This window comes from Staphylococcus sp. AtDRG32 (assembly GCF_004365845.1).
Classification (GTDB): domain Bacteria; phylum Bacillota; class Bacilli; order Staphylococcales; family Staphylococcaceae; genus Staphylococcus; species Staphylococcus hominis.
Genome location: NZ_SODE01000001.1, coordinates 634388 through 749730, shown reverse-complemented (window position 1 = coordinate 749730; position 115343 = coordinate 634388). Strand labels below are relative to the sequence as shown.

General features: G+C 31.2%; 117 protein-coding genes, 1 pseudogene and 2 riboswitches (1 of these 120 cut by a window edge). Of the genes and pseudogenes, 79 read left to right on the top strand and 39 right to left on the bottom strand.

Going from position 1 to position 115343, the window contains the following annotated elements:
* Positions 1-139: 139 nt before the first annotated feature.
* The 5 genes from BDW25_RS03625 to tsaA form a co-directional block, all read right to left on the bottom strand.
* A complete protein-coding gene (locus tag BDW25_RS03625) occupies positions 140-424 on the bottom strand; it encodes a hypothetical protein (protein ID WP_002448116.1) in 285 nt (94 codons plus the stop codon).
* A gap of 76 nt (positions 425-500) precedes the next feature.
* A complete protein-coding gene (locus tag BDW25_RS03620; RefSeq protein WP_002448118.1) occupies positions 501-1247 on the bottom strand; it encodes a poly-gamma-glutamate hydrolase family protein in 747 nt (248 codons plus the stop codon).
* 73 nt (positions 1248-1320) lie between these two features.
* Complete coding sequence (gene lnsA, locus BDW25_RS03615) at positions 1321-1887, bottom strand: lipoprotein N-acylation protein LnsA (protein WP_369962964.1); 567 nt, start codon at positions 1885-1887, stop codon at positions 1321-1323.
* A 96-nt stretch (positions 1888-1983) separates the two neighbouring features.
* Entirely contained in the window at positions 1984-2172 is a 189-nt protein-coding gene (gene tsaT / locus BDW25_RS03610) for a type II toxin-antitoxin system toxin TsaT (RefSeq protein WP_002448257.1), read from the bottom strand.
* Positions 2173-2194: 22 nt separating this feature from the next.
* Positions 2195-2452 carry a type II toxin-antitoxin system antitoxin TsaA gene (gene tsaA / locus BDW25_RS11010; RefSeq protein WP_002455569.1) on the bottom strand — a complete coding sequence of 86 codons (258 nt, stop codon included), beginning with the start codon at positions 2450-2452 and terminating at the stop codon, positions 2195-2197.
* A 454-nt stretch (positions 2453-2906) separates the two neighbouring features.
* Here tsaA and BDW25_RS03600 point away from each other — a divergent pair, with 454 nt between their 5' ends.
* Positions 2907-3110 (top strand): sterile alpha motif-like domain-containing protein, encoded by a 204-nt coding sequence (locus BDW25_RS03600; protein WP_002448195.1) that lies wholly within the window; start codon positions 2907-2909, stop codon positions 3108-3110.
* Here BDW25_RS03600 and BDW25_RS03595 read toward each other — a convergent pair.
* On the bottom strand, positions 3102-3344 hold the full coding sequence (locus BDW25_RS03595) for a hypothetical protein (RefSeq protein WP_002448133.1): 243 nt from the start codon (positions 3342-3344) through the stop codon (positions 3102-3104). The genes BDW25_RS03600 and BDW25_RS03595 overlap by 9 nt on opposite strands.
* A gap of 194 nt (positions 3345-3538) precedes the next feature.
* On the opposite strand from BDW25_RS03595, the gene BDW25_RS03590 reads away from it, so the two are divergent.
* Positions 3539-4138, top strand: a complete 600-nt coding sequence (locus tag BDW25_RS03590; RefSeq protein WP_002448069.1) for a histidine phosphatase family protein — start codon at positions 3539-3541, stop codon at positions 4136-4138.
* 14 nt (positions 4139-4152) lie between these two features.
* Here BDW25_RS03590 and BDW25_RS03585 read toward each other — a convergent pair whose 3' ends face one another.
* Both BDW25_RS03585 and BDW25_RS03580 read right to left on the bottom strand, forming a co-directional pair.
* On the bottom strand, positions 4153-4644 hold the full coding sequence (locus BDW25_RS03585) for a GNAT family N-acetyltransferase (RefSeq protein ID WP_002448223.1): 492 nt from the start codon (positions 4642-4644) through the stop codon (positions 4153-4155).
* Positions 4645-5095: 451 nt separating this feature from the next.
* A complete protein-coding gene (locus tag BDW25_RS03580; RefSeq protein ID WP_002448074.1) occupies positions 5096-5518 on the bottom strand; it encodes an organic hydroperoxide resistance protein in 423 nt (140 codons plus the stop codon).
* Positions 5519-5679: 161 nt separating this feature from the next.
* Between BDW25_RS03580 and aroD the strand changes: the two genes are divergently transcribed.
* Positions 5680-6405 carry a type I 3-dehydroquinate dehydratase gene (aroD, locus tag BDW25_RS03575; protein ID WP_049418674.1) on the top strand — a complete coding sequence of 242 codons (726 nt, stop codon included), beginning with the start codon at positions 5680-5682 and terminating at the stop codon, positions 6403-6405.
* A 69-nt stretch (positions 6406-6474) separates the two neighbouring features.
* The gene (locus BDW25_RS03570) at positions 6475-7014 is read left to right on the top strand and encodes a nitroreductase family protein (RefSeq protein ID WP_002448165.1); all 540 of its coding nucleotides are present in this window, start codon (positions 6475-6477) and stop codon (positions 7012-7014) included.
* A gap of 37 nt (positions 7015-7051) precedes the next feature.
* Here the strand turns inward: BDW25_RS03570 and BDW25_RS03565 are convergent, their stop codons facing one another.
* Positions 7052-7375, bottom strand: a complete 324-nt coding sequence (locus BDW25_RS03565) for a thioredoxin family protein (protein ID WP_002448188.1) — start codon at positions 7373-7375, stop codon at positions 7052-7054.
* Positions 7376-7514: 139 nt separating this feature from the next.
* Between BDW25_RS03565 and BDW25_RS03560 the strand changes: the two genes are divergently transcribed.
* The 7 genes from BDW25_RS03560 (at position 7515) to BDW25_RS03530 (ending at position 11948) form a co-directional block, all read left to right on the top strand.
* Positions 7515-7868 carry an arsenate reductase family protein gene (locus BDW25_RS03560; RefSeq protein ID WP_002455565.1) on the top strand — a complete coding sequence of 118 codons (354 nt, stop codon included), beginning with the start codon at positions 7515-7517 and terminating at the stop codon, positions 7866-7868.
* Positions 7869-7960: 92 nt separating this feature from the next.
* Positions 7961-8341, top strand: coding sequence for a glycine cleavage system protein GcvH (gene gcvH / locus BDW25_RS03555; RefSeq protein ID WP_049418676.1), 381 nt, complete (start codon positions 7961-7963; stop codon positions 8339-8341).
* A 135-nt stretch (positions 8342-8476) separates the two neighbouring features.
* Positions 8477-8863 (top strand): toprim domain-containing protein, encoded by a 387-nt coding sequence (locus BDW25_RS03550; RefSeq protein WP_002448075.1) that lies wholly within the window; start codon positions 8477-8479, stop codon positions 8861-8863.
* Positions 8856-9155 carry a thioredoxin family protein gene (locus BDW25_RS03545; protein WP_002448091.1) on the top strand — a complete coding sequence of 100 codons (300 nt, stop codon included), beginning with the start codon at positions 8856-8858 and terminating at the stop codon, positions 9153-9155. The genes BDW25_RS03550 and BDW25_RS03545 overlap by 8 nt, the downstream gene beginning before the upstream one ends.
* A 54-nt stretch (positions 9156-9209) precedes the next feature.
* Positions 9210-9314: riboswitch (SAM riboswitch) on the top strand.
* 84 nt (positions 9315-9398) lie between these two features.
* Positions 9399-10424, top strand: coding sequence for a methionine ABC transporter ATP-binding protein (locus tag BDW25_RS03540; protein WP_049418678.1), 1026 nt, complete (start codon positions 9399-9401; stop codon positions 10422-10424).
* Entirely contained in the window at positions 10417-11112 is a 696-nt protein-coding gene (locus BDW25_RS03535) for a methionine ABC transporter permease (RefSeq protein WP_002448101.1), read from the top strand. The genes BDW25_RS03540 and BDW25_RS03535 overlap by 8 nt, the downstream gene beginning before the upstream one ends.
* A gap of 20 nt (positions 11113-11132) precedes the next feature.
* Complete coding sequence (locus tag BDW25_RS03530; protein ID WP_002448060.1) at positions 11133-11948, top strand: MetQ/NlpA family ABC transporter substrate-binding protein; 816 nt, start codon at positions 11133-11135, stop codon at positions 11946-11948.
* A gap of 89 nt (positions 11949-12037) precedes the next feature.
* Here the strand turns inward: BDW25_RS03530 and BDW25_RS10855 are convergent, their stop codons facing one another.
* Positions 12038-12202: a hypothetical protein gene (locus tag BDW25_RS10855; protein WP_002448129.1), complete on the bottom strand. Its 165-nt coding sequence runs from the start codon at positions 12200-12202 to the stop codon at positions 12038-12040.
* A 174-nt stretch (positions 12203-12376) separates the two neighbouring features.
* Between BDW25_RS10855 and BDW25_RS03525 the strand changes: the two genes are divergently transcribed.
* Positions 12377-12562 carry a CsbD family protein gene (locus BDW25_RS03525; RefSeq protein ID WP_002448111.1) on the top strand — a complete coding sequence of 62 codons (186 nt, stop codon included), beginning with the start codon at positions 12377-12379 and terminating at the stop codon, positions 12560-12562.
* A 63-nt stretch (positions 12563-12625) separates the two neighbouring features.
* Here BDW25_RS03525 and popT read toward each other — a convergent pair whose 3' ends face one another.
* A complete protein-coding gene (popT, locus tag BDW25_RS03520) occupies positions 12626-13483 on the bottom strand; it encodes a polyprenyl-phosphate transporter PopT (protein WP_002448183.1) in 858 nt (285 codons plus the stop codon).
* A gap of 322 nt (positions 13484-13805) precedes the next feature.
* On the opposite strand from popT, the gene sufC reads away from it, so the two are divergent.
* From sufC to BDW25_RS03470, 10 genes are all read left to right on the top strand, one after another.
* Positions 13806-14567, top strand: a complete 762-nt coding sequence (gene sufC, locus BDW25_RS03515) for a Fe-S cluster assembly ATPase SufC (RefSeq protein ID WP_002448050.1) — start codon at positions 13806-13808, stop codon at positions 14565-14567.
* A gap of 122 nt (positions 14568-14689) precedes the next feature.
* Positions 14690-15997 (top strand): Fe-S cluster assembly protein SufD, encoded by a 1308-nt coding sequence (gene sufD / locus BDW25_RS03510; protein ID WP_002448151.1) that lies wholly within the window; start codon positions 14690-14692, stop codon positions 15995-15997.
* A 30-nt stretch (positions 15998-16027) separates the two neighbouring features.
* Positions 16028-17278 (top strand): cysteine desulfurase, encoded by a 1251-nt coding sequence (locus tag BDW25_RS03505; RefSeq protein ID WP_172457916.1) that lies wholly within the window; start codon positions 16028-16030, stop codon positions 17276-17278.
* Positions 17268-17729 carry a Fe-S cluster assembly sulfur transfer protein SufU gene (gene sufU / locus BDW25_RS03500; RefSeq protein ID WP_002448166.1) on the top strand — a complete coding sequence of 154 codons (462 nt, stop codon included), beginning with the start codon at positions 17268-17270 and terminating at the stop codon, positions 17727-17729. Before BDW25_RS03505 ends, sufU begins: the two co-directional genes overlap by 11 nt.
* 161 nt (positions 17730-17890) lie before the next feature.
* On the top strand, positions 17891-19288 hold the full coding sequence (sufB, locus tag BDW25_RS03495; RefSeq protein ID WP_002448087.1) for a Fe-S cluster assembly protein SufB: 1398 nt from the start codon (positions 17891-17893) through the stop codon (positions 19286-19288).
* A gap of 566 nt (positions 19289-19854) precedes the next feature.
* A complete protein-coding gene (locus tag BDW25_RS03490) occupies positions 19855-20703 on the top strand; it encodes a DUF72 domain-containing protein (protein ID WP_002448225.1) in 849 nt (282 codons plus the stop codon).
* 13 nt (positions 20704-20716) lie between these two features.
* Positions 20717-21544 carry a sulfite exporter TauE/SafE family protein gene (locus BDW25_RS03485; RefSeq protein WP_049418681.1) on the top strand — a complete coding sequence of 276 codons (828 nt, stop codon included), beginning with the start codon at positions 20717-20719 and terminating at the stop codon, positions 21542-21544.
* 19 nt (positions 21545-21563) lie between these two features.
* Positions 21564-22895, top strand: a complete 1332-nt coding sequence (locus tag BDW25_RS03480; RefSeq protein ID WP_049418683.1) for a bifunctional metallophosphatase/5'-nucleotidase — start codon at positions 21564-21566, stop codon at positions 22893-22895.
* A gap of 111 nt (positions 22896-23006) precedes the next feature.
* Positions 23007-23927, top strand: coding sequence for a lipoyl synthase (gene lipA, locus BDW25_RS03475; protein ID WP_002448197.1), 921 nt, complete (start codon positions 23007-23009; stop codon positions 23925-23927).
* A gap of 203 nt (positions 23928-24130) precedes the next feature.
* Positions 24131-24517, top strand: a complete 387-nt coding sequence (locus BDW25_RS03470; RefSeq protein WP_002455560.1) for a YutD family protein — start codon at positions 24131-24133, stop codon at positions 24515-24517.
* Between the two features lie 53 nt (positions 24518-24570).
* On the opposite strand, the gene BDW25_RS03465 is transcribed toward BDW25_RS03470, so the two are convergent.
* Complete coding sequence (locus BDW25_RS03465; RefSeq protein WP_002448201.1) at positions 24571-24837, bottom strand: DUF3055 domain-containing protein; 267 nt, start codon at positions 24835-24837, stop codon at positions 24571-24573.
* Between the two features lie 102 nt (positions 24838-24939).
* Between BDW25_RS03465 and BDW25_RS03460 the strand changes: the two genes are divergently transcribed.
* The 7 genes from BDW25_RS03460 to dltD all read left to right on the top strand — a co-directional run bounded on the left by BDW25_RS03460 (position 24940) and on the right by dltD (position 30758).
* On the top strand, positions 24940-25374 hold the full coding sequence (locus BDW25_RS03460) for a DUF86 domain-containing protein (RefSeq protein ID WP_002448033.1): 435 nt from the start codon (positions 24940-24942) through the stop codon (positions 25372-25374).
* On the top strand, positions 25374-26162 hold the full coding sequence (locus BDW25_RS03455) for a TIGR01457 family HAD-type hydrolase (RefSeq protein ID WP_002448132.1): 789 nt from the start codon (positions 25374-25376) through the stop codon (positions 26160-26162). The genes BDW25_RS03460 and BDW25_RS03455 overlap by 1 nt, the downstream gene beginning before the upstream one ends.
* A gap of 336 nt (positions 26163-26498) precedes the next feature.
* On the top strand, positions 26499-26669 hold the full coding sequence (locus BDW25_RS03450; protein ID WP_227944882.1) for a teichoic acid D-Ala incorporation-associated protein DltX: 171 nt from the start codon (positions 26499-26501) through the stop codon (positions 26667-26669).
* Between the two features lie 14 nt (positions 26670-26683).
* Positions 26684-28138, top strand: a complete 1455-nt coding sequence (dltA, locus tag BDW25_RS03445) for a D-alanine--poly(phosphoribitol) ligase subunit DltA (protein ID WP_017175866.1) — start codon at positions 26684-26686, stop codon at positions 28136-28138.
* On the top strand, positions 28135-29349 hold the full coding sequence (dltB, locus tag BDW25_RS03440; RefSeq protein WP_049418690.1) for a D-alanyl-lipoteichoic acid biosynthesis protein DltB: 1215 nt from the start codon (positions 28135-28137) through the stop codon (positions 29347-29349). The genes dltA and dltB overlap by 4 nt, the downstream gene beginning before the upstream one ends.
* Positions 29350-29364: 15 nt before the next feature.
* Entirely contained in the window at positions 29365-29601 is a 237-nt protein-coding gene (gene dltC, locus BDW25_RS03435) for a D-alanine--poly(phosphoribitol) ligase subunit 2 (RefSeq protein ID WP_002448193.1), read from the top strand.
* Positions 29598-30758, top strand: coding sequence for a D-alanyl-lipoteichoic acid biosynthesis protein DltD (gene dltD / locus BDW25_RS03430; protein ID WP_049437471.1), 1161 nt, complete (start codon positions 29598-29600; stop codon positions 30756-30758). Before dltC ends, dltD begins: the two co-directional genes overlap by 4 nt.
* 64 nt (positions 30759-30822) lie before the next feature.
* On the opposite strand, the gene BDW25_RS03425 is transcribed toward dltD, so the two are convergent.
* Positions 30823-31065 carry a NifU family protein gene (locus BDW25_RS03425; RefSeq protein ID WP_002433501.1) on the bottom strand — a complete coding sequence of 81 codons (243 nt, stop codon included), beginning with the start codon at positions 31063-31065 and terminating at the stop codon, positions 30823-30825.
* 103 nt (positions 31066-31168) lie between these two features.
* Between BDW25_RS03425 and BDW25_RS03420 the strand changes: the two genes are divergently transcribed.
* Positions 31169-31492 carry a YuzD family protein gene (locus BDW25_RS03420; protein ID WP_002448149.1) on the top strand — a complete coding sequence of 108 codons (324 nt, stop codon included), beginning with the start codon at positions 31169-31171 and terminating at the stop codon, positions 31490-31492.
* A 91-nt stretch (positions 31493-31583) separates the two neighbouring features.
* Here the strand turns inward: BDW25_RS03420 and BDW25_RS03415 are convergent, their stop codons facing one another.
* Complete coding sequence (locus BDW25_RS03415; RefSeq protein WP_002448053.1) at positions 31584-32648, bottom strand: NAD(P)/FAD-dependent oxidoreductase; 1065 nt, start codon at positions 32646-32648, stop codon at positions 31584-31586.
* A gap of 313 nt (positions 32649-32961) precedes the next feature.
* Between BDW25_RS03415 and BDW25_RS03410 the strand changes: the two genes are divergently transcribed.
* The 6 genes from BDW25_RS03410 (at position 32962) to BDW25_RS03385 (ending at position 38610) form a co-directional block, all read left to right on the top strand.
* Positions 32962-33207, top strand: a complete 246-nt coding sequence (locus tag BDW25_RS03410) for a YuzB family protein (protein WP_002448156.1) — start codon at positions 32962-32964, stop codon at positions 33205-33207.
* Between the two features lie 12 nt (positions 33208-33219).
* Positions 33220-33579, top strand: coding sequence for a HesB/IscA family protein (locus BDW25_RS03405; RefSeq protein WP_049437469.1), 360 nt, complete (start codon positions 33220-33222; stop codon positions 33577-33579).
* Positions 33580-33906: 327 nt separating this feature from the next.
* Positions 33907-35115 (top strand): NAD(P)/FAD-dependent oxidoreductase, encoded by a 1209-nt coding sequence (locus BDW25_RS03400; protein ID WP_002455555.1) that lies wholly within the window; start codon positions 33907-33909, stop codon positions 35113-35115.
* A gap of 99 nt (positions 35116-35214) precedes the next feature.
* Positions 35215-36693 carry a M17 family metallopeptidase gene (locus BDW25_RS03395; RefSeq protein ID WP_002455554.1) on the top strand — a complete coding sequence of 493 codons (1479 nt, stop codon included), beginning with the start codon at positions 35215-35217 and terminating at the stop codon, positions 36691-36693.
* A gap of 204 nt (positions 36694-36897) precedes the next feature.
* Positions 36898-38217, top strand: a complete 1320-nt coding sequence (locus BDW25_RS03390) for a Na+/H+ antiporter family protein (RefSeq protein WP_002455553.1) — start codon at positions 36898-36900, stop codon at positions 38215-38217.
* Between the two features lie 18 nt (positions 38218-38235).
* Entirely contained in the window at positions 38236-38610 is a 375-nt protein-coding gene (locus tag BDW25_RS03385; protein ID WP_002455552.1) for a PaaI family thioesterase, read from the top strand.
* A 56-nt stretch (positions 38611-38666) separates the two neighbouring features.
* Here the strand turns inward: BDW25_RS03385 and BDW25_RS03380 are convergent, their stop codons facing one another.
* The 9 genes from BDW25_RS03380 to kapB all read right to left on the bottom strand — a co-directional run bounded on the left by BDW25_RS03380 (position 38667) and on the right by kapB (position 46209).
* Positions 38667-39827, bottom strand: coding sequence for an NAD(P)-binding domain-containing protein (locus BDW25_RS03380; RefSeq protein WP_133944833.1), 1161 nt, complete (start codon positions 39825-39827; stop codon positions 38667-38669).
* A 109-nt stretch (positions 39828-39936) separates the two neighbouring features.
* Complete coding sequence (locus BDW25_RS03375; protein WP_002448137.1) at positions 39937-40293, bottom strand: Na+/H+ antiporter subunit G1; 357 nt, start codon at positions 40291-40293, stop codon at positions 39937-39939.
* Entirely contained in the window at positions 40271-40561 is a 291-nt protein-coding gene (locus tag BDW25_RS03370; RefSeq protein ID WP_002448178.1) for a Na(+)/H(+) antiporter subunit F1, read from the bottom strand. Before BDW25_RS03370 ends, BDW25_RS03375 begins: the two co-directional genes overlap by 23 nt.
* Complete coding sequence (locus BDW25_RS03365) at positions 40561-41040, bottom strand: Na+/H+ antiporter subunit E (RefSeq protein WP_002448220.1); 480 nt, start codon at positions 41038-41040, stop codon at positions 40561-40563. The genes BDW25_RS03370 and BDW25_RS03365 overlap by 1 nt, the downstream gene beginning before the upstream one ends.
* The gene (locus BDW25_RS03360; protein WP_002455550.1) at positions 41040-42539 is read right to left on the bottom strand and encodes a Na+/H+ antiporter subunit D; all 1500 of its coding nucleotides are present in this window, start codon (positions 42537-42539) and stop codon (positions 41040-41042) included. The genes BDW25_RS03365 and BDW25_RS03360 overlap by 1 nt, the downstream gene beginning before the upstream one ends.
* Positions 42526-42873 carry a Na+/H+ antiporter Mnh1 subunit C gene (mnhC1, locus tag BDW25_RS03355; protein ID WP_002448250.1) on the bottom strand — a complete coding sequence of 116 codons (348 nt, stop codon included), beginning with the start codon at positions 42871-42873 and terminating at the stop codon, positions 42526-42528. The genes BDW25_RS03360 and mnhC1 overlap by 14 nt, the downstream gene beginning before the upstream one ends.
* Positions 42873-43301 (bottom strand): Na(+)/H(+) antiporter subunit B, encoded by a 429-nt coding sequence (locus BDW25_RS03350; protein ID WP_049437464.1) that lies wholly within the window; start codon positions 43299-43301, stop codon positions 42873-42875. Before BDW25_RS03350 ends, mnhC1 begins: the two co-directional genes overlap by 1 nt.
* A complete protein-coding gene (locus BDW25_RS03345; RefSeq protein ID WP_049437462.1) occupies positions 43294-45696 on the bottom strand; it encodes a Na+/H+ antiporter subunit A in 2403 nt (800 codons plus the stop codon). Before BDW25_RS03345 ends, BDW25_RS03350 begins: the two co-directional genes overlap by 8 nt.
* A gap of 132 nt (positions 45697-45828) precedes the next feature.
* Positions 45829-46209 carry a sporulation phosphorelay system protein KapB gene (gene kapB / locus BDW25_RS03340; RefSeq protein ID WP_049437460.1) on the bottom strand — a complete coding sequence of 127 codons (381 nt, stop codon included), beginning with the start codon at positions 46207-46209 and terminating at the stop codon, positions 45829-45831.
* Positions 46210-46277: 68 nt separating this feature from the next.
* Between kapB and BDW25_RS03335 the strand changes: the two genes are divergently transcribed.
* From BDW25_RS03335 to BDW25_RS03315, 5 genes are all read left to right on the top strand, one after another.
* Positions 46278-46880 carry a peptidylprolyl isomerase gene (locus tag BDW25_RS03335; RefSeq protein ID WP_002455546.1) on the top strand — a complete coding sequence of 201 codons (603 nt, stop codon included), beginning with the start codon at positions 46278-46280 and terminating at the stop codon, positions 46878-46880.
* A gap of 227 nt (positions 46881-47107) precedes the next feature.
* The gene (gene ygs / locus BDW25_RS03330; protein WP_002455545.1) at positions 47108-47491 is read left to right on the top strand and encodes a S1 domain-containing post-transcriptional regulator Ygs; all 384 of its coding nucleotides are present in this window, start codon (positions 47108-47110) and stop codon (positions 47489-47491) included.
* 174 nt (positions 47492-47665) lie between these two features.
* Complete coding sequence (locus tag BDW25_RS03325) at positions 47666-48793, top strand: NADH-dependent flavin oxidoreductase (RefSeq protein WP_002488325.1); 1128 nt, start codon at positions 47666-47668, stop codon at positions 48791-48793.
* A gap of 268 nt (positions 48794-49061) precedes the next feature.
* Positions 49062-50252, top strand: coding sequence for an ornithine--oxo-acid transaminase (locus tag BDW25_RS03320; RefSeq protein WP_002488339.1), 1191 nt, complete (start codon positions 49062-49064; stop codon positions 50250-50252).
* Between the two features lie 102 nt (positions 50253-50354).
* On the top strand, positions 50355-51599 hold the full coding sequence (locus tag BDW25_RS03315; RefSeq protein WP_002488318.1) for a Glu/Leu/Phe/Val family dehydrogenase: 1245 nt from the start codon (positions 50355-50357) through the stop codon (positions 51597-51599).
* 76 nt (positions 51600-51675) lie between these two features.
* Here the strand turns inward: BDW25_RS03315 and BDW25_RS03310 are convergent, their stop codons facing one another.
* The 3 genes from BDW25_RS03310 to BDW25_RS03300 all read right to left on the bottom strand — a co-directional run bounded on the left by BDW25_RS03310 (position 51676) and on the right by BDW25_RS03300 (position 55736).
* Positions 51676-52668 carry a glycerophosphodiester phosphodiesterase gene (locus BDW25_RS03310; RefSeq protein ID WP_454311685.1) on the bottom strand — a complete coding sequence of 331 codons (993 nt, stop codon included), beginning with the start codon at positions 52666-52668 and terminating at the stop codon, positions 51676-51678.
* A 493-nt stretch (positions 52669-53161) separates the two neighbouring features.
* A complete protein-coding gene (argH, locus tag BDW25_RS03305; RefSeq protein ID WP_064207494.1) occupies positions 53162-54541 on the bottom strand; it encodes an argininosuccinate lyase in 1380 nt (459 codons plus the stop codon).
* Positions 54534-55736, bottom strand: coding sequence for an argininosuccinate synthase (locus BDW25_RS03300; RefSeq protein WP_002455539.1), 1203 nt, complete (start codon positions 55734-55736; stop codon positions 54534-54536). The genes argH and BDW25_RS03300 overlap by 8 nt, the downstream gene beginning before the upstream one ends.
* A 327-nt stretch (positions 55737-56063) precedes the next feature.
* Between BDW25_RS03300 and BDW25_RS03295 the strand changes: the two genes are divergently transcribed.
* From BDW25_RS03295 to BDW25_RS03260, 8 genes are all read left to right on the top strand, one after another.
* On the top strand, positions 56064-57395 hold the full coding sequence (locus tag BDW25_RS03295; RefSeq protein WP_002448167.1) for a glucose-6-phosphate isomerase: 1332 nt from the start codon (positions 56064-56066) through the stop codon (positions 57393-57395).
* A 367-nt stretch (positions 57396-57762) separates the two neighbouring features.
* Complete coding sequence (locus BDW25_RS03290) at positions 57763-58338, top strand: TVP38/TMEM64 family protein (RefSeq protein WP_037555865.1); 576 nt, start codon at positions 57763-57765, stop codon at positions 58336-58338.
* A gap of 4 nt (positions 58339-58342) precedes the next feature.
* The gene (gene lepB / locus BDW25_RS03285) at positions 58343-58867 is read left to right on the top strand and encodes a signal peptidase I (RefSeq protein WP_103288103.1); all 525 of its coding nucleotides are present in this window, start codon (positions 58343-58345) and stop codon (positions 58865-58867) included.
* Between the two features lie 14 nt (positions 58868-58881).
* A complete protein-coding gene (lepB, locus tag BDW25_RS03280; protein ID WP_002448121.1) occupies positions 58882-59448 on the top strand; it encodes a signal peptidase I in 567 nt (188 codons plus the stop codon).
* 127 nt (positions 59449-59575) lie between these two features.
* On the top strand, positions 59576-63064 hold the full coding sequence (gene addB / locus BDW25_RS03275) for a helicase-exonuclease AddAB subunit AddB (RefSeq protein ID WP_049432164.1): 3489 nt from the start codon (positions 59576-59578) through the stop codon (positions 63062-63064).
* A complete protein-coding gene (gene addA, locus BDW25_RS03270) occupies positions 63057-66722 on the top strand; it encodes a helicase-exonuclease AddAB subunit AddA (RefSeq protein WP_133944830.1) in 3666 nt (1221 codons plus the stop codon). The genes addB and addA overlap by 8 nt, the downstream gene beginning before the upstream one ends.
* A gap of 126 nt (positions 66723-66848) precedes the next feature.
* Positions 66849-67754, top strand: coding sequence for a fumarylacetoacetate hydrolase family protein (locus BDW25_RS03265; RefSeq protein WP_002448089.1), 906 nt, complete (start codon positions 66849-66851; stop codon positions 67752-67754).
* A 126-nt stretch (positions 67755-67880) separates the two neighbouring features.
* Positions 67881-68282 (top strand): YisL family protein, encoded by a 402-nt coding sequence (locus BDW25_RS03260; protein ID WP_002448252.1) that lies wholly within the window; start codon positions 67881-67883, stop codon positions 68280-68282.
* Between the two features lie 40 nt (positions 68283-68322).
* Here the strand turns inward: BDW25_RS03260 and BDW25_RS03255 are convergent, their stop codons facing one another.
* Positions 68323-69645, bottom strand: coding sequence for a CoA-disulfide reductase (locus tag BDW25_RS03255; protein ID WP_002488331.1), 1323 nt, complete (start codon positions 69643-69645; stop codon positions 68323-68325).
* A gap of 82 nt (positions 69646-69727) precedes the next feature.
* Positions 69728-70549, bottom strand: a complete 822-nt coding sequence (locus BDW25_RS03250) for a Cof-type HAD-IIB family hydrolase (protein ID WP_002455535.1) — start codon at positions 70547-70549, stop codon at positions 69728-69730.
* A 119-nt stretch (positions 70550-70668) separates the two neighbouring features.
* On the opposite strand from BDW25_RS03250, the gene BDW25_RS03245 reads away from it, so the two are divergent.
* The 3 genes from BDW25_RS03245 to clpB all read left to right on the top strand — a co-directional run bounded on the left by BDW25_RS03245 (position 70669) and on the right by clpB (position 76184).
* Positions 70669-70977, top strand: coding sequence for a metal-sulfur cluster assembly factor (locus tag BDW25_RS03245; RefSeq protein WP_002448080.1), 309 nt, complete (start codon positions 70669-70671; stop codon positions 70975-70977).
* Positions 70978-71461: 484 nt separating this feature from the next.
* The gene (locus tag BDW25_RS03240) at positions 71462-73276 is read left to right on the top strand and encodes an acyltransferase family protein (RefSeq protein WP_133944828.1); all 1815 of its coding nucleotides are present in this window, start codon (positions 71462-71464) and stop codon (positions 73274-73276) included.
* 298 nt (positions 73277-73574) lie between these two features.
* The gene (gene clpB / locus BDW25_RS03235; RefSeq protein ID WP_133944826.1) at positions 73575-76184 is read left to right on the top strand and encodes an ATP-dependent chaperone ClpB; all 2610 of its coding nucleotides are present in this window, start codon (positions 73575-73577) and stop codon (positions 76182-76184) included.
* Positions 76185-76285: 101 nt separating this feature from the next.
* On the opposite strand, the gene BDW25_RS03230 is transcribed toward clpB, so the two are convergent.
* Positions 76286-76486, bottom strand: coding sequence for a DUF2929 family protein (locus tag BDW25_RS03230; protein WP_002448243.1), 201 nt, complete (start codon positions 76484-76486; stop codon positions 76286-76288).
* A gap of 224 nt (positions 76487-76710) precedes the next feature.
* On the opposite strand from BDW25_RS03230, the gene BDW25_RS03225 reads away from it, so the two are divergent.
* Both BDW25_RS03225 and fabF read left to right on the top strand, forming a co-directional pair.
* The gene (locus tag BDW25_RS03225) at positions 76711-77652 is read left to right on the top strand and encodes a beta-ketoacyl-ACP synthase III (RefSeq protein ID WP_002448181.1); all 942 of its coding nucleotides are present in this window, start codon (positions 76711-76713) and stop codon (positions 77650-77652) included.
* A 13-nt stretch (positions 77653-77665) separates the two neighbouring features.
* Complete coding sequence (gene fabF, locus BDW25_RS03220) at positions 77666-78910, top strand: beta-ketoacyl-ACP synthase II (RefSeq protein ID WP_002448070.1); 1245 nt, start codon at positions 77666-77668, stop codon at positions 78908-78910.
* A 53-nt stretch (positions 78911-78963) separates the two neighbouring features.
* Here the strand turns inward: fabF and BDW25_RS03215 are convergent, their stop codons facing one another.
* Positions 78964-79341: a DUF3899 domain-containing protein gene (locus BDW25_RS03215; protein WP_049418716.1), complete on the bottom strand. Its 378-nt coding sequence runs from the start codon at positions 79339-79341 to the stop codon at positions 78964-78966.
* Positions 79342-79572: 231 nt separating this feature from the next.
* Between BDW25_RS03215 and opp3b the strand changes: the two genes are divergently transcribed.
* From opp3b to BDW25_RS03190, 5 genes are read left to right on the top strand one after another with little or no spacing between them, the layout of a single operon-like run.
* Complete coding sequence (gene opp3b / locus BDW25_RS03210; protein ID WP_070508352.1) at positions 79573-80499, top strand: oligopeptide ABC transporter permease; 927 nt, start codon at positions 79573-79575, stop codon at positions 80497-80499.
* Positions 80499-81563, top strand: a complete 1065-nt coding sequence (gene opp3C, locus BDW25_RS03205; protein ID WP_002448155.1) for an oligopeptide ABC transporter permease — start codon at positions 80499-80501, stop codon at positions 81561-81563. Before opp3b ends, opp3C begins: the two co-directional genes overlap by 1 nt.
* Positions 81564-81580: 17 nt before the next feature.
* Positions 81581-82666, top strand: coding sequence for an ABC transporter ATP-binding protein (locus BDW25_RS03200; protein WP_107622520.1), 1086 nt, complete (start codon positions 81581-81583; stop codon positions 82664-82666).
* On the top strand, positions 82653-83603 hold the full coding sequence (locus tag BDW25_RS03195) for an ABC transporter ATP-binding protein (protein WP_133944824.1): 951 nt from the start codon (positions 82653-82655) through the stop codon (positions 83601-83603). Before BDW25_RS03200 ends, BDW25_RS03195 begins: the two co-directional genes overlap by 14 nt.
* 24 nt (positions 83604-83627) lie before the next feature.
* Positions 83628-85286, top strand: coding sequence for a peptide ABC transporter substrate-binding protein (locus tag BDW25_RS03190; RefSeq protein ID WP_133944822.1), 1659 nt, complete (start codon positions 83628-83630; stop codon positions 85284-85286).
* Between the two features lie 50 nt (positions 85287-85336).
* Here BDW25_RS03190 and trpS read toward each other — a convergent pair whose 3' ends face one another.
* A complete protein-coding gene (trpS, locus tag BDW25_RS03185) occupies positions 85337-86326 on the bottom strand; it encodes a tryptophan--tRNA ligase (protein WP_002488385.1) in 990 nt (329 codons plus the stop codon).
* 268 nt (positions 86327-86594) lie between these two features.
* Here trpS and spxA point away from each other — a divergent pair, with 268 nt between their 5' ends.
* The 4 genes from spxA (at position 86595) to pepF (ending at position 90852) form a co-directional block, all read left to right on the top strand.
* Entirely contained in the window at positions 86595-86990 is a 396-nt protein-coding gene (gene spxA / locus BDW25_RS03180; protein WP_002448146.1) for a transcriptional regulator SpxA, read from the top strand.
* Between the two features lie 198 nt (positions 86991-87188).
* The gene (gene mecA / locus BDW25_RS03175; RefSeq protein WP_133944820.1) at positions 87189-87908 is read left to right on the top strand and encodes an adaptor protein MecA; all 720 of its coding nucleotides are present in this window, start codon (positions 87189-87191) and stop codon (positions 87906-87908) included.
* 112 nt (positions 87909-88020) lie between these two features.
* The gene (locus BDW25_RS03170) at positions 88021-88998 is read left to right on the top strand and encodes a competence protein CoiA (RefSeq protein WP_133944817.1); all 978 of its coding nucleotides are present in this window, start codon (positions 88021-88023) and stop codon (positions 88996-88998) included.
* 45 nt (positions 88999-89043) lie between these two features.
* Positions 89044-90852: an oligoendopeptidase F gene (pepF, locus tag BDW25_RS03165; protein ID WP_133944815.1), complete on the top strand. Its 1809-nt coding sequence runs from the start codon at positions 89044-89046 to the stop codon at positions 90850-90852.
* Positions 90853-91119: 267 nt separating this feature from the next.
* Here the strand turns inward: pepF and yjbH are convergent, their stop codons facing one another.
* The 3 genes from yjbH to BDW25_RS03150 all read right to left on the bottom strand — a co-directional run bounded on the left by yjbH (position 91120) and on the right by BDW25_RS03150 (position 92975).
* Positions 91120-91917: a protease adaptor protein YjbH gene (yjbH, locus tag BDW25_RS03160; protein WP_002488369.1), complete on the bottom strand. Its 798-nt coding sequence runs from the start codon at positions 91915-91917 to the stop codon at positions 91120-91122.
* Between the two features lie 23 nt (positions 91918-91940).
* Positions 91941-92306, bottom strand: coding sequence for a truncated hemoglobin YjbI (locus BDW25_RS03155; protein ID WP_002488336.1), 366 nt, complete (start codon positions 92304-92306; stop codon positions 91941-91943).
* 93 nt (positions 92307-92399) lie between these two features.
* A complete protein-coding gene (locus BDW25_RS03150; RefSeq protein WP_002488319.1) occupies positions 92400-92975 on the bottom strand; it encodes a CYTH domain-containing protein in 576 nt (191 codons plus the stop codon).
* A 209-nt stretch (positions 92976-93184) separates the two neighbouring features.
* Here BDW25_RS03150 and BDW25_RS03145 point away from each other — a divergent pair, with 209 nt between their 5' ends.
* The 7 genes and pseudogenes from BDW25_RS03145 to fabI all read left to right on the top strand — a co-directional run bounded on the left by BDW25_RS03145 (position 93185) and on the right by fabI (position 100099).
* Positions 93185-93532, top strand: a complete 348-nt coding sequence (locus tag BDW25_RS03145; RefSeq protein ID WP_002448177.1) for a UPF0738 family protein — start codon at positions 93185-93187, stop codon at positions 93530-93532.
* Between the two features lie 16 nt (positions 93533-93548).
* Positions 93549-94178 (top strand): GTP diphosphokinase, encoded by a 630-nt coding sequence (gene yjbM / locus BDW25_RS03140; RefSeq protein WP_002448222.1) that lies wholly within the window; start codon positions 93549-93551, stop codon positions 94176-94178.
* Positions 94179-94192: 14 nt separating this feature from the next.
* The gene (locus tag BDW25_RS03135) at positions 94193-94999 is read left to right on the top strand and encodes an NAD kinase (protein WP_133944813.1); all 807 of its coding nucleotides are present in this window, start codon (positions 94193-94195) and stop codon (positions 94997-94999) included.
* Positions 94999-95865 (top strand): annotated as a pseudogene (locus BDW25_RS03130) (RluA family pseudouridine synthase). Before BDW25_RS03135 ends, BDW25_RS03130 begins: the two are co-directional and overlap by 1 nt.
* 18 nt (positions 95866-95883) lie before the next feature.
* A complete protein-coding gene (mgtE, locus tag BDW25_RS03125) occupies positions 95884-97269 on the top strand; it encodes a magnesium transporter (protein WP_133944811.1) in 1386 nt (461 codons plus the stop codon).
* 9 nt (positions 97270-97278) lie between these two features.
* A complete protein-coding gene (locus BDW25_RS03120) occupies positions 97279-99123 on the top strand; it encodes a monovalent cation:proton antiporter family protein (protein ID WP_064207290.1) in 1845 nt (614 codons plus the stop codon).
* A gap of 205 nt (positions 99124-99328) precedes the next feature.
* Complete coding sequence (gene fabI / locus BDW25_RS03115) at positions 99329-100099, top strand: enoyl-ACP reductase FabI (RefSeq protein ID WP_064207289.1); 771 nt, start codon at positions 99329-99331, stop codon at positions 100097-100099.
* Between the two features lie 345 nt (positions 100100-100444).
* Here the strand turns inward: fabI and cozEa are convergent, their stop codons facing one another.
* Positions 100445-101530, bottom strand: coding sequence for a lipoteichoic acid biosynthesis protein CozEa (gene cozEa, locus BDW25_RS03110; protein ID WP_133944809.1), 1086 nt, complete (start codon positions 101528-101530; stop codon positions 100445-100447).
* A 270-nt stretch (positions 101531-101800) separates the two neighbouring features.
* On the opposite strand from cozEa, the gene BDW25_RS03105 reads away from it, so the two are divergent.
* Both BDW25_RS03105 and BDW25_RS03100 read left to right on the top strand, forming a co-directional pair.
* The gene (locus tag BDW25_RS03105) at positions 101801-102556 is read left to right on the top strand and encodes an esterase family protein (RefSeq protein ID WP_133944807.1); all 756 of its coding nucleotides are present in this window, start codon (positions 101801-101803) and stop codon (positions 102554-102556) included.
* 106 nt (positions 102557-102662) lie between these two features.
* Positions 102663-103172, top strand: coding sequence for a 2'-5' RNA ligase family protein (locus BDW25_RS03100; protein WP_002448232.1), 510 nt, complete (start codon positions 102663-102665; stop codon positions 103170-103172).
* 48 nt (positions 103173-103220) lie between these two features.
* On the opposite strand, the gene ltaA is transcribed toward BDW25_RS03100, so the two are convergent.
* Both ltaA and BDW25_RS03090 read right to left on the bottom strand, forming a co-directional pair.
* On the bottom strand, positions 103221-104417 hold the full coding sequence (ltaA, locus tag BDW25_RS03095) for a lipoteichoic acid biosynthesis MFS flippase LtaA (protein WP_182476508.1): 1197 nt from the start codon (positions 104415-104417) through the stop codon (positions 103221-103223).
* Entirely contained in the window at positions 104392-105570 is a 1179-nt protein-coding gene (locus BDW25_RS03090) for a diglucosyl diacylglycerol synthase (RefSeq protein ID WP_002455524.1), read from the bottom strand. The genes ltaA and BDW25_RS03090 overlap by 26 nt, the downstream gene beginning before the upstream one ends.
* 380 nt (positions 105571-105950) lie before the next feature.
* On the opposite strand from BDW25_RS03090, the gene BDW25_RS03085 reads away from it, so the two are divergent.
* The 6 genes from BDW25_RS03085 to BDW25_RS03060 all read left to right on the top strand — a co-directional run bounded on the left by BDW25_RS03085 (position 105951) and on the right by BDW25_RS03060 (position 113803).
* Entirely contained in the window at positions 105951-107435 is a 1485-nt protein-coding gene (locus BDW25_RS03085) for a UDP-N-acetylmuramoyl-L-alanyl-D-glutamate--L-lysine ligase (RefSeq protein ID WP_002448144.1), read from the top strand.
* A complete protein-coding gene (locus BDW25_RS03080; RefSeq protein ID WP_133944805.1) occupies positions 107425-107682 on the top strand; it encodes a YueH family protein in 258 nt (85 codons plus the stop codon). Before BDW25_RS03085 ends, BDW25_RS03080 begins: the two co-directional genes overlap by 11 nt.
* Complete coding sequence (locus BDW25_RS03075; protein ID WP_087437211.1) at positions 107679-109241, top strand: peptide chain release factor 3; 1563 nt, start codon at positions 107679-107681, stop codon at positions 109239-109241. Before BDW25_RS03080 ends, BDW25_RS03075 begins: the two co-directional genes overlap by 4 nt.
* A 120-nt stretch (positions 109242-109361) precedes the next feature.
* A riboswitch (yybP-ykoY riboswitch) is annotated at positions 109362-109494 on the top strand.
* Positions 109495-109550: 56 nt separating this feature from the next.
* Positions 109551-110348, top strand: coding sequence for a TerC family protein (locus tag BDW25_RS03070; RefSeq protein WP_002455522.1), 798 nt, complete (start codon positions 109551-109553; stop codon positions 110346-110348).
* Between the two features lie 233 nt (positions 110349-110581).
* Complete coding sequence (locus BDW25_RS03065; RefSeq protein ID WP_133944803.1) at positions 110582-112426, top strand: S1C family serine protease; 1845 nt, start codon at positions 110582-110584, stop codon at positions 112424-112426.
* Positions 112427-112444: 18 nt separating this feature from the next.
* A complete protein-coding gene (locus BDW25_RS03060) occupies positions 112445-113803 on the top strand; it encodes a TrkH family potassium uptake protein (RefSeq protein ID WP_002448187.1) in 1359 nt (452 codons plus the stop codon).
* A gap of 163 nt (positions 113804-113966) precedes the next feature.
* On the opposite strand, the gene BDW25_RS03055 is transcribed toward BDW25_RS03060, so the two are convergent.
* Positions 113967-114569 (bottom strand): CPBP family glutamic-type intramembrane protease, encoded by a 603-nt coding sequence (locus tag BDW25_RS03055; RefSeq protein ID WP_133944801.1) that lies wholly within the window; start codon positions 114567-114569, stop codon positions 113967-113969.
* 15 nt (positions 114570-114584) lie between these two features.
* Positions 114585-114761 (bottom strand): YkvS family protein, encoded by a 177-nt coding sequence (locus BDW25_RS03050; protein WP_002448045.1) that lies wholly within the window; start codon positions 114759-114761, stop codon positions 114585-114587.
* A gap of 188 nt (positions 114762-114949) precedes the next feature.
* Here BDW25_RS03050 and lplA point away from each other — a divergent pair, with 188 nt between their 5' ends.
* Positions 114950-115343 carry the 5' end (the start) of a lipoate--protein ligase gene (gene lplA / locus BDW25_RS03045; protein ID WP_049437421.1) on the top strand. 596 nt of this gene lie beyond the right edge of the window, so 394 of the gene's 990 nt are visible here — the first part of the coding sequence; the start codon lies at positions 114950-114952; its stop codon lies beyond the right edge, outside the window.

The window sequence follows — 115343 nt, the reverse complement described above, 5'->3', positions numbered from 1 at the left end:
TAAAAATAAAAAGCCTGAAACATACTCAATACATATGTGCAGGCTTTAAAAGTTATATTCATAATTAAATAAATATATTTATTTAAGACTTTTAAGCAAATATTCTTGAATAGAAATAACTTGAAAAAATTAGATATTCTTAATTAAAGCTTTGTTCAATTTCAGTAAAAGCTTTATTTGTAACTTTAATATTATCAATTCTATCAGACATAATATTTCCATCTAGATAGCCATGATCAATAAGAACTTTGCAATTTTCTAAGAAATCACTATATTTTCTATCGCAAAAATAATCATCTTGAGCTGTAATACTATCTTTAAAATTATTTGCTTCTTCCTCTGTTTGTCCACTATTTGAACGTTCCATATATAGCTTATAAAATTTTGCTACTGTATATTTTTGTTCTTTAGTTAACTCGTCCATAGAAACGCCTCCTAAACTCATTACTTATATATACCCAAATTAATTTAATTAAAAAACTAAAAAAACGATATTACATTTATTGCGCTTTTTTAATACCTTGATCTACTGCTTCGGCAAATTTATAAAATGTTCTCGTATAATTTTTTGAATATCGTCTATTATTTTTATCCAATTTATTATGTTTAAAAAACAAAGCTCGCTGGCGGGTCGTCAATTCCAGTTGCACTCCTGTATCTTTTTTATCTCTATTAATAATATTATTATAGGAAAGGGCCTCAATTCCTTTAGGCGTTTTTTGTACTGTAAATCCATGATGAGTTAATGAATGACGTAATGTTTGAACTAATTTTTTATCTTTACCACCTACGTAAACAATGGGTTCATCGCCTGCATATCCGTGAATAGATATTGTTTTTGACGAATGGTTGAGCATATCTAATAATTGAGGTTCATCAAAAACAGTAGAAGTAATATGTAGTTGAGCATTATTATCTGAACGTAGACCTTCAAATGAATAAAAATTATATTGACCAATATTTGAAATACGACGAGCGAGTTCAGTGGTTCCAGGTTCAATACTTCCACCATGAATAGCTGTAATTAAGGTATCGCTGTGCTTACGGTGTTTTGTGATTATTTTCCAATCTTTATTTTTTGTTGTATGTTGTTTTAAATCATTAAAGTTAGCATAGTAATCTAAGGATTGATGTTGTTTTAACTCAAAATGTTTATAAAAGTAAAGAAAGAGAAGAATAAATAATATAATAATAAGAGTTAAAAACATATAATAAAAGAATCGATAATGTAATTTTTTGTTTTTCATAAAAATAAGTTGTTCCTTTATATATCATTTCTTAGTATAGAAAAGTATAGTGTAACGCCATATTCTTTAACTATTAGTATTTTTTTACTAGTTTAAGACGATAGTCATTATTAAAATTATCAACTAAAGCATATGGAGAGATAATTAGTAAACCATGATCATTTATCGTATCTTTACTTACACCATATTTGTATGCTTGATAGATAATTTTAGTACAATAAGTAAAGCGTTCACTTTTTAAATTAAGTGTAACTAAATAAGTTTTATCACTATTTTTATAATGAGCTTTTGCCCAATTAGCTGCTTTTTGACCTGCATTAGGATACTCACAACGATATATTTTAATCCAATCATTTTTTTTAACGCCAAATCGCTGTTTAAATGATTCGAAAGATTCAATAATAGGCTTATCGCCGGGTCCTTCAATTTGTAAAACTGTATCATGATCTAAAGCAATACTTGAATGTCCAAAGAAACCAAATAATACCGGACCTTTTGTAAGAATAATATCACCAGGTTGTAATTTGAAATCATTTCCTTTTTCTGAAGATGAAGAAGTGGAACTTATAGATGCATAAGTATGAGAAGAGAACGCGAAAAATAGTAATAAAATGAAAATCACAAATATAATACGTTTCAATTGAATAATCTTCAATTTATATCTCCTTAATCGTTTTATAGAGAAACATATAAAAAAGAACAAAATAAAATCGTATTTTGTTCTTTTAAACCCTATTTATAAAATACCAAATAATAGTATATATATCAGTAAAGCAAAACCAAAAATATAGAAGATGACTGTAAAGCCTAAATATGATTCTTTACGTTCTTCTTTTTTAGATTTTAGCAATAACCCTAATATAATTGAAGCAGCAACAACAAATATAATACCCAGCCAAAGTAAAATCGTTAAATGTGTACTCATTTGTAAACCTCCCACATTTTAATTAAAAAAAGTTATATATCAGTGGATATATATAATATAAAAAAATGATTAGATTAGTTAAAAAAATTATTTCGCTTATAAGGTTTTTATCCAAGATAGCGGCAATTAAACTGAATGAAATAGTGAGGCCACATATGATTAAACCAGGTATGAGCCAGAAATAATCATCTAACTTAGGAAAATAGGTGACAATAATGTTAAAACCTAGAAATAAAAGGGTAATCATAATATTAATCCAAAATAATTTATTAATATTCATAGGTAGTGTCACCTCTATAACAATGATGTCTTTTTTATCATCATATCACTTCTTTAAAAGAAAGGTAAAACTTTAATCCTTATTAAAAGAATGACTTCGTAAATTTACATAAAAAAACCGGCGATTAAACTAAAATGTACTCATCGGCAGTCATAAATATGTATGATTAACTAATAAACGTATCAATTAAAAGGGGAAATCAAAAAAGTAAATAAAAGAGTATAAAAATTCGAAAAATCGTCACATTTACAGAAAATTAATATTCGCATAGAATGTTTTTAGTGAATAATTAGAAATAAAGTGTTTTAATTATTTTAATAAAATCAATTAAAACATTACAACTCTTATAAAAAATATAACTTACTGATGTGATTATATATAAATAAACATCATTCATTTAGAAACAATAAGATGATAGGAGATACTGAAATGTTGTAATGTGAGGAGGAAAAAAATGACATTTTATGATTTTGTTATTGGATTTATTAATGATGATACACCACTAGGAAGTTTAGCAAACTACATTGTAAATGATCATAAATTTCCCAAAAACGAACGCAATAATAAAGAAATTAGAGCATATGTGATGTCAAATTACGTTGATCACCAACTAATTGAAAGCGCTAATCGAGCAATGAGTCTCTATAAATTAATTTGAATTAGGATAGTACCAATTTTGTTGCTTTAACGCATTCCATATATCTTTAGTTTTAAAGTTTAATTCATTATCTCTAATTGAAAAAGGTTCTATAATTTCTCTATCTAACCACGAATGAATAAGTTCACTAGGAACTCCATCAAGTAACATTTCTGATTTACTTATTACAAAACATTCCCAATCTAATGAGAGCTTATTAGGATTGACATAATTGTATTGATGATGATCATTCACAATGAACGCTCCTTTATTTGTAAAACTTATAATTCATTATACCCATCACAATGAGAACCAAACGTGTATTAATTAATTTTTTACCTTTATTTATTTTTAAGTATAAAAAAATTAAGATATACTATGTATGGATTATAAAGTGGTGTAAAAGAAAGTTGCCTATATTATTTAAAAAATATATTGAGGTGAATGTAATGAGTAAAATACTCTATTTAATGAGACATGGACAAACTATGTTTAATTTAAGAGGGAAAGTACAAGGTGCAAGTGATTCTCCACTTACTGAATTAGGAATATCTCAAGCGAAGCAAGCAGGTCATTACTTTAAACATAATCATATTACTTTTGACGAAGCATATTCATCTAGTTCGGAACGGGCATGTGATACGTTAGAAAATGTTTTACCTGAACAAGCATATCAACGTAATAAAGGATTAAAAGAATGGAGTTTTGGACTATTTGAAGGGGATAGTGTTCAATTATTGGATGCAGTTTGGGATAAACACGACATTTTTGGAACTAGACTACGCTCTTTCGGAGGAGAAACGAAACATGAAGTTGAACATCGTATCGTTACGACATTAAGTAATTTATTAGAGTCCTCTAATGGAAAAACATTCTTAGCGGTAAGCCATGGTACAGCCATTCAGGTTTTTTTAAGAAAATGGATAGGTGATGATATGGCAAATCAATATATCATTGGAAATTGTTGTATTTTAAAATTTATTTATACACATGGAAAGTTTGAATTTCTCGATATGGTGGATCCTACAATCGATGATGCCAATAAGTAAAATCATTATCCTGACTATTTAATATCATAGAGTAGCCAATGAACATCAAAATAAGTATCATCTACTTTAAATGAGTTTTTTTCAATCCCTAAAGTTTCAAAACCAAGTGCAGTGAAAAAAATCTTTGCACCAATATGATTTGAGGTAATACAAGTCATTAGTTTTTCAATATGACGAGACTTTGCATAATTAATCACTTCACAGATTAAATTTTGCAAAGTAATCTCGTCTTTTTTGTCTTTTAAAAAGAGATTTTCTAACATTGCTTTATGTTGTGTGCCCACTTGTTTGAGTTGTCGCAATGTAACACCAGCCACAAGTTTTTCATTTTTAAAATTGCCAAAAATATTACAATACTCTTCTTCTTTAGATAGAATGTGTTTTAAGTAATTTGGAGACACATGTTGAAAATAAAGTTTATCCCATGAATAAGTATGTGAATCATTTGATATTAAAGTAATATATTGATTTAAATCGTTGTTAGTAAGAATTCTAACTTCTGACATTATACTCACCTCAAATTATTATTAGCATTTAAAAATCTATTTATACAAATTAATTGAATTATAAAAATTTTATAAAGTTTAATTAATAACTATATCCATAGAATAGCCTATTTTTAAAAATTATACAAAAAGTGTGAGAATACATAGACGTTAGAATATTATCTATCATACATCGATATCTTCAAACTTAATTGTTAGATAGGAAATGAAATGGAGTGGAACGGAATTCAATTTGAATTTGTCGTTCAATTCTAGCAATACATCCCCAAGGACGTAAATGTTCTTATTGAAAGTCATTATGTTAACTTTCATACTACTATTGAAATAACTTGATATCAGCTCTTTTTAATTCAGTCTTTATCTATCAACACATAAAAAAATCCTGAGACATAATGAGGTGTCTCAGGGTTTTTTAAAATTATAAAATTTTGATTTTAAAGAGTAATGCTAATTAGTCAACAACTTGAACATTTAAATCTACATCGATGTTGCCACGAGTTGCTTTTGAATATGGACAGAATTCGTGAGCATCTTGTAGATATTTTTCAGCGTCTTCTTGAGATAATACATTTTTAACTTTTGCATCAATAGATACGCTTAATTTTGGACTTTCAGCATTTGGATCATCTTCTAAGCGTACAGTTAAAGTTACCTCAGGTTCTGCTCCGCGAACTTTGTTTTGTTTTAAAATAAGGTCATATGCACCATTGAAGCATGAAGCATAGCCAGCTGCGAATAATTGTTCAGGGTTAGTTGCGTTTCCATCTGCTTGTTGTGGTGGTAATACATCTACATTTATTGCATTATCGTCTGTGTGTACGTGTCCTTTACGTCCACCAACGTTTGTTGCTTTAGTTTCATATTGAACTGCCATTATTATTACCTCCTAAATTCGAATACAATTATTATATACCCAACTAAAAAGTTTTAAATCATGATCTGTAAAAATTAAAAAGAATTTTAAACATTGGCGAGTGTGACATAAATAGTTTAAAATAATATAAAATTGTAAATGGCAAGAAAAGAAGGGATTATATGGCAGAAGTAAAGGTAGCTGCAACCATAGCACCTCAAGATATAATAGATAATGAAACGTTAAATAGTATCAATGATAATCATGCATATATAGATATCATTGAGTTGCGTATAGATCAGTGGGAGAGTCATCATCACGAACTTTTAATGAAAAACCTTTCACTTCTAAATGAAATAAAGAATCATTTCAAAATATTGGTGACATATCGCACAATTTCTCAAGGTGGAAAAGGTCAGTTAACTAATAAAGAATATTTACAGTTAATTGAAACAATTTCCTCAATAGATGAATGTCAAATGATAGATATAGAATGGGAGTCAAATATTGAGGTTGAGACGCATAAGCGTATTATAGAAAATGCACATCGTCATCAGAAACAAATAATTGTGTCCTATCATAATTTTTTAGAAACGCCACCGTTAGAAGAATTAAAATTCACATATTATAAAATGCAAAAATTAAATCCTGAGTATGTAAAAATTGCAGTAATGCCTAAGGAAAAACAGGACGTAGCAATGCTATTAGAAGCAGTAGCTTATACATCTAAAGCGATTTCTCAACAAGTTATTGGAATATCTATGTCTCATTTAGGATTAGTGAGCCGAACTGCTCAAGGTGTTTTTGGGGGTACAGTGTCATATGGTTGCTTAGGTGAACCTCAAGCACCAGGGCAGATTCATGTTAAAGAACTAAAAAAACAATTATTATTTTACGAAAGCATGTAGTATACATTGAAATGTCATCGATATCCGCGTATAATTGATAATAGTTATCAATATAGAGGAGCGATAATTGTGGAATTACAAGAAGTAATTTCTTTAAGAAGAAGTATAAAGAAATTTAAACATGATATGGTGATTAATGATGAAGATGTATTTAAAGCCATAGAACAAGCTACTGACGCTCCTAATCATGGTATGAGAGAACCGTGGAGAGTTATTCATGTTTCTAAAGATAGATTAGGAGATATGAGTAGAGATATTACACGTTTTGCCTTTCCAAATAGTCCAGAAAAACAAGAAGATCATTATAACGCGGTGACAAATTTAGGAGGTATGTTAGTTTTAGTACTTAAAACTGACCCACGACAACGACAAAATCGCGAAAACTTTTTTGCGATGGGTGCATACACTCAGAATCTAATGTTATTACTTTATGAAAAAGGTATTGGTACATGTTGGAAAACGCCATTGTACATCTTTGAACCAAAAGTAAGAAAAGCGTTTGGTATTGCTAAAGATGAAGCTATTGCAGGTTTATTGTATCTTACTGATTTAGAAGAGGTACCACCTAAAGCAAAACGTAAAAATAAACATTTAATCTCAGAATACTAAAGAAACCACACTCAAAATAACGAGTGTGGTTCTTTAATTATTTATTAAATGTTTCTTTTAAGAATGATTCAACTTGTTCAGGTGATTTTGCATTAGCAGAATGCAAATGAGCTTGTTTTTGACCATTTTCAAATATAAGTAAACTTGGGATACCCATGACTTCATTGTCTGATGCTACATCTTCTAATTCATCACGATTTACAGAATACCATTTATAGTCGTTATACTTGTCAACGATTGGATCAATCCACATATCCATTGCTTTACAATCAGGACACCAACCAGCTTCAAATTTTACAATTACAGGTTGTTCACTTTGAATAACTGAATTAAATTCTTCAGTAGTAGTAATATTTTTCATACTTTACACTCCTTTTAGCTTGTTTTATATATTATAACTAATTACTAATATTTAGAAAAAAATAAAGCTTAAAAAGTAGAGCGTTTATTTAAATAATTTGATATATTTATAATAAGTTTAAATAGGAGGATAATACTGAATGATTAAATTTTATCAATATCCAAAATGCACAACTTGTAAAAAAGCTGCTCGATTTTTAGATGAGCATGGAGTGAGTTATGAGTCTATAGATATTGTGCAACACACACCTACAAAACAAGAATTCAAAGAGTTAGTAGTTAAATCAGAAGTGGAAATAAATAAATTCTTTAATACACATGGTGTGAAATATAGAGAACTTGGTTTGAAAGATAAATTAAAAGAATTATCTAATGATGAAAAATTAGAACTCTTAGCCTCAGATGGAATGTTGGTAAAACGTCCGCTAGCGGTTTCAGGTGAAAAAGTTACATTAGGTTTTAATGAAGAACAATATAAAGATGTATGGTTATAGAAAGTATAATCACAACTTTTAATATTAATAGTTGAATGAAAACTTACGGTATGGCATCATTAAATTGTAATTATTTTTAGGAGGGGATTTTCGTGGCAGTACCGAGCGAATTCAAATATTCTAAGGAACATGAATGGGTTAAAGTTGAAGGAAATACGGCAACAATTGGTATTACTGAATACGCGCAAGGCGAATTAGGAGACATCGTATTTGTCGAATTACCAGATGTCGATGAAGAAATTAATGAAGGGGATACATTTGGTAGTGTTGAATCAGTAAAGACAGTATCTGAATTGTATGCACCTGTCTCTGGTAAAATTGTTGAAACAAATGACGAATTAGAAGATAGTCCAGAATTTGTTAATGAATCACCTTATGAAAAAGCGTGGATGGTAAAAGTTGAATTAAATGATGAAAGTCAATTAGATGAATTGCTATCAGCTGAACAATATTCTGAAATGATTGGCGAATAATTTTAAAAAACTCCTTGATATTGAATCTAGGAGTTTTTTATATATTATATTAATTATCTGTAAATTGTGTTTATATTCATCAATAACGTGAAAAAGTAAATGATTGTTTAATATCGACTTAGAAGGTGGATGAACATGGCAATTTTAAATAAAGTTATCATTGTGGAAGGTAAATCTGATAAGAAGAAAGTGCAACAAGTCATAGCTGAACCTGTAAATATTATTTGTACACATGGTACAATGAGTATCGACAAACTAGACGATATGATAGAAACATTATATGGAAAACAGGTCTATATTCTTGCCGATTCAGATGATGAAGGCGAAAAAATTAGAAAATGGTTTAAACGTTATTTAAGTGAAAGTGAACATATCTATGTAGATAAAACATATTGTGAAGTCGCGCGTTGTCCTAAAAATTATCTTGCTCATGTATTGAGTAAATATGGATTTAACGTAAAAAAAGAGAAAAAACTTATACCTAATTTAAGTTCTGAAAGGTTAGTACTCGTGAATGAATAATTCTATTAAAATCGAAGACATCAAAGAACACTTTGATAAAGATAAACATTTAATATTTGGATATACTCCTATGTGTGGAACATGTAAGATTTCAGAGCGCATGCTAGATATTGCAAATGATATCGAACAATTACCACTTAAAAAAATTGATTTAAATTTCCATAAGTATTTTAGTGAAGAATATAAAATTATGTCTGTACCTGTACTGTTAATTATGGATAAGGATAAAGAGGTAGATAGAATCTATGCATTTCAATCCGTGCCATATTTGTTAGAAAAGTTAAAAAAATGATTGACGAATTATTAGTACAGTGATAGGATATAAATTAATTAAATAGTGCGAAAACTCTTATCGAGAGAGGTGGAGGGATGTGCCCTACGAAGCCCGGCAACCGTCTATAATGGAAATGGTGCCAATTCACATAAAGTTTAAGACTTTAGAAGATGAGAGAAAGATAATTTTAAATGCTTTCTCATCTCTCTAGGTGGGAAAGCATTTTTTAATTACATAAGGAATTTAAGGGAGGCATTTAACGTGATTGAGTTAAATCAAGTTGTTAAACGCTATCACACAAAGAACAAAGATGTACTAGCAGTAGATCACGTTGATTTGAATATAGAATCAGGCTCAATTTTTGGAGTGATTGGGTTCTCTGGTGCTGGTAAAAGTACGTTAATTCGAATGTTTAATAATCTAGAAGAGCCGACTTCAGGGGATATCGTTATAGATGGAGACAATATTAACAAACTTTCTAAATCAGATTTGAGAAAAAAACGACAAAAAGTAAGTATGATTTTCCAACATTTTAATTTATTATGGTCACGTACTGTCATTAGTAATATTATGTTCCCACTAGAAATAGCTGGAGTAGCTCGTACAGAAGCAAAAAAAAGAGCTTTAGAACTTGTAGAGTTGGTCGGTTTAAAAGGCCGTGAAAAAGCTTATCCTTCAGAATTATCGGGTGGTCAAAAACAAAGAGTTGGGATTGCTCGTGCATTAGCGAATGATCCGAATGTCTTATTATGTGACGAGGCTACAAGTGCGCTAGATCCACAAACAACGGATGAAATTTTAGATTTACTGTTAAAAATAAAAGAAGAAAGAAATCTAACGATTGTGATTATTACACATGAAATGCAAGTGATTAGACGCATATGTGATGCAGTTGCAGTGATGGAAAATGGACGTGTTATTGAGCAAGGTAATGTTGATGAAGTATTTGAAAATCCTCAACATGAGGTGACAAAACGATTCGTGAAAGACGATTTAGACGACGATTTTGAAGATTCAATTAAACATCTAGAACCATTGAACAAAGACGCTTATATTGTAAGGTTGAATTTCAACGGTAATAATACAACACAACCTGTTGTATCTGATATTACGCGAACGCAGAATATTGAATTAAATATTTTGGAAGCAAATATTAAAAATACACGTACAGGTTCAATTGGATTTTTAATTGTACACATTCCACATATTAGTGAAGATGGATTTAATACATTTGTAACTGAGTTACATAAACAACACGTAAATGTGGAGGTGATTAAACATGGATAAATCATATGGTGATATCTTCCATGAAATGATTACTATGCCTAACGTGCAATGGCCTGAAGTTTGGCAAGCAATATATGAAACACTTTATATGACTATAGTGTCAACCATTTTTGCTTTTATCTTTGGCTTAATCTTAGGTGTGCTGCTTTTCTTATCAGCTAAAAGTGACGCACCTGGAGCTAAAATTTTCTATACGGTAGTTTCATTTATAGTTAACTTGTTCCGTGCAATTCCATTTATTATTTTAATTTTGTTATTAATTCCGTTCACAAGTGTATTATTAGGTACAATTAGTGGACCGACGGGAGCACTTCCAGCATTAATCATTGGCGCTGCACCGTTCTACGCAAGATTAGTTGAAATCGCATTTAAAGAAATCGATAAAGGCGTTATTGAAGCAGCATGGTCTATGGGTGCGAATACTTGGACAGTCGTTCGAAAAGTATTGCTTCCAGAAGCAATGCCAGCACTTGTTTCAGGTATTACAGTAACTGCTATCGCTTTAGTTGGTTCAACTGCTATTGCAGGCGTTATTGGTGCAGGTGGTTTAGGTAACTTAGCTTACTTAACTGGTTTTACACGTAACCAAAACGACGTCATTCTAGTGTCAACCGTATTTATTTTAATTATTGTATTTATAATCCAATTCATCGGGGATTGGCTTACAAATAAAATTGATAAACGATAATAGAAAAGAGGACAGATTAAATGAAAAAACTTTTAAGTTTAGTATTAGTACTTACACTGACAGTTGTATTAGTTGCTTGTGGTAAAGGTGGAGACGAAAAAGATAAAAAAATCGTTGTAGGTGCCTCACCAGCACCACACGCTGAAATCTTAGAAAAAGCAAAACCACTTCTTGAGAAAAAGGGTTATGATTTAGAAATTAAAACAATCAATGATTACACTACACCTAATAAGTTGTTAGATAAAGGTGAACTTGATGCTAACTACTTCCAACACGTTCCTTATTTAAAAACTGAAAGTAAAGAAAAAGGATACAAAATTGAAGATGCAGGTAAAGTTCATTTAGAACCAATGGCTGTTTATTCTAAAAAATACAAAAGTTTAAAAGACCTTCCTAAAGGTGCGACAGTTTATGTTTCAAATAACCCAGCTGAACAAGGTCGTTTCTTAAAATTCTTCGTTGATGAAGGCTTAATTAAAATTAAAAAAGGCGTAAAAATTGAAGACGCTAAATTTGAAGATATTACTGAAAACAAAAAAGATATTAAATTCAATAACAAACAATCAGCTGAATATCTTCCGAAAATCTATCAAAATCAAGATGTAGATGCAGCTATTATTAATTCAAACTATGCTATTGATCAAGGCTTAAGTCCACAAAAAGATTCAATTGTAGTTGAAAAACCTAATAATAACCCTTATGCAAACCTAATTGCAGTTCGTAAAGATCATAAAGATGATGAAAAAATTAAAGCTTTAGTTGAAGTATTACAATCTAAAGACATTCGTGATTTCATCAATGAAAAATACAAAGGTGCAGTTGTACCTGCAAAATAATGAATAATATGCAGTAAAAAACGGTTCACAAAGAAATATGTGAACCGTTTTTTTATTTTATATCAATACATTTATTGCAGTCATTTATATTATAAACTTGAATCGTCTTGATATAGTATTCCAACGCCGATACCACCTTGACCCATCGCATATTCAAATTTAACAATTTCTATATATGGATGTTCTTCTAAGAATGCATTAACCTTTTTATTTAAACCTTTTTCTGTCATAGCAGTAAAATTAACAAATGTCATAGTTATCATCTCCAATTGGATAAGTAAATTGAACAATGTTATTATAACAATTATTTTAATTAGACAGAAAATATAAAAAACAACAGAATTTATGTTTATACAGGATATGTATTGGGTATATTAATATTACAAAAATCATTTAAGAATGAAATGTTCAACAAGGAGGAATTTAAAATGGCAGAAGATAAATTTGAACAAGCTAAAGGTAACATTAAAGAAACAGTTGGTAATGCAACTGATAATAAAGATTTAGAAAAAGAAGGTCAAGGCGACAAAGCTTCAGGTAAAGCTAAAGAAGTGGTTGATAACGTTAAAGATAAAGCAAATGATGTTATTGATAAATTAAAAGGCGATAAATAAGTCGTTTTAACTAGAAGAGAACGCATGTGTTAAACACATGCGTTTTTTGTTTATTTTAGAATATTATGTCTGAGTATCATTGTTAGACGTAATCAGTCCTAATGAATAACTTACTATATATCCTATTACTAAAGAAATAATCGAAACAATCCATTCTACTGGTGATTTAGGAATTCCTGGGAATACAGCATAAATTGAACCAATAACAAAACCAGTAATTAAGGCAAATGTTCCAATAAAGTGGTGGGTTAAAAAGTATTTTATAATACGGCTTGAAAATAGAAATCCACATAAAATACCTAAACCAACTACTATTAATATAGGCAGACCGGTAAAGTTAAATTTAGCTAAATTAGCAATAGCTAACATTATTGTTCCATATGCACCGAATACAAGTAGCATAAATGAGCCAGAGATACCTGGAAGTAGCATTGCACTAGAAGCACAAACACCTGCTATAAAATATTTAATAATAAGACTAAAAGATAATTGAAGTGTTAAACTTGATTGCTGTGTGCTAGGATTTAATAACGTTAATGTCACTATAACTATGATTCCTAAAATTAATAATCCATAGTGTTTAGTTGTAAATGTTTTTTTAAAATCTGAAGTTTTTAATAAGTAAGGGACAATGCCTATAATTAAACCAGTAAAAAAGAACATCGTTATTACGTGATGATGATCGAGTAGGTAATGAATTAAATTACTAAGTACACCAATCGCTAAAATCATTCCTATTAATATAGGAAGTAAAAATTTTAGACTTGGCCAAAATCGTTTAGAAAATAATCCACTAATGGATGAAATAAAACCATCATATATTCCTAAAAGTAAAGCAATGGTACCTCCACTAATTCCTGGAACTAAATCTGAAGTTCCCATCGCAAATCCTTTTAAAATATTTTTCCATTTGAATGTCATAAAGGTCTCCTTTCTTTATTAAGTTAATACGAATACTACCAAATTTTTAACTTACATTGAAATATTAAGTAGTCAATCATCGTTAATATATAGATGCCTATTGAGAACAGATACCTTTTGATTATCAGTCGCACTTGAAAATTGAAGTCATTTCGAAACAATTTTGACGAAAATATAATCTTTTTGTCATTTTAATAAGTTTATATTGGGGACTATTTACGTTATAATTAAGTGTATTAAAGTGTTAGAAGTCTTTTTGACTATAAATTAAAATTACTATAAACTAGTTAAGAAAACTTTATATTTTATGGAGGGAATATAAATGTCATCAACATTGGAAATTAAAGACTTACATGTGTCTATTGAAGATAAAGAAATTTTAAAAGGTGTTAATTTAACAATTAATACTGGTGAAGTTCACGCAATCATGGGACCTAATGGTACAGGTAAATCAACATTATCTTCTGCAATTATGGGTCACCCAAGTTATGAAGTCACTCAAGGTGAAGTATTACTTGATGGCGTAAATATTTTAGAATTAGAGGTTGACGAAAGAGCAAAAGCAGGTCTTTTCTTAGCAATGCAATATCCATCAGAAATTACTGGTGTAACAAATGCAGACTTTATGCGTTCAGCGATTAATGCAAAACGTGAAGAAGGTCAAGAAATTAACTTAATGCAATTTATTAAAAAATTAGATAAACAAATGGATTTCTTAGATATTGATAAAGATATGGCGCAACGTTATTTAAATGAAGGTTTCTCAGGTGGGGAGAAAAAACGTAATGAAATCTTACAATTAATGATGTTAGAACCTAAATTTGCGATTTTAGATGAAATTGACTCAGGTTTAGATATTGATGCATTAAAAGTCGTTTCTAAAGGAATCAATGAAATGCGTGGTGAAGATTTCGGTGCATTAATGATTACACACTATCAACGTTTATTAAACTATATTACTCCTGATAAAGTACATGTTATGTATGGCGGTAAAGTTGTAAAATCAGGCGGTCCAGAATTAGCTAAACGTCTTGAAGAAGAAGGTTATGAATGGGTTAAAGAAGAATTTGGTGCAACTGAATAGGTCATTAAATAATATAAAAACTATTCATAAAAAGAACTGATTGATTTTAAAATGTGGAAATAAACAGTTTATATATCAATTCAGTTACTAAAATTTTTCATCAAGTAGGAGGAAAAAGCATTATGACAACAGAAACTTTAAATATTTCTGAAGCACAACTTGTTGATTATTCTAAAGCACAAAATGAACCTTCTTGGATGACTGAACTACGTCAAAAAGCTTTGAAATTAACAGAAACTTTAGAAATGCCTAAACCAGATAAAACAAAACTAAGAAAATGGGATTTCGATGCATTTAAACAACATCATGTAGAAAGTAAATCATATAATGATGTATCAGAACTTCCTGAATCAGTTAAAAATATTATTGATATAGAAAATTCTAAAAATTTAATTATTCAACATAATAATGATTTAGCTTTCACACAAGTATCAGAACAAGCAAATCATAATAATGTTATTATTGAAGGTTTATCAAAAGCGCTACAAGATCATAGTGAATTAGTAGAAAAATATTTAATGAAAGATGCAGTTACAGTAGATGAACATCGATTAACTGCTTTGCATACAGCATTATTGAATGGTGGCGTATTTGTATATGTCCCTAAAAATGTAGTAGTTGAAGACCCTATTCAATATGTAGTATTACATGACAATGAGAATGCAAGTTTATTTAATCATGCCATTATTGTAACGGAAGAAAGTGCTGAAGTAACATATGTTGAGAATTACCTTTCAACTGCAAGTGGTGAAGGTAATCAAGTCAATATTATTTCTGAAGTGATTGCAGGAGCAAATTCAAACATTACTTATGGTTCAGTTGACTATCTAGATAAAGGATTTACAGGTCACATTATCCGTCGTGGTGTGACGGCAGCAGATGCATCAATTAATTGGGCTTTAGGTTTAATGAATGAGGGAAGCCAAATTATTGATAATACTACTAACTTAATTGGTGATCGTTCAACAAGTGAACTAAAATCAGTCATTGTTGGTACTGGTGATCAAAAAATTAACTTAACATCTAAAATCGTTCAATATGGTAAGGAAACAAATGGTTATATCTTAAAACATGGTGTAATGCGTGAAAATGCTTCATCTGTATTTAACGGTATTGGATATATTAAGCATGGCGGTACAAAATCTATCGCAAATCAAGAATCTCGTGTGTTAATGCTTTCAGAGCATGCTCGCGGAGATGCGAACCCTATTCTACTTATCGATGAAGATGATGTTGAAGCAGGTCATGCAGCTTCGGTTGGTCGTGTTGACCCAGAACAACTTTACTACTTAATGAGCCGTGGTATTTCTCAAAAAGAAGCAGAACGTCTTGTTATTCATGGTTTCTTAGATCCAGTTGTCCGTGAATTACCAATTGAAGATGTGAAACGTCAATTACGAGAAGTCATCGAACTTAAAGTAAATAAATAGGTCATTGAGATTTTCAATAAAAGAAAGGTCGTGAAGGTAGTGGCCGAAACTTCATTAAACATACAAGAAATTATTGAAGACTTTCCTATACTAAATCAAAAAGTTAATGGAAAACGATTAGCTTATCTTGATTCAACAGCAACAAGTCAAACACCAGTGCAAGTATTAAATGTATTAGATGATTATTATAAACGTTACAATTCTAATGTGCATCGTGGTGTGCATACTCTAGGTTCTTTAGCAACAGATGGATATGAAAGTGCTCGTGAGACAGTACGACGTTTCATTAATGCTAAATATTTTGAAGAAATTATTTTTACTAGAGGTACGACTGCTTCAATTAATATTGTTGCACATAGTTATGGAGACGCTAATATTAACGAAGGCGACGAAATCGTTGTGACAGAGATGGAACATCATGCTAATATTGTGCCTTGGCAACAGCTAGCTAAACGAAAAAAAGCTACTTTAAAATTTATTCCTATGACTGATGATGGTGAACTAAGAATCGAAGATGTCAAATCGACAATTAATGACAATACTAAGATTGTAGCTATTACTCATGTGTCTAATGTCTTAGGTACCATTAATGATATAAAAGCAATTGCTAAGATTGCGCATGAACACGGTGCTATTATTAGTGTTGATGGAGCACAATCTGCACCTCATATGGATATCGATGTTCAAGATTTAGATGTTGATTTCTTTAGCTTTAGCGGTCACAAAATGTTAGGACCGACTGGTATTGGTGTATTATATGGAAAACGTGAACTACTTCAAAACATGGAACCTGTTGAGTATGGTGGGGACATGATTGATTTTGTAAGTAAGTACGATGCAACATGGGCTGACTTACCTACTAAATTTGAAGCTGGTACACCGATTATTGCTCAAGCTATTGGATTGGCTGAAGCTATTCGTTATATCGAAAATATAGGCTTTGATGCCATTCATCAGCATGAAAAAGAATTAACAGAATATGCATATGAGCAATTATCTTCAATTGAAGGATTAGAAATATATGGTCCCCCTAAAGAAAGACGTGCAGGTGTGATCACTTTTAATTTAGCTGATATTCATCCACATGATGTTGCTACAGCAGTAGATACTGAAGGTGTCGCTGTTAGAGCTGGACATCACTGTGCGCAACCATTAATGAAATGGTTAAATGTATCATCTACTGCAAGAGCAAGTTTTTATATTTATAATACTAAAGAAGATGTTGACCAATTAGTAGAAGCATTGAAACAAACGAAGGAGTTTTTCTCATATGAGTTTTAATAATTTAGATCAACTTTATAGATCTGTAATTATGGATCATTATAAGAATCCTCGTAATAAAGGCGTTTTAGATAATGGATCAATGACAGTAGATATGAATAATCCTACTTGTGGTGATCGCATTAGACTAACATTTGATATCGAAGATGGTATCATTCAAGAGGCGAAATTCGAAGGTGAAGGTTGCTCAATTTCAATGTCAAGTGCATCGATGATGACTGAAGCAGTTAAAGGTCATTCATTAGGTGAAGCAATGCAAATGAGTCAAGAATTTACTAAAATGATGTTAGGTGAAGATTATAACATCACTGAAGATATGGGAGATGTAGAAGCATTACAAGGCGTTTCTCAATTCCCAGCACGTATTAAATGTGCAACGTTAGCGTGGAAAGCTTTAGAAAAAGGTACAGTGCAAAAAGAAGGTAAAGCAGAAGGTACAACTGAAGAATAAAATACGAATAGGTAATAAATGTTATTCTAAGCACTATGGTGCTGTGACATTTTACACATATTTCTTTTTATATAGTTTGCATGTTGTTACAATGACTATAGATAGTAGTGAAAGATAAATGATGCGCATATCGTTTTAAATATATTTAAGGAGTGATTGAAATGGCTAAAAAAGCACCTGATGTTGGAGATTATAAATATGGTTTCCATGATGAGGATGTTTCCATTTTCAGATCAGAACGTGGTCTAACAGAAAATATTGTTAGAGAAATTTCTAAGATGAAAGAAGAACCAGAATGGATGCTTAATTTCCGATTAAAAGCTTTAAAACTATTCTATAAAATCCCAATGCCTCAATGGGGTGGCGATTTATCAGAGTTGAATTTTGATGACATTACTTATTATGTTAAGCCTTCAGAGCATACTGAACGTTCTTGGGATGAAGTACCTGAAGAAATTAAACGTACATTTGATAAATTAGGTATACCAGAAGCAGAACAAAAATATTTAGCTGGTGTTTCTGCACAATATGAATCAGAAGTTGTATATCATAATATGGAAAAAGAATTAGAAGAAAAAGGGATAATCTTTAAAGATACAGACAGTGCTTTACGTGAAAATGAAGACTTATTTAAAGAATACTTTGCTTCTGTTGTTCCAGCAGCTGATAATAAATTCGCAGCATTAAATTCAGCAGTATGGTCAGGTGGTTCATTCATCTATGTACCTAAAAACGTTAAATTAGATACACCATTACAAGCGTACTTCCGAATTAACTCAGAAAATATGGGTCAATTCGAACGTACATTAATTATTGCTGATGAAGGGGCTTCAGTAAACTATGTTGAGGGTTGTACTGCACCAGTATATACTACAAGTTCATTACACTCAGCAGTAGTTGAAATTATTGTTCATAAAGATGCACATGTTCGTTATACTACTATCCAAAACTGGGCTAACAATGTGTATAACTTAGTTACTAAACGTACGTTTGTTCATGAAAATGGTAATATGGAATGGGTTGACGGTAACTTAGGTTCTAAGTTAACAATGAAATACCCTAACTGTGTATTATTAGGTGAAGGTGCGAAAGGTAGTACATTATCCATCGCATTTGCGGGTAAAGGTCAAGTTCAAGATGCAGGTGCTAAAATGATTCATAAAGCCCCAAATACATCTTCAACTATCGTATCTAAATCAATTTCTAAAAACGGTGGTAAAGTAATCTATCGCGGTATCGTTCACTTTGGACGCAAAGCTAAAGGTGCGCGTTCAAATATCGAATGCGATACATTAATTCTAGATAACGAATCAACTTCAGACACAATTCCATATAATGAAGTATTTAATGATAATATTTCATTAGAACATGAAGCGAAAGTTTCTAAAGTATCTGAAGAACAATTATTCTATCTAATGAGTAGAGGGATTTCTGAAGAAGAAGCAACAGAGATGATTGTTATGGGATTCATCGAACCATTTACTAAAGAATTACCAATGGAGTATGCTGTAGAAATGAACCGTCTTATTAAATTTGAAATGGAAGGTTCAATTGGATAATTTAAGATATAGCTTAAGCTAATAGTTAAAAGAACTAGAATGTTTAACATTCTAGTTCTTTTGTTTTTCAAGTATATTAAAAAGAAGTAAACATTTAATATATATAGAACAGGTGATAAGTCAAATATTGATGTTTATAATGCAATAGTGTGATCATTGTTTGACTGAACTATTAAATAACCAATTATTCAAGCCAATATAGTAGGTAATACGGATTCAGAAGTGGTAAGTATGCCCGAAGTAGTAGTCAATTTGTTCAAGTAATGATTAATTATGAGGGCGATATTCCATCTTATCCAGTTCAAAATCAGTTAATACAATCTATTAGAAGACAAGTAGTTACAAATGGAGATAGTGAATTTACCCATAATTGGAGTGGATCCCCGGTTAGCTACTAATCAAAAGTGAATGATTTAATAGATTAATTATTTTTACAAATTAATCAGTTATTAACGCGCACTTAGGGTGTTATAGTGACGATTTTAAAGTAATAAGAAAATGTAAAGTTAGTATACAACAAGTGATATATTAATTTTGAATGTGGTATCATATATCTGGTGATAAAAATGATTAATATCGGTCTAACTGGATGGGGAGATCATTATTCTTTATATGAAGATCTTGAAAGACAAACAGATAAATTACGTACGTATGCGAGTCATTTTCCTGTTGTTGAACTTGATGCCTCATATTATGCTATCCAACCTGAACGTAATATATTGAAATGGATCAATGAAACACCAGATAAGTTTCAGTTTATCGTTAAGATTCATCAAGCATTGACGCTTCACTCAGATTATAAAACTTATGCTGATTCACGATCTGAACTATTTAAACAATTTAGACACATGCTTGAACCACTGATTGCACATCATAAATTAGCAATGGTACTTGTGCAATTTCCACCTTGGTTTGATTGTACAGCTCAAAATATAAATTATATTTTGTATGTTCGACAACAGCTAGAAGATATCCCCATGTGTGTAGAATTTAGACATCAATCTTGGTTTAATTCCCAATTTAAAGAACAAACTTTAATGTTTTTAACCGAACATCAAATTATTCATGCGGTCGTAGATGAACCACAAATTAAAGATGGGTCTATACCGTTAGTCAATCGTATAACTTCTAGTACTGCTTTTGTGCGTTATCATGGTAGAAATCAGCATGGTTGGACTAAAAAAGATATGACAGATCAAGAGTGGCGAGATGTTAGATATTTATATAATTATAATGAAAATGAATTAAAAGATTTAGCGAATAAAGTTCAAATATTAGAACAAAAAGCTAAAAAGGTCTATGTCATTTTTAATAATAATTCTGGTGGTCATGCAGCTCAAAATGCTAAAACCTATCAAGATATTTTAGATATAGAGTATACAGGCTTAGCACCTCAGCAATTAAAATTTTTCTAAGAGGCGAATTATAATGTTTTTAACAATGATTTTATTAGTTTTAATTGGATTATTATCTGCAGTATTAGGTTCTTTAGTAGGTATTGGTGGCGGTATAATTATCGTACCTACTTTAGTGTATTTAGGAGTAAACCATCATCTGTTACACGGCATCACTACTCAGGTTGCAATTGGTACGTCATCGGTTATTCTTATTGTAACTGGACTTTCTTCATCTGTTGGTTATTTGAAAACAAAGCAAGTAGATATTAAAAATGGCTCTATATTTTTATTTGGATTATTACCCGGTTCACTTATTGGTTCATTTTTAAGCAGATATTTAACATTAAATTCGTTTAATTTATACTTTGGTATTTTTATGATCTGTGTATCTATTTTATTGATGATTAGACATAAAATTAAACCATTTAAAATATTCGATAAGGAAAAGTATCGTAAAACATACATCGATGCTAAAGGGATGACATATCATTATAGCGTTCCACCTATGTTTGCTTTCTTTGCTACATTATTTATAGGTGTACTTACAGGTTTATTTGGGATTGGTGGTGGAGCGTTGATGACTCCTTTAATGCTTATAGTATTTAGATTTCCACCTCATGTAGCAGTAGGGACAAGCATGATGATGATTTTCTTTTCAAGTGTAATGAGTTCAATTGGTCATATTATTCAAGGTCATGTTGCTTGGTCATATTCAATTATTCTAATCATTTCTAGTTATATTGGCGCTCAAATTGGAGTAAAAATAAATCACTCGATTAAATCAGAAACAGTAGTATTATTATTACGCACAGTAATGTTAATTATGGGTGTATATCTAATTATTAAATCGTTTCTATAAAAAAACAGGAGGAATTTAAGTGAAGCTTACAATTTTTCATACAAATGACATTCATAGCCACCTTAATGAATATGCACGTATTATGACGTACATGGCTGAACACCGACCTGAACTTCAACACCCTTCACTTTATTTAGATATTGGTGATCATGTTGATTTATCTACACCAGTAACAGAAGCAACTATGGGCAAAAAGAATGTTGAACTTTTAAATGAGGCTCATTGTGATATTGCTACAATTGGGAATAATGAAGGAATGACTATTTCTCATGAAGCATTAAACAATCTTTACAATGATGCACAATTTAAAGTCATATGTGCTAATGTTTTAGACGAAGATGGCCACTTACCTCGTCATATTGCCACATCTTATATAAAAGAAATAGAGGATGTGCGCTTTTTATTTGTAGCAGCCACGGCACCTTTCACGCCATTCTATCGAGCACTTGATTGGATTGTGACAGACCCATTAGAAGCCATCAAAGACGAAATTGAACAACGCAAAGGACAATACGATGTATTAATAGTTATGAGTCATGTAGGTGTCTTTTTTGATGAAAAATTATGTCAAGAAATCCCAGAGATAGACGTAATACTAGGAAGCCACACACATCATCATTTTAATCATGGTGAAGTCAATAATGGTGTACTTATGGCAGCAGCAGGGAAATATGGATATTATCTTGGAGAAGTGAATTTAACGATTGAAAATAAAACAGTAATTACTAAAGAAGCTACATTACATCCAGTAGACACATTACCAGTCGTTAAAACACATTTTGATGAAGAAGGAAAAGATTTGATGAATAAGGCGATTATTAATAAGCCAGTTTCTTTATCTAGTAAAACAAATGTGATTACAAAAACGACTTATTTACTTGCAGAAAGTGTGTATGAGTTTACAAATGCAGATTGTACAATTATTAATGCTGGATTAATCGTTAATAGTATCGAGGGCGATCAACTTACTGAATACGATATCCATACTATGTTACCTCATCCAATCAACTTAGTTCGTGTACGTTTGAAAGGTTCTGAATTGAAAAAGGTAATCTTAAAAAGTCAAAAGCAAGAATATATGTATGAACATGTCCAAGGGTTAGGATTTAGAGGCGATATTTTTGGTGGTTATATATTATATAAATGTGGATTTATTCAATCAGAACATCGCTTCTTTGTAGATGGACAAGAAATAGAAGATAACCGTACCTATATATTAGGAACTGTAGATATGTATACATTTGGAAGATATTTCCCATTATTAAAAGGAACATCGATTGATTATTTAATGCCGGAATTTTTAAGAGATATCTTTAAAGAAAAATTAATTCAAATGCATCATTCTTCTTAGTACACAAATGTTCATAGTTATGTCTTAATTTTATAAGTTATTACATTTTAATTTAATGTAAATTTCGTTATAATAGTTGAAGATAGATTAAACAGGAGGGTATGTGTTGTTATGGCTACTAAAAATGAAGAGATTTTACGTAAACCAGATTGGTTGAAAATAAAGCTAAACACTAATGAAAACTACATCGGCCTCAAGAAAATGATGCGTGAGAAAAATTTACATACAGTTTGTGAAGAAGCAAAATGTCCAAATATACATGAATGTTGGGGAGCTAGACGTACGGCTACATTTATGATTTTAGGTGCGGTATGTACAAGAGCTTGTCGTTTCTGTGCAGTAAAAACTGGCTTACCTAATGAACTAGATTTAAATGAACCAGAACGTGTTGCAGAGTCTGTAGAACTAATGAATCTTAAACATGTTGTTATCACAGCTGTTGCACGTGATGATTTAAGAGATGCAGGGTCTAATGTATATGCAGAAACAGTTCGTAAAGTACGTGAACGTAATCCATATACGACAATTGAAATTTTACCGTCAGATATGGGTGGGGATTATGAAGCACTTGAAACACTAATGGCTTCAAGACCAGATATTTTAAACCATAACATTGAAACAGTACGACGCTTAACTCCAAGAGTTCGTGCGCGTGCGACTTACGACAGAACATTAGAATTCTTACGTCGTTCTAAAGAGTTACAACCTGATATTCCAACTAAATCAAGTTTAATGGTAGGTTTAGGTGAAACATTGGAAGAAATTTATGAAACAATGGATGACTTACGTGCAAATGATGTTGATATTTTAACAATTGGTCAGTATTTACAACCATCACGTAAACACTTAAAAGTTGAAAAATACTATACTCCATTAGAATTTGGTAAATTAAGAAAAATTGCAATGGAAAAAGGATTTAAACATTGTGAAGCTGGTCCAATGGTACGAAGTTCTTATCATGCTGATGAACAAGTAAATGAAGCGGCAAAAGAAAAACACCGTCTTGGAGAAGAACAGTTACAACAAAAATAATATTAACCCAAAAATTTAAAATAAACTTTCTTTTAAGCGATATCACATAATGAAGTCATATTATCTTATGAAACAATGATATGAGTACATAAAGTCAATTAAGAATGTTTATTAATAGGTAGATGCTAAAACTTAGATTGCTCTTTTTCTTTAAAATAGGCAATCTAAGTTTTTATTATAATTATAATTAAAGGTGACTTATTATGATTAGAGTTAATCAACAGTATTTTGAATTAATTGAAGATTATAGAGAATGCTTTGATGAAGAATTATTTGCTTCAAGATATTCAGATATACTTGATAAATATGATTTTGTAGTTGGAGATTTTGGTTATGATCAATTACGTTTAAAAGGATTTTATAAAGATTCAAATAAAAAAGCTGAAATTTCAAAACGTTTTTCAACCATCCAAGATTATATTTTGGAATATTGTAATTTTGGTTGTCCATATTTTATAGTGAGACATATTAATGAGAATGAACGATTAGAATTAACTAGTGTAGATGAAGTAGAAGATAAATTGCATGATGTGAAAATAAAACCAACAATACAAACTACACAATCTACTGAAAAAAAGAATAATAAATAATGAAAGGTCAAAACAATGATATTCACAAAATATACATTGTTTTGACCTTTCATTTATTGAATAACTTGATTTAGATATTCAATGATTTCTTCGCTTTCTTCTTGAGAGACACCTAATATATGAGCAATATATCCTTCTTCTTCAATATCGTCTGTGCCTATGATGCCAAATTTATTAGTTTGAAGATTTAATACCAGTGTTTTGCCGTAATGACGATCGGTCTGAATAAGCATTAAATCATAGCGACTATGTTCACCTACAAATCCTACAAATTGTGCTTGCGATTGTTCCTCATCATCGTACAGAAACATATCTATCATATCAGTCATGCTCCTTTATTTTTAATATGTGAAATTAGTATAACGACAAATGATGCATGATGCAAAACTATGATATGATAATAATAATAAGAGGTGACCGATATGTATTTTGTAGATAAAGATAAATTAGCACTTAAAATAAAATATTTAAATCAGCTTATTAAGGATTATGAAACAAATAAATCAAATCATTATGCATTTGAACGTATTGCGCAAATGTTAATTGAATCATCAGTAGATATTGGAAATATGATTATTGACGCTTTTATTTTGAGAGATCCTGGTAACTATAAAGATGTTATTGATATTTTAGAACTTGAAGGGGTGATTTCCAAAGATACACAAAACCATATTAATGATACAGTTGAAATCAGAAAACAGTTTGCACATCATTATACAGAATTAGAAGTTGAAACACTTGTACCATTATTTGACACCTCAATACCGTATTATCGACAATTTGTGAAAGAAGTTACTCAATTTCTAAAAAAAGAAAATGTGCCAATTACCGCTTTTGGAAAAGGAGATTATTCATAATGAAAAATTATAAAGGTTATTTAATCGATTTAGATGGAACAATGTATATGGGTACAGCAGAAATTGATGGTGCTGCTCAATTTATCGATTATTTGAACAAAAACGATATTCCTCATTTATATGTTACTAATAACTCTACTAAGACGCCTGAAGAAGTAACAGAAAAGTTAAAAGAAATGAAGATTGACGCTAAACCAGACGAAGTAGTTACTTCTGCTCTAGCTACGGCAAATTACATTGCAGAAGAAAATAGTCAAGCTAGTGTGTATATGCTAGGAGGTAATGGTTTAAGAACAGCATTAACCGATGCAGGTTTAACCGTAAAAGAAGATGAGAATGTAGATTACGTAGTTATCGGTTTAGATGAAGCAGTCACATATGAAAAACTTGCAATAGCTACTTTAGCAGTACGTAAAGGCGCAAAATTTATCTCTACGAATCCAGATGTCTCAATTCCTAAAGAAAGAGGCTTCTTACCTGGAAATGGAGCTATTACAAGTGTGGTTAGTGTATCTACTGGACAACAGCCACAATTTATTGGTAAACCAGAAACCATAATCATGCAAATTGCTTTAGATATCTTGAAACTAGATAAGTCTGAAGTGGCTATGGTGGGAGATTTGTATGATACAGATATCATGTCTGGTATTAATGTGGGGATGGATACGGTACATGTACAAACAGGTGTAACATCTTATGAAGAAATTCAAACTAAACAACCAAAGCCAACCTATTCATTTAAAGATTTGAATGTGGCTATAGCTGAATTAGAAAGTAATACTAATTAATAAAAATAATTTCTATGATAACTTCTTATTACTTAAATTGATGATATGAGTAATAAGAAGTTTTTATATCTAACAGTTTTGTTATGCTCTGTGTAATTGTGATATGTAACCATTAGTACTAATATATAGAATATCAAAGATAAGAATAAGGACATATCGGATAAGATAGATACATATTTAACACTCACTAATTATTATATAAAATAAATTTGATATATAATTAATATTTTTATATAATAAAGTGTAAAAAATAAAAGTGCGATATAATATTTCTTGATAGTAAGATAACTTTACTAAATATAAAATAAGTAGAATTGTTCTTCAAAATAAATAGCAATGTTTGTGAGGTGCAATATTCAATTGAAAGAAACTAAAAAAATAAGTGTTTTTTATGAAAAAGCAAAACCATATCTACTGACTATTCTATACTTAGCAATTTTTATAGCTTTGTATCTTATATATGGTTCAGGCGATACACATAATAACTTTATATATAACGAATTCTAGTAAGGAGTCAAAGGATGACAGATATTATAAATTTAATTAATGATATTGGACAAAAAAATCCAGATCGAGTAGCTATTAGACATAAATCAGATGAGTTAACGTATCGTCAACTTATAGAAGAATCTAGTAAGCTAGCACATTATTTGCAAGATACAAATAAACCATTAATCATCTATGGTCATATGTCACCATATATGGTAGTTGGAATGATAGGAGCAATCAAAGCAGGATGTGGCTATGTCCCAATTGATACGTCAGTTCCAATAGAACGTGTAGAAATGATTATGAATAAAGTAGATCCAACATTTATTTTAAATACAACTGATTCAAGTGTGAATCAACCAAGGAAAGAACTTACAATCGAAGATATTAAACATTCTGATTATCCTATTGTTTTTGATAGTCAAATGGATAAAACAGATGTTGTTTATACTATATTCACTTCTGGTTCTACAGGTGAGCCTAAAGGTGTGCAAATTGAGTATGCGAGTTTAATAGAGTTTGCAGAATGGATGGTCTCATTAAATGAAACAGATAATCATCAGGAGTGGTTGAACCAAGCACCATTTTCATTTGATTTATCTGTAATGGCAATTTATCCATGTTTAACATCTGGTGGAACACTTAACTTAGTAGATAAAGATATGATAAAAAAACCGAAGTTATTAAATGAAATGCTTGTTCAAACGCCAATTAATGCTTGGGTATCAACACCATCATTTATAGAAATGTGTTTATTACTTCCTAACCTTAATGAAAAAGATTATCCAAGTTTAAATCATTTCTTCTTTTGTGGAGAAATTTTACCGCATAGAACAGCTAAAGCACTTGTTGATAGATATCCAAATGCAATTGTTTATAACACATATGGACCAACGGAAGCGACAGTTGCAGTTACTGGTGTAAAAATCACACCCGAGATTTTAGAACGTTATAATCCACTTCCAGTAGGTGTAGCAAGACCGAATACTACACTATCAACAACTGATGAAGGTGAACTTGTTATTAAAGGAACAAGTGTGAGTTTAGGATATCTAAAAAACAAAGAAAAAACCGAAGCAGTATTTAAGTTTGATAATGGCGTTCGCATTTATCACACGGGTGATAAAGCTATTGAAAAAGATGGTTATTGGTTTATCCAAGGACGTATCGATTTTCAAATAAAGTTAAACGGTTATCGCATGGAACTAGAAGAAATTGAAACACAACTAAGACACTCAAAATACGTTAGAGAAACTGTTGTTGTGCCAATTTATAAAAATGGAAAAGTTGTTTATCTTGTAGGTGCTATTGTACCTACTAAAAAAGTGGATAATGACTTAGAGATGACCAGAAACATTAAAAACGAATTGAAATCTCGCTTACCTGAATATATGATTCCGAGAAAATTCGTTTGGATGGAACAACTTCCATTAACATCAAATGGAAAACTTGATCGTAAACAAGTTGCAGAGGATATCGACGCATGATTCCTTATGGTACGTTTACCTTCTTCTTAGTCGCATTTATCGTTCTTTTACCAGTCATCATACTCGGATTTTTAGGTAAGCGAAGCTATGTATACAATGGGATAAGTACAGTGATTATGATTGTGATTATTTTCTCTTCAGATAAATACAATTTATTTGGACAGAAATATTTAAGTGTTCAATTAATCAGTTTTGTAATTTATTTAATATGGCAAGTGCTGTTAATCATGTGGTATTACAAATCACGACAAAAAAATAATACTTTTATTAAATTTTTAATTGTTATGATTTTATCTATTTTACCTTTAGCACTTGTTAAAATATTACAAAGTTCATGGTTAGGTGGACATCAAATACATTTCCATGAACATAAGTTAATTGAATTTGTCGGATTCTTAGGAATCTCATATGTTACTTTTAAAAGTGTACAACTTATAATGGAAATTAGAGATGGTTCTATTAAAGAGATTAAAGTTGGGAAATTGATTCAATTTATTTCATTCTTTCCAACAGTATCTTCAGGACCCATCGACCGTTATAAACGTTTTGTCAAAGACGATAAAAAAATACCAACTGGTGAGCAATACAGAGGTATGGTAGTTAAAGCGATTCATATGATTATGATGGGCTTCTTATATAAATATATTATTGCTCATTTAATTAATGTATATGCAATTATGCCATTATTAATGCATTTACATGGTTTTACTCATAAATGGTTATATATGTATGCCTATAGCTTTTACTTATTTTTTGACTTTGCAGGTTATAGTTTATTTGCAATAGCAGTGAGTTATCTATATGGCATTAATACACCACCAAATTTTAAACAGCCATTTAAAGCACGTAATATTAAAGATTTCTGGAATCGATGGCATATGTCATTATCATTCTGGTTTAGAGACTGTGTTTATATGAGAACATTGTTCTATATGTCTCGTAAAAAATTAATGAAGAATCAATTTGCAATGTCAAATTTTGCCTTCTTCTTAAATTTCTTTATTATGGGTGTATGGCACGGATTAGAAGTATTTTATATTGTTTATGGTATTTATCATGGTTTAATGTTTATCGGATATGGATATTATGAACGTTGGAGAAAGAAATATCCACCTCGCTTTCAAAATGGTTTTACTACAGCATTAAGTGTTATTATCACATTCCATTTTGTAGCATTTGGATTCTTAATATTCTCAGGAAAATTAATTTAAAGGGAGAAATAAATGATGGAATTTAGAGAACAAGTTTTAGATGTATTAGCTGATGTAGCAGAAAATGACGTAGTTAAAGAAAACCCAGATGTTGAGATTTTTGAAGAAGGAATTATTGATTCATTTCAAACAGTTGGATTATTATTAGAAATTCAAAATAGATTAGGAATTGAAGTATCAATTATGGATTTTGATCGCGATGAATGGGCAACTCCTAATAAAATTGTTGAAGCTTTAGAAGAATTACGATGAAATTCAAACCATTTTTACCAATTCTTATTAGTGGAATCATATTTTTAGCTTTTGTATTAATGCCTGCGAGTTGGTTTACTGGTCTCGTTAACAATAAGACACTTGCTGATAATAGAATGTCACTAACTGATCAAGTACTTAAAGGTACGCTCATTCAAAATCAATTATTTAGTAATGATAAATATTATCCACTTTATGGTTCAAGTGAGTTAAATAAACGTGACCCGTTTAATCCTGCGATAGCAATGCATCATCGAAAAAATACAAAGCCTGTATTCTTAGTTGGTACGGGTGGTAATACAGATTTAATTAATGCTATTGAATTAGCGGGTCAATATGATCAACTTAAAGGTAAAAAGATGACATTTATCATTTCACCACAATGGTTTAGTACACATGGCGTTAATGATATGGATATGGCTGCACGTACGACACCAAATCAAATCAATCAGATATTTCAACAAAAGGATATGCCTTCAGAGTTAAAACAACGCTATGCTAAACGATTATTAAAATTTAGAAGTGTTCCTAATAAGGAATATTTAAAAGAATTAGTAAAAGATCCAAGCAACCCAAAAGGTCGTTATATTTCTAAGTTTAAAGAAAGTCAACTTCTTAAAATTGAGGCAATAAAAACATACTTTTCATTAGATAAATCACCATTAACTCATGTGCACTCACTTACATCACCCAATGATTCTTGGAAAAACATGAGTAATAAAGCAGTGCAACTTGGTGAAAAACGTTCTACTTCTAATGGTTATGGTATCCGTAACGAATATTGGAAAAAACTAATGCATAAAAAACCAATGAATCGTCGCCAATATGAATTTAAAATGAATTCACCAGAGTTTAAGGATTTATCTTTACTAGTAGATACAATGCATCAAGCAGGTGCTGATGTACAATATGTTATTCTTCCAGTAAATGGTAAATGGTACGATCATTTAGGTATTCACCGTTCAACACGTGAACCTGTCTATAAAAAAATACATAAAACTGTTGTCGGACATGGTGGCAAAGTGTATGATATGTCAAATAAAGACTATGAAAAATATGTATTAAGTGATGTAGTACATGTAGGTTGGAAAGGTTGGGTATACATGGATCGTCAAATTGAAAAACATATGAACGATTATCAAGCTCATTCTAAATAGTAAATGAAAAAAGACACCCTATTCTGATTAAATACTGAATGTAGGGTGTCTTTAATTTATATCGTTAGAAAACTTGTTCTACTTCTATAACGCCTGGTACTTCTTCGTGTAAAGCACGTTCTATACCTGCTTTTAATGTAATAGTTGAGCTTGGGCATGTTCCACACGCACCATGTAATTGTAATTTTACGATGCCATCTTCTACATCGACTAATGTACAATCTCCTCCGTCACGTAATAAAAACGGACGTAAACGTTCAATAACTTCGGCTACTTGATCAAACATTGTTGCATTCTCAGTAGGCATGAGATATGTCTCCTTTCAAGTAAAATACTTCATAAACTTATTATTAATTTATTATAATAGATAAAGAAAGAAAAATCTATAAAACTAAACGGGGGATTAATATATGACAAAAGTAAGTGTTGTTGTTTACGGTGCGGATGTAGTGTGTGCTAGTTGTGTCAATGCACCAACTTCTAAAAATACGTATGAGTGGCTAAAACCATTATTAGAAAGAAAATATCCTAATATTCATTTCGAATATACATATATCGATTTTCAAAAAGAAACTGAAAATTTAAGTGATCATGATCAACAATATATTGAGCAAATTGAAAATGATGAGTTGTTTTACCCGCTTATTACAATGAACGATGAATATGTGGCTGACGGTTATATTCAGTCAAAAAAAGTGACTCATTTTATAGATCAATATATTATAAATAATTAATGCAAAGTGGAGTATTCGATTTTTTATAAAAATGAGGGGAAGCTTGAGATGATGAATTGAAATTAAATTCTGTCCCGCTTCCCAGTTGTATTTATCCATTATGATATTTATATAGCCATAAAACACCTGATTTTAATATATGCGCTAAACGTCCTGTAACTGTACGATCCATAATATAGGCAAACCCTTTTTTCTCTCCTAGAGAACCTAAGAAACCTTGAACTTTTAATTCAGGCATTTTTTCAGGAAGTGGTTCATGATTCCATTGTTTTTTTAGTACATCGGCAATTTGATCCCCCTGTACTTCTGCTAATTGAGCACTTGGCGCATGTGGTAAAGCTGCGCAATCTCCAACTACATAAACATTTTTATAAGTCGGTACTTGATGATATTGATTAACGATAACGCGACCACTTTTATTAGTATCAATAGGCAGTTTCCTTACAATTTCAACGGGTTGAATACCTGCTGTCCATACTACAATATCAACAGGTTCTGGTGTACCATTATTATAAATTGTTCCTTGCTCAACTTTATCAATCAATGAATTAGGAACCACGTTTACATTATTTTCGCGGAACCACTTCGCAATATAATTACTTAATTTTTCTGGAAAATTTCTTAATATACGAGGTCCACGATCATATAAAATAATTTCTAAATCTGTGCGACTTTCACGTAGTTCACTTGCTAATTCAATACCACTCAAGCCAGCTCCTACAATTCCAACACGCGCTCCTTTAGGTAGCTCGCTAATACTATGAAACGTTTCACGGGCTTTAGAAAGCGTTTGAATACTATGAGTGTATTCTTTAGCTCCTAGAACATTATGATATTTATCTTCACAACCTAGTCCGATAATCAACTCATTATAATCTACTTTAGTTTGTGCTACCGAAACAATTTGGTTATCTAAGTCAATATTACTTATTTCTCCATAAATTGTATTTACACGATGTGAATTAGGAAAATTCATTCGCACATCACTATCAGATTTTGTGCCTGCAGCGAGTGCATAGAATTCAGGTTTTAAACCATGAAACGGCATTCGATCTATAAGAGTTAATGTGTATTCTTGAGGAAGAACATCTGGAAGAATGCGCGACATAATACGCATATTACCATATCCTCCACCAAGTAGAACTAAATTTTTCATATTATGTTACCCCTTTACATTAAAATCAATTGGCTATGTATTATGAATGTCAGACCTTTATAATTTCAGATTGTATAAATAAAGTATAGGTTCAATATTAAGTGATTCAGCCTATTTTAACGCTTATTTTTCATTTATTGTCCCCTAACAAATAAATGAAAGATTAATATAATTTTATTATATATGTTTTTAATAATAACGACAAATGAATGTAAAATGTTATTGCAAAATACAAATAGTTAAAAACCATAGCAATGCAACATATAAAGAGATTTGTTATAATAATGTAATTAAATTAAAAAGAAGGTGAAGTATGTTTCCATTAGTCGAATTCTGTATATCGAATATGGCCAAAGGCGGAGACTACGTTTACGATAAACTTGAAAGTGATCCTGAAGTAGATGTGTTAGAATATGGATGTCTCAATAATTGTGGTTTATGTTCTTCTGGGTTATATGCATTGGTAGATGGAGAAGTCGTAGAAGGGGATACACCTGAAGATTTGTTAAACAATATTTATAAACACATAGAAGAAAATGATTTTACAAACTTATTATAGGAGTGATTAGAAATGCCAACAGTAACACTTACTGAAGCAGCAGCTTATGAAGTAAAAGACATGTTGAAAAGTAATCATATGGAAAACGGTTATTTAAAAATTAAAGTGAATGGTGGCGGATGTACAGGTTTAACATATGGTATGTCTGCAGAAGAAGCTCCAGGATCAAATGATGAAGTATTAGAATATTATGGATTAAAAGTTTTAGTAGATAAAGATGATGCTCCCGTACTGAATGGCACTAAAATTGATTTTAAACAATCACTAATGGGTGGTGGATTCCAAATCGACAATCCAAATGCAATTGTATCATGCGGATGCGGCAGTTCTTTTAGAACAGCAAAAGTAGCTGGACATCCTGAAAATTGTTAAGTTTCATATTCTTAAGTTAATACAATATAGTAATAATAAATTTAAATAATCGTTCTGTTGTTGCTTGAAAATATAATATAAAAACTATAAAATTGGAAGTGGATTAAATTTTGTCTTTTTTGTGAATAAATGTTTACAAAATGGATATAAAAGTGTTGACTAAGACTATAAATGGGGATGAACAAATAGGTTAAGTTCAAAGTTTTTCGAAACAATTAGTATTTTTACAATACTATTGTATTATAAAAATGCTATGTTTCAACATGTTCTGAAACTTGTAGCCTTTATCTACATTTAAGAAAAAATACGAAAGCTTAGGTGAATGAAATGGCACAAAATCGTAAAAAAGTACTTGTATTAGGCGCAGGATATGCAGGTTTACAAGCAGTTACTAAATTACAAAAAGAAATATCTGCAAATGAAGCAGAAATCACTTTAGTTAACAAAAACAAATATCATTATGAAGCAACTTGGTTACACGAAGCGTCAGCTGGTACGTTAAATTATGAAGATTTAATTTATCCAATTGAAAGTGTAATTGACAAAAATAAAGTCAACTTCATTAATGCAGAAGTAACTAAAATTGATAGAAATGCTAAAAAAGTAGAAACTACTCACGGTATTTTTGAATATGATATTTTAGTTGTTGCTTTAGGATTTGAAAGTGAAACATTCGGTATTAACGGAATGAAAGAACATGCATTCCAAATTGAAAATATTCATACTGCTCGCGAATTATCTCGTCATATTGAAGATAAATTTGCTAACTACGCTGCATCAAAAGAGAAAGATGAAAATGATTTAGCAATTTTAGTAGGTGGCGCTGGATTTACAGGTATTGAATTCTTAGGTGAATTAACAGATAGAATTCCTGAATTATGTAATAAATATGGCGTAGATCAAAATAAAGTTAGAATTACATGTGTTGAAGCTATGCCTAAAATTTTACCAATGTTCTCAGAAAATCTTGTAAATTATGTAGTAAATTATTTAGAAGAACGTGGCGTTGAATTTAAAATTGGTACGCCAATCGTTGCTTGTAATGAAAAAGGTTTCAAAGTCAAAACAAATGATCAAGAACAACAACTTGAAGCCAATACTGCAGTGTGGGCTGCTGGAGTTCGCGGTAGTCAACTTATGGAAGAATCATTCGAAGGTGTAAAACGTGGTCGTATCGTAACTAAACAAGATTTAACAATCGATGGTCATGATGATATCTTCGTTATTGGTGATGTTTCTGCGTTTATCCCAGCAGGTGAGGAACGACCATTACCAACAACTGCTCAAATTGCTATGCAACAAGGTGCGCATGTTGCTAAAAATATTGAAAATATCTTAAATGGCCAAGCTACAACTGATTTCGAATATATTGATCGTGGTACAGTTTGTTCTTTAGGTTCACATGATGGTGTAGGTCATGTGTTTGGTAGAGACATTACTGGTAAAAAAGCTGCGTTCATGAAAAAAGTGATTGATACACGTGCTGTATTCAAAATGGGTGGCGTTGGCTTAGCATTTAAAAAAGGTAAATTCTAAGTTAATAAATTAAATATTTAATCATTAAGGAGTGAGACAGAAATCTGTGAAGCAAAATAGATTTCAATATCTCACTCCTTTATTTTAAAGGAGAGTTATATGATACATTTTAATTATGATTCGAATAAAATGACCGACGTTATTATTCTAGGAGTACCCGATCATCTTAATCAAATTGGAAAGATCACGTATCAAAATAGTGACCTTACACAAACTATTGAAAATGACCGACATCGTCATATTGTAAGTAGTCAATTAGGAAAAACATCTTCGACTATTTTATACATAAATAATGAACCTAAACGTTTAATTACGGTTGGACTAGGAAATTTGAAAACATTATCTTATGCTTCATTTTTAAAAGTGTTTGGTACACTTTTTCAATATCTAAAAAAAGAACGTGTTACAGAAGCCAATGTTCTTTTTGAGACATTTAATTCAAAACAAATTGACAAAACAAGTATTGCAGAGATTTTTGGATTACAAAGTAGACAATCGATTTATGAATTTAACAACTATAAATCTAACAAATCCACACCATATCAACTGGAATTATATATAGAATCATCTAATAGTGATGAGGATATAAAAAATATAAAAGCAGGATATTTAATTGGTGAATCGGTGAATATAGCACGTGACTTTAGTAATATGCCTCCCAATATACTTACTCCAGAATACTTTGCAAATAAAGTAGCACATCACTTTAAATCGTCTTCTGTTTCAGTAGATATTAAAAATAATGACACATTGTTATCAGAAGGTTTTGGTTTACTACATGCTGTAGGTAAAGGATCCACTCACCCTCCTGTTGTTATTACTTTAACGTATCATGGAACAGATAAAAATGAAGCGCCTATTGCATTAGTTGGGAAAGGGATTACATATGATTCTGGTGGTTATAGCATCAAATCTAAAATGGGGATGCAAACAATGAAATTTGATATGTGTGGTGCTGCTAATGTTGTAGGAATGATTGATGCTGCGTCTAAATTATCTTTACCAGTAAATATTGTAGGTGTCATTGTCTCTGCAGAAAATATGATTAGTCAACAGGCTATGAAACCAGATGATGTATATACTGCCTTAAATGGTGAAACAGTAGAAGTTTTAAATAGCGATGCTGAAGGTCGTTTAGTTTTAGGAGACGGCGTATTTTATGCAAATCAATTTCAACCACGTTTAATATGTGATTTTGCTACTCTTACAGGTGCTGCTATAGCGGCATTAGGAGAAGATAAGGCGGCTTTATTTAGTTCGAATGCAGATGAAGATATGAAACACATTTTAGAAAGTGCTAGAGAAGTTGATGAATTCGCTTTTGAATTGCCTATTACTCAAACTGAACAACAATTGATTCGTAATACAGATGTCGCTGATTTAGTGAATCATACAAATGGACAAGGTAAAGCCTTATTTGCTGCAGCTTTCGTTACGCATTTTAGTGGGCAAACGCCACATATTCATTTTGATATTGCAGGTCCTGCGACGATTAATAAAGATAACTATAAAGGTCCTAAAGGTCCGACAGGAAGCATGATAATGACCATAGTGAATTGGTTACGACAATCAAAATAGAATAGATATTAGAGATGAATATACATTCATTTTGAGACAAAATAGATAAATGTCTGAGGTAAATTGATACCTTAGACGTTTATTTTTTTTAAACATTTTTAAAATACTATTATATTAGGCGTTGACAACCGCCTGACTACTTGATATTATTAATCACATAATTATACACTTTAGTTCGGTAGAGTAATAAAGGATGTGAGTATAATGTTTAATGCTGTAGTTATTGCTGTAATATTAATGATTATATTATGTCTCTTAAGGCTGAATGTTATCATTAGTTTATTTATTAGTTCACTTGTAGGTGGTCTAATATCTGGCATGAGTTTAAACAAAGTAATTAGTGTATTCGGTAAAAATATTGTAGATGGTTCGGAAGTGGCATTAAGTTACGCTTTATTAGGGGGCTTTGCAGCACTGATATCGTATAGTGGCATCACAGATTATTTAGTAAATAAAATTATTCGTGCGATTCATACTGAGAATAGTCGCTTATCAAGGATTAAAGTAAAAGTGATTATTATTTTAGTATTACTAGCAATGAGTATTATGAGTCAGAACTTAATTCCAGTACATATTGCATTTATACCAATTGTAATTCCACCATTACTTAGTCTATTTAACGATCTGAAAATTGATAGACGATTAATTGGTTTAGTTATAGGATTTGGTTTATGTTGGCCATATGTTTTACTACCTTATGGCTTTGGACAGATTTTCCACCAAATTATACAAAGCGGATTTCAAAAAGCGCATCATCCTATCGAATTTAATATGATTTGGAAAGCAATGTTAATTCCTTCACTTGGTTATATTGTCGGTTTAGTTATTGGATTGTTTGTTTATCGTAAACCACGTGAATATAAGCAAGAGAGATTGAAAGATAATGGAGAAGAAGTAGCAGAAATTCGGCCATATGTATTAGTTATTACGATTGTTGCTATTTTCGCTACTTTCTTAGTTCAAACATTTACGGATTCAATGATTTTTGGAGCATTAGCAGGAGTGCTGATATTCTTTATTTCTGGTATTTATAAATGGAATGAATTAGATAGCCAATTTGTAGAAGGAATAAAAATAATGTCATTTATTGGTGTCGTTATTTTATCAGCTAACGGTTTTGCCGGTGTCATGAATGCTACTGGTGATATTGAAAAATTAGTTTCTAGTTTAACTGAGATTACAAATGGACATAAGTTAATTACTATTATTGCAATGTATATTGTCGGCCTTATTGTTACGTTAGGCATTGGATCATCTTTTGCTACGATTCCAATTATTGCAGCTTTATTTATACCACTAGGTTCATCTCTTGGTTTAGATAATATGGCATTAATTGCTTTAGTAGGAACAGCTGCTGCACTTGGAGATTCTGGTTCACCAGCAAGTGATTCAACACTTGGACCCACAGCAGGTCTTAATGTAGATGGTCAACATGATCACATTAGAGATACATGTATACCTAACTTCCTTTTCTATAATGTTCCATTGATGATTTTTGGTACAATAGCTGCAATGGTATTATAGAAAAAAAGAGGTGACAACATGTCTAATTTACTTGAAACATTTGATATGAAAATCGAAACAGTAGATGAGGGAATAGTTGTAATTTCTATGCCAGTCACTGATAAGGTTAAACAACCCTTTGGCTATCTACATGGTGGTGCAAGTATTGCATTAGGTGAAACAGCTTGTTCATTAGGCGCTGCTCATTTAATTGATACGAAACACTTTATCCCATTAGGTTTAGAAATGAATGCCAATCATATTCACTCAGTAAAAGAGGGACGCGTGATTGCTACCGCTTCTATTATTCATAAAGGTCATACGACACAAGTATGGAATATTGAAATTAAAAGTGAGCAAGATAAATTAATTAGTATCATGAGAGGTACAATAGGGATTAAACCATTAAAATAACAAATTATAAAATACTAGCCCGTAGAAATATTCATCTACGGGCTAGTATTTTGTATTTATGATACTTCTCTATGGGGATCTATTCTTTGAAATACGCTATAAATTCTTTGAGCTGCTTCTTTACCTCCCATGATATTTCTAGCAAATGGACCAAGTTCTAAATCAGCTAGTCCACCAGCAACAAATAAATGAGGTAACCATTCTAATTTATGTGTGATGTTTGGAAATCCACAAGATAGGAGGGGGGCGTTAGCATTTTGAATTAGAGATTGTATCATGGGTTGCTGCAAAATTGAAGACTTAAATCCAGTTGCTAAAAGAATGTAATCATATGGGATATTTAAATTTTCAGTAACAATTTGATGCGATTTTAAGTCCTTAATCTCTTCTTTATGGATGATAAGTCTTTTATTTTGAACATATTTCTTTAAGCGTAAATATAACTCGCGAGGCATTGAACCTTTATGTCTTTCTTTTAACACTGTTTGAAGTTTCTCTTCATGTGAAGAATGATTTAAAAAGGCCTTCATTTTTTTAGGACCTAGCCAACCAGGATCGGCATCAAAATGTTGAATATCTATATTTTTATTCATCCATAAATGAACGATTTTATTTTTATCTAATTTTAAAAGCTTTAATGTTAAATGAGCAGCTGAAATACCACTTCCAATGACATGAGATGATTGTGAAAATAATTGAGAATTAAAATGGTCACTAAATATATGACATACGTCTTTAGCTTGAGTAAATGCGGAAGGGATAAAAGGCTCATTATGACATCCTTGTGCTAAAACAACACAATCAGTTTGAATGACAGAATGATGACTTGTTGTAATACTCCATTTTCTTTGTTTTTTTTCAATGCGTTGAACATAACTTTGAATATGACATTGATTTAGATGATAGTTATGTATTTGAGCATATGTGTGATCCATAAACATCTCTGTTTGAGGTCTTTGATAACGATCAAAAGTTGGATTAATATACTGATTCATTTTTGCAAATTTTTTTAAATGAAATGGGTCAGGATGAATATGATGTACAATAGGTGAACGTAAGTAAGACATATCAATTCTATTTGTGTATTTATGAAATTGTTCGCATAAAGAATCATGAGGATCGATAATTGTAAGATTTTGGATGGATATTCCTGCTTCACGTAACTTAATTGCTATAGTGGTTCCTTGTATACCGCCACCAATAATAGTCCAATGCATAATAAAACTCCTTCAAAACGTAATTATTACGATTTATAATAACATAAAACTATCTTTTTCAAAACAAAAAATCGAAGCACTTTAAGAAAGTACCTCGATTTTTATCAAATTATATTTTTTTATTATTAAATTCATCTTTAAGTTCATCAATTTTTGTATCTTTAGTATAAGGCGTTTTATTATTATATGATGCTTTCATCATTAAATGACTAGAAAGAGGGCCAGTAATTAAAATGAAAATAATGCCGAATATCAGTTGCATATTGGCGTATCCTTCTGTTCCAATAAAATATAAAAACGTTCCAAATAATAAAAATATAGCACCTAATGTTGCAGATTTACCTGCAGCATGACCGCGTGAATAGACATCTTTTAAACGAATAATACCAATAGCAGTAATTGCACTGATCAATGCACCTAAGATAATGAAAATGATGGCTAAACTAATGACGATTTTTGCTATCACGTTCAATCACCTTACCTTTATCTATAAATTTAGAGAATACTGCTGTACCTAAGAAAGCTAAAATACCAATAAGTAAAATAACTACAAGTAAGTATTGTGAGCCGATAAACACACTATATAATGCAACACACGCCATCAATTGTAAGCCAATAGCGTCTAATGCAAGGACGCGATCAGGTAAAGTGGGACCTTTAATAATACGAATAAACATTGCTAGCATCGATAATACTACGACAATTAAAGCAATAATAATAATTGTTTTTACCATTAAGCTTCGCCCACCTCTCTCACTACTTTTTCAAGTGATGATTTAATACTTTCAACTTCTTCTTCTTTCGTACTAAAATCAATTGAGTGAATGTATATTTTAGTTCTATCATCACTAATACCTAAAACGACAGTTCCTGGTGTTAAAGTGATTAAATTAGATAATAAAACAATTTGCCAATCATGTTTTAAATCTGTGTGATAAATAAAGAAGCCAGGTTGATTTTTAAGTCTTGGCTGTAACACAATTTTGGATACATCAATATTGGCTTTCATTAATTCTATAAAAAAGACAACAATCAATTTAATGACTTTATAAACTCTTTTTAAATAAAAACTACCAGGCAATACTTTTTTAAATAAGTAAACAAGCCCAATTCCTATTAAAAATCCTAGTAAAAAGTTATTAAATGTATAACTGCCACTTAAAAACATCCATATAATAGCTAATATAATATTTAACACAAATTGAAGAGCCATTAGTATCTACCTCCTAATACACTTTTAATATAAACATTAGGATCATAGAAAGATTTAGCAGCTTCTGATATAAATGGATAAAGTGCATCAGCAGATAAACCAAATAGTACAGTAATGACAACGGCAATTACTGAAACGATTGTAGCTTGTTTTACATTTACTTTGTTATTCATTTTATATCCCTTAGGTTCACCAAAGAAACCATGTAGGAAAATACGAATCACAGAATAGAGTACGATTAAACTTGAAAGTAATACGATAATTGCACTGATATAAAATCCTTTTTCAAAAGCGGCTTTTACAATAAAGTATTTTCCATAAAATCCACTAAATGGGGGAATACCAGCCAAGCTTAAAGCTGCAATAAAGAAAGACCAACCAAGTATAGGATATGTCTTAATTAAACCACCGAATGACTTAAGATTTGATGTTTTGGTAATTTGATACATGACACCAATAATTAAGAAAAGTGCACTCTTAACTAACATATCGTGAATGGTATAATATATAGCACCTATAATTCCTAATTTACTCATCATAGCAACACCAACGAGTATGACACCTACTGCAATCATAATATTATATAAAATAATTTTTTTAATATCATAATAAGCAATGGCACCGATGGATCCAAATATAATCGTTAATAGTGCTAAGAATAAAATAGTATAGTGAGAAAAACTCATTGTGTTATGGAAGAAAAGACTAAGTGTTCTTAAAATAGCATAGACGCCAACTTTAGTTAATAAAGCACCGAAGAATGCAATGATAGCAAAAGGTGGCGCATAGTATGATCCAGGTAACCAAACATATAATGGAAAGACACCAGCTTTAGTTGCAAACACAAAGATGAACAAAATAAAGACAATACTTAATAATCCTTGATGTGAATGAGATAATTCATTAAGTTTTACGCTAATGTCAGCCATATTTAAAGTGCCGACAATTGAATATAATATACCAACAGCAATAACGAAAAATGTCGATGTTACAACATTAATCAGTAAATATTTTACTGTTTCTTGAAGTTGAATACGTGTACCACCTAATACAAGCAATGCATAAGATGACATTAAAAAGACTTCAAAGAATACGAAAAGGTTAAAAATATCTCCAGTAGTGAAAGCACCAATAATACCCACTAACATAAAGACGATTGAAAAATGAAAATAATAACGCTCTCTATCGATTCCGGCAGTTGAAAAAGAATAGATCGTAATGAGCAGAGTAATGATAATACTCGTTACAATCAACATTGCCCCTAACGTATCTAATAAAAAGATAATACCATATGGGGCTGGCCAAGAACCTAATTCTACTTTAAGAGGACCAAATTTACTAACATTAATTAAATTAACCATCGCTACAATCAAAGTTAAAACTAAACCTATCAATGTAACCGCACGCTTTAATGGATAGCGTTGTCCTAAAAAGATAAGAATAATAGCGGTAATAATTGGTATAACTAATGTAAGAACAACCATATTAGTTGCTATCATCACTAGGCACTCCTTTCATTTGTTCTATGTTGTCTGTGCCTAATTCTTTATATGTTCTAAAAGCTAAGACTAAGAAAAAAGCAGTAGTTGCAAATGCAATAACAATTGCAGTAAGTATTAATGCATGAGGGATTGGATCTACATAGTGATGAATATCTTTTTCATATATTGGCATTTCACCATGTTTCAATCCTCCCATAGTAATTAAAAATAAATTTGATGCATGTGTAATCAGCGTAGTTCCCATAATAATACGTATTAAACTTTTAGATAAAACGAGATAGACACTGATTGATGTAAGTATGCCACATACAATAATCATAATAATTTCCACTATTCGTTCTCTCCAATCGTTATAATAATAGTCATTACTGTACCAATTACTGCACACATAACGCCAAAGTCGAAGAACATTGGTGTATTCATATGAACAGGGTGTAGAAGTGGTAATGGAATATTAAATTCTGTATGTGTAAAGAAATTTTTTCCGTAAAACCAACTTGCTATAGGCGTACTTACACAGAATAATAAACCAATACCAATTAAGATTTTAAAATCCCAAGGAAAGATTTTACGCATTGTTTTTATATCAAATGCAATCATAATAATGGTTAAAGCGGTTGATAGAAGCAATCCACCAACAAATCCTCCACCTGGTGTGTAATGTCCTGCTAAAAATAAAGCAATACCAAAAAGAGCAATTAAGAAAGCAATAATTACAGCTGAATACTGAAACATTAAATTGTTATTTTGTCTATTCATTGCTTTCCACCTCACTTGTTTTGTTACGTTTACTTCGTAATTTAATCATCGTGTAAACTGCAAGACCTGCAATACCTAATACAGAAGATTCAAATAAGGTATCCATACCACGGAAGTCTACGAGAATAACGTTAACCATATTTTTACCATGTGCTAAGTCATAAACATGTGCCTTGTAATACTCTCCAATAGAAGAAAAATGTCTATTACCATAAGCGATAAGACCTAATATTGTCACTACCAAACCAACACCAATAGAGATAATAGCATTCGTTAATTTAAATGATGTTTTTTCATTATAGCGGTTTAAGTTAGGCAAGTGATAGAAACATAATAGAAATAGACCCGTTGAGATAGACTCAACAACAAATTGTGTTAAAGCTAAATCAGGTGCCTTAAAGAAAACAAATAAAACCGATACTGCATAGCCAACAACACTAAGCATAATAATACTAAATAAACGAGATGTTGCTGTAACAACTAAGAACGCTGAGATAGTAAGTATTATGATAATAATCATTTCATAGATGTGAATTGTATTTATATTTTTAAAATTAAAGCTAAACGGTACACTCACTAATGTGATGAGTGTTAACACAATTAATGTACCAAAAATAAAGACTAAACTGTCACGTACATACCCATTAACATAATAATTAGTTAGAGAAGCGGAATGATTTGGTAACCATTTGCCAGTAGTATCATACCAATAATTTAATTTTAAGTTGTCTGGTTGTGCTTTTAATAAACGAATCCAGTAATTGAACGTAAATAATAAGATAATACCTACAATCCAAATCGTTAAAGTAGAGATGAACGCAGGAGTAATACCATGGAACATATGGAATTCTGCATGTACGGTTGATATTCCACTTATGGCTTTAGTAGCTGGTTCGATTATAGAATGTGTTAATAGTCCAGGGAATAGTCCAAAAACAACAACTAGCGTTGCTAGAATTGCTGGTGAAATTAACATTAATAATGATGCTTCATGTGCTTTCTTAGGTAATAAATCAGAATGATATTTACCAAAGAATACATGTAGTACGAATTTAATTGAATATACAAATGTAAATATACTACCTACAATCGCTAAAATTGGAAAAATAATACCTAGAGTATTTAAACTAAATAGAGGTGCGTGTGTAGCTTCTATCATAGCCTCTAAGAATTTTTCTTTTGATAAGAAACCATTAAATGGTGGCACACCTGCCATACTTAATGCTGTAATTACAGTAAGAGTAAAAGAAATTGGCATGATAGTAAGTAAACCGCCCAGTTTTTTTACATCACGTGTGCCTGTCACATGATCAATGGCACCTGTAATCATAAATAATGCGCCTTTAAAGGTAGCATGGTTAATTAAGTGGAAAGCAGCTGCTGTAAAACCAGCGATATATAATTGACTTTCACTACCTTCAAAATGATAACTTATAGCTCCAATACCTAGCATAGACATAATCATTCCCAATTGTGAAACTGTAGAAAACGCTAGAATACCTTTCAAATCTTGTTGTTTCGTTGCATTTAATGAAGCCCAAAATAGTGTGATTAAGCCTACTAAAGTAATAGTCCATATCCATCCTTCTGATACCGCGAATAATGGGGTTAAACGTGCAACAAGATATAACCCTGCTTTAACCATCGTGGCTGAATGTAAATATGCACTGACAGGAGTAGGTGCCTCCATTGCATCAGGTAACCAAATGTAAAATGGCACTTGTGCAGATTTTGTGAAAGCTGCTAACATAATTAAAACCATTGCAAGTGTAAAGAAAGAACTGTCTTGTATTTGAGATACATGATGGATTAAATAATGTAGACTTAATGATTGTCCTGCAAGTGAAATTAAGATTAATCCGCCAAGTAAACTAAGTCCTCCAAATACAGTAATAATCAGTGACTTTTGTGCTCCATATATAGAAGCTTTCTTTTCTCTCCAAAAAGAAATGAGTAAAAAACTTGAGAATGAAGTTAATTCCCAGAATAGATATAAGATAATGACGTTATCTGAGAGTACGACGCCTAACATTGCACCCATAAACAGTAATAAATAACAGTAAAAATTCCCTAATCGTTCAGATTTATCTAAATAACCGATTGAATAAAGAACTACTAAACTTCCAATGCCAGTTATAAGCAAACTAAAGAGTATACTTAAGCCATCAAGATAAATATCAAAATTCATACCAATATGTGGCATCCAATTGAAAGTTTTTATTACTGTATTACCTGACTGAGTAGTTGAAATATAAGTTAAAAAATAAATAAATAAGACAACAGGAACAGGTAATACAAACCATCCTAAATGAATCTTTTTAAAGAAACGATAAAGGATTGGAATAATGAGTGCGAATATTAACGGTAAAAGTACCGCAATATGTATCAAACTCACTATATTTTCCTCCTTCAAAAATTGTTATAAATTTTATTATACATGAATCAATTTATTCTGAAAAACTGTGAAAAGATGTAAAGTCAGCAATTTTACTTATCTTGTTAAATAGGAAGAAAGACGTAAAATGGACTAGAAAAAATTTTGTTTATATTGGATAGAATAGTCTTTTTTTAGACTGTTTAAATTGTCTAATGCCAATTTTGCGTATTCTGTGTGTTGTTGTTTTAATTCGTTTTCCATTTTAGTAATCGCTTGTTGTAAAGAATCTTCATATTTCATCTCTTCTACATTAAAATCTCTCAATTGTGAACGTGTTGCATAACGTTTTTCATAATGGCTTAAAGCACGTCTTTCATGAAAAAAAACACCTTCAGTTTCACCAGGATGATGTAAATCTCCTTGTTTAGGATGTTTAATGACTTGTTCAATTTGTACTAAAACTTGATGATTGTTATCTTCTTTAATCGTTACACCATAGGCACCTGTCTTATGAGAGAATCGATATAACATGCTATATTACTTCCTTTCAAATATGTTATTATGTATCTATATCATCATAACATGAATGGAGAATTTAAATGACTAACTATCCACAGTTAAATAAAGAAATACAAGATAATGAAATTAAAGTAATCATGCATACAAATAAAGGAGATATGACATTTAAACTATTTCCTGAGATTGCTCCAAAAACAGTTGAAAATTTTGTGACACATGCAAAAAATGGATATTATGACGGCATTACATTCCATCGTGTCATTAATGATTTTATGATTCAAGGTGGAGATCCTACTGCTACTGGTATGGGAGGAGAAAGTATTTATGGAGGTTCATTTGAGGATGAGTTTTCATTAGAAGCATTTAATTTATATGGTGCACTTTCAATGGCAAATGCTGGTCCAAATACAAATGGTTCACAATTCTTTGTCGTTCAAATGAAAGAAGTACCAGATACAATGCTTAATCAGCTTGTTGATGGCGGTTGGCCTGAACCAATTGCTAAAGCTTATGCAGACAAAGGTGGAACACCTTGGTTAGATCAAAAACATACTGTGTTTGGTCAATTAATCGATGGTGAAACTACATTAGAAGATATTGCAAATACTAAAGTAGGGGCACAAGATAAGCCCGTACATGATGTTGTTATTGAATCGATTGATGTAGAAGACAAAAAAGCTTAACTCGTCAATGAAATATCGTTAAATAAAAATAGGTGAGCATAAACTGTTTTAAATAAGACATTTACGCTCATCTTTTTTTATTAAAAACGAACTTTTTAATGTAAATTTAGGAAGAAGAAATATAAATTTCTAAAGAAATTAATTTTTTATTAGTTTATCATTAGTCCAAGTATGGGATTTATGCTATTATTAATATGTTAAAAAAAACGAAATAAGGGGTTATCAAGTTGAATACTCACTATAAAGAAGGTCAGCATATTAAAGTGCGTGTGACTGGAATTCAACCGTATGGCGCTTTTGTTGAGACCCCTGACCATACTGAAGGACTTATTCATATTTCAGAGATTATGGATGATTACGTCCATAATCTAAAAAAATTTCTATCAGAAGGTCAAATTGTAAAAGCTAAAATTCTTTCTATAGACGATGAAGGAAAGCTTAATTTGTCACTTAAAGATAATGATTACTTTAAGAATTATGAACGAAAAAAAGAAAAACAGTCTGTATTAGATGAAATTAAAGAGACAGAAAAGTATGGGTTTCAAACGCTTGAAGAACGCCTACCGGTCTGGATTAAGCAGTCTAAACGTGCAATTCGTAATAATAATTGAATGACTGTTAACACGTTAAAACGTTACTTTTTTAAGTAACGTTTTTTATTATGTTAATATATTACCAAATATAAAAAGATGATTAATGCATATAAGCATAAAAGTAGAGACGTAAAAATGTTCATGTTATAGTTTGAAAATAATAAAACTAAAAGATTTAGAAAGGAATTACTTATGAATAATAAATATAAAAAATTATTTGAAACTGTTACATTACCAAACGGTGTATCATTAAGAAATCGCTTTGTACTTGCACCTTTAACACATACATCATCAAATGATGATGGTACCATTTCAGATGTCGAAATTTCTTACATTGAGAAACGTGCCAAAGATGTAGGTCTTGCAATTAATGCTGCAAGTAATGTAAATGATATTGGTAAAGCCTTCCCAGGCCAACCCTCTGTCGCACACGATTCAGATATCCAAGGTTTAAAACGCTTAGCGACAGCAATGAAGAAAAATGGCGCAAAAGCATTAGTCCAAATTCATCATGGTGGTGCACAAGCTTTACCTGAATTGACTCCTAATGGAGATGTTGTGGCACCAAGTCCCGTTTCAATGAAAAGTTTTGGTCAACAACAGGAACATCATGCGAGAGAAATCACTACTGAAGAAATCGAACAAACAATTAAAGATTTCGGTGAAGCTACACGCCGTGCCATTGAAGCTGGGTTTGACGGCGTAGAAATACATGGAGCGAACCATTACTTAATTCATCAATTCTTCTCTCCATACTATAATCGTCGTGAAGATGAATGGGGAGACCATTTAAAATTCCCACTTGCAGTGATTGATGAAGTATTAAAAGTTAAGGAAACTTATGCAAATAAAGATTTTATTGTAGGTTATAGATTATCACCAGAAGAAGCAGAATCGCCTGGTATTTCAATGGAACACACAGAAAAATTAATTAAAACAATTACGAAAAAAGCGATTGATTATGTTCATATTTCAATTATGGATATTCATTCACAAACACGTGAGGGTAAATATGAAGGAGAAGAACGTCTAAAACTTATCCATCAATGGGTAGATGGACGTATACCAGTTATTGGTATAGGTTCTGTATTTAGTGCTGATGATGCTTTAGATGCAGTAGAATCGACAGGTATTGAACTCGTAGCATTAGGTCGTGGCATTCTTCTAGATTATAACTTTGTCAATAAAATTGAAGAGGGTAAAGAAGAGGAAATCATCTCATACTTTGATCCAAATCGTGAAGATAAACATGCGTTACCACCAAATTTATGGGAACAATTTAATAAAGGATTTTATCCGTTACCTCGTAAAGATAAATAATTAATAAAATATGAAATAGTTTGGTAGTGAGACAGAATTCATTATGAATTTTGTCCACTACCTTTTTTTATTAAGAGAAAAAAGTTTATATCAAAATTTTAGATAATAGAAATAATTTACTTGTAAAATGTCAAGGGGATATGTCATTATGTTTGTAAGGGCTTTCATTTATGGAGTTAGAGAGAATTTAATATTTTAAAATAGAGTTTCGAAAGCCAGTAAATATAGTGATTAGTTTTAATATAACAATAAGCAAAGGGGAGATATTATGACTAAATCTGAAAAAATTATTGAACTAACAAACCATTACGGTGCTCATAACTATGTGCCGCTACCAATTGTTGTTTCAGAAGCAGAGGGAATTTGGGTTACTGATCCAGAAGGTAATAAATATATAGATATGTTATCGGCATATTCAGCAGTTAACCAAGGTCATCGTCATCCAAAAATTATTCAAGCATTAAAACATCAAGCTGATAGAGTGACACTTGTCTCTCGTGCTTTTCATAGTGATAACTTAGGGGAATGGTACGAAAAAATTTGTAAATTAGCTGGTAAAGATAAAGCACTACCAATGAATACAGGTGCTGAAGCAGTTGAAACAGCATTAAAAGCTGCGCGTCGTTGGGCCTATGACGTTAAAGGTATTGAACCAAATCAAGCTGAGATTATTGCATTTAATGGGAACTTCCATGGTCGTACAATGGCCCCTGTGTCTTTATCATCCGAAGCTGAGTATCAACGTGGATATGGTCCTTTACTAGAGGGTTTTCGTAAAGTTGACTTTGGTAATGAAGCACAATTAAAAGAAGCAATTAATGAAAATACAGCAGCTGTTTTAGTTGAACCTATTCAAGGCGAAGCAGGTATTAATATTCCTCCAGAAGGTTATTTGAAAACCATTAGAGATTTATGTGATGAACATAATATTTTGTTTATCGCTGATGAAATTCAAGCTGGATTAGGACGAACTGGAAAATTATTTGCATGTGATTGGGATAATGTTAAGCCAGATGTATATATTTTGGGTAAAGCACTTGGTGGAGGCGTCTTACCAATTTCAGTTGTATTAGCAGATAATGAGGTGCTTGATGTATTTACACCTGGTTCTCATGGTTCTACTTTTGGTGGCAATCCGCTTGCTTGTGCAGTGTCAATTGCGGCTTTAGATGTCATTATTGATGAAAATTTACCAGAACATTCAAATGAACTAGGTGAATATTTTAAAACAGAATTACAAAAGATTAATCACCCTGCAATTAAAGAAGTTCGTGGACGCGGGTTATTCATTGGTATGGAATTACACGAAAGTGCAAGACCATTTTGTGAAGCGTTGAAAGAAAAAGGTTTAATATGTAAAGAAACCCATGATACAGTAATTCGTTTTGCACCACCTTTGATTATTACTAAAGAAGAAATAGATGAAGCATTAAATCGAATTAGAAGTGTATTTGAGTAAATAGACGTAATAGGGCATGATTTAATTTCTTTAAAAAGTATAGGCGTGTTACAATACTTATGAAAGCGAAAACATTTGTGAAAAAAAGAGGCGAAAGTGATTATGACTGAGAATAATAATTTAGTGACTTCTACACAAAACATCATTAAAGAAGCATTGCATAAATTGGGATTTGATGATGGTATGTATGATTTAATTAAAGAACCATTAAGATTCTTGCAAGTACGTATTCCAGTACGTATGGACGATGGTACAGTTAAAACATTTACTGGATATCGCGCACAACATAATGACGCTGTAGGACCTACTAAAGGTGGCGTTCGTTTCCATCCTGATGTAGATGAAGAAGAAGTCAAAGCTTTATCAATGTGGATGACCTTAAAATGTGGCATTGTCAACTTACCTTATGGTGGAGGTAAAGGTGGTATTGTATGTGATCCACGTCAAATGAGTATTCATGAAGTAGAACGTTTATCACGAGGATATGTACGTGCGATTTCTCAATTTGTAGGACCAACTAAAGATATTCCTGCTCCAGATGTGTTTACAAATTCTCAAATTATGGCTTGGATGATGGATGAATATAGTGCTTTAGATAAGTTTAATTCTCCAGGTTTTATTACTGGTAAGCCAATTGTCTTAGGTGGCTCACAAGGACGTGATCGTTCTACTGCTCTTGGCGTAGTGATTGCTATTGAACAAGCTGCTAAGCGTAGAGGAAAAGAAATTAAAGGGTCACGTATTGTGATTCAAGGCTTTGGGAACGCTGGAAGTTTCTTAGCTAAATTTTTAAATGATATGGGCGCTAAAGTAGTTGGAATTTCAGACGCGTATGGTGCATTACATGATCCTAATGGCTTAGATATCGATTACTTACTAGATCGTCGTGATAGCTTTGGTACTGTAACTAACTTATTTGAAGATACAATTTCAAATAAAGAATTATTCGAACTTGATTGTGATATTTTAGTACCGGCTGCAATTTCAAATCAAATCACAGAAGATAATGCACACGATATTAAAGCTGATATTGTTGTGGAAGCGGCAAATGGACCAACTACTCCAGAAGCTACACGTATTTTAACTGAACGTGATATTTTACTTGTACCAGATGTATTAGCAAGTGCAGGTGGCGTGACAGTATCTTATTTTGAATGGGTACAAAATAACCAAGGTTATTACTGGTCAGAAGATGAAGTAAATGAAAAATTACGGGAAAAATTAATCGAGGCTTTTGATACTATTTATGAATTAGCACAAAATAGAAAAATTGATATGAGATTGGCAGCTTATATCGTAGGAATTAAACGGACCGCTGAAGCAGCACGTTATCGTGGATGGGCGTAAATATAACTATTAAAAATGAACCTCTCAATGATGAGAAATATATTACTCGTCATTGAGAGGTTTTTAATTAATAAAATTACTCGTTTGGAATGGTAGCTTTATATTTATCAGCAAAATTTGTAAATAGACCGTCAACACCATATTGGTTTAAACGTTGCACATCTGTAGTTTTATCTACTGTATAAGGATGAATTAGGAAACCTAAATCTTTTAAATGCTTAGTGTTTTCAGCGTTTAAACTAGTATAATCTGGGCCGACACCTATAGCATATGAACGAATATGTTTTAAATCCGCTTCACTTTGTTGTTGCAATTCATTTTTATAAAGTAATTGAATCAATGGTACGCTTGAATCTAATTGGTGCATTTTTTGTAAACTTTCTTCTGAGAAAGATTGAATTAATATATGTCCATGATTTAAAGAGTTACCAGTTAACATGTGATGTTTTTTTAACGTTTCAAGTAGTTGTTCTTCCATACCTGGATATACATTAGGATTTTTAGTTTCAATATAATAATTAGCCTTTGTACCGTATCGAGATAAAATTTCATCTAGAGTAGGGACTTTAGCATTTTTATATTCTGGTTTCGCATATTCAGGGTGAGCATTGTTAAACCATGACCCAGCATCTAGTTGTTTAAGTTGTGCGAGTGTATAGTCTTCGACACGACCTGTACCGTTTGTTGTACGATCAACGGTTTCGTCATGCATTGCTACAAGTTGTCCATCTTTCGTACGTTGTAAGTCTAATTCAATATACGACGCCCCTAACTCATTATGACTTTTATCATATGCATGAAACGTATGTTCCAGCACATAGCCACTTGCACCTCTATGAGCGATAGTCGTAAAACGTTCGCCAGTTAAGTTGGTCATCCAATTCGAATGATCTTGATTACGATGTTTACTAATCGCTACTGACGTATATTTATTTTGTGATTGATTAAACTGTTGATGTGCTGCAGCAGAATTAGAAGCATTGCTATGGTTGTTATGATTATTATTTGCTTCTACTGGATTATATAATGTTACTAAACCGATAGTGGCTATTGCTAAACTAGATATCATTGCTTTTTTAGAAACCTTCAAAAAAACTCATTCTCTCAATTCAATTTAAAAATACATTAAAACTTTAGCAAAGAGAAGAAATTTTTAGAATAATTTTTTCAAAATTTTAGCAAAACTATTAATTTATTAACAATAAATATAGAGAAAGTTAAAATAATTAAATTAAATTTAACTAAAAATGAGTCTCGCCCAATTACTTTGTATGTATATGTAATTTTACAGTGAAATATTTAAAAAAATAAGGCACTTTCGTATAATTTAATAAACAACACTAAACTAAATTAACGAAGTACCTTATGTATAAAAATTCTAACATGACTTAACTGACTCTACGAAAGGAAACTTCAGTACTTATTCTCACAAATGATGTGATCTTCACAAAATCAAACCCCTTCTTATAAAACGATTAAGCGATTTAGAGTTAATCCTCAAATAGATGCTTTATTAGAATCTTTATTTATTCGATTTCATAGTCATTTAATAATAGTATTCATTATTGTTTTAAAATATTTTCTGCAACGTTCAATTGATGACGCACAGCATCTTGGCCTGTAGAACCATAACTTTTTCTTCTATTTAAACAATTTTCTGGTTTTAAGTAATCATATACATCTTCTTCGATTTTATCATTTAATTCTTGATAACGTTCAAATGGTACATCTAATAAATAGATGCCTTGTTGAATACATTCAAAGACAATTTTTCCTACAATTTCATGTGCTGTTCTAAACGGTACATTTTTATCTACTAAATAATCTGCAAGTTCTGTTGCGTTAGAGAAATCTTGATGCACTGTTTCATTTAAACGATTTGTATTAACCGTTAACGTATTAAGCATGCCCTCAAAAATACGTAAAGAACCTTTAATTGTACGAACAGAATCAAATAAACCTTCTTTATCCTCTTGTAAGTCTTTATTATATGCAAGAGGCAAGCCTTTCAATGTGACAAGCATACTCATTAAATGTCCTGTCGTACGTCCAACTTTACCACGAATGAGTTCAGCCATATCTGGATTTTTCTTTTGAGGCATAATAGATGAACCAGTAGAAAATGCATCAGATAGTGTAATAAATTTCGCTTCATCCGTAGACCAAAAAATAATTTCTTCTGCAAAACGTGATAGGTGAGTCATTGTTAATGATATATTATGCAATGTTTCAATAATGTAATCACGATCACTCACTGCATCAAGACTATTTTCATAAATATATTCAAAACCAAGTAATTCTTGAGTTTCATGTCTATCGATAGGATGTGTAGTGCCACTCAATGCTGCAGCGCCAAGAGGAGATATATCAATACGTTTTAAACTATCTGCAAAACGTGTATAGTCTCTTTCCAACATCCAAAAATATGTCATGATGTGATGAGCGAAAGAAATAGGTTGAGCACGTTGTAAGTGCGTATAACCTGGCATAATCGTTTCTACGTGAGATTTTGCTAGAGTTAAAATAGACTCTTGGAATGAACGAATAAGTGCTTGAATCTCAATGACCTGTTTTTTTACATAGAGATGTAAGTCTGTTGCTACTTGATCATTTCTGCTACGACCTGTGTGTAACTTGCCACCTGGATCTCCAATGCGTTGTATCAGTTCGTGTTCGATATTTAAATGTATATCTTCTAAAGCATGTTTAAATTCAATATTATGGTTATGAAAATCTGCCTGTATATCTTTCAAACCTTTTACGATGGCATTTTTTTCTTCTTCAGAAATAATGTTTTGGTGTGCAAGCATTGTTGCATGTGCAATACTACCTTGAATATCCTCATCTAAAAGCGTTTGGTCAAAGTCAATAGAAGCATTAAACGCATCTACCCACTCTTCAGGTTGTTGTTGAAAACGACCTCCCCATGCTTTATTACTCATTACTATAACCTCCATGTAAATAAGCATTTACTTGTGTTGGTAGTCCATAAATATCAATAAAGCCGACTGCAGCTGATTGATCAAAAGCATCTTCTTTAGTATAAGTTGCTAACTTTTCATCATAAAGTGTATAAGGCGATTTTCTACCATTAACAATAGCATTACCTTTAAATAATTTAACTCTAACATCTCCTTCAACATAGTGTTGAGTGCTATCGATGAATTGCTTTAGACTGTCTGTTAAAGGTGAGAACCATAAACCATTATATGTTTGTTCAGCAAATTGTTTTTCAATGACTGGTTTAAAATGCGCCACATCTTTAGTTAATGTTAATGTTTCTAAAGCTTTATGAGCTTTTAATATAACTTCAGCACCTGGCGTTTCATATACTTCACGTGATTTTATACCAACTAAACGATTCTCTACGTGATCGATACGTCCGATACCATGTTTACCAGCTAAATCATTTAATGTTAGAATTAGCTGATCTAAATCATAGTCTTTATGGTTAAGTTGAACAGGAACACCATTTTTAAATGATAAGATAATTTCATCTGGTGTATCTGGTGTATCCTCTAATTCAGCAGTTAAATCATATGCATCTTTCGGTGGAGCAGCATAGGGATCTTCTAAAATACCACATTCATTTGCACGACCCCATAAATTTTGATCGATTGAATAAGGTGAATCATGATTAATACTTACAGGAATACCATGTTTGATTGCATAGTCGATTTCTTCTTCACGACTCCAGCCCCACTCTCTAACAGGAGCAAATGTTTTCAAATTAGGGTTAAGTGCTTTAATTGCTACTTCAAAACGTACTTGATCATTACCTTTACCAGTACAACCATGTGCAATACCGATTGACTTTGTTTGTTCAGCAATTTCTACTAATTTCTTCGCTATTAACGGTCTTGAAAGCGCAGATACTAAAGGATAACTGTTTTCATACATTAAATTTCCTTTTATTGCATAACTTACATAATCTTCACTAAATTCCTTAGTTGCATCAATAATATGACATTCGACGGCGCCCATGTCTAATGCTTTAGAATAAACAACATCTAAATCTTTACCTTCGCCAACATCTAAACATACTGCTACTACGTCGTACCCTTTATCTATAAGCCATTTAACAGCTACACTAGTATCTAATCCACCTGAATAAGCTAAAACAATTTTATCTTTCATATTGTCACCTCAAAATTTTTCTGAAAATTAATATAATTCTATACTAACAGATTGTTTTTGAAAATAAAACCATTTTTTTACATATTTATGCAAAATAAAGATAATTGGAATAGTATTAATCATCTATTGTTATTTCTATATTCATTGAATATTACTACAACTAAAGAGTTGATTGCTATTTCAATTGTGTATTCATTACAAAGTAAAGTAATTCAATGATTCTAAAAAAAAAACAGACTATTTTTTGAATAATTGAACTTGTTCATTGAATAGATAACTTAAAGTTAGTAAAATGAAACTAATTCATAAACATTGGAGGATCTATAAATGACTCATATTCAATTAGATTATGGCAAAACGTTAGAATTTTTTGGTCAACATGAACTTGATCAACAAAAAGATATTGTAAAAACAATTCATAAAACGATTCATGAAGGTACGGGTGCTGGAAGCGACTTTTTAGGTTGGGTAAATTTACCTGAAGATTATGATAAAGAAGAGTTTTCTAGAATTCAAAAAGCAGCGAAACATATTCAATCGAATTCAGATGTATTGGTAGTTATCGGAATTGGCGGTTCATATTTAGGTGCACGTGCTGCAATTGAAATGCTTACTTCATCTTTCCGTAACAATACAGAATATCCTGAAATTGTATTTGTAGGAAATCACTTATCTTCAAGTTATACACAAGAATTAGTGAATTACTTGTCTGATAAAGACTTTTCAGTAAATGTGATTTCTAAATCAGGAACAACGACTGAGCCTGCTGTAGCATTTAGATTGTTTAAACAATTAGTTGAAGAAAAATATGGTAAAGATGAAGCAAAAAAACGTATCTTTGCTACAACTGATAAAGCAAAAGGTGCATTGAAACAATTAGCAGATAATGAAAGTTATGAAACATTTGTTGTACCTGATGATGTAGGTGGTCGTTATTCAGTATTAACTGCGGTAGGATTATTACCAATTGCAACTGCAGGTATTGATATTGAAGCAATTATGAATGGAGCAAATAAAGCTCGTAAAGAACTATCATCTGAAAATTTAGAAGAGAATATTGCATATCAATATGCAACAATTCGAAATGTTCTTTATAATAAAGGTTATACAACTGAGATGTTAATTAACTACGAACCATCTATGCAGTACTTTAATGAATGGTGGAAACAGTTATACGGTGAATCTGAAGGTAAAGACTTTAAAGGTATTTATCCTTCAAGCGCAAACTATACTACTGATTTACATTCATTAGGTCAGTATGTTCAAGAAGGACGCCGTTTCTTATTTGAAACTGTTGTAAAAGTAAATCAACCTAAACATGATATTACAATTGAAAAAGATGATGACGATTTAGATGGCTTAAATTATTTAGCTGGAAAAACAATCGATGAAGTTAATACAAAAGCATTTGAAGGTACATTATTAGCTCATACTGATGGTGGCGTTCCTAATATCGTTGTGAATATCCCACGTTTAGATGAAGAAACATTCGGTTATGTCGTTTACTTCTTTGAATTAGCTTGTGCGATGAGTGGCTATCAATTAGGTGTTAATCCATTTAACCAACCTGGCGTAGAAGCTTATAAACAAAATATGTTTGCTTTACTTGGTAAACCAGGTTATGAGGATAAGAAAAAAGAATTAGAAGAACGTTTATAATATCAACATAAATTTAAATAAAATAATCATTTAAAGCCTAGGACACGATGAGCTGTCTTAGGCATTTTTAATATATTGGCAGTCAATGACTCAATTGAATATATACTTATATCAATCTTTTTTAGCATATAGACTTTCATAAAAAGAAGTTTTTGTTTAACGTAAGATGGGGTCAAGAGAAAAGGATTGAATTCGTTGTGAATTCAGTCTCATTCTTTTTTAAAAGATTAATATGACTAATGTTAAATCTGTTATCTAGTACTTGTGACTGATTTCTTAGTGAATTAATAGTTTTTTTAAGAAAAGAGTGTAAAATAATTTTATACTCAATAGAGAATGATGAAATTTCAAGAAAGGATTTGATGATATAGTGTTTCATCAAATTGAACATTGGTTTAATGTGTTACAACAATTAGGATACTTTGCAGGTTTTATTATTCTCTATTTAAGAGCTATAATTCCTGTTTTTCCTTTAACTCTCTATGTCATCTTAAATGTTCATATTTATGGTTTTATTACAGGAACTATTATTAGTTGGTTAGGGATCGTCGCTGGAACATTTACTGTATTTTATTTTTGTAGGAAATTCGTTGATACATCTTTTATGCAAAGAGTTAAAGCAAAAAAAGGTGTGAAAAAACTCACACATTTTATAGATAAACAAGGACTTGTTCCTATTTTTATATTAATGTGTTTTCCATTTACACCTAATACAGTAGTGAACTTTGTAGCTAGTTTTTCTCATATTAAAATGAAGAATTATTTTATTATTTTATTATTTTCAAAGCTTATTTCCATATCATTTTTAGCGGTGATGGGTAGAGAAGTGACTACATTTTTAACTCATCCTATAAGAGCAATTATTTTAATTATTGTTACTATAGTCATATGGTTTATTGGAAAAAGAGTTGAAAAACATTTTATGGGAACACATGAGGAGTGACATTTTGCGTCAAATTATAAGTACAAGTATATCCATTATTTTAGCAATTATTTTCGTGATGTTTATTCAAATTTTTTTACTAAGAAGCGCAATTGTTCATACTAATGAAATGGCCCCCACTCTAAATAAAAATGATTATATAATGATTAATAAATTGAAAGTGACATTTAATTTATTAAATGAAGGGGATATTATTATGTATCGGCATCATAATCAAATTCATTTTAGCCGTATTATTGGGAAAGCAGGCGAATCGATAGAAATAAGGCATGGTAAATTATATAAAGATGATAGACAAGTGAATAAATATTATGCTAAAAATAGAGATATTAATGATTTCGCATTACGAGATTTAGAAAATACTGATGGGGATATTATTCCACCTGACTCATTTTTAGTGTTGAATGATCATAGTAATACATTAACTGATTCGAGAAGATATGGATTAATTAAAAAAAGTGATGTTATAGGAAATGTATGTCTAAGATATTATCCTTTTAGATCATTCAACTATGAGTTTAATAAATAGATGAGGTGTTATATTTGAAAAAAGAAATAACAGAATGGATTGTTGCGATAGCTGTAGGTTTATTGCTCGTATGGCTTGTAGTCACTTTTGTTGCCAAATCCTATACAATAAAAGGTGACTCAATGGATCCAACATTAAAAGATGGGCAACATGTGATGGTTAACATTTTAGGTTATAAGGTAGGAAACATAAAAAAAGGAAATGTTATTGTCTTCCATGCTAATCAATCTGATGACTATGTTAAAAGAGTAATAGGCGTACCAGGAGATAGTGTGACATATAAAAAAGATCAGCTATATATTAATGGGAAAAAGGTAAATGAGCCTTACTTAGACTATAATGAAAAACATAAACAAGGAGAGTACATTACAGGATCTTTTGAAACTAAGGATCTTCTTAATGCTCATCCTAACTCTAACGTTATTCCTAAAAATAAATACTTAGTATTAGGAGATAACCGTGAAGTTAGTAAAGATAGTAGAGCGTTTGGATTAATAGATAAACAACAAATCGTCGGTAAAGTATCATTTAGATTTTGGCCATTAAATAATTTTAAATTTAATTTTAATCCAGATAAGTAGGATATCAATTTAAAATAAAAGTAGAATGTCAATTCAGGTGAATTCGCATTCTACTTTTATTTTATCTACTTTACTTTTTAAGAACGTATGTTCCGTGGTAAAATGAGTTTAAAGGAGCGTGTAGATAATGGAATTAAATACATATCTTGGAAGAGCTGGTACCGGTAAATCGTATCATATGATTAAAAATATTAAACAACAAATGAAAGAAAATCCTCTTGGAGATCCTATCATTTTAATTGCACCTACCCAAAGTACGTTTCAATTGGAGCAATCTTTCGTAAATGATCGAGAGTTAAATGGGAGTTTAAGAACGGAAGTTTTACATTTTGAGCGTTTGAGCTATAGAATCTTTCAAGAACTCGGAGGATTAACTGAAACACGTTTAACTAAAGCAGCTATTGAAATGATGATATTCAATATCGTTCAACAACACAAATCAGAAATGAAATTATATCAATCTCAAGCAGATTATTATGGTTTTAGTGAAAAATTAAGTGAACAAATCCAAGATTTTAAGAAATATTCTGTAACACCTCATCAACTTGACTTATTTTTAGAAGATAATGAATTACAAACAAGAACCCGACATAAACTAGAAGATATTTCGCTTATTTATCATTATTTTGAAGAACGATTAAATGGAGAATTTATTACCACTGAAGACAGTCTTAATTATTTTATTGAAATAATGCACAAATCTGAGTGGATTAAGCATGCTGATATTTATATAGATGGATTTTATAACTTTTCAACGCTTGAATATCAAATTATTAAAGCATTAGTACAAAATGCTAAACAAGTTACTATATTATTAACTACAGATGGTAATGAAGATCACTTTAGTATGTTTAGAAAACCTTCTGACGTACTTATTCACTTAAAAGAAATTGCAAATGAATTACATATACCTTTAAATGAACATTATTTTACAACACCATATCGTTTCAAAAATAAGGATTTATTACAATTAGAACAACAATTTGACGCACTTCAAGTTAATCCAACTCAATCCCATGGTTATATTGATTTACTTGAGTCATCGAATATGAGAGAAGAAGTTAATGAAATAGCACGACGTATTATTAAAGATACACGTGATAAACACTTTAGATATCAAGATATTGCAATTTTATATAGAGATGAAACATATGCCTATCTATTTGAATCTATTTTGCCACAATATGATATTCCTTATAATATTGATACTAAAAAATCGATGACACATCATCCTATAATGGAAATGATACGTTCTTTATTAGAAGTTATCCAAAGTAATATGGGACTTAGTCCAATGATGAGACTATTTAAAACCAATATTTTATCTAATCAATTTAAAAATAGTAGTTACTTAATTGATCTATTAGAAAACTTTGTCATTGAACGAGGTATTTACGGTAAAAAATGGTTAGATGATAAATTGTTTAATATCGATAATTTTACAAAAATGGGACGTAAAGCGCATCAATTAACTGAAGAAGAAAAAGAAGCATTTGAAGACGTCGTACGCTTAAAGGATGATGTTGTAAATAAAATACTTCGTTTTGAGAAAGCCATGCTTCACTCTAAAAATGTTAGAGATTATGCAACTGCATTTTATGAAACAATGGAAGCTTTTGATTTGCCTAAATATTTAATGGCCCACCGTGATGAACTAGACTTAAAAGGAGACCATGAGAAAGCAGAAGAAATTGACCAATTATGGAATGGATTAATACAAATATTAGATGATTTAGTCACAGTATTTGAAGAAGAAGAAATGAGTTTAAATCGATTCTTAGAAGTATTTGACATTGGACTTGAGCAACTTGAATTTGTAATGATTCCTCAAACATTGGATCAAGTTAGCATAGGGACTATGGATTTAGCAAAAGTTGATAATAAAAAACACGTTTATATGGTTGGGATGAATGATGGAGTGATGCCACAGCCCTTGTCATCTTCAAGCTTAATCACTGATGAAGAAAAACGTTTGTTAGAGGAACGGGGAAGTGTTGAATTAAGTCCAACCTCTGATATCTTACAAATGGATGAAGCATTTGTATGCTACATTGCTATGACACGTGCATGTGAACAAATGACTTTTTCATATAGTCTTATGGGGATGCAAGGAGATGAAAAAGAGAAAAGTCCATTTTTAAATCAGATTCAAGCACTGTTCAGTAATTTGGATATCAAAAATATTCATTATCTTCATCATGCTTATCCTCTTACATTAATGGAACATCCACATCAAACTAAAATTCATTTATTTGAAGCATTGAAATCGTGGTTGGAAGAAGAAGCGGTAGCAGATACGTGGCTTGATGCTTATAAAGTTATAAGTGAAAATGAAGAATTAAATGACAGTATAAACTATTTATCAACAGCTTTAACATATGATAATGAAACCATTCAACTCACACCACAATTGTCAGAAGCATTATATGGAACGTCTATTAATGCTAGTGTTTCACGATTTGAAGGTTATAATGATTGCCCATTCCAACATTATGCTACTTACGGCCTTCGTCTAAATGAACGTACCAAATATCAACTTGAAAGTTTTGATTTAGGTAATATTTTTCATAATGCTTTAAAATATATTTCGGATAAAGTAAATGGAGAATTTAGTCAATTAGATAATCAGAAAATCCATGCACTTACTGAAGAAGCTCTACAACATGTCTTACCACAAGTGCAATTTAATTTAATGGATTCCAATGCATATTATCGTTATGTATCTAAACGTATAGGTGTCATTGTTGAAAGTACGTTAAAGGCACTTCGTTATCAAAATGAGAATACAAAATTTAGACCAAAACGTTTTGAAACTGCTTTTAGAAAGAAACCAAGAACGGAAGAAGAGTTGATTGCACATCCCTTAATGACGACACAAGGGATACCGATTCATATTCGTGGACAAATTGATCGTATCGATGCTTATACAAAAAATAATACAAGTTTTGTAAATATTATAGATTATAAATCATCTAATCATAGCGCCAATTTAAATTTGAAAAAAGTTTATTATGGTAAACAGATGCAAATGATGACGTATATGGATATCGTATTACAAAATTCAGAGCGGCTTGGTTTAAGTTCAGAGGTTAAACCAGGCGGATTGTTATATTTCCACATTCATGATGAACGTTTGAAATTTGAAAAATGGGGCGATTTAACTGAAGAGGCATTGAATAAGGAAAATATTAATCAAGCTATTCTAAAAGAATATAAATTAAAAGGATTAATCAATAGTGATGCTGAAGTTATAGATGCTATGGATATAAGACTTAACGAGATATCTAAATCAGATATTGTACCCGTGACATTAAAAAAAGATGGAGGTATTAGTGCACGGGGAAGCCAAGTTGCTGATGAAACAACGATTCATAAATTTATTCAACACAATAAAAATAATTTTATTGAGACTGCTTCAAATATTATGGATGGTCACACAGAAGTAGCTCCACTTAAATTTGAAGACAAATTACCATGTGAATTTTGTAGTTTCCAGTCAGTATGTCACGTAGATAGTCTTATTGATAGTAAACATTATCGCCATGTAGATGAATCGATTAATCCAATTCAAGCAATTCAAGAGGTCGAATTAGAAAGCGGTGAGGACAATGAATAATATTCCAGTAAAACCTAAAGATGCACAATGGACGGATGCACAATGGAACAGTATATATGCAAAAGGGCAAGATATACTAGTTGCAGCAGCTGCTGGCTCGGGAAAAACAGCTGTTCTAGTTGAACGCATTATTCAAAAAATCTTAAAAGATGAAGTAGATGTTGATAAATTACTTGTAGTGACATTTACGAACTTAAGTGCTAGAGAGATGAAACATCGTGTAGAACAACGTATTCAACAAGCTTCATTAGAGGATCCTAAGAATGAACACTTAAAAAGTCAACGTATAAAAATACATCAGGCTCAAATTTCTACACTGCATAGTTTTTGTTTAAAAGTGATTCAACAACATTATGATGTTATCCAACTAGACCCTAATTTTAGAACGATTAGTGAAGTTGAAAATGTACTTTTATTAGAGCAATCAATTGATGAAGTACTAGAACATCATTATGAAGATCCTGATATTGAATTTTTGACTTTAGTCGAACAACTATCAAATGATAGAAATGACGATAGATTTAGAGAAATTTTAAAACGATTTTATTATTTTAGTATAGCTAATCCTTCACCATTTAAATGGTTAGATTCATTAGTCGATCCTTACGAGAATGATGAGAAGCAACAAGACTACCTTAAAGAATTAAAAATACTAGCAGAAATATATATGAAAGCAGCATTTGACTCACTTCTTGAAGCAGAAAATCTTTTATCCCATTGTAATGCTGTTGAAAAACATTTAGAAGTTGTCCAAAGAGAGAAAATGATATGCCAAAGAATATTAGAAGATGGTGTTTTGAATAGAGATGCACTTCTTAATCATACACCTGAAAAGTTTCCACAAATGTCATCAAAAATAAAAAAAGAAAATGAAGATTTAGAGACACTTGAAGATATTAAATCTTTCTATAAAGAATATAATGAAACCATTCAAAATGTAAAAAATAAATATTTAATGCGTTCAGTAGATGAACTTAAAGACGATATGAAACAGTTAGCGCCTCGGATAAAATATTTAGTTCAAATCATTAAAGATATCATTAATGATTTTGCTAAGAAAAAACGTAGTAGAAATGTACTAGATTTTGCAGATTATGAACATTTTGCCTTACAAATATTAACAGATGAAAACGGGACGCCTTCTACTATCGCTAAAGAGTATCGTCATCAATTTGAAGAAATACTTATTGATGAATATCAAGATACCAATCAGGTACAAGAGGCAATTATATCTACTATCAAACGTGGTGATGAATTAGATGGCAACTTATTTATGGTGGGAGATGTAAAGCAATCTATTTATAAGTTTAGACAAGCGGATCCTACATTGTTTATGAGTAAATATCATCGATTCACTAAAGAAGGGCAACAAACAGGACTTCGAATTGACTTATCTAATAACTTCCGCTCAAGAAAGGAAGTACTTTCAACGACTAATTATCTTTTTGATCATATGATGGATGAATCGGTTGGAGAAATTAATTATGATGCCGATGCACGTTTATATTTCGGAGCTCATTATTATCCAGAAAAAGCAATGCCACTCGAATTACATGCACTTATTAAATCTGAAAATGAGGACATAGATTTAGATAGACAGGAACAAGAAGCATATTATGTAGTTGAACAAGTAAAACATATCCTTGACAATAAACTCGTTTACGATGCGAAAAACAATGCCTATCGTAAAGCAACTTATAAAGATATTGTTATTTTAGAACGTGGAATGAGTAATGCTAGACGTTTGCAAAAAGTATTTAAAGATAATAATATTCCGTTCCATGTTAATAGTAAGGAAGGTTATTTTGAACAAACGGAAGTACGACTAGTACTATCGTTTCTTAGAACGATTGATAACCCATTGCAAGATATTTATCTAGTTGGGTTAATGCGCTCTGTTATTTATCAATTTACTGAAGATGAACTTGCTGAAATTCGAGTAGTCAGTTCAAACGATGATTACTTTTATCAATCAATTTTACACTATATAAAATATGATCAAGCTAACGCACAATTAGTTAATAAATTACGTCGTTTTATTGAAGATATACATTTATATCAAGATTATGGGCAAACACATCCTGTGTATCAGTTAATTGATAAGTTCTATAATGATCATTATGTCATTCAATATTTTAGTGGACTGATTGGTGGTAAAGGCAGACGCGCTAATCTTTTTGGATTGTTTAATAAAGCAATAGAATTTGAAAATTCTACGTTTAGAGGACTTTATCAATTTATAAGATTTATCGATGAATTGATAGAGCGTAAAAAAGATTTTGGTGAAGAAAATGTGATAGGACCTAATGATAATGTAGTTCGAATGATGACAATTCATAGTAGTAAAGGTTTAGAGTTTCCATATGTTATTTATTCTGGTCTTTCTAAGAATTTTAATAAAGAAGATATTCGGAAACCTTTAGTATTAAATCAAAAATATGGTTTAGGAATGGAGTACTATGATTTAACAGACAATATTTCTTATCCATCACTTTCATCTGTAGTTGTTAAATCATTAACAGAAAAAGAATTGATTTCTGAAGAGATGCGTTTAATGTATGTGGCATTAACTCGTGCAAAAGAACAGCTCATTCTAATCGGAACGGTAGATAAAGAAGAAAAGTTAAGAAAGTATGAACGTTTGCCTATTTCAAATCAACTCATTGCACTTCATAAAAGATTATCAGTAGAACGACCTTTTAATCTGGTATATAGTATTTTAGCGAAACACTTATCTCAATCTATCACATCTGATTATCAATTTGAGACATCTATCAATCAATTAGATGACAGTTTGAAACCATATGTAGATTTGAAAATTATTCATTTCGATGAATTATCTTTAATAAGCGATTCAAATGAGACATTACATCGAACTATCAATGATATTGAAGAAGAGGCTCCGAATAATAAAGAAAACGAACAACAAATGATTCATCAATTAACGTTTAAGTATCCATTTATAAAAAATACTCAAAAGCCATCAAAACAATCTGTATCTGAATTAAAACGTCAATTAGAAACTAAAGAAGATGGAACAAGTTACGATAGAGTAAGACAATATCGCATTGGTGCTTATACTTATGAACGTCCTAAATTCTTAAGACAAGAAAGAAAACGTAAAGCTAATGAAATTGGTACATTGATGCATACCGTTATGCAGCATCTTCCATTTAGAGAACAACGATTAACTGAAACAGAGTTAGATGACTATATTCATATGTTAATTGATCAACACATTATTGAAGAAGACGCTAAAAAAGATATCCAATTTGAAAGAATTATGGAATTTATTCGTAGTGACTTATATATGAAAATTGCACAAGCTGATGAAGTATACAGAGAGTTACCATTTGTAGTTAACCAAGCACGTGTAGATGAAATACCAGATTTAGATGAAGATGTCTCCATTATCCAAGGTATGATTGATTTGATTTTTATTAAAGATAACCAATATTATTTTGTAGATTACAAAACAGACGCTTTTAATCGAAGAAGAGGGATGACGGATCAAGAAATTGGAATACAATTACGTGATAAGTATAAAATTCAAATGAAATATTACAAAAACACCTTAGAAACAATACTAAATAAAAGAGTGCACGGCTATTTATATTTCTTCCAATTCGGTGAAATGAGCATTGAAGATGGTTTATAATATCAATCTTATTTTATTTTAGAAAAGATGCGCCAAATTTCTAAAATTTCAGACATATATATTTGTTATTTATTAATAATTAAAGTTATAATATGAAATAAGATATAGATGAGGAGTTGATAATGAATGAAATTTTTATCATTCAAATACAATAACGCTGAATCATATGGCGTTAAAGTAAAGCGTGAAGACGCTGTATGGGATTTAAAACAAATTTTTGCTGAATTTGGTGAAGGAGACTTCCATCCACAAACGTTACTTGAAGGTTTACAACAAAATCAAACACTCGATTTCCAAGAACAAGTACGTAAAGCAGTAGTAGCTGTTGAAAATAGTGGAAAAGCAGATCAGTATAAATTCTCATTTAATGATATTGAATTTTTACCTCCTGTAACACCACCGAACAATGTTATTGCTTTTGGCCGTAACTATAAAGATCATGCTTCTGAGTTAAATCATGAAGTGCAACGTTTATATGTGTTCACTAAAGCAGCTTCTTCTTTAACTGGTGATAACGCAACAATTCCAAATCATAAAGATATTACAGATCAGTTAGATTACGAAGGTGAATTAGGTATTGTTATCGGTAAACATGGCGAAAAGATTCCTAAAGGCTTAGCACTAGATTATGTTTATGGCTATACCATTATTAACGATATTACAGACCGCACTGCTCAAAATGCACAAGATCAAGCATTCTTATCTAAAAGTTTAACAGGTGGTTGCCCAATGGGACCATATATTGTTACTAAAGATGAATTACCTACTCCAGAAAATGTTAATATTGTCACTAAAGTAAATAATGAAATTCGCCAAGATGGAAATACTAGTCAAATGATTAATAAAATTGATGACTTAATTCAAGAAATTTCTAAATATGTTGCTTTACATCCAGGCGATATCATTGCAACCGGTACCCCAGCGGGTGTAGGAGCTGGATTACAACCACCAAAATTCTTACAACCAGGTGATGAAGTTAAAGTCACTATTGATAACATTGGTACTTTGACAACTTATATTGCCAAACAATAATGCTAGTTATGTTTAAAGCGAGAGAAGCTAATGCTTCTCTTCTTTTTTAATTTTAATACTTAAAAAGTGAAAATGTGTTATGATAATTGAAAGAAAGTGATTATAAATATTGGAGGTAATCAAGTCTTGTTACATATGCATATTGTGAGTTGGGTTTTAACCATTGTGTTATACATTATTGCATTTTTACACATTTCAAAATCACAAGGACCAACACCAACTTTTAAATCATTACATATGGGGCTTAGAGTCTTTATGCTCCTTACATTATTCTCAGGATTCTGGGAATTAATTGAAGAGTTTATGGCAGCGAGTCATGGTGAGGGTGGCAACCACATGCTTCTTACTTTAAAAATGTTATGTGGCTTAGGTGTTGTTGCTTTAATGGAAGTATCATTAGCTAAAAGAAAAAAACATGCACCTAGTCATGGCTTATTTTGGGCAACAATTATTTTAATTATTATTACTATGGCTCTTGGAATTATCTTACCATGGGGCCCATTATCTAAAATGTTCGGTTTAAGTTAAGTAAAAAGAATCGTTTGAGTAGACACTCAAACGATTCTTTTTATATATTGCGTGCTTTGTAACCAATCATATTGATTAAATCTTTAGGATGACTATAAGGAGGCGCATAGGCAACTTCAAATTCAACCAATTCATCTACTGTAAGTTGATTCATCATAGCCATTGATAAAATATCAATGCGTTTATCGGCGCCTTGTTTTCCAACTGCTGCGGCGCGTAATAATCGTCTATTGTCTTTATTAAAATAGACACGTAAGTGTAGGGGTGTATTACCTGGGTAATATTCTGCGTGTGCACCAGACTTAATCTCAACCATCTCATAATTAAATAGACTTAATTCTTCAGGTTTTATTCCTACGCTCGCAAAAGTGTAGTCAAAAAATTTTACAATATTTGAACCAAGAAAACCTTTAAATGTAATATTTTTATTACCTGAGAGTTGTTCTGCTATAATATTTGCTGCACGATGAGCGCCCCAAGCTAAAGGTACTTGAGCATTCATATTTACATGGCGATAATGTGAGGTGATGACATCACCTAGAGCATAAATATCAGGTATATTTGTTTTAAAGCAATCATCAACAGGAATAAATCCTTTTTTATCTATATGAATATTTGATGAACGTAAAAATGATGAATTAGGATGAGTTCCTATCCCTTCAATAATAATATCGAAATCTTCACGTATACCAGATTTAAAATAAACAGTATGCGCTTGAATTGATTCAATTTCTTCATTTAATCTATATGAAATGTTTCTTTGATCAATTTCGCTAAAAATGGCTGCATTCATATCTTGGTCCATTAATTTATTGACTTTATCTGAACGATGAATCCATGTCACATCAAGACCACGTTGATAAAGATTTTCTAATACTTCTAATGAAATGTAACCAGCACCGACAACTAATGCTCGTTTAGCTTTATGACGAGTAATATATTGATCAATTTGGTCCATATCTTCTGCATTTCTTAGAGTGAAAGTAAAGTCATTGGTAAATCCAAGAGTATTCGCACTAGCACCAGGACTTAAAATTAATTTGTCATAAGTTTCATCGAATGTTTCGCCTGTTTGATGATTCAATACACGTACAACATGTTGTTGATCGTTGACTCCAATTACTTCATGATGTGTTTTAACTACAATATTTTTCTTCTCTTTAAAAACGTCTGGTGTAATAGGCAATATTTGATGACGATCAGAAACGAGATGTCCAATATAGTAAGGTAAACCACAATTAGCAAAACTCATATCTCGATCTTTTTCAAAAATGATAATGTCACTTTCTTTATCTAAGCGACGAATTTGACTCGCACATGTTGCGCCCCCAGCAACAGCACCAACTATAATTATTTTAGTCATACATATCCTCCATAACTAAGAAGTAAACAAGTGAGATACAATTATAATCTTTAGAATCTTACTTTAAGTACTCTCATTTTTATTATTGATAAGGTATTTCTAGTTTGAAAAATTCATTTAGGTAACGCCCAATTCCATCTTCGTTATTAGAATAAGTAATATGATTAGCGATATGTTTTAAATCATCTAAACCATTGTCCATAGCAATTCCGTATTGAGCATATTTAATCATTTCTAAATCATTATCTTCATCTCCAAATGCAATAATATTAGAAGAATCTATATTTAAATATGATTTAACATAGTCAATGCCACGAGCTTTACTAATACCTCGTTTTACGATTTCAATAACAGGAAAGGGTGCACCCCAACGACGATGTTCAATATTTTCAGCATAAAAACGAGTTAACATTTGTTTAATACGTGTGATATTCACTTCTTCAGCTTCCACTAATATGGAAGTTGGAGATTCATCAAGTTTTTCTAATAAATTGCCTGTTTGAATTTTAGGATTACCCATTGAAAAACCTTCAAATAACCGAGGATCATGATTATTGATAAAGACACTGTCTCTAACTTCAGCAATAATATTTGTAACATTAGCTTTTTGAAGTGCCTCTATAATACTTCTAGCGATATCTACATCTAATACCTCATGTTTGGTTTCAAAGTCATCTGCTTTTGGATGATGAACGTAGGCACCATTAAAATTAACAATAGGTGTATTCATATTAAGTTCATGATAATATATTTGGCTTGCACGATAAGGACGTCCAGTTGCAATCATTAAGTAATGACCTTGTTTTTGTAAAGAAGTTAAAACTTTTTTTGTATAATCACTAATTTCTTTATTATCATTTAATAATGTTCCATCTAAATCTAAACAAATTAAATAAGGTTTCATAAATATCTCCTTGCATTACGGTTCATAAATATTAGTTTATTTGTATCATAGCATTTTATTGGCGTTTTGTCGGATATTTGATATATTAGTGTAAAGATAATTATGGAGAGGTGATACTAATGGAAGAAGCATTAAAAGATAGTATCCTTGGCGCTTTGGAAATGGTAATTGACCCTGAATTAGGTATAGACATTGTTAATTTAGGTTTAGTATATAAAGTAAACGTTGATGATGAAGGATTATGTACTGTAGAAATGACACTTACATCTATGGGCTGTCCACTTGGACCACAAATCATCGATCAAATTAAGACAGTATTAGCCGAAATTCCAGAGATTCAAGATACAGAAGTTAATATTGTTTGGAATCCGCCATGGAATAAAGATATGATGTCTAGATATGCAAAAATCGCATTAGGCGTTGGATAAATTTAAGCGAGCTCGATAGCATTAATGTATGAAGCTATTTATTATGAAGCGCTAGATACAATATTTAATAGAGAGTAGGGGATGAATTTTTCTTCTACTCTCTTTTTTAATATATAAGAATGTGACAATTTTATTTTTAAATGAGTAAAAAAGAAATGACACAATTGTAATATAAATTGAATTTACTTCTAGGTTATACTACAATACATAAGACTTATATCTTAGGAAAAGTATAATTTTCAACAATTAAGAATTAATCAATGAAAATGAATTTATATTTTATTTAATTGTATATCAAGTTTTCAGTCAACTTAGTATAAAACACAGAATCATATTATACAGTGTATTAAATTCATAGACTATAGAATGACCAATCATACATATAAACTTCTATAATTAACTTTATTGTTATTCTGATTTTAGTGCTTTTATATCTAATGAATTTATTGAAAATTTATTATTTAATAGGGAAAGAATGTGAACAATGAAACAAAATTTAGAAAAGGGCGTGCATGATAAAACAAAAATGCGCTATATGCCTGGTTTAGATGGTCTAAGAGCAATTGCCGTATTAGGCATCGTTATATATCATTTGAATAGAAAGTGGCTAACTGGAGGTTTTATTGGTGTAGATACTTTCTTCGTTATTTCAGGATATTTAATTACAAGTTTACTTTTGAGAGAGTATGAAGAAAAAGGAATTATTAATCTTAAACAATTTTGGATTAGACGCATAAAACGTCTACTGCCAGCGGTGATAGCTTTATTAATAACAGTAGGTATTGCAACCTTATTATTTGAACCTCAACAAATTATTAGAGTTAAACATGATATTATTGCAGCGCTATTTTATGTTTCAAATTGGTGGTATATCGCTAAAGACGTTAACTATTTTGAACAATTTTCATTCATGCCTCTTAAACATTTATGGTCTCTTGCTATCGAAGAACAATTTTATTTATTTTTCCCATTCATTTTAGTGATATTATTACTTACGATTAAAAAATATCGTAATGTGACACTTATATTTTGGATAGTATCATTGGCCTCTTTATTAGAAATGGTCATTATATCACAACCAAATGTGGGATATTCGCGTGTTTATTTTGGTACAGATACTCGTTTACAAACATTATTATTAGGCGTCATATTGGCGTTTGTTTGGCCACCATTTAAATTAAAAGCTAATCCACCACAACGATTACGTCGTGCAATAGATGGAATTGGTATAGGTAGCCTACTTATCTTAATTATTTTATTCTTTACTGTTAACGACGATAGTGATTGGATATACAATGGTGGGTTTTATTTGATATCTTTAGTGACATTATTTGTTATTGTAAGTGTCGTTCACCCATCTACAATGATTGCTAAATTTCTAGGACATCCTTTGTTAGTGTATATCGGAAAACGTTCATATAGTTTATACTTATGGCATTTCGCCGTCATTAGTTTTCTACATATACATTTTGTTGATGGTCAATTACCAATATATGTATATATCTTAGATATACTATTAACTGTGGTGTTTGCGGAATTATCTTATCGTTATATTGAAACACCATTTAGACGTGAAGGGTTAAGCGCATTTTCTTTTGACCGATTACGTAGACCTAAATTTATAAGAACAATAGTTACTATCATAGCTGTGATTCCATTGCTATTAATATTTATGGGTGCATTTGATCGATTTGGAAAAGATGAAATTGCAAATAAAGCAAACAGTTTTAATACAAGTACTGCTGATAAATATTTAGTTAAAATGATGCCCGGTGAAAATATTAAGTTAAATGGACAAACAAGTAAGAGTGAGAATAAAGATAAAGTTTACACCAATATCAGCCCATTACTTATTGGCGATTCAGTTATGGTAGATATTGGTGAAGAATTTAAGTCTCAAGTTCCTAAAGCAACTATAGATGGTAAAGTAGGTCGCCATTTACAAGAAGCTTTGATAGTTGCAAATAATTATACTAATTATAATAAACCATCAAATCAAGTTGTATTAGAACTTGGTACAAATGGAGATTTTACTCAAGATGAGCTTGACCAACTTATTAGTAAATTTGGTAAAGCCAAAATATATTTAGTTAATACAAGGGTACCGAGAAGCTGGCAAGATAATGTAAATAAACAACTTTCAGACGCAGCTAAACGACATAAAAATGTTGTTTTAGTAGACTGGTATAAACGTTCTGCCGGTCATACTGAATATTTTGCATCTGATGGTGTGCACTTAGAACATAGTGGGGTACAAGCATTGTCGGACGAAATACTAAAAAATATGACTAAAAAATAAATAATTAAAAAGGATTAACTAGTTGAGGATGCTCACAAAGTTAATCCTTTTTTAACATTTATGAAAAAATTAAGGTAACAATGTTTAAATAGTAAGGTGATATGATAAATAATGAGTGAAACGTAAATAAATTGCTTGATATGATAGGATTTATTGAATTGTTAAAAAGATGAGTAAAAGTGTTGATTAATTAGCAAAGAAGGTCTATAATGTAATTAAGGTCAAAGAAAGTCAAAGTCAAAGTCAAACAAAGAAGTATTTGACCATACTCTTATACAAAAAGTAGGGGTGAATAAATTTGGATATCAATCAAATGACTTATAAAGTACAAGAAGCTTTGCAAAAAGCAATTGAATTAAGTAAAGAAAATGAATTACAAAATATTGAAATTGAAGCAATACTAAAAGGAACTTTAGAAGAAGACGAAAGCTTGTTTAAAAGTATTTTAGAACGTGCAAATATAGACACTGATCAATTAAATCAAGCGTATAGTGAAAAATTGAAACACTATCCATCAGTACAAGGAGATAATGTGCAATATGGACAATATATTGGCTCAAAAGCAAACGAATTATTAAATAAAGCTGAGTCATATATGAAAGAATATGAAGATGATTATATCTCAATGGAACATATTTTACGTGCTGCTATGGATATTGATGAAACAACACAACAATTTGTAGGAAATAAAGAAGAAGTAGTCAAAGAAATTATTACTAAAGTTAGAGGGGGAAATCATGTGACTTCACAAAATCCAGAAGTAAATTATGAAGCTTTAGAGAAATATGGTAGAGATTTAGTAGAAGAAGTTCGCCAAGGCAAAATGGATCCAGTTATTGGTAGAGATGAAGAAATCCGTAATACCATTCGAATTTTAAGCCGTAAAACTAAAAATAACCCAGTATTAATTGGAGAGCCTGGTGTAGGTAAAACTGCAATTGTAGAAGGATTAGCACAACGTATTGTGCGTAAAGATGTGCCAGAATCATTGCTAGATAAAACTATTTTCGAATTAGATTTAAGTGCATTAGTTGCAGGTGCAAAATTTAGAGGTGAATTTGAAGAACGTCTTAAAGCAGTACTTAAAGAAGTGAAAGAATCAAATGGACGTATTATCCTATTTATTGATGAAATTCACATGTTAGTTGGTGCTGGTAAAACAGATGGTGCAATGGATGCTGGTAATATGTTAAAACCAATGTTAGCTCGTGGTGAATTGCATTGTATTGGTGCTACAACATTGAATGAATATCGAGAATATATTGAAAAAGATTCAGCCTTAGAACGTCGATTCCAAAAAGTAGGTGTAAGTGAACCTGACGTAGAAGATACAATTTCAATCTTACGTGGTTTAAAAGAACGCTATGAAGTTTATCATGGTGTGCGTATTCAAGACCGTGCTTTAGTAGCAGCAGCAGAATTATCAGATCGTTATATTACTGATCGATTCTTACCAGATAAAGCAATTGATTTAGTCGACCAAGCATGTGCCACTATCCGAACAGAAATGGGATCAAATCCAACTGAATTAGACCAAGTTAATCGCCGTGTTATGCAATTAGAAATTGAAGAAAGTGCATTGAAAAATGAATCAGATAATGCAAGTAAACATCGATTAGAAGAATTACAAGAAGAACTTTCAAATGAAAAAGAAAAACAAACGTCATTACAATCTCGTGTAGAACAAGAAAAAGAAAAAATCGCGAAAGTTCAAGAAAAACGTGCTGAATTAGATCGTAGTCGTCAAGCTTTAGAAGATGCGCAAACAGAAAGTAATTATGAAAAAGCGGCAGAATTACAATATGGTACGATTCCACAATTAGAAAAAGAATTAAAAGAATACGAAGAAGCTTTCCATGATGAACAAGGCGATAATGAACGCATGATTCGCGAAGTTGTTTCTGATGAGGAAATTGGAGATATTGTAAGCCAATGGACAGGTATTCCAGTTTCTAAATTAGTCGAAACAGAAAGAGAAAAATTATTAAACTTAAGTGATATCTTACATGAACGTGTCGTAGGGCAAGATAAAGCGGTAGATCTTGTGTCAGATGCTGTAGTGAGAGCACGTGCAGGTATAAAAGATCCTAATCGTCCAATAGGTAGTTTCTTATTCTTAGGTCCAACTGGTGTAGGTAAAACAGAATTAGCTAAATCACTCGCTTCATCACTATTCGATTCTGAAAAACATATGATTCGTATTGACATGAGTGAATATATGGAAAAACATTCTGTTTCTAGATTAATTGGTGCGCCTCCTGGTTATGTAGGCCATGATGAAGGTGGTCAATTAACTGAAGCGGTAAGACGTAACCCATATTCAGTTATTCTACTCGACGAAGTTGAAAAAGCGCATAGTGATGTATTCAACGTGTTACTTCAAATTTTAGATGAAGGGCGTTTAACTGATTCTAAAGGTCGTAGCGTAGATTTCAAAAATACAATTATTATCATGACAAGTAATATCGGTTCACAAATATTATTAGAAAATGTTAAAGATTCTGGTGAAATTACTGAAAGCACTGAAAAAGCAGTTATGGATAGTTTACATGCATTCTTTAAACCAGAAATCTTAAACCGTATGGATGATATTGTATTATTTAAACCATTATCTATAAATGATATGAGTATGATTGTAGATAAAATTTTAACTCAATTAAATATTCGATTAATGGATCAACGTATTTCAATTGAAGTATCAGACGAAGCTAAAAAATGGTTAGGTGAAGAAGCATACGAACCACAATTTGGTGCTAGACCACTTAAACGTTTTGTACAACGTCAAATTGAAACACCACTCGCTCGTATGATGATTAAAGAAAATATGCCAGAAGGTACAAAAGTAAATGTTGATCTTAACGATAGTCAAGAATTAACATTTGATGTACAAAAACCTTTAGCTGAATAGTATATAAAAAGGCATTGGAAAGCAAAGCTTTCCAATGCCTTTTCTTATTATTAAACTTGTTAAGAGCATTATATTACTCCAAACACGTAATGCAATACCATTTAGACGTCTCTATTCCCTTTACGAGCGAAATCATTAGGTTTAATCATAGCACTTAAAATGGCAATAGCAATGGTAATGATGATTGCAATAATAATTGGTTTAATCACATCTAAACTACCGCCACCATTTAAACTATTAAGTACAAAGTTAACCATTTGTGTTAAGATTAACGCCCAAATAAAAGTTACGAGGTATTTCATATATATGACCTCCAATTTATATATATTATCATTTTAAAGTAAAGTGAATTATTTGTATAGTATTAGTAGAGAATGTATAAAAATTTGTACAATTTTTATATGAGTTATTGACTCGTGACTGTTTAACAAAATCGTTTAATAAAGTTTAACTACTTGAGTTAGATTTAAAAAGTATGTTAAATTAATACCTGGTATTAAAAAATGAAGTGAGAAGGTGTACGTTCATGAACGTAGGTATAAAAGGTTTTGGTGCTTATGCGCCTGAGAGAGTAGTCGATAACGCCTATTTTGAAGGTTTTTTAGATACGTCTGATGAATGGATTTCAAAAATGACTGGTATTAAAGAAAGACGTTGGTCTCGTGACGATCAAGATACGTCAGACTTAGCATATGAAGCAAGTAAGAAAGCAATTGAAGATGCTGGTATTAAACCAAATGATATAGATATGATTATTGTAGCTACAGCAACTGGAGATATGCCATTTCCATCTGTAGCTAATATACTACAAGAAAAATTAGGTACTGGTAAAGTGCCTACTATGGATCAACTTGCTGCATGCTCAGGTTTCATGTATTCAATGATTACTGCAAAACAATATGTTCAATCTGGAGACTATAAAAATATTCTAGTAGTGGGTGCGGATAAATTATCCAAAATCACTGACTTAACTGATCGTTCAACTGCTGTATTATTTGGAGATGGTGCAGGTGCAGTAGTCATTGGTGAAGTCTCAGAAGGACGAGGTATTATTAGCTATGAAATGGGCTCAGATGGGTCAGGTGGAAAATACTTATATTTAAATAAAGAGACTGGTAAACTAGTAATGAATGGACGCGAAGTTTTTAAATTCGCTGTAAGAATTATGGGCGAAGCGTCTACACGTGTAGTTGAAAAAGCTGGTTTAGAATCTGATGATATTGATATGTTTATACCACATCAAGCAAATATCAGAATTATGGAATCAGCACGTGAAAGATTGGGTATTGAAAGAGAAAAAATGAGTGTTTCAGTTAACCGTTTTGGAAACACGTCAGCTGCTTCGATTCCTTTAAGTATTCAACAAGAGTTAGAAAATGAAAGAATTAAAGATGATGACACTTTAGTACTCGTAGGTTTCGGTGGCGGCCTAACATGGGGCGCTATGGTAATCAAATGGGGTAAATAGGAGGATTTAATGTATGACTGAAAACAAAAGAGTGGTAATTACAGGTATGGGTGCATTATCACCTATTGGAAACGATGCCCAAACAAATTGGGAAAATGCCTTAAAAGGTGTCAATGGAATTGATACAATTACACGCGTTGATACTGAAGAATATAACGTTCACTTAGCAGGTGAATTAAAAGACTTTAATATTGAAGATCATATTTCGAAAAAAGATGCGCGTCGCATGGATCGTTTTACACAATATGCAGTAGTAGCGGCAAGACAAGCTGTAGAAGATGCTAATTTAACTATCAATGACGATAATGCTAATCGTATCGGTGTATGGATTGGTTCAGGTATTGGTGGAATGGAAACATTTGAAGTTGCACATACAATACTGAAGAATAAGGGACCAAGAAGAGTTAGTCCTTTCTTTGTTCCAATGCTTATTCCTGACATGGCTACTGGCCAAGTTTCAATTGATTTAGGTGCAAAAGGACCTAATGGTTCAACTGTTACTGCTTGCGCCACAGGTACAAATTCTATCGGTGAAGCATTTAAAATCATTCAAAGAGGTGCTGCTGATGCTATGATTACTGGGGGTACTGAAGCACCTATTACGCATATGGCACTTGCAGGATTCAGTGCAAGTCGTGCATTATCAACAAACGATGATAAAGAAACAGCTTGTCGTCCTTTCCAAGAAGGACGTGATGGATTTATCATGGGTGAAGGCGCTGGTATCTTAGTCATTGAATCATTAGAATCAGCACAAACACGTGGCGCACAAATTTACGCTGAAATTGTAGGATATGGTTCAACTGGAGATGCTTATCACATTACTGCACCAGCACCTGAAGGCGAAGGTGGTTCTCGTGCAATGCAAGCGGCTTTAGATGATGCAGGTATTGAAGCTAAAGATATTCAATACTTAAATGCACATGGTACAAGTACGCCAGTAGGTGACTTGTATGAAATTAAAGCGATTAAAAATACATTTGGAGATGCAGCTAAAAACTTAAAAATTAGTTCAACTAAATCGATGACAGGACATTTATTAGGTGCTACTGGGGGAATTGAAGCAATTTTCTCTGCATTATCTATTCGTGACTCTAAAGTTGCACCGACGATTCATGCAGATTCACCAGATCCAGAATGTGACTTAGATATTGTTCCTAATGAATCACAAGATTTAGAAATTGAATATGCAATGAGTAATAGTCTAGGTTTCGGTGGACATAACGCAGTATTAGTATTTAAAAAGTTTAAAGATTAAAAATTAAGTTAAGAGTAGAAAACCATGCAATAATATGCATGGTTTTTTTATGTTTATAGAAAAATTGAAATAAGAATAGTCAAAATGAAGTAAAATGCACATAGTATTAGAGCAGGTAGTAACCATGTTGAAATGGTATAATGCTCTTTTTTTACTTGTTTTGGATTGAAAAAGTCATCGTTCTCTAAAGTTTTTTTCTTAGAGCGAGAAGCGAGTTGATAACGCATGCGTCTAAAACCAAAACTTGTAGCATCAAATATACCTTCTTGTACAAGGAGAATTAAAAATAACAATATAAATAATACAAGTGATATATAAAATAAGATATCAACAAATGAGACAAAGGAATGTTGAGTTACGAACATCCAAAGTAAAAAAGTACATATAAGTGGCAAAAAGAGCCATATAAACCAAGTTTTAATATTGTTCATGTATACCTCCAACTTTCTTATCCATATAGTCTAATTTACTGTAAACTTACTATAAATAAAATCTAAAATATATATTCTTTTAAATAATATATATAAAAATTACACTTATATTAAGAAAATGTAAAATTATATTGCAATTTTATGAAAAAAGAATATATAATATGTATAAATATTTCTGAAAATTTTGAAGGGAATGTTAATTTTGAATATTTAGTAAAGGGGGACTGTATGATGACGCGATATATATTAAAACGTTTGGGATATATGATTTTATCGTTATTTATTATCATCACAATTACATTTTTCTTAATGAAAATGATGCCTGGATCACCATTTAATGATGCTAAATTAAGCGCTGAGCAAAAAGCAATTTTAAACGAAAAATATGGATTAAACGATCCAGTAGCAGTGCAATATCTTCATTATTTAAAAAATGTAGTAACTGGGGATTTTGGCTATTCGTTCCAATATCATAATCAACCAGTTTGGTCATTAATTAGACCTAGATTGATTCCTTCTATGGAAATGGGTATTACTGCAATGATTATTGGAGTGATTTTAGGTTTAATTTTAGGCGTAGCAGCTGCTACGAAACAAAACACTTGGGTAGACTATACAACTACTGTTATTTCAGTTATAGCAGTATCAGTACCTTCATTCGTCTTAGCAGTACTATTACAATACGTTTTTGCAGTACGTTTAAGATGGTTTCCAGTGGCAGGATGGGAAGGATTTTCAACTGCAGTATTGCCTTCCTTAGCATTATCAGCAAGTGTAATGGCCACAGTAGCTCGTTATATTCGAGCTGAAATGATAGAGGTACTAAGTTCTGATTACATATTATTAGCAAGAGCTAAAGGTAACTCGCCGATAAGAGTCCTTTTTGGGCATGCATTAAGAAATGCATTAATTCCTATTATTACAATTATTGTTCCAATGTTAGCCGGTATTTTAACAGGGACTCTGACTATTGAAAATATCTTTGGTGTACCCGGTTTAGGGGACCAATTTGTTAGATCGATTACAACAAATGATTTCTCAGTTATTATGGCTACTACAATTTTATTTAGTACATTATTTATCGTTTCAATTTTTATCGTAGATATTCTTTATGGTGTAATTGATCCAAGAATCCGTGTACAAGGAGGTAAAAAATAATGCCTGAAAATTTTAATAAACCATTTGATGATCATTCAAATGCAGCGATGTCACATACCTCTGAGGGAGCGGTTGGGACGGATTTTGTTATTAGGGAACTCGATTTAAATAAAGAACCAGAAATACAACGTGAAAGTAAAAACTTCTGGCAAGATGCTTGGACACAGTTGAAAAGAAATAAACTAGCTATTGTCGGTTTGATTGGACTCATTTTAATTGTCATTCTTGCATTTGTAGGACCAGCATTTAGTAAACATGATTATGCCGAACAAGATGTTACTAGACGAAATTTACCTGCTAAAATTCCAGTACTAGATCAAGTACACTTTTTACCTTTTGATGGAACAGGAGCAGATGGTAAGAGCGCTTATAAAGAAGCGGGCGTGAAAGAAAACTTTTGGTTTGGTACAGATCAATTAGGTCGTGATCTTTGGACTAGAACATGGAAAGGTGCTCAAATTTCATTATTTATTGGCATTGTAGCTGCTGCACTAGATATCTTTATAGGGGTCGTTTATGGCGCTATTTCAGGATTTTTTGGGGGACGTGTTGACAATGTGATGCAACGTATTTTAGAAATTATAGCATCTATTCCTAATCTTATTATTGTTATTTTATTTGTATTGATATTTGAACCATCTATTTGGACGATTATTTTAGCTATGTCTATCACCGGATGGTTAGGTATGAGTAGAGTAGTGCGTGGTGAATTTTTAAAACTAAAAAGTCAAGAATTTGTAATGGCTTCAAGAACATTGGGAGCTTCAAAATTTAAATTAATTTTTAAACATATTTTACCAAATACACTAGGTGCCATTGTAGTAACATCTATGTTTACTGTACCAAGTGCAATTTTCTTCGAAGCATTTTTAAGCTTTATTGGTATAGGGGTACCTGCACCGAAAACATCACTTGGTTCACTCGTAAATGATGGACGAGCAATGTTGTTAATACACCCACATGAATTATTTATTCCAGCTACAGTATTAAGTTTATTAATCTTATTCTTTTACTTATTTAGTGACGGATTACGCGATGCATTTGATCCAAAAATGCGTAAATAACAAAGGAGGCAAAATCTATGTCAGAAAGAGTGTTAGAAGTGAACAACTTGCATGTTTCCTTTGATATTACTGCCGGGGAAGTGCAAGCGGTTAGAGGAGTAGATTTCTTTTTAAATAAAGGGGAAACATTAGCGATTGTCGGAGAATCAGGTTCTGGCAAATCTGTAACAACAAAAGCAATTACAAAATTGTTCCAGGGTGATACAGGGAGAATTAAAAAAGGGACAATTAATTTTTTAGGGGAAGATTTAGCAATTAAATCTGAAAAAGAATTAAACAAACTTCGTGGTAAAGATATTTCTATGATATTTCAAGACCCTATGACGTCATTAAATCCTACGATGCAAATTGGTAAGCAAGTCATGGAACCTTTAATAAAACATCGTCATTATAGTAAATCTGAAGCAAAGAAACGTGCACTTGAAATTTTAAATTTAGTAGGACTGCCTAATGCAGAAAAAAGATTTAAAGCATATCCCCATCAATTCTCTGGGGGACAACGTCAAAGAATTGTTATTGCAACTGCCTTGGCATGCGAACCTAAAATTTTAATTGCAGATGAACCAACGACAGCACTTGATGTAACAATGCAAGCACAGATTTTAGATTTAATGAAAGAATTACAACAAAAAATTGAAACATCTATTATATTTATTACACATGACTTAGGGGTAGTAGCAAATGTGGCTGATAGAGTGGCTGTTATGTATGGCGGGCAAATGATTGAGACTGGACATGTCGATGAAATCTTCTATGATCCAAAACATCCATATACATGGGGATTATTATCTTCAATGCCTGATTTAACGACAAGTAACGAGACAGAGTTAATTGCAATTCCAGGTACCCCGCCTGATTTATTACATCCACCAAAGGGTGATGCATTTGCAAGACGTAGTCAATATGCACTAGACATTGACTTTAAGGAAGCACCACCATGGTTTAAAGTATCGCCTACTCATTATGTGAAATCATGGTTGTTAGACGAACGCGCCCCGAAAGTTGAACCACCGGAAATGGTGAAAAAGAGACAACGTCAAATGCCTAATAATTACGACAAACCACGTCGAGTAGAAAGGGTGTCGTTCAATGGAGAAGAGTAAAGAAGTATTATTAGAAATAAAAAATTTGAAGCAGTATTTTAATGAAGGCAAACGTAATGAAGTTAGAGCAATCGAAGATATTTCATTTAATATTTATAAGGGAGAAACATTGGGGTTAGTAGGAGAATCTGGATGTGGGAAATCTACAACTGGAAAAGCAATTATTAAACTAAATGATATTACAGATGGTGAAATTCTTTACGAAGGACAGGACATCCAGAAGATTACTAAAAGAAAAGAGTTATTAAATTTCAATAAAAAAATTCAAATGATTTTTCAAGATCCATATGCATCTTTAAACCCACGTCTAAAGGTCATGGATATTGTAGCAGAAGGTATTGATATTCATAAGTTAGCAAGTAATAAAAAAGATCGTAAACGTCGTGTATATGATTTGCTAGAAACAGTAGGTTTAAGTAAGGAACATGCGAATCGTTATCCTCACGAGTTCTCTGGTGGACAACGTCAACGTATAGGAATTGCTCGTGCGTTAGCTGTAGAACCAGAGTTTATTATTGCGGATGAGCCTATTTCTGCATTGGATGTGTCTATTCAAGCTCAAGTAGTGAATTTAATGCTGAAATTGCAAAAAGAACGAGGTATTACTTTCCTATTTATTGCCCATGATTTATCAATGGTTAAATATATTTCTGATCGTATAGCAGTAATGCATTTTGGAAAAATTGTAGAATTAGGAACGTCTGACGAAATTTATTATCATCCTTTACATGATTATACTAAATCACTGTTATCTGCTATCCCTCAACCTGATCCTGATAGTGAAAGAACAAGAAAACGAATTGTGTATGAAGAAGATGAAACTAAAAATGCAGAACGTAGACTGCAAGAAATTAGACCTAATCATTACGTTTTTGTAACAGATGAAGAAGCAGTACGTTTAAAAGAACAAGATCAAACTCATCTTCAATATAATTAAATCTGAGGAAGGGAGGACAAGAATGTGAAGAAAAAATATAAATATTTAACGCTATTAGTTATTGTCACTTTAATACTATCAGCGTGTAGTAACAAAAAAAGTTTATATTCTGATGAAGGACAGGTATTCAGAAAAATAATTACTCAAGATATAACTACTTTAGATACAGCTCTTATTACAGATGCTGTTTCTAGCGATGTTGCTGGTCAAACTTTCGAAGGATTATATTCAATAGATAAAAATGACAAAGTAACTTTAGGTGTAGCAAAAGAAACACCACAAAAAAGTAATGGTGGTAAAACTCTGACTATCAATTTAAGAAAAGATGCAAAATGGTCAAACGGAGATCCTGTAACAGCGCATGACTTTGTTTATGCATGGAGAAAAGTTGTAGATCCAAAAACCGCCTCTGAATTTGCATATATAATGAGTGATATAAAAAATGCAGATTTAGTTAATACTGGAAAAAAACCATTAAATTCTTTAGGAATCAAAGCGTTAAATAAATATAAACTTCAAATTGATTTAGAAAGACCAGTACCGTACATAAATGAATTACTTGCTTTAAGTACGTTTTATCCACAAGATGCTAAAATTGCCAAAAAATATGATAAAAAATATGGAACGAATGCTGAAAGAGCAGTTTATAATGGGCCATTCAAAGTTACTAATTGGCAGGTAGAAGATAAAATACAATTGGTTAAAAATAATCAATATTGGGATAAAAAAAATGTCAAATTAGATAAAGTAAATTATAAAGTTTTAAAAGATCAACAAGCTGGCGCTTCTTTATATGATACTAATTCAATCGATGATACAATCATCACTTCTGAACAAGTTGATAAATATAAAGGCAGTAAAGAATTAAACTATCGTTTAACTGCTGGTACTTTTTATATTAAAATGAATGAAAAAACAGTGCCTGAATTTAAAAATAAAAATTTGAGATTAGCTATTGCACAAGCTATCAATAAAAAAGGGTATGTAAAAACTGTTTTAAATGATGGGTCTCTTGCTTCAAATAATTTCACGGGAATAGGTACAGCGAAGACGCCTGACGGTAAAGACTTCGCAAGTACAGTTGAGTCTCCTTTAAAATATAATCCTAAGGTAGCAAAACAAAATTGGGAAAAGGCAAAAAAAGAATTAGGTAAAAAAGAGTTTGCATTTACAATGAATACGCAAGATACACCAGCTTCTAAAATAGCTGCAGAGTATATTAAATCTCAAATTGAATCAAACTTACCAGGCGTTACATTAAAAATTAAACAAATGCCATTTAAACAAAAAACCACTTTAGAATTAGCTAATAATTACGAAGCGACTTATTCAGGTTGGAGTCCAGATTATCCTGATCCAACAGCATTTTTAGAAACAATGACTAAGGATAATGCGCAAAATAATACTGATTGGGATAACAAAGAATATAACAGGCTTTTAAAAGAATCAAATAGTTCATTGTTACGTGAAACAGAAAAAAGAAATGAAGCGCTACAACGTGCGGAAAGTATCTTGCTTCATGATGCACCAGTAGCTCCTGTTTATCAAAAAGGTGAAGCACACTTAACTAATCCACAGGTCAAAGGATTACAGTATCATAAAATTGGTCCAGATACTACACTGAAACATGTATATATCGATAAATCAATTGATCGTGAAACAGGAAAAAAGAAAGATAACTAAAATAAGACCACGAGTAATTTACTTATACTCGTGGTCTTTTTTATAATGATTTATCTCTTACGTCCTAAGCCCATTGCACGTTCCATTTTTTTCAATGTTTTAAAAGAAGCTTTTTGGGCTTTGTCACGTCCCTGATCTAAGATGTCATCTAATTTATCTGAATTATAAAATTCGTTATATTTTTCTTGGAAATGTACTAAAAAGTCTTTAACAACTTCTGATAAATCCGTTTTGAACTTTCCATATCCTTCATTCTCATACTGTGTTTCAAGATCTTTAATTGATTTATCAGTTAAACTTGAATAAATAGTCAATAAATTAGAAATTCCTGGTTTATTGTCTTTATCAAATTTGATAATACCATCTGAATCAGTTACAGCACTTTTAATTTTTTTCGCTGCAACATTTGGTTCGTCTAGTAATGAGATAAAGTTTTTTTGATTATCATCACTTTTACTCATTTTCTTTGTTGGGTCCTGTAAACTCATTACACGTCCACCAACTTTTGGCATGCGAATTTCTGGTTTAACTAATATATCGTTATAACGACTATTAAAACGTTCTACTAAATTTCTAGTAAGTTCCATATGTTGTTTTTGGTCTTCACCTACGGGCACAATATTTGTATTATAAATAACAATATCAGCTGCCATTAAAGGTGGATAAGTTAATAAACCAGCTGGAATACCATCTGTACGTTTTTGTGCTTTATCTTTATATTGCGTCATACGTTCAAGCTCACCAACACTTGAAATAGTCGTTAACATCCAACCGGCTTGAACATGTGCTGGAACTTCTGATTGAATAAATAATGTTGATTTATCTGGATCAATACCTGAAGCTAAATAAATTGCTGCTAACTGACGAATTTGTTTACGTAATTTGATTTTATCTTGTGGGACAGTAATCGCATGTTGGTCTACAATACAAAAGTAACAGTTGTAATCGTTTTGTACTTCTGCAAATTGTTTTAATGCACCAATATAGTTACCTAATGTAGGTATCCCACTTGGCTGTATTCCTGAAAATAATGTCTCCATATAGATGCCTACTTTCTTTAAAAATAATTCATTTTAACTAGATTATAACAGTATTTTTTTAAATTGTAAGTTATGTTATAATAGAGGTATATATGAGAGATTAGATTTTGTATAGGAATTTTTAGAAAATTTGAAATTTCTCAGAAAAATTAGGATTTTCTCATTTAATTTTAATGTTAACATATTATACTTATAATATAAGCTTAAGACAAATTAGTATAATTATTAATATAATGAATAATATTTATTCAATAGGAGAGTGAGATGTATGGTAACATTATTTACATCACCAAGTTGCACATCTTGCCGTAAAGCGAAAGCATGGTTACAAGAACATGATATTCCGTATACGGAGCGTAACATTTTTTCTGAACATTTAACAATTGATGAAATTAAACAAATTTTAAAAATGACTGAAGATGGAACAGATGAAATTATTTCAACTCGTTCTAAAACTTATCAAAAATTAAACGTAGATATTGATTCTTTACCACTGCAAGATTTATATACGATTATTCAAGATAATCCTGGACTATTACGTCGTCCAATTATTTTAGACGAAAAACGCTTGCAAGTTGGATATAACGAAGATGAAATCAGACGTTTCTTACCTAGAAAGGTTCGTACTTTCCAATTACAAGAAGCGCAACGTTTAGTCGACTAATATTTAAAATTTAAGAACCTATTATTTAACAGCACTGGCTTAGCTATAGTGCTGTTTTTTATAATAAAAAAAGGGAATATAATATGATATAGTGTCCTATTTAAAATAGTGAAATTTAATCAAACAAATAAATTGTAATTTAACTTACGTTCTAATACAATATGGTTACTATTCATCGACTGTAAGGAGTGAGATGATATGAGAATAGAACGCGTTGACGACACAACTGTGAAATTATTTATAACTTATGGTGATATTGAAGCAAGAGGATTTAGTCGTGAAGATTTATGGACAAATCGTAAGCGTGGTGAAGAATTCTTTTGGTCAATGATGGACGAGATTAATGAAGAAGAAGATTTTGTGGTTGAAGGACCTCTTTGGATTCAAGTACATGCATTTGAAAAAGGTGTGGAAGTCACAATCTCTAAATCTAAAAATGAAGAAGCAATGAACATGTCAGATGATCATGCAAATGAGCAATTTGAGGAACAAGTGAATGAATTGCTAGCTAATACATTAGAACAAGAAGAAAGTATTGAAGATTTATTTGAACAACGTGCACAACAAAAACAAGCACATAAATCTAAACGTAAACCATCACAACAACATTCTAGTTTAAGAACAATTATTGTGAAATTTGAAGACTTAGAAGAAGTCATTCATTACGCTTATCATCATAATCTATCTACAGATGAGTTTGAAGATTTATTGTATATGAGTGATTCACATTACTACTATGCAATTCACTTCGATAGTACTGTTAGCCAAGAGACAATTAATGATAGCTACAGTCAATTACTTGAATTCGCTTATCCTAGTGATAAGACAGAAGTGTATTTAAATGATTACGCTAAAATTATTATGAGTCATAATGTTACTTCACAAGTATGTCGTTATTTTACTGATTCAGTAGAATAATATATAACGATTAATCGAGAGTAGAGAAGAAATTTAAAATAAATTTCTTTTCTACTCTCTTTTTTAAAAGTAAATGGATCATCTTAAACGTTTAATAGTATGAGGTGAATGCATGTTAGTAGCGATTAATCGTAATAATGAAACCGTATATGCTCATCAAGCCATCATTACTGAAGAATACCGATGTCCATATTGCAAAAAAAAACTTCTTTTAAAAAAAGGGTTAAAAAAGATTCCGCATTTTGCCCATGTCTCTCAAATTAAAAAAAGATGCATGAAAAATGAAACAGAAAAACATTACTACGTTAAATTTTTTATTGCTCAACGTTTAAAACAATATCACTTTAATGTTGAAATAGAACCTTATTTTTCTAAAATTATGCAGTATCCTGATATTCTTGTGGATGCTAAAGTAGCTATAGAAGTTCAATTTTCAAGAATAAGTATAAAAGAGGTTAAATCTCGATCAAGAGGATTTGAACAAATTGGAGTTGCAGTTATTTGGCTTATCGAACAATTACAATATCGTAAGGGTTATTTATACTTGAACACGTTTCAAGCTTATTTCATTAATCCGATTGATAGAACGTTATATAGTTGGGAGCATGAAAAACAACTGATAGTAAAGTATGTCAATATACAACATATTGGTGGCCGAAAATTTATTGCGCATAGACGAATTATTCAAATTTCTGAATTATTATCATTCAATGAAAAAAAGAATGAGTCATATTGTTATAAATTGTCAAATAGACATATCAGTCGTTATATTTTTAATTGTAGAAAAAAACGTTCGGTGTTAGAACCGTCTTTAAGTGCTATGTATCAATTACAAATAACTGACGATGAGATATGTAGAGATACAGGTTATATTTTTTCGTATCAAATTTTTATTGAAAATCATCCAGTACAATGGCAACTCAAGCTTAAGTTGTTGTTAAAACATAACCTTCCCAAGCATTATTTAATGTCGTATTTGAAATTCAGACAATTTTATCTACAGGATATTAATAAAGAAGAAATTACTTTAAAGTTAATAGATGATTATATTCAACAAGTAAGTGGGAGTTTAAACGTGCAAAATAAATAAAAGAATGAGAAAATTATAACATTAATTCATTTAGGAGGTACATGTATGAGTCAACAACTTACTAGAGAAGAGCAAGAACGAAAATATCCAAATGAAACTTGGGATTTAACAACTATTTTTGAAAGCGATGAAGCTTTTGAAAAAGCATTAAAAGAGGTAGAAAGTTACCTAGGTAAAGAAGAACAATTTAAAGGACATCTAGGAGATAGTGCTAAAACTTTATATAATGCTTTAGCTTTAGAAGATGAGATTGGAACACAATTAGAAAAGGTGTATGTTTATGCACATTTAAAACAAGACCAAGATACATCTAACGATAAATATACTGGTTTTGAATCTCGTGCGCATCAACTCATCATAAAAATTAGCTCAGCATGGAGTTTCTTAGTTCCAGAGATTTTGCAAATTGATGAAGAAAAATTAGAATCTTTTATTAAGAGTAACGATGATTTAAAACGTTATGCATTTGACTTGAAATTAATTAATGAAAAACGTCCACATATTTTAGATGCTGATAAAGAAAAATTATTAACCCAAGCGCAAGATGCATTATCAACTCCAGAAAATGTCTATGGCATGTTTAGTAATGCTGATTTAGAATTTAAAGATGCAGTAGATAAAGATGGAAAAAAACATCCTTTAACACAAGGTACATTTATTAAATATTTAGAATCAGATGATCGTGAATTACGTCAGTCAGCTTATAACAACTTATATGAAGCGTATGGTGCATATAACAATACATTAGGCTCAACTTTAGCTGGTGAAGTTAAGAAAAATATTTTCAATGCTCGTGCGCATAACTATAAAACGGCACGTGAACGCGCTTTAAGTAATAACCATATTCCTGAAGAAGTATATGATAATTTAGTTGCAACAGTTCATAAATATCTTCCATTGTTGCATAAATACACTCAATTGAGAAAAGAACTTTTGGGTATTGATGATTTGAAAATGTATGACATTTATACTCCATTAGTTAAAGATGTTAAATTTGAAATGCCATATGACGAAGCTAAAGAATGGATGCTAAAAGCGCTAGAACCAATGGGAAAAGAATATTTAGATGTAGTTAAAGAAGGTTTAAATCATCGTTGGGTAGATGTTTATGAGAATAAAGGAAAACGCTCAGGTGGTTATTCTTCAGGCGCACATTTAACTAATCCATTTATTTTATTAAATTGGTCTGATACAATCTCTGATTTATATACACTTGTGCATGAATTTGGACATTCTGCACATAGTTACTTTAGTCGTAAAAATCAACCATCAAACTCTAGTGATTATTCTATCTTTGTAGCTGAAGTTGCTTCAACATGTAATGAAGCTCTACTAAGTGATTATATGGATAAACATTTAGATGATGATCGACGTCTATTATTACTAAACCAAGAACTTGAGCGTTTCAGAGCAACATTATTCCGTCAAACTATGTTTGCTGAATTTGAACATAAAATTCATCAAATTGAGGAAGCGGGAGAGCCATTAACATCAACTCGTATGAATGAAGAGTACGCTAAATTAAATAGACTATACTTTGGTGATGTGGTAGAAACAGATGATCATATTAGTAAAGAGTGGTCTCGTATTCCACACTTCTATATGAATTATTATGTGTACCAATATGCAACTGGATACAGTGCAGCTCAAAGTTTAAGTCATCAAATTTTAACAGAAGGACAACCTGCTGTTGAAAGATATATAAATGAATTCTTGAAAAAAGGTAGTTCTAATTACCCAATTGAGATTCTTAAGAATGCAGGTGTAGATATGACTACACCAGAACCTATAGAGCAAGCGTGTGAAGTTTTTGAACAAAAATTAGAAGCATTTGAAAAATTAATGAAGCACTAAAAATAGTGTATTCGTTTTCAATGTGTCTAATTTGTGACATTTCGGATGGAAATGTAGTTTAATATTGAAACGACGTTTTGAGCGTGTTATATTATATACATGAAATTAATCACATAACAAACATACCCCTTTGTTTGAAGTGAAAAATTTCTCCCATCCCCTTTGTTTAGCGTCGTGTAATCAGACACGGCGTTTTTTTTATGCTTAATTATTAAATCAATTTAATATAAAAAGAGCGATACACTTCATATAAGTGATCGCTCTTTGTTATTTCTTAGGCATTTTAGATTGCCAAAATTCGCCGTCAGGATAATTTAGTTTTTCAACTTTTTGTTGTAAAGCTAATTTTTTTAATTCTTTTACGAGTAACTTTTCCGGCCACTCATAAATAGTAAGCAGTTCTTCCATCGTTACTAATTGTTTGGATTGAATATAAGTTTCGAGATTTGGAGGTAATTCTTTTTCGATAGGGCATCCCATTAATTCATTAATAATATAAGTATAAATATGGTAAGGATAAAGACCTTCGACTTTCAAACCTTCTTCATGCACATCTTCACTAAAAAATACAAGTGAAGGCGCTTGTTCAATTTCCATTTCTCTTGCAATATGCAAATCTATTTTTAAACTTTCGGTAAGTTTATTTTTTTGTAAGTCTTCTTTGAAAACATCATAATCTAAACCAGCATTTTTAATACAATTACAAATCATTTCTTCAGTGATAATATCTTTTTTTGGTATAATTTCGTTCTGCATTAAATGAATAAAACGTTCCGCTCTTAATCTACCTTGTAATTCAGCAGCTTTATATGCTAAAGCAATATTATCAAAATCTGAAGTACTTTGAGCTTGACATTTAGTCAAAACCTTTAATGAAGGATTCAAAATATGTCTGATTCGAATATATTGATTATACTCAATTCTTAATTTAGAAATAATTGCGGATAATTTAAAACAATCTTTATTAAAGGGATCAAAGAATGAATAAATTTCTATTTTATTTACAGGTGACAGATTAGTGCTTTCACGACTCGCATTATCTACAATTTTAAGTTCTTCAGCCATGTTTAACTCACCTTCAATTATATTTAGGAATTCACCATATGGTTAGCAGTTAAACACAATCTTTCATACAAGTATTCGCCAACTCCTGCTGGAAATTGAGCTTTATTGATTGCTTTATACATATTTTCTAACCATGCATCTCTTTCATAAGTAGTAATTCTAAATGCCATATGTCTCTTTTTTAACATTGGGTGACCATGTTCTTGAGTGTATAAATCAGGACCTCCTAGAAATTGTGTTAAGAATTGCTTTTGCTTTCTACTTGTTTCTTTAAAATCTCCAGGAAATAAATGGTTGATTCTTTGATCATTCTCTACAAGAAAGTAAAAATAATCAATCATATCATACAAAGCTTTTTCTCCTATTACATCATAAGGTGTTGTAGTCATAGTATCACCCATTTCTATTAATGTATTTCTAATATAACATGAATTTTTACATTTAAAAGTAATTTGACTTTTCACAAGTTTATCTCACATCTATTATAATTGAGCTTGATATTCAAAAAATCGTTGAACTTTATTTTTAGGTGGCTCGTGAACTAAGTTAAATTGTTTTAATAAATTTTGAAATTTTTCAAAGCCTATTTGATAATCATTGACTTCAAATTCTAATTCATAGTCTGTTTTATCAAAGTATTGACTTTTATCTAATACTAATAGTTCATTTTGAAATTCAACTTCTAGTCTTTCAGTTGTCAATGCACCTAAAACACTTAATTCGTTTTCTCCAATATCAAATTCAGTAAGAATGTTTTGAATATCATTAGGTAATGTTGATTTGACAATTGTTTGTCCAATATGAGGCTTCATATCGATTGGATGATTATATTCTATCAAGCCAACTTTAGCTGGTACTTTTAGTGTGATTTCAAATCTGTTTTGTTTAACACGTATTCTTAAAGCAGAACGATGATCACGTAGTTTAAAACTAGGTGTTTCAATATAATAATTGATTTGAGTGAATGGTGTGAGTTGTTTAAAATAAGAAGCTTTAATCGCGTTATATGTATTGAAATCAATTAATTGCTTAAATTCAATTTCATTATTAGTACTCATAATTACACCTCATTAGAAAATCTTTAGTATATTATTGTAGTTCATTATGACGGACATTTGTAAAAAATTAAAGTAATAACAATACTAAAAATAAAATATATAGAGCTAAATATTTAATCGTTTAGAGCATACTTGAACTATGGTACTCTAATGTGTGTTTGAAAGTTAAATTATGTTAAACTAATAAGGAATAATAAGGAGGAACAAGCATGCGTATATATGTAAATGAAATTAAAATCAAAGATGATAGCATTTATTGCTACTCAGAAGATCCAACTGATGGATTAGATGAAGTAGGACAAATGCTTGTAGATAGTGATAATTTTAGTTTTGCTTATTTATTAGATGATGGCTCGTCGTATTCATATTTGATTTTTGTACAAGAGACGTGGTCAATGTTACATAATAATAGAGATAAAAAAGTAATTATTAACGATGAATTAGAATTAGAACATTTTCAAGATGAGTTAAGTTATATCCTAGAAAATGTTGAAGGAAATAATAACTATGGTAAGGAGTTTGTTTCAGCAGTTGAAGAAACTTTCGAACTAAAGTGAAACGGAGTGGAACCATATGAATCAATGGGAGCAATTTTTAACACCATATAAACAAGCAGTCGATGAATTAAAAGTGAAATTAAAAGGCTTACGTAAGCAATATGAAGTTGGAGAAAACGCCTCACCCATTGAATTTGTAACTGGTCGTGTAAAGCCTATTACAAGTATCATTGACAAAGCGAATAAAAGGGGAATTCCTTTTGATCGATTACGTGAAGAAATGTACGACATAGCTGGTTTAAGGATGATGTGTCAATTCGTTGATGATATTGATGTAGTTGTTAATATGCTTAGACAACGTCAAGATTTTAAAGTTGTCGAAGAAAGAGATTATATTAACAATACAAAACAAAGTGGTTATCGTTCATATCATGTAATTATCGAGTATCCAATTGAAACATTAAGTGGTCAAAAAATGATATTAGCTGAAATTCAAATTCGAACATTAGCAATGAATTTTTGGGCTACAATCGAACATACATTAAGATACAAATATGATGGAGATTATCCTGCTGAGATACAACATCGTCTAGAAAGAGCGGCTGAAGCGGCTTACTTATTAGATGAAGAGATGTCTGAAATTAAAGAGGAAATACAAGAAGCTCAAAAATATTATACTCAAAAACGTGCAAAAAAACATGACTGATGAGGTGTCAATACATGCGTTATACGATTTTATCTAAAGGTGACTCTAAATCAAACACGCTTAAACATAAAATGATGAATCAAATGAATTCTTTTCATATGATAGAGGATGCAGAAAATCCAGAAATAGTGATATCTGTCGGTGGAGATGGAACACTTTTGCAAGCTTTTCATCAGTATAGTCATATGTTATCAAATGTAGCATTTGTTGGAGTACATACTGGTCATTTAGGTTTTTACGCAGACTGGTTACCTCATGAAGTTGAAAAATTGATTGATGAAATTCATCATTCTGAATTTCAAGTGATTGAATATCCATTACTTGAAATTATTGTTAAATATAACAACACTAAGAATGAAACACGCTATCTAGCACTCAATGAAGCAACTATGAAAACTGAAAATGGATCAACATTAGTAGCAGATGTTGCAATTAGAGGTAAACATTTTGAACGATTTAGAGGAGATGGTCTATGTATTTCCACGCCTTCTGGATCGACAGCTTATAATAAAGCACTAGGTGGTGCACTGATTCATCCTTCTCTTGAAGCCATACAAATTGCTGAAATTGCATCTATTAATAATAGAGTATTTAGAACGGTAGGTTCACCATTAGTATTACCAAAGCATCATACATGTTTGATTACACCTGTAAATCATAATACAATTAGAACAACAATTGATCATGTCAGTCTAAAACATAAAAATGTGAGCGACATTCAATTTAGAGTCGCAAATGAAAAAGTTCGTTTTGCTAGATTTAGACCATTTCCTTTTTGGAAAAGAGTTCATGATTCGTTTATTGAAAGTGAAGATGATTGATGAAATTTGTATACCATATTCATAGCGAAGAAATGCTTAAGACATTTTTACAACGTCATAATTATTCAAAGAAAACAATTAGCGCCATTAAACGTGATGGCGCTTTAATTATTAATAGGCAACCTGTAACAGTTAGATATATGTTGAAAAAAGATGATCACCTTATTGTTAAACTGCCGGAAGAAGTTCCGAGTACATATCTTCGTCCTTCAAACAAACATATTGAAATATTATATGAAGATACATATTTAATTATCGTTTCAAAACCGGTACATTTAAATTGTGCACCTTCAAGAGAACATCCTCATGATAGTTTAATTGAGCGCGTGATGTATTATTTAAATTATTCTACGAATAAAGTACAATATGTAGTACCTCATATTGTTACAAGATTAGATCGTAATACGACGGGCATCGTTATCTTTACTAAACATGGTCATATTCATCATCTTATGTCGACATTTGAAATAGATAAACGATATATATGTGTGTGTTACGGTAAAACTAAAGAACAATCTATGATAGAGGCACCTATTGGTAGAAATAAAGATAGTATTATTACTCGGTGTATTACGCCATCCGGTAAATATGCAAAAACTGAATATAAAACGTTGAGTAGTCATCACAGTGCAAGTTTATGTGAAGTTAAATTACATACTGGACGAACACACCAAATTAGAGTTCATTTTAAGCACATTGGTCATCCACTTATTGGGGATGACTTATATGATGGTTTTCATCCTCGGATTCAAACATAATCTTTACAGTGTTATAAAGTAAAATTTATACATCCAATATATAATAAAGAAATCGAGATTATTATAGATTATAAAAACTTAGAAAAAATATATCAAAGTGTAAATTAAAATTAGGAGGTACACTTGATGTCATTAAATACAGAAACAACTGGCATACAACATAATAAAGTATACAATCAAAAACTGTTAGATGACAGTTTAGACCGCAATGATATAGATCAATTCAGAAAAGAATTTCTAACTTTACATCAATATGAACAAAGTGAATATTTTGAAAATACAACGAATCAGAATAGACAAAGAATATTCGAATTTTTATCGCCTCAAGAAGTGAGTAGATTTTTTAACCAATTAGATATTGAGGGGAAAGAATATGAAATATTATTTGATTCAATGCATGCACATTATGCAAGTGAAGTATTAGAAAATATGTCTACAGATAACGCAGTTGATATTCTAAATGAATTATCTAACTCAAAAGTTGCCAGTTTATTAGCTTTGATGGACAACAGAGTCACAGATAAAATCAAAAAGTTATTACATTATGAAGAAGATACTGCTGGCGGTATCATGACTACTGAATATATTTCATTGGACATTGGTACATCTGTAAAAGAGGCACTCATGCTAGTTAAAAGTCAAGCACCTGACGCAGAAACGATATATGTGATTTATGTCGTTGATACTGCCGGTCAACTCGTAGGTGTTCTATCTTTGAAAGATTTAATTGTAGCAAATATTGATGCTCATGTTGAAGAAGTAATGATTCAACGTGTTGTAAGTGTAAATGTAGAAGAGGATCAAGAACGTGTTGCTCAAAAAATGAAAGATTATGACTTTATTGCCATGCCTGTTATCGACTATCAACATCATTTAGTAGGGATTATCACAATAGATGATATTTTAGATGTCGTAAATGAAGAAGCAGATGAAGATTATTCACGTTTAGCAGGGGTTTCTGATACTAAATCTACTGATCAATCAGTATTTAAGAAAGCATTGAAGAGATTACCGTGGCTGATTATTTTAACATTTTTAGGTATGATAACAGCAACGATTCTGGGTGGTTTTGAAGATACATTGTCGCAAGTTGCATTATTAGCAGCATTTATCCCTATTATAAGTGGGATGTCAGGAAATTCAGGAACGCAATCATTAGCAGTGTCTGTTCGTAATATTTCTAATGGTGATATTAAAGAAAAAAGTAAACTTAAAATAGCTTTAAAAGAAGCAGGCAGTGGGTTAATCACTGGTTTTGTGTGTGCAGTGATTTTATTCTTAATTATTGTCATTATTTATCGTCAACCCTTCTTGGCACTGATTGTAGGTGCAAGTTTAACTATTGCCATGACAGTAGGTACGTTAGTAGGCTCAATGATTCCAATCTTAATGAATAAAATTCATATCGATCCTGCTGTCGCAAGCGGACCATTTATTACAACTATCAATGATATTGTAAGTATGTTAATTTATTTTGGCCTTGCAACAACATTTATGTCATATCTAACATAGGGGGATGAAATGGGATTTTTTTCTTTGGTCATAGTCGTCGTCGCAGCATTTCTTACACCGATTATTGTTAATCGATTAAACGTCACTTTTTTACCTGTTGTCGTAGCTGAAATATTAATGGGAATTATTATAGGAAACTCATTTTTAGGACTTGTCCACAAAGATGAAATGTTAAACATTCTTTCAACATTAGGTTTTATCTTTTTAATGTTTTTAAGTGGACTGGAAATTGATTTTAGCGCATTTAAAAAAGACACAAGAAAGAGACAGGGTATTAATAAAAATGAAAAGAATTTACCAAGTCATTTACAATTAGCACTTACAGTTTTTTCATTAATAATGGTGCTTTCAATCATTTTAGCATTTGCATTTAAATGGTTAGGTTTTGTAGATGATGTATTATTAATGGTCATTATTATTTCAACCATTTCATTGGGTGTAGTCGTGCCAACACTTAAAGAAATGAATATCATGCGTACAACAATAGGACAATTTATATTATTAGTAGCAGTATTAGCAGATTTATTTACGATGGTTTTATTAACTATTTATGGTGGAATTAATGGTGAAGGCGGAGGGTCAATTTGGCTATCTGCAATTTTAATCGTGTTTACTGCAATATTTTATTTATTAGGTTCTGTATTTAAACGGTTAAATTTTATGCAACGCTTAATGGGTGGTACAACACAAATTGGCATACGGGCCATTTTTGCATTAATCATTTTACTCGTTGCTCTTGCTGAGGGGGTTGGTGCTGAATATATATTAGGTGCTTTTTTAGCTGGTGTAGTTGTATCACTGTTAAAACCTGATGAAGAAATCATTCATACTTTAGATTCATTTGGATACGGATTCTTTATACCGATATTCTTTATTATGGTCGGTGTAGATTTAGATATACCATCTTTAATTAAAGAACCTTCTTTACTTATTATAATTCCGATACTTATATTGTCCTTTATCGTTTCTAAGTTGATTCCTGTCTTATTTATTCGAAGATGGTTTGATACTAAAACAACCATTGCATCAGCATTTTTATTAACATCTACACTTTCGCTTGTTATTGCTGCAGCAAAAATTGCTGAAGAATTAAAAGCAATTACTTCTGAAATGTCAGGGATATTAATATTAAGTGCAATTATTACATGTGTATTTGTACCTGTTGTATTTAAAAAATTATTCCCAATTCCAGATGAAGTGAACCGAAAAATTGATATTGCGTTAATTGGTAAAAATCAATTGACTATTCCAATTGTTCAAAATCTGACTTCACAGTTATATAATATAACGTTGTTTTACCGTAAAGATTTAAGTGATAAGCGAAATTTACCTGACAACGTGACTGTCATTGAAATTAGTGAATATGAAGAAAGTTTATTAGAGAGACTTGGCTTGTTTAATCAAGATATTGTCGTGTGTTCTGCTAATGATGATGGTTTAAATAAAAGGATAGCAAAATTAGCTAAATCTCATGGTGTAAACAGAGTTATTTGTCGACTAGAAAATAGTGGTGATGATGAAGAATTAAAAACAGATGGTATTGAAGTATTTAGTAACTTTATTAGTAATAAAATTTTCTTAAAAGGTTTAATTGAAACACCAAATATGCTAAATATTTTAAGTAACGTTGAAACGTCACTATATGAAATTGAAATGTTGAATTATAAATATGAAAATATTCTATTACGTCATTTCCCATTTGGTGGGGATATCATATTTGTACGTATTGTTAGAAATAATGAATCCATTGTACCACATGGAGATACGCAACTTAGATATAAAGACCGTTTAATTGTAACAGGTTCTAAAGAATATGTAGATGAACTCAAATCTGAATTAGAATTTTATTATTAATCCATTTAAAAGAGAGGACAAAATAAAGGGTATCTTTGAAAAATAACATAAAAAGATACATTACTTTGTGTACCTCTCTTTTTATTGAGATGATTTGAAAATTTATTATTACTTTATTAAATATTATTAACAATGGTAAAATATGTATGTTAAAAACGTTTATAATGAACGGATTAATATAAAGTAATATAAGGAGATAATTTATATGATTAATTTAGAAAATAAAACCTTTGTCATTATGGGTATCGCTAACAAACGTAGTATTGGTTTTGGCGTAGCTAAAGTATTAGACGAATTAGGCGCGCATCTCGTATTTACATATCGTAAAGAACGTAGTAAAAAAGAATTAGAAAAATTATTAGATCAATTAAATCAAAAAGAGCATCATCTTTATCAAATAGATGTTCAAAAAGATGAAGATGTCATTAATGGCTTTGCGAAAATCGGTGAAGAAGTTGGAAATATTGATGGCGTCTATCATTCAATTGCATTTGCTAATATGGAAGATTTACGTGGTCGTTTTTCTGAAACATCTCGTGAAGGATTCCTACTTGCACAAGATATTAGTTCATATTCATTAACAATTGTAGCTCATGAAGCGAAAAAAATTATGCCGAATGGTGGTAGTATTGTAGCTACAACTTATTTAGGCGGAGAATTTGCAATTCAAAACTATAATGTGATGGGTGTAGCAAAAGCAAGTCTTGAAGCAAATGTTAAATATTTAGCATATGATTTAGGCCCAGATAATATTCGAGTCAATGCAATTTCTGCTGGACCAATTCGTACATTAAGTGCTAAAGGTGTAGGTGGATTGAATTTAATTCTTAAAGAAGTTGAAGAACGTGCACCGTTAAGACGTAATGTAGATCAAGAAGAAGTGGGTAAAACTGCTGCTTATTTATTAAGTGATTTTTCAAGTGGTGTAACTGGAGAAAATATCCACGTAGATAGTGGTTTCCACGCAATTAAATAAGTTTAAATTGAAAAATAGTTATAAGATATATAATAAATTCAAGAGTCTGAGACAATGAGTTGTCTTAGACTTTTTTTATAAATCGACAGTTGATGACTGAATTGAAAATGCATTTGTATCAAGCTTTATTCAATTTCAGTTCCAAGGCTAGAACATAGAAACTTTCAATAAGAACATCGACGTTCAACGCAAATTGGGGATGCATTGATGATGTGGAACGGCGACTTAAAAATGAATTTTATCCCTCTTCTAGCTTTATATTATTCAATATGATATGACATAAAAAAACTGCGAATAGAATATGTTCTATCCGCAGTAAGTAATTAAAAAGCATTAATAATTAATTTAATCTTTAACATCGCTATTTGCTTTATCAATGATACGTTGACGATACTTAAATACATTTCTTGCTATTGTTTTTAATACTGCATAAAGTGGAACAGCAATTAAAATAAGTGTGAATCCTCCTAAATCACCCGCTGCTAAGATAACAACAATGATTGTAAGTGGATGAATACTTAGTGATTTACCCATGACGTTAGGTGTGATGACATTACCTTCAAGTTGTTGTGCAATTAATGTAACAACACAGACCCAAATAAATGTTGATGGACCATCGATAATCCCTAATATTGCAGCAGGCGCAAATGATAACCAAGGTCCTAAAAATGGGATTAAGTTTGCTACACCAGCGAATAATACAAGCAATGGTGTATAAGGTAACCCAATAAGGCTATAACCAATATAAAGAATAATACCTAAGATGAAACTAACAGTAACTTGACCTTGAATATACGATTTTAAGGTATAATTTAAATCTTTAAGTAAATCAACAACAAAAACTTTACGTTCTCCTTTGAAAAATTTACCAATTGCTGGAATAAATTTTTCATGATCTTTTAACATATAAATCAAGAAGAACGGTACCATAATCAATAAGAAAATGGTTGAAATAAGAGATGTGATATAAGTGATTGAATTTGCTAATATACCAGTTAAACTATCACTGATTGATTTCATTGCTGAATTAATTTTCGCTGTTACATCACTTGGTAATTTATCCATTTGATTTAATGAGAAATTAACCACTTGTTCTGCATCACGTTGTAAAGTTGGTGTTGCTTTGATTAAATTATTAACATTAGAAATAATAATAGGAGCAATGAAAGCTACTACGATAGCGATAATAGCGATTAATACGATAAAGATAGTTAAAATACTTGTCCAACGTGGGAAACCCCATTTTTCCAAAAGTGTTTGAAAAGGTAAGCAGATATAAAATAAAAATCCACTTAATAAGAATGGAAGAAACACTGAACCTATAATAGTTGCTATAGGTGTAAATACACTATGCACTTCCATAAATAACTTTATAAGTACGAACAGGATGATTAAGAAAATTCCAGTTCGAAACCATACTTTATTAAGCATAGACTTACTTCCTCCTAAAGTAATCAATTCATTAGTAATAAGTATATCTTAAATAAGAGATGTTAAAAAGGAAAAATTGATTAACTAAAAAATAATTATATTATAATATTTAATTGTATAAAAATATATGAGCTTAATTAAACAATTCCTAATTCTCTTAAAAAAGTATATAGAATCTAAAATAAAAAAGCTTATTATAAACGTTTATATCACTGTCACTAATAAATAAAATTGATACAATATGAATATATATGAAGGAGAGAGGATAATATGGAAGAATTTAAAGCTGGAAAAATTAATAAATATATTTTAAATAGTAAAATTCTAGAAAGAGATATCACATTGTCGATTTATCTTCCAGAAGATTTTACTGAATTATTTAAGTCTCAGGTGATTATTTGTTTTGATGGATTGGACTTTTTCCGATTTGGAAGGATTCAGCGTGGATATGAACGTCTAAGAAAAGAAGAACATATTGAACGTGCCATTATTGTTGGATTTCATTATGAAGATGTTGAGAAACGTAGAGAAGAGTTTCATCCTCAAGGTAGTCGTAGTCAAAAGACGATTCAGTCAGTAGTTAAAGAACTTTTACCTTTCATTGATCAAACGTTTCCTACATATAAAGTGGGAAATTCTAGATTATTAATAGGAGATAGTTTAGCTGGAAGTATTGCCTTTCTTACTTCATTGACTTATCCTTCAATATTTAGTCAAATAGCTATGTTTAGTCCGCACTCAGATCATACTGTTCTTGAAAAATTTGAGACATGTAAGCAACGTAATCGATTAACAATTTGGCATGCGATTGGTAGAGATGAAGTCGATTTTAAATTACCAACGACTGGTGAGCAAGCTGATTTTTTAACTCCAAATAGAAAGCTATCAAACCTTATTGAACAAGATGAGCGTGTCACTTACGTCTACAATGAATTTAATGGTAGTCATAATTGGAAATCATGGAAACCTATGATCGGAGATATTCTCTATTATTTTTTAAATAATAATCATAGTACATATGAATAGTCTACATATCTTTTTTGAAAGCCTTTTCAAAAAAACGTTGTATCTAATAACGTATTAAATAGAATTTTGATATAATAGAAGTATGTTAAACAAAGGAGGAATTTCAATGAAGATAGGATTAGCACTTATTCCGGCACAATCATTTCAAAATGAAGTAGATGGCTATCGTAAGCGTTATGATACGGAGTATGCACGTATTATGCCACATATTACGATTAAACCTCACTTTGAACTTAAAGAAACAGAATTAGATTCATTTAAAGACGAAGTTAAACAAAAATTAGATGGATTTAAACCTGTAGAGGTCCACGTGACAAAAGCTTCAAGCTTTAAACCGACAAATAATGTTATTTATTTTAAAGTTGAAAAAACAGAAGAATTAGAAAATTTATTTAATACATTTAATACCGAATCATTTTATGGTAAAGCTGAACATCCATTCGTTCCTCATTTTACGATTGCTCAAGGTTTAACGAGTCAAGAATTTGAAGATATATTTGGTCAAGTGAAGCTTGCAGGGGTAGACCATAGAGAAACCATCGATGAACTTTCATTGTTACATTACAATGAAGATGAAGATAGATGGAACATTGTTGATAGTTTTAAACTAGCATGATATGTATATAAAAAAGAAGTCAAAACTAAAATGTTTTGACTTCTTTTTTTAAGAATATTTTTGATGCTTTTTACTTTTGATAAAATAAATGCCATAAAAAATAGCGAGTAATAGAAAAATGAAAGCTGAGACATAGAATGTATTATTTAATCCATTTGAGAATTGAGCGATAAGGCCTCCGAAAAGAGGACCAATCATTGAACCAAAGCCTTGGACACTATTAAATACACCCCAAGTTTCTTCTTGTTCAGACGGATCGATATGTCCAGCCATAAAAGTATTCCAAGCAGGTAATAAAATGCCATACATTAAACCTATAAAGGCGGCAACTATCCATACAACAATAATATTGTTAACTAGTGAGAGACCAAAAATAAATAGCGTAAACAATATGAATCCTACAAAAATAACGGCATACATAAAGCCAGTGCTATTTTTATCGATTATTTTAGATAAAAATAACATTGATATTGCACAACCAATACCACCAATAGCGATAGCAGCAGTATATTCAATAGTTGTTACCCCCACAACTTTTGTAGCATACGTCGGCAATATTGGAAGCAAAGCTGATATTGAAGCACCTTGCAACAAAATACCTGGGAATAAAATCATATGACGCTTCATTACTTCTACGATTTGACCTAATTGTTCTTTTACAGGTTTAGTATTGTAATTTGTGAGTTTTACATCTACAAAATAATAAAGTATCCATGCAATAATGACGACAAGAGACATCGTGAATGCAAAACGCGTTGGATGTATTTTGACTAGAACATTCATAAACGCCCAGCCTACAAGTAAACCTAATAACCATGCAAAATATACATAACCCATTTGTTTGCCACGTTGACTTTCTTCCACACTAGATAACATGATTACCCATATTGGACTGACTGCAATTCCTAGCATAATTGCACTAATAATGATAATGATAGGATGAGCTGGAAAGAAAATAATTAGAAACAAGCTTAAAAAAGCTAATAAAAAACCTAAATTAAGGACAATTTTAGTCCCAAATTTCTTTAATAAAAAACCAATCACAAAGTTTGTAGCTGCATCTGAAATAAAATGAATAGATAACGCTGCTGAAGTCACAGCTACAGCGATAGAGGTTACAGTAGGTAAATAGTTAACATAACTTAATACATACATGCCTCTAGCAAATTCCATTAAAAATAAAATAACGAGCATTATTTTAAAGTTTTTACTTATGCTTTTATTGTTTGACAAAGAACTTAGCATATAATGGCACCTTTCCATAAATTTCTTGCTGTTGAGATGAATGATTGAGCATATTCAATAAATCGATACAAAGTCGATGAGTTGAATAATCTACTCTATCCTGACGCATTGTATTTATCATTAGAGTTAATTTGTTCGAATCATGTGTTAATTCAGAGACAATATCAATTGCATCTTCAGGAGTATTAGCAATTCTACCATACCCTTTTTCTTGGAAATAATACGCATTTTCTAGTTCCTGTCCTGGAGCAGGATTTAAGAAAATCATTGGGATACTTCTTGTCAAACCTTCGGATATCGTAATCCCACCTGGTTTAGTAATCATTAATTGACTTGAAGCCATCCATTCATTCATATGTTTTGTATATCCTAAAATGAGAACGTTGTCGTAAGATTTAAATCTAGCTTCCAAATTACGTTTAAGTCCTTTACTTCTACCACAAATCATAACGACTTGAGAATGAGGACTTTTTTCTAAGATACGTTCTATCATATGTTCAAAACCTTTTGATACTCCAAAAGCACCTGCAGACATAAGGATAGTATTTTTTTTAGGATCTAAATGATATTTTTTTAGCCAAGCCTGTTGATCAATATCCGCTTCAAATTTATCAGAAATAGGGATACCCGTGACTTTAATTAAAGATGCCGGTACACCAACGTTTACGAAGTCTTCTTTTGTATCTTTAGTAGCTACATAATATCTATGAGAATTTGGAGTAATCCAGTTTTTTTGTAGACGATAATCCGTCATGACTGTTGCAATAGGGATACGCATGTTAAATTGTTCAGTTAATACTGACATCACGGGCGTTGGAAAAGTCATTAAAATCAAGTCAGGCTTTTCTTTTAAAAGTAGGTTAATCAGTTTATTTAAACCATAGTATTTATAAAAACATTTATCTAATTCATCTGGTCGACTATAATAAAAGTTTTTATACATATTTCTAAAATATTTAAAGCTATTGATATACCATTTTTTACAAATAGACGTAAGGATGGGATGTGCTTCCATAAATAAATCATGCTCAATAACAGAAATATGAGGTAGATTCATGTCATTCAATTGATTGACAATACTTTGTGTCACTTGTAAATGACCGTTTCCAAATGATCCAGTGATAATCAATATCTTTTTATTTTGAGTAACCATTAATAGTCACCCTCCAATAATTTAAGTTTAATCCATCGAATGATGTATTACAGTAAAAAATACATACTAGTATAAAGAATATGTATTTCATTCAAGGAAGTCATAAAATTCATTTATAGTGAATTATAGCATATTCGAACAATGATTACTTTAACTTTATACCCTTATCCTAGCACTAATAAAGTGAAATGTAGGAGGCTTACACTAAGATAAGAAAAAATTTATAAATAATTAACTTAGAATTAATATTAATAATACAGAACATACAAAAGTTATTTGATTTTAAGTAGTTCAGAATTTACTTTTTTAGGTGAGAATAAATTTATCAACAACTTTAAAATGTGTATAATAGAGATATTGAAAAAAAGGAGCGATACATTTTGAATGCGAATGAGTTGTTCAATAAAATAAGAGTTAAACAAGTTATAGGAACTTTAGATATAGATATCACTGATATTACTACAGATTCACGAACTGCTAGTGGAGAAAGTATCTTTGTAGCTTCCAAAGGATATACCGTAGATAGTCATAGATTTTGTCAAAATGTCATTGACCAAGGAACTAAAATTATAGTTGTAAACCGTAAGCAAGAAGTTAAAGGAGAAGTAACACAAGTTATTGTACCTGATACTTTAAGAGTAGCCAGTATATTAGCGCATACATTATTTGATTATCCAAGTCAACAACTCACTACCTTTGGGGTCACTGGTACAAATGGTAAAACTTCAATCGCGACGATGATTCACTTAATTTACAGGGGATTAGACAAAAATAGTGCATATTTAGGTACGAATGGATTTCAAATTAATGAAGAAAAAACAAAGGGGGCAAATACTACTCCTGAAACTGTATTGCTTACTAAGAAAATTAAGCAAGCTGTAGACAGTAAAGCTGAAGCAATGACTATGGAAGTCTCAAGTCATGGATTAGCTCTAGGACGATTAAGAGGTGTAGAATTTGATGTAGCTGTTTTTTCAAATTTAACACAAGATCATTTAGACTTTCATGGCACAATGGAAGCTTATGGACATGCTAAATCATTACTATTTAGTCAATTAGGTGAAGATTTATCAAAAGAAAAGTATGTGGTGTTAAATAATGATGATGATTTCTCTAAATATTTAGAAACAGTAACACCTTATGAAATATTGACATATGGTATAGATAATGAAGCACAGTTTATGGCTCAAAATATCAAAGAATCTTTACAAGGTGCACAATTTGATTTTGCTACTCCATTTGGCACGTACCATGTTTCATCACCATATGTAGGTAAATTTAATATCTCAAATCTTATGGCAGCTATGATAGCAGTGTGGAGTAAAGGAATCGATTTCAAAGATATCGTAGAAGTGGTGAAATCTTTAGAACCTGTTGAAGGGCGTCTAGAGGTTTTAGATCCATCACTTCCAATCGATTTAATTATTGATTATGCACATACTGCTGATGGTATGAATAAACTGATTGATGCAGTGCAACCTTTTGTTAAACAAAAGCTCATCTTTTTAGTAGGCATGGCTGGCGAACGTGATTTAACAAAAACGCCTGAAATGGGGGCTGTTGCATGTCGAGCAGACTATGTGATTTTTACACCTGACAATCCAGCAGATGACGATCCTAAAATGTTGACTGCAGAACTTGCTAAAGGTGCAACACATAATAACTATATAGAATTTGAAGATCGAGCTGAAGGTATTAAACATGCTATCGAAGTCGCGAATCCAGGTGATACAGTTGTACTTGCTTCTAAAGGTAGAGAACCTTATCAAATTATGCCAGGACACGTGAAAGTGCCACATCGTGACGATTTAATTGGTTTAGAAGCTGCGTATAAAAAGTTTGGAAAATCCAACTATGATCATTAAGCAACTTTCTGAACAAAATGAAATAATCAATGTCTATCTATATGAACACGTGCATTATTCTTATTATATGATAGCTATTCCAGATATGTTTTGGTCTGTAGAATTAAATGCACAACTCAATGAACAGGAAATAAATGAAGAGTTAATAATGCAATTATTTACATTTAAAGAAGAAAGTGAAGCATTGCGTATAGCTTCTCAGTTATCTAAGTGGATAATAAAGGATTTAAAGGAGAATAATGAATGAGTTTAAAAGAAGAAATAGAATCAAGAAAAACGTTTGCTATTATTTCACACCCGGATGCTGGTAAAACGACGCTAACTGAAAAATTATTATATTTTAGTGGTGCTATTCGTGAAGCGGGTACTGTAAAAGGAAAAAAAACAGGGAAATTTGCAACCAGTGACTGGATGAAAGTAGAACAAGAACGTGGTATTTCTGTAACCAGTTCAGTCATGCAGTTTGATTATGATGATTATAAAATTAATATTCTAGATACACCAGGACACGAAGATTTTTCTGAAGATACATACCGAACATTAATGGCGGTTGACAGTGCAGTAATGGTTATCGATTGTGCAAAAGGGATCGAACCCCAAACATTAAAATTATTTAAAGTATGTAAAATGAGAGGCATTCCTATCTTTACTTTTATCAACAAATTAGACCGTGTAGGTAAAGAGCCATTTGAACTATTAGAAGAAATAGAAGAAACGTTAAATATTGACACATACCCAATGAATTGGCCAATAGGAATGGGACAAAACTTTTTTGGTATTATTGATCGTGAGACTAAAACTATTGAACCTTTTAGAGATGAAGAGAACATATTACATTTAAATGATGAGTATGAACTTGAAGAAGAACACACCATTGGCAATGATAGTGCTTTCGAACAAGCGATTGAAGAATTTATGTTAGTTGAAGAAGCTGGCGAAAAATTTAACAATGGAGCATTATTAAATGGCGATTTAACTCCTGTATTTTTTGGCTCAGCATTGGCTAATTTCGGGGTTCAGAATTTCTTGAATGCATATGTAGATTATGCGCCTATGCCTAATGCTCGTCAGACGAATGAAGAAGTTGAAGTTAGCCCGTTTGATGACGAGTTCTCGGGTTTTATATTTAAAATTCAAGCGAATATGGATCCAAAACATAGAGATAGAATTGCTTTTATGAGAGTAGTCAGTGGCGCGTTTGAAAGAGGTATGGATGTGACCTTGCAACGTACCAATAAAAAACAAAAAATCACACGCTCTACCTCTTTTATGGCAGATGATAAAGAAACCGTCAATCACGCTGTAGCTGGAGATATTATTGGATTATACGATACAGGTAACTACCAAATTGGTGATACATTAGTTGGAGGTAAACAAAAATTTAACTTCCAAGATTTACCACAATTTACACCTGAAATTTTCATGAAAGTCTCTGCTAAAAATGTTATGAAACAAAAACATTTCCATAAGGGAATTGAACAGCTTGTGCAAGAAGGTGCGATTCAATATTATAAAACACTTCATACGAATCAAATTATTCTCGGTGCAGTGGGTCAATTACAATTTGAAGTATTCGAGCACAGAATGAAAAATGAATACAATGTAGATGTCGTTATGGAACCTGTAGGTAGAAAAATTGCACGTTGGATTGAAAATGAAGAGGATATTCAAGATAAGATGAACACGTCACGTTCTATTTTAGTGAAAGACAGATATGATAAGTTTGTTTTCTTATTTGAAAATGAATTTGCTACACGTTGGTTTGAAGAAAAATTCCCAGATATTAAACTATATAGTTTATTATAAAAAATGACAATATAAGGTTTAATTTAAAATAATAATAAAGAGATACAATATTTTTAGCTTTAACATTGTTTATATATACCAAATCTGGTTATAATACTCTTAACAAATAAATACCTATGACTTAATGTCAGAGGGGAGTAACTTGAGAATTTGAGGGGCTATATTACTAACATCTTAAATTCAGCATTTTATCGTCATTACGAAGTTGATACTTCCGGTAAAATGAGCAAATTTGCTAAGTGAGACCTTTGCTATGAATTAGCATAGGTCTTTTTATTTGTAAAAAATAAATAAAGGAGCTGTCTTTTCATGGATCCAAGCTTAATTTTACCTTATTTGTGGGTAATATTAGTGTTAGTATTTTTAGAAGGATTACTAGCAGCAGATAACGCGGTTGTAATGGCAGTAATGGTTAAGCATTTACCACCAGCACAGCGTAAAAAAGCATTATTCTATGGTTTACTAGGAGCATTTATTTTCCGTTTTATTGCTTTATTTTTAATTAGTATTATTGTGAATTTCTGGTTTATTCAAGCGATTGGTGCTGCATACTTAATTTTCATGTCTATTAGAAATCTTTGGAATTTCTTCCATAAGAAAGATGAAGAGGAACAAGTTGGGGATGAACATCATTATGATGAAACTGGCGCTGAAAAGAAAGTAAGTGCTGGAAAATTTTGGGCTACCGTATTTAAAGTAGAGTTTGCTGACATTGCCTTTGCAATTGATTCTATGTTAGCAGCAATGGCTATTGCAGTGACACTTCCTAAGATGGGTATTCATTTTGGCGGAATGGATTTAGGTCAATTTGGAGTTATGTTCATCGGTGGTATGATTGGTGTTATTTTAATGCGTTTTGCAGCAACATGGTTTGTTGATTTATTAAATAAATATCCAGGTTTAGAAGGTGCCGCTTTCGCAATTGTTGGCTGGGTAGGTATTAAATTAGTAGTTATCGTATTAGCTCATCCAGATATTGGCGTATTATCAGAAGACTTCCCACATAGTACGTTATGGCAAGCAATCTTCTGGACTGTAATGATTTTATTAGTTGTGATTGGATGGTTAACATCAGTACGAAAAAATAAAAAGAATGCTAAGCATTAGATATAATCGATACCTTTTGAAGTTTTTTATAAGAGACTTCAAAAGGTTTTTTCAATTAATAACTATTTGTATAATATTTTTAGAAAATATTTGACAATCGTTTGCTTATTAACACTAATGATATTAAAATTTAAGTAATATATAAATTAATTCAGATAGATATATAACCACATAAAAGTAAATCATTTTTTTAGTGATATATATTGTGATTTCAAGGTTAGGAGTGGGCATCTTTGGATAATGATAAAAAACAAGTGATACCGCGTAGTAAATATGGGCGTAAACGTCACGAATACTTTCATAATGAAGAACGCGAGGAACGTATTGAACGTGAAAGACAAAAGCGTGAACATTTAGCGGAAAAAGAACAGCATCAAGCAAAAGTAAATGAAGAACGTGTCAAAGATAATTTAAGAAAAGCTAGAATTGAGAAATTAACACAAGAAGAAATTCAACAACAACAACATTTAGCTAAGTTAAGATCAAAAAGAGATGCATCAAAAACAGCTAAGAAAAATAATAGGCATCATTTAACTCTGCCTGAAGAACAACATCTTAAACAAGAAGACATACATAATGAGAAATTGAAACAGCAAAAACCAATTTCGAGTAATGGCTCAAAAAGTGAAAATGAAACGAATAAATCTATAGAACCAACTTATAGTAGATTGAATAAAAATAATGAGTCTCGTCAAAAGTCTAAAAAAGAAAAAGACAATCAGCATAATGATACAATTAAAACACAATCTAAACATCCAACAATAACTGAAGAATCATACATTTCATCTAAGGATAAAGGATCAATTCATACTGAGAAAGAACAAATGTCAACTCAAGTAGAACATATTAAGAGTGAACAATCAAAGCACATATCTAATTCTGATAAGAATACGACAGAAAATATATCGGATCAACAACCTCATGAATCACATGAACAATCAGCAAATGATACACAAAATAAGATCGTTGACTTTTTAAAAGAACATTGGATTAAAATTTTAATCGCAATTGCTTTAATATTAATCTTAGTTTTAGTAAAAGCTATTTTTACTGAACCTTCTCAAGAACAACATTCAAATCAAACACATACACAAGATAAGAAGTACACAACAACTATGAAAAACGCTAATAATACTGTCAGATCAGTGGTAACAGTAGAAAGTGACGCACCTAAGAATACTTCAGTTCAAAAGACAAATTCAAAATCAGATAATGAACTTGGCTCAGGTGTCGTCTACAAAATTGTAGGCGATACTTTTTTTGTATTAACAAATACACATATTGTTGGTGAAGCGGACAAAGTTAAGATTACATATGGAGAAAATAATAGTATAAAAGGTGACGTTGTCGGAAAGGATAAATGGTCCGATATTGCAGTAGTGAAAGCAAAAATCAATGATAAAAATATTAAACCTATCCGTATTGGAAATTCAGATAAATTAGTTTTAGGGGAATCGATATTAATTGTAGGTAATCCTCTAGGAGAAGAGTTTAGAAATACGGTATCTAAAGGGATTATTTCGGGGTTAAATCGATTGGTTCCTGTTGATTTTGATAAAGATAATAAAAATGATGAATTGATGCAAACGTTCCAAATTGATGCTTCTGTTAATCCTGGGAATTCAGGTGGAGCTGTAGTTAATAAAGATGGAGAGCTTATCGGTATTGTCTCATTAAAAATTAATATGCCAAGCATAGAAGGAATGGGTTTTGCTATTCCCATTAATGAAGCTAAATCAATCGCTAAAGAGCTTGAAAAAAATGGGAAAGTAAATTATCCCAATACTGGAATAGCTTTAGAAAATGTGAATGATTTAAATCATTATGAACGCTCACTTTTAAAATTACCTAATGATATAAATGATGGGATTTTAGTGAAAAAATTAAAAGATGACGGTTTAGGTAAAAAATCAGGTTTAAAAATTGGTGATGTCATTGTAAAATTAGAAGGTAAAACATTAAAAGATAATTTGCAGTATAGACACATCCTGTTTAACCATCGACAAGATTTAAAAACGTTATCGGCTAAAATTTACAGAGATGGAAATATTCAAGATATAGAAATTAATTTGAAATGACATTGAGGTGACAAACTAATGTCTATTTTCAGTAAATTATTCAAAAAATCAACGCCTCAACAAGGTATTGTTTTATATTATTTAATTGCAATTGTCGTTGCATTTTTATTACTCAATTTACCTTTTGTACATAAACCTGGCGTGAAGGTAAGTCCTATAGATACGTTGTTTGTAGCTGTATCTGGAATTAGTGTGACCGGTTTAACGCCAGTCAGTATTATTGATACCTATTCATCATTTGGCCAACTTATCATTTTAATTATCTTAAACATCGGTGGCATAGGCGTAATGGCGATAGGTACAGTGTTGTGGGTAGTACTTGGTAAACACATTGGTATGCGCGAACGTCAACTTATTATGCTTGATAATAATAAAGACACAATGAGTGGGACAGTTAAGCTTATTATTGAAATAGTTAAAACAATCATGACTATCGAAATTGTAGGTGCACTCTTGCTTGCATTTTATTTTTACAGAGACAATCCTGATTTGAAAAATGCTTTAATGCAAGGTTTGTTTGTATCTATTTCAGCTACTACAAATGGTGGGTTAGATATTACTGGTCAATCGCTAGTTCCATATGCCAAGGATTACTTTGTACAAACTATTGTAATGTTTTTAATTATTCTTGGATCAATTGGTTTTCCAGTATTACTTGAAATCAGAGCTTATATACGAAATAGAGTAAGTCATTTTAGATTTTCTTTATTTACTAAAATTACAACAACTACTTACTTTTTCTTATTTATATCTGGATTTTTATCTATTTTAGCACTTGAGTACAATCATGCATTCAAAGGATATAATTGGCATCAATCTTTATTCTATGCATTATTTCAATCTGCAACTACACGTAGTGCTGGATTACAAACCATTGATGTGACACACTTTAGTGATGCAACAAATGTCATTATGAGTATTCTCATGTTTATTGGATCTTCTCCGAGTTCAGTAGGAGGAGGTATTCGAACAACGACATTTGCGATACTTATTTTATTTGTGATTAATTTTAATAACAATACAGAAAAATCATCGATTAAAGTATTTAATAGAGAAATTCATATCATCGATATACAGCGTTCTTTTGCTGTGTTTATAATGGCGACAGTACTTACTTTTGTAAGTATCATTATTATATTAGCAGCAGAAGCCAATAATTTATCATTCTTACAGGTATTTTTTGAAGTCATGTCTGCATTTGGAACATGTGGACTATCACTTGGGGTGACAGATAATATTAGTAGTATTACTAAGGTAGTCTTAATGCTTCTTATGTTTATAGGACGTGTCGGTTTAATATCATTTATTATTATGATATCTGGGCGTAAAGAACCTGATAAATTTAGTTATCCAAAAGAAAGAATTCAAATTGGATAAACAGAGAAAGGAAAGTGGGATACATTCATTTTGAATTCGTTATCCTACTCTTTTTTGTATATAGATAGTTATGTTTTAAATGAAAAAGTAATATCGTTATTGAAATGAATCGTGATACCAATCAAAAAACCTTTTCTTAGTTTTAGCAACTAAGAAAAGGTTTTTATCCATGAAAAATAAGTAATAAAATGATGGCAACAATTTGACCTAAAGACGATGTAACAATACGTCTTGTATACTGATAACTCAATGATAATATGACTTGAGCTATAAAGATAAAAATAACAATCCACCATTTATCAAGATAGATAAATAAAGAACTAGAACATAATGCAGGTATTAAAATTGTTATCCAGCGAGGTAGTCTGAATTTATTTAACTCTTTTTGTAAGACAGCACGCATGTATAACTCATGACAAGGAATGACAAATAAGATAGTAATTAACATTTGCCATTTAAAATATACACCCGTTCTTGATAATTCTTTAATTAATTCGGTATAAGTAATTTGTGACGATATAAGTGAAAATATAAGTTGTATTATCATTAATACAACACCTGTGATTACTCCCACACCAATAGAGGTTAATAGACGTTTTGATGTGATATCCCGTTGATAAAATACATAACTAATGCCAGCAATTAACATTATACCAGTATATAAATACCAATATTCTTGATGTTCTCCCCACATTATAAATAAGATGAGATGAAATACAATAAAACTTGCAACAAACCAAATTAAGGGTTTAGATGTATTTTTCATTTAATATTAACCTTCTTATTCAACGATTTTATATCGTTTGTGATTAATAACTGTTTTTTCAGGTAAATCTAGTTCATTAAAATTTTCCATAATTGTCAAATCAACAATAACTGAATTATCATTAATTTTTTCAACACGGCCTCTTAAACCGTCATAAAATTCTACAATATTTCCAACTTCTGCAACAGTCATTTCGAGTCCTCCTCAAATCATAGCTAGACTATATTGTACTAAAATTTACACTACAAATAAACAAATATATACTAAAATTAGAAAATATTATATTATTTTTGAAAATAATGCCATAATTAAGTTAAACAATCGATAATGGATGATGTATTGCATTATTAAATTTTAAAAGAAAGAGAAAGGTGAGTACTATGAAATTTGTAAGTAATAATAATATTACTGACCCTACAATTAACCTAGCTATGGAAGAATATGTACTTAAACATTTACCTGCAGATGATAGTTACTTTTTATTTTATGTTAATGAACCCTCAATCATTGTAGGTAAAAATCAAAATACAATTGAAGAAGTTAATAAACAGTATATAGATGATCATCATATTCATGTTGTACGACGAATTTCTGGAGGAGGAGCTGTGTATCATGATAAAGGAAATTTGAATTTTAGCTTTGTAACGAGTGATGATGGTAACAGTTTTCATAACTTTAAGAAATTCACTGAGCCTATTGTTCAAGCTTTACAATCTATGGGTGTAGATGCAGAAATGACAGGCCGTAATGACATTCAAGTAGGCGCAGCTAAAA

Excerpts from the sequence above, each read along its gene's own strand:
- BDW25_RS03070 (WP_002455522.1), top strand. The coding sequence starts at position 109,551 with ATGGATCCAAGCTTAATTTTACCTTATTTGTGGGTAATATTAGTGTTA.
- BDW25_RS03215 (WP_049418716.1), bottom strand. The coding sequence starts at position 79,341 with ATGAACAATATTAAAACTTGGTTTATATGGCTCTTTTTGCCACTTATA.
- BDW25_RS03055 (WP_133944801.1), bottom strand. The coding sequence starts at position 114,569 with ATGAAAAATACATCTAAACCCTTAATTTGGTTTGTTGCAAGTTTTATT.
- sufU (WP_002448166.1), top strand. The coding sequence starts at position 17,268 with ATGAGTTTTAATAATTTAGATCAACTTTATAGATCTGTAATTATGGAT.
- BDW25_RS03600 (WP_002448195.1), top strand. The coding sequence starts at position 2,907 with ATGACATTTTATGATTTTGTTATTGGATTTATTAATGATGATACACCA.
- BDW25_RS03400 (WP_002455555.1), top strand. The coding sequence starts at position 33,907 with ATGGCACAAAATCGTAAAAAAGTACTTGTATTAGGCGCAGGATATGCA.
- opp3b (WP_070508352.1), top strand. The coding sequence starts at position 79,573 with ATGACGCGATATATATTAAAACGTTTGGGATATATGATTTTATCGTTA.
- tsaA (WP_002455569.1), bottom strand. The coding sequence starts at position 2,452 with ATGAATATTAATAAATTATTTTGGATTAATATTATGATTACCCTTTTA.
- pepF (WP_133944815.1), top strand. The coding sequence starts at position 89,044 with ATGAGTCAACAACTTACTAGAGAAGAGCAAGAACGAAAATATCCAAAT.
- sufD (WP_002448151.1), top strand. The coding sequence starts at position 14,690 with ATGACAACAGAAACTTTAAATATTTCTGAAGCACAACTTGTTGATTAT.
- BDW25_RS03415 (WP_002448053.1), bottom strand. The coding sequence starts at position 32,648 with ATGAAAAATTTAGTTCTACTTGGTGGAGGATATGGTAATATGCGTATT.
- BDW25_RS03300 (WP_002455539.1), bottom strand. The coding sequence starts at position 55,736 with ATGAAAGATAAAATTGTTTTAGCTTATTCAGGTGGATTAGATACTAGT.
- fabI (WP_064207289.1), top strand. The coding sequence starts at position 99,329 with ATGATTAATTTAGAAAATAAAACCTTTGTCATTATGGGTATCGCTAAC.
- cozEa (WP_133944809.1), bottom strand. The coding sequence starts at position 101,530 with ATGCTTAATAAAGTATGGTTTCGAACTGGAATTTTCTTAATCATCCTG.
- BDW25_RS03360 (WP_002455550.1), bottom strand. The coding sequence starts at position 42,539 with ATGATAGCAACTAATATGGTTGTTCTTACATTAGTTATACCAATTATT.
- BDW25_RS03490 (WP_002448225.1), top strand. The coding sequence starts at position 19,855 with ATGATTAATATCGGTCTAACTGGATGGGGAGATCATTATTCTTTATAT.
- BDW25_RS03090 (WP_002455524.1), bottom strand. The coding sequence starts at position 105,570 with ATGGTTACTCAAAATAAAAAGATATTGATTATCACTGGATCATTTGGA.
- BDW25_RS03370 (WP_002448178.1), bottom strand. The coding sequence starts at position 40,561 with ATGGTAAAAACAATTATTATTATTGCTTTAATTGTCGTAGTATTATCG.
- BDW25_RS03545 (WP_002448091.1), top strand. The coding sequence starts at position 8,856 with ATGAATAATTCTATTAAAATCGAAGACATCAAAGAACACTTTGATAAA.
- BDW25_RS03120 (WP_064207290.1), top strand. The coding sequence starts at position 97,279 with ATGGGATTTTTTTCTTTGGTCATAGTCGTCGTCGCAGCATTTCTTACA.
- BDW25_RS03385 (WP_002455552.1), top strand. The coding sequence starts at position 38,236 with ATGTCTAATTTACTTGAAACATTTGATATGAAAATCGAAACAGTAGAT.
- BDW25_RS03255 (WP_002488331.1), bottom strand. The coding sequence starts at position 69,645 with ATGACTAAAATAATTATAGTTGGTGCTGTTGCTGGGGGCGCAACATGT.
- BDW25_RS03395 (WP_002455554.1), top strand. The coding sequence starts at position 35,215 with ATGATACATTTTAATTATGATTCGAATAAAATGACCGACGTTATTATT.
- BDW25_RS03590 (WP_002448069.1), top strand. The coding sequence starts at position 3,539 with ATGAGTAAAATACTCTATTTAATGAGACATGGACAAACTATGTTTAAT.
- BDW25_RS03450 (WP_227944882.1), top strand. The coding sequence starts at position 26,499 with ATGTTTGTGAGGTGCAATATTCAATTGAAAGAAACTAAAAAAATAAGT.
- BDW25_RS03155 (WP_002488336.1), bottom strand. The coding sequence starts at position 92,306 with ATGACTACAACACCTTATGATGTAATAGGAGAAAAAGCTTTGTATGAT.
- BDW25_RS03295 (WP_002448167.1), top strand. The coding sequence starts at position 56,064 with ATGACTCATATTCAATTAGATTATGGCAAAACGTTAGAATTTTTTGGT.
- BDW25_RS03620 (WP_002448118.1), bottom strand. The coding sequence starts at position 1,247 with ATGAAAAACAAAAAATTACATTATCGATTCTTTTATTATATGTTTTTA.
- BDW25_RS03485 (WP_049418681.1), top strand. The coding sequence starts at position 20,717 with ATGTTTTTAACAATGATTTTATTAGTTTTAATTGGATTATTATCTGCA.
- BDW25_RS03080 (WP_133944805.1), top strand. The coding sequence starts at position 107,425 with ATGATCATTAAGCAACTTTCTGAACAAAATGAAATAATCAATGTCTAT.
- BDW25_RS03310 (WP_454311685.1), bottom strand. The coding sequence starts at position 52,668 with ATGATATCTAGTTTAGCAATAGCCACTATCGGTTTAGTAACATTATAT.
- BDW25_RS03350 (WP_049437464.1), bottom strand. The coding sequence starts at position 43,301 with ATGAATAGACAAAATAACAATTTAATGTTTCAGTATTCAGCTGTAATT.
- BDW25_RS03565 (WP_002448188.1), bottom strand. The coding sequence starts at position 7,375 with ATGAAAAATATTACTACTACTGAAGAATTTAATTCAGTTATTCAAAGT.
- addB (WP_049432164.1), top strand. The coding sequence starts at position 59,576 with ATGGAATTAAATACATATCTTGGAAGAGCTGGTACCGGTAAATCGTAT.
- BDW25_RS03580 (WP_002448074.1), bottom strand. The coding sequence starts at position 5,518 with ATGGCAGTTCAATATGAAACTAAAGCAACAAACGTTGGTGGACGTAAA.
- BDW25_RS03325 (WP_002488325.1), top strand. The coding sequence starts at position 47,666 with ATGAATAATAAATATAAAAAATTATTTGAAACTGTTACATTACCAAAC.
- opp3C (WP_002448155.1), top strand. The coding sequence starts at position 80,499 with ATGCCTGAAAATTTTAATAAACCATTTGATGATCATTCAAATGCAGCG.
- trpS (WP_002488385.1), bottom strand. The coding sequence starts at position 86,326 with ATGGAGACATTATTTTCAGGAATACAGCCAAGTGGGATACCTACATTA.
- argH (WP_064207494.1), bottom strand. The coding sequence starts at position 54,541 with ATGAGTAATAAAGCATGGGGAGGTCGTTTTCAACAACAACCTGAAGAG.
- BDW25_RS03265 (WP_002448089.1), top strand. The coding sequence starts at position 66,849 with ATGAAATTTTTATCATTCAAATACAATAACGCTGAATCATATGGCGTT.
- BDW25_RS03230 (WP_002448243.1), bottom strand. The coding sequence starts at position 76,486 with ATGAAATACCTCGTAACTTTTATTTGGGCGTTAATCTTAACACAAATG.
- BDW25_RS03560 (WP_002455565.1), top strand. The coding sequence starts at position 7,515 with ATGATTAAATTTTATCAATATCCAAAATGCACAACTTGTAAAAAAGCT.
- BDW25_RS03525 (WP_002448111.1), top strand. The coding sequence starts at position 12,377 with ATGGCAGAAGATAAATTTGAACAAGCTAAAGGTAACATTAAAGAAACA.
- BDW25_RS03380 (WP_133944833.1), bottom strand. The coding sequence starts at position 39,827 with ATGCATTGGACTATTATTGGTGGCGGTATACAAGGAACCACTATAGCA.
- fabF (WP_002448070.1), top strand. The coding sequence starts at position 77,666 with ATGACTGAAAACAAAAGAGTGGTAATTACAGGTATGGGTGCATTATCA.
- ltaA (WP_182476508.1), bottom strand. The coding sequence starts at position 104,417 with ATGCTAAGTTCTTTGTCAAACAATAAAAGCATAAGTAAAAACTTTAAA.
- BDW25_RS03195 (WP_133944824.1), top strand. The coding sequence starts at position 82,653 with ATGGAGAAGAGTAAAGAAGTATTATTAGAAATAAAAAATTTGAAGCAG.
- BDW25_RS10855 (WP_002448129.1), bottom strand. The coding sequence starts at position 12,202 with ATGACATTTGTTAATTTTACTGCTATGACAGAAAAAGGTTTAAATAAA.
- BDW25_RS03060 (WP_002448187.1), top strand. The coding sequence starts at position 112,445 with ATGTCTATTTTCAGTAAATTATTCAAAAAATCAACGCCTCAACAAGGT.
- popT (WP_002448183.1), bottom strand. The coding sequence starts at position 13,483 with ATGACATTCAAATGGAAAAATATTTTAAAAGGATTTGCGATGGGAACT.
- BDW25_RS03425 (WP_002433501.1), bottom strand. The coding sequence starts at position 31,065 with ATGCCTACTGAGAATGCAACAATGTTTGATCAAGTAGCCGAAGTTATT.
- spxA (WP_002448146.1), top strand. The coding sequence starts at position 86,595 with ATGGTAACATTATTTACATCACCAAGTTGCACATCTTGCCGTAAAGCG.
- BDW25_RS03365 (WP_002448220.1), bottom strand. The coding sequence starts at position 41,040 with ATGGCTCTTCAATTTGTGTTAAATATTATATTAGCTATTATATGGATG.
- BDW25_RS03240 (WP_133944828.1), top strand. The coding sequence starts at position 71,462 with ATGAAACAAAATTTAGAAAAGGGCGTGCATGATAAAACAAAAATGCGC.
- sufC (WP_002448050.1), top strand. The coding sequence starts at position 13,806 with ATGTCATCAACATTGGAAATTAAAGACTTACATGTGTCTATTGAAGAT.
- kapB (WP_049437460.1), bottom strand. The coding sequence starts at position 46,209 with ATGTTATATCGATTCTCTCATAAGACAGGTGCCTATGGTGTAACGATT.
- BDW25_RS03405 (WP_049437469.1), top strand. The coding sequence starts at position 33,220 with ATGCCAACAGTAACACTTACTGAAGCAGCAGCTTATGAAGTAAAAGAC.
- BDW25_RS03420 (WP_002448149.1), top strand. The coding sequence starts at position 31,169 with ATGACAAAAGTAAGTGTTGTTGTTTACGGTGCGGATGTAGTGTGTGCT.
- BDW25_RS03460 (WP_002448033.1), top strand. The coding sequence starts at position 24,940 with ATGTATTTTGTAGATAAAGATAAATTAGCACTTAAAATAAAATATTTA.
- BDW25_RS03320 (WP_002488339.1), top strand. The coding sequence starts at position 49,062 with ATGACTAAATCTGAAAAAATTATTGAACTAACAAACCATTACGGTGCT.
- aroD (WP_049418674.1), top strand. The coding sequence starts at position 5,680 with ATGGCAGAAGTAAAGGTAGCTGCAACCATAGCACCTCAAGATATAATA.
- BDW25_RS03315 (WP_002488318.1), top strand. The coding sequence starts at position 50,355 with ATGACTGAGAATAATAATTTAGTGACTTCTACACAAAACATCATTAAA.
- BDW25_RS03135 (WP_133944813.1), top strand. The coding sequence starts at position 94,193 with ATGCGTTATACGATTTTATCTAAAGGTGACTCTAAATCAAACACGCTT.
- yjbM (WP_002448222.1), top strand. The coding sequence starts at position 93,549 with ATGAATCAATGGGAGCAATTTTTAACACCATATAAACAAGCAGTCGAT.
- BDW25_RS03550 (WP_002448075.1), top strand. The coding sequence starts at position 8,477 with ATGGCAATTTTAAATAAAGTTATCATTGTGGAAGGTAAATCTGATAAG.
- BDW25_RS03455 (WP_002448132.1), top strand. The coding sequence starts at position 25,374 with ATGAAAAATTATAAAGGTTATTTAATCGATTTAGATGGAACAATGTAT.
- dltB (WP_049418690.1), top strand. The coding sequence starts at position 28,135 with ATGATTCCTTATGGTACGTTTACCTTCTTCTTAGTCGCATTTATCGTT.
- BDW25_RS03250 (WP_002455535.1), bottom strand. The coding sequence starts at position 70,549 with ATGAAACCTTATTTAATTTGTTTAGATTTAGATGGAACATTATTAAAT.
- BDW25_RS03585 (WP_002448223.1), bottom strand. The coding sequence starts at position 4,644 with ATGTCAGAAGTTAGAATTCTTACTAACAACGATTTAAATCAATATATT.
- lipA (WP_002448197.1), top strand. The coding sequence starts at position 23,007 with ATGGCTACTAAAAATGAAGAGATTTTACGTAAACCAGATTGGTTGAAA.
- BDW25_RS03145 (WP_002448177.1), top strand. The coding sequence starts at position 93,185 with ATGCGTATATATGTAAATGAAATTAAAATCAAAGATGATAGCATTTAT.
- BDW25_RS03465 (WP_002448201.1), bottom strand. The coding sequence starts at position 24,837 with ATGATAGATATGTTTCTGTACGATGATGAGGAACAATCGCAAGCACAA.
- BDW25_RS03100 (WP_002448232.1), top strand. The coding sequence starts at position 102,663 with ATGAAGATAGGATTAGCACTTATTCCGGCACAATCATTTCAAAATGAA.
- sufB (WP_002448087.1), top strand. The coding sequence starts at position 17,891 with ATGGCTAAAAAAGCACCTGATGTTGGAGATTATAAATATGGTTTCCAT.
- BDW25_RS03200 (WP_107622520.1), top strand. The coding sequence starts at position 81,581 with ATGTCAGAAAGAGTGTTAGAAGTGAACAACTTGCATGTTTCCTTTGAT.
- addA (WP_133944830.1), top strand. The coding sequence starts at position 63,057 with ATGAATAATATTCCAGTAAAACCTAAAGATGCACAATGGACGGATGCA.
- BDW25_RS03170 (WP_133944817.1), top strand. The coding sequence starts at position 88,021 with ATGTTAGTAGCGATTAATCGTAATAATGAAACCGTATATGCTCATCAA.
- dltC (WP_002448193.1), top strand. The coding sequence starts at position 29,365 with ATGGAATTTAGAGAACAAGTTTTAGATGTATTAGCTGATGTAGCAGAA.
- BDW25_RS03335 (WP_002455546.1), top strand. The coding sequence starts at position 46,278 with ATGACTAACTATCCACAGTTAAATAAAGAAATACAAGATAATGAAATT.
- BDW25_RS03625 (WP_002448116.1), bottom strand. The coding sequence starts at position 424 with ATGGACGAGTTAACTAAAGAACAAAAATATACAGTAGCAAAATTTTAT.
- BDW25_RS03075 (WP_087437211.1), top strand. The coding sequence starts at position 107,679 with ATGAGTTTAAAAGAAGAAATAGAATCAAGAAAAACGTTTGCTATTATT.
- BDW25_RS03410 (WP_002448156.1), top strand. The coding sequence starts at position 32,962 with ATGTTTCCATTAGTCGAATTCTGTATATCGAATATGGCCAAAGGCGGA.
- dltD (WP_049437471.1), top strand. The coding sequence starts at position 29,598 with ATGAAATTCAAACCATTTTTACCAATTCTTATTAGTGGAATCATATTT.
- BDW25_RS03535 (WP_002448101.1), top strand. The coding sequence starts at position 10,417 with ATGGATAAATCATATGGTGATATCTTCCATGAAATGATTACTATGCCT.
- yjbH (WP_002488369.1), bottom strand. The coding sequence starts at position 91,917 with ATGGCTGAAGAACTTAAAATTGTAGATAATGCGAGTCGTGAAAGCACT.
- BDW25_RS03390 (WP_002455553.1), top strand. The coding sequence starts at position 36,898 with ATGTTTAATGCTGTAGTTATTGCTGTAATATTAATGATTATATTATGT.
- BDW25_RS03470 (WP_002455560.1), top strand. The coding sequence starts at position 24,131 with ATGATTAGAGTTAATCAACAGTATTTTGAATTAATTGAAGATTATAGA.
- mecA (WP_133944820.1), top strand. The coding sequence starts at position 87,189 with ATGAGAATAGAACGCGTTGACGACACAACTGTGAAATTATTTATAACT.
- BDW25_RS03050 (WP_002448045.1), bottom strand. The coding sequence starts at position 114,761 with ATGACTGTTGCAGAAGTTGGAAATATTGTAGAATTTTATGACGGTTTA.
- BDW25_RS03150 (WP_002488319.1), bottom strand. The coding sequence starts at position 92,975 with ATGAGTACTAATAATGAAATTGAATTTAAGCAATTAATTGATTTCAAT.
- BDW25_RS03245 (WP_002448080.1), top strand. The coding sequence starts at position 70,669 with ATGGAAGAAGCATTAAAAGATAGTATCCTTGGCGCTTTGGAAATGGTA.
- dltA (WP_017175866.1), top strand. The coding sequence starts at position 26,684 with ATGACAGATATTATAAATTTAATTAATGATATTGGACAAAAAAATCCA.
- tsaT (WP_002448257.1), bottom strand. The coding sequence starts at position 2,172 with ATGAGTACACATTTAACGATTTTACTTTGGCTGGGTATTATATTTGTT.
- mgtE (WP_133944811.1), top strand. The coding sequence starts at position 95,884 with ATGTCATTAAATACAGAAACAACTGGCATACAACATAATAAAGTATAC.
- BDW25_RS03225 (WP_002448181.1), top strand. The coding sequence starts at position 76,711 with ATGAACGTAGGTATAAAAGGTTTTGGTGCTTATGCGCCTGAGAGAGTA.
- BDW25_RS03530 (WP_002448060.1), top strand. The coding sequence starts at position 11,133 with ATGAAAAAACTTTTAAGTTTAGTATTAGTACTTACACTGACAGTTGTA.
- BDW25_RS03105 (WP_133944807.1), top strand. The coding sequence starts at position 101,801 with ATGGAAGAATTTAAAGCTGGAAAAATTAATAAATATATTTTAAATAGT.